At 65.4% G+C, this 115,343-nt stretch carries 103 protein-coding genes, 2 tRNA genes and 1 pseudogene (2 of these 106 only partly in view); 46 read left to right on the forward strand and 60 right to left on the reverse strand.

Translation table 11 applies throughout. The features are described from left to right. From AArcSl_RS06940 to AArcSl_RS06955, 4 genes are all read right to left on the reverse strand, one after another. A protein-coding gene (locus tag AArcSl_RS06940) for a histidine kinase N-terminal 7TM domain-containing protein (protein WP_245883388.1) crosses the window boundary here: on the reverse strand, positions 1-193 show its beginning. Its footprint begins 1,613 nt before the window's first position; 193 of the gene's 1,806 nt are visible here — the first part of the coding sequence; its start codon is at positions 191-193; its stop codon lies beyond the left edge, outside the window. 205 nt (positions 194-398) lie between these two features. Beyond that, on the reverse strand, positions 399-1,385 hold the full coding sequence (locus AArcSl_RS06945) for a UbiA family prenyltransferase (RefSeq protein WP_245883390.1): 987 nt from the start codon (positions 1,383-1,385) through the stop codon (positions 399-401). 520 nt (positions 1,386-1,905) lie between these two features. Continuing rightward, positions 1,906-3,039, reverse strand: coding sequence for a DUF373 family protein (locus tag AArcSl_RS06950; protein WP_119816884.1), 1,134 nt, complete (start codon positions 3,037-3,039; stop codon positions 1,906-1,908). Positions 3,040-3,149: 110 nt separating this feature from the next. Beyond that, complete coding sequence (locus tag AArcSl_RS06955) at positions 3,150-3,908, reverse strand: hypothetical protein (RefSeq protein ID WP_119816887.1); 759 nt, start codon at positions 3,906-3,908, stop codon at positions 3,150-3,152. A 105-nt stretch (positions 3,909-4,013) separates the two neighbouring features. On the opposite strand from AArcSl_RS06955, the gene AArcSl_RS06960 reads away from it, so the two are divergent. Further along, positions 4,014-4,445, forward strand: coding sequence for a desampylase (locus AArcSl_RS06960; RefSeq protein ID WP_119816890.1), 432 nt, complete (start codon positions 4,014-4,016; stop codon positions 4,443-4,445). Between the two features lie 77 nt (positions 4,446-4,522). Then, positions 4,523-4,888, forward strand: a complete 366-nt coding sequence (locus AArcSl_RS06965) for a rhodanese-like domain-containing protein (RefSeq protein ID WP_119816893.1) — start codon at positions 4,523-4,525, stop codon at positions 4,886-4,888. Positions 4,889-4,928: 40 nt separating this feature from the next. Here AArcSl_RS06965 and AArcSl_RS06970 read toward each other — a convergent pair whose 3' ends face one another. Beyond that, positions 4,929-6,293: a geranylgeranyl reductase family protein gene (locus tag AArcSl_RS06970; protein WP_119816896.1), complete on the reverse strand. Its 1,365-nt coding sequence runs from the start codon at positions 6,291-6,293 to the stop codon at positions 4,929-4,931. 168 nt (positions 6,294-6,461) lie between these two features. Between AArcSl_RS06970 and AArcSl_RS06975 the strand changes: the two genes are divergently transcribed. Continuing rightward, a complete protein-coding gene (locus AArcSl_RS06975; protein ID WP_119816898.1) occupies positions 6,462-7,091 on the forward strand; it encodes a DUF6517 family protein in 630 nt (209 codons plus the stop codon). 116 nt (positions 7,092-7,207) lie between these two features. Here AArcSl_RS06975 and AArcSl_RS06980 read toward each other — a convergent pair whose 3' ends face one another. The 5 genes from AArcSl_RS06980 to AArcSl_RS07000 are packed head-to-tail and all read right to left on the reverse strand — an operon-like array spanning position 7,208 to position 11,319. After that, positions 7,208-7,534, reverse strand: a complete 327-nt coding sequence (locus AArcSl_RS06980) for a transcription factor S (protein WP_119816901.1) — start codon at positions 7,532-7,534, stop codon at positions 7,208-7,210. Between the two features lie 50 nt (positions 7,535-7,584). Beyond that, positions 7,585-8,397 (reverse strand): ABC transporter permease, encoded by an 813-nt coding sequence (locus AArcSl_RS06985; RefSeq protein ID WP_119816904.1) that lies wholly within the window; start codon positions 8,395-8,397, stop codon positions 7,585-7,587. Then, on the reverse strand, positions 8,394-9,263 hold the full coding sequence (locus tag AArcSl_RS06990) for an ABC transporter ATP-binding protein (RefSeq protein WP_119816908.1): 870 nt from the start codon (positions 9,261-9,263) through the stop codon (positions 8,394-8,396). The genes AArcSl_RS06985 and AArcSl_RS06990 overlap by 4 nt, the downstream gene beginning before the upstream one ends. Next, the gene (locus tag AArcSl_RS06995) at positions 9,260-10,165 is read right to left on the reverse strand and encodes an ABC transporter permease (protein WP_217563511.1); all 906 of its coding nucleotides are present in this window, start codon (positions 10,163-10,165) and stop codon (positions 9,260-9,262) included. Before AArcSl_RS06995 ends, AArcSl_RS06990 begins: the two co-directional genes overlap by 4 nt. Beyond that, a complete protein-coding gene (locus tag AArcSl_RS07000; protein ID WP_119816911.1) occupies positions 10,162-11,319 on the reverse strand; it encodes an ABC transporter substrate-binding protein in 1,158 nt (385 codons plus the stop codon). Before AArcSl_RS07000 ends, AArcSl_RS06995 begins: the two co-directional genes overlap by 4 nt. A 158-nt stretch (positions 11,320-11,477) precedes the next feature. Here AArcSl_RS07000 and AArcSl_RS07005 point away from each other — a divergent pair, with 158 nt between their 5' ends. Then, positions 11,478-12,023, forward strand: a complete 546-nt coding sequence (locus AArcSl_RS07005; RefSeq protein ID WP_119816914.1) for a DUF5797 family protein — start codon at positions 11,478-11,480, stop codon at positions 12,021-12,023. A 10-nt stretch (positions 12,024-12,033) separates the two neighbouring features. Here the strand turns inward: AArcSl_RS07005 and AArcSl_RS07010 are convergent, their stop codons facing one another. The 3 genes from AArcSl_RS07010 to thiL all read right to left on the reverse strand — a co-directional run bounded on the left by AArcSl_RS07010 (position 12,034) and on the right by thiL (position 15,061). Beyond that, positions 12,034-13,071, reverse strand: coding sequence for a DUF5787 family protein (locus AArcSl_RS07010; protein ID WP_119816918.1), 1,038 nt, complete (start codon positions 13,069-13,071; stop codon positions 12,034-12,036). A gap of 25 nt (positions 13,072-13,096) precedes the next feature. After that, positions 13,097-14,077 (reverse strand): PLP-dependent cysteine synthase family protein, encoded by a 981-nt coding sequence (locus tag AArcSl_RS07015; RefSeq protein ID WP_119816921.1) that lies wholly within the window; start codon positions 14,075-14,077, stop codon positions 13,097-13,099. Between the two features lie 84 nt (positions 14,078-14,161). After that, the gene (thiL, locus tag AArcSl_RS07020) at positions 14,162-15,061 is read right to left on the reverse strand and encodes a thiamine-phosphate kinase (protein ID WP_119816924.1); all 900 of its coding nucleotides are present in this window, start codon (positions 15,059-15,061) and stop codon (positions 14,162-14,164) included. Between the two features lie 113 nt (positions 15,062-15,174). Between thiL and AArcSl_RS07025 the strand changes: the two genes are divergently transcribed. Then, positions 15,175-16,206: a lysylphosphatidylglycerol synthase transmembrane domain-containing protein gene (locus AArcSl_RS07025; RefSeq protein ID WP_119816927.1), complete on the forward strand. Its 1,032-nt coding sequence runs from the start codon at positions 15,175-15,177 to the stop codon at positions 16,204-16,206. 2 nt (positions 16,207-16,208) lie between these two features. On the opposite strand, the gene AArcSl_RS07030 is transcribed toward AArcSl_RS07025, so the two are convergent. The 4 genes from AArcSl_RS07030 to AArcSl_RS07045 all read right to left on the reverse strand — a co-directional run bounded on the left by AArcSl_RS07030 (position 16,209) and on the right by AArcSl_RS07045 (position 23,707). Further along, complete coding sequence (locus AArcSl_RS07030) at positions 16,209-20,204, reverse strand: glucodextranase DOMON-like domain-containing protein (protein ID WP_119816930.1); 3,996 nt, start codon at positions 20,202-20,204, stop codon at positions 16,209-16,211. 106 nt (positions 20,205-20,310) lie between these two features. Continuing rightward, positions 20,311-21,375, reverse strand: a complete 1,065-nt coding sequence (locus AArcSl_RS07035; protein WP_119816933.1) for a sugar ABC transporter permease — start codon at positions 21,373-21,375, stop codon at positions 20,311-20,313. Next, entirely contained in the window at positions 21,372-22,403 is a 1,032-nt protein-coding gene (locus AArcSl_RS07040) for a carbohydrate ABC transporter permease (RefSeq protein ID WP_119816936.1), read from the reverse strand. Before AArcSl_RS07040 ends, AArcSl_RS07035 begins: the two co-directional genes overlap by 4 nt. Before the next feature lie 20 nt (positions 22,404-22,423). After that, positions 22,424-23,707: an extracellular solute-binding protein gene (locus tag AArcSl_RS07045; protein ID WP_193588508.1), complete on the reverse strand. Its 1,284-nt coding sequence runs from the start codon at positions 23,705-23,707 to the stop codon at positions 22,424-22,426. A gap of 173 nt (positions 23,708-23,880) precedes the next feature. On the opposite strand from AArcSl_RS07045, the gene AArcSl_RS07050 reads away from it, so the two are divergent. Together AArcSl_RS07050 and AArcSl_RS07055 are read left to right on the forward strand one after the other, a co-directional pair. Continuing rightward, positions 23,881-25,014: an ABC transporter ATP-binding protein gene (locus AArcSl_RS07050; protein ID WP_119816938.1), complete on the forward strand. Its 1,134-nt coding sequence runs from the start codon at positions 23,881-23,883 to the stop codon at positions 25,012-25,014. Positions 25,015-25,093: 79 nt separating this feature from the next. Next, entirely contained in the window at positions 25,094-26,950 is a 1,857-nt protein-coding gene (locus AArcSl_RS07055) for a glycoside hydrolase family 13 protein (protein ID WP_119816941.1), read from the forward strand. Between the two features lie 18 nt (positions 26,951-26,968). On the opposite strand, the gene AArcSl_RS07060 is transcribed toward AArcSl_RS07055, so the two are convergent. Continuing rightward, positions 26,969-29,107 (reverse strand): glycoside hydrolase family 15 protein, encoded by a 2,139-nt coding sequence (locus AArcSl_RS07060; RefSeq protein ID WP_245883392.1) that lies wholly within the window; start codon positions 29,105-29,107, stop codon positions 26,969-26,971. A 109-nt stretch (positions 29,108-29,216) separates the two neighbouring features. Here AArcSl_RS07060 and AArcSl_RS07065 point away from each other — a divergent pair, with 109 nt between their 5' ends. After that, positions 29,217-30,278: a TrmB family transcriptional regulator gene (locus tag AArcSl_RS07065; protein ID WP_119816944.1), complete on the forward strand. Its 1,062-nt coding sequence runs from the start codon at positions 29,217-29,219 to the stop codon at positions 30,276-30,278. Between the two features lie 50 nt (positions 30,279-30,328). Here AArcSl_RS07065 and AArcSl_RS07070 read toward each other — a convergent pair whose 3' ends face one another. Together AArcSl_RS07070 and AArcSl_RS07075 are read right to left on the reverse strand one after the other, a co-directional pair. Further along, complete coding sequence (locus tag AArcSl_RS07070) at positions 30,329-32,140, reverse strand: PAS domain S-box protein (RefSeq protein WP_119816947.1); 1,812 nt, start codon at positions 32,138-32,140, stop codon at positions 30,329-30,331. Between the two features lie 303 nt (positions 32,141-32,443). After that, complete coding sequence (locus AArcSl_RS07075) at positions 32,444-32,779, reverse strand: carboxymuconolactone decarboxylase family protein (RefSeq protein WP_119816950.1); 336 nt, start codon at positions 32,777-32,779, stop codon at positions 32,444-32,446. A 221-nt stretch (positions 32,780-33,000) separates the two neighbouring features. On the opposite strand from AArcSl_RS07075, the gene AArcSl_RS07080 reads away from it, so the two are divergent. Both AArcSl_RS07080 and malQ read left to right on the forward strand, forming a co-directional pair. Beyond that, positions 33,001-37,590 carry a glycoside hydrolase family 15 protein gene (locus AArcSl_RS07080; protein WP_119821798.1) on the forward strand — a complete coding sequence of 1,530 codons (4,590 nt, stop codon included), beginning with the start codon at positions 33,001-33,003 and terminating at the stop codon, positions 37,588-37,590. Beyond that, positions 37,587-39,110, forward strand: a complete 1,524-nt coding sequence (gene malQ, locus AArcSl_RS07085; protein WP_119816953.1) for a 4-alpha-glucanotransferase — start codon at positions 37,587-37,589, stop codon at positions 39,108-39,110. Before AArcSl_RS07080 ends, malQ begins: the two co-directional genes overlap by 4 nt. Before the next feature lie 19 nt (positions 39,111-39,129). On the opposite strand, the gene AArcSl_RS07090 is transcribed toward malQ, so the two are convergent. Then, the gene (locus AArcSl_RS07090; protein ID WP_119816955.1) at positions 39,130-39,576 is read right to left on the reverse strand and encodes a ferritin-like domain-containing protein; all 447 of its coding nucleotides are present in this window, start codon (positions 39,574-39,576) and stop codon (positions 39,130-39,132) included. Between the two features lie 248 nt (positions 39,577-39,824). Here AArcSl_RS07090 and AArcSl_RS07095 point away from each other — a divergent pair, with 248 nt between their 5' ends. Beyond that, positions 39,825-40,955, forward strand: coding sequence for a saccharopine dehydrogenase family protein (locus AArcSl_RS07095; RefSeq protein ID WP_193588509.1), 1,131 nt, complete (start codon positions 39,825-39,827; stop codon positions 40,953-40,955). On the opposite strand, the gene AArcSl_RS07100 is transcribed toward AArcSl_RS07095, so the two are convergent. From AArcSl_RS07100 to AArcSl_RS07115, 3 genes are all read right to left on the reverse strand, one after another. Continuing rightward, positions 40,956-41,699, reverse strand: coding sequence for an SDR family oxidoreductase (locus AArcSl_RS07100; RefSeq protein WP_119816961.1), 744 nt, complete (start codon positions 41,697-41,699; stop codon positions 40,956-40,958). Positions 41,700-41,787: 88 nt separating this feature from the next. Beyond that, on the reverse strand, positions 41,788-42,498 hold the full coding sequence (locus AArcSl_RS07105; RefSeq protein ID WP_119816963.1) for an SDR family oxidoreductase: 711 nt from the start codon (positions 42,496-42,498) through the stop codon (positions 41,788-41,790). Positions 42,499-42,578: 80 nt separating this feature from the next. Then, entirely contained in the window at positions 42,579-42,878 is a 300-nt protein-coding gene (locus tag AArcSl_RS07115) for a hypothetical protein (protein WP_119816966.1), read from the reverse strand. Positions 42,879-43,031: 153 nt separating this feature from the next. Here AArcSl_RS07115 and AArcSl_RS07120 point away from each other — a divergent pair, with 153 nt between their 5' ends. Continuing rightward, a complete protein-coding gene (locus AArcSl_RS07120) occupies positions 43,032-44,297 on the forward strand; it encodes an RNA-guided endonuclease InsQ/TnpB family protein (RefSeq protein ID WP_119816969.1) in 1,266 nt (421 codons plus the stop codon). 146 nt (positions 44,298-44,443) lie between these two features. On the opposite strand, the gene AArcSl_RS07125 is transcribed toward AArcSl_RS07120, so the two are convergent. The 5 genes from AArcSl_RS07125 to pth2 form a co-directional block, all read right to left on the reverse strand. Next, the gene (locus AArcSl_RS07125; protein WP_119816972.1) at positions 44,444-45,268 is read right to left on the reverse strand and encodes a class I SAM-dependent methyltransferase; all 825 of its coding nucleotides are present in this window, start codon (positions 45,266-45,268) and stop codon (positions 44,444-44,446) included. 39 nt (positions 45,269-45,307) lie between these two features. Beyond that, positions 45,308-45,742: a PIN domain-containing protein gene (locus AArcSl_RS07130; protein WP_161945918.1), complete on the reverse strand. Its 435-nt coding sequence runs from the start codon at positions 45,740-45,742 to the stop codon at positions 45,308-45,310. Continuing rightward, complete coding sequence (locus tag AArcSl_RS07135; RefSeq protein WP_119816978.1) at positions 45,742-45,984, reverse strand: DUF7557 family protein; 243 nt, start codon at positions 45,982-45,984, stop codon at positions 45,742-45,744. Before AArcSl_RS07135 ends, AArcSl_RS07130 begins: the two co-directional genes overlap by 1 nt. A gap of 112 nt (positions 45,985-46,096) precedes the next feature. Further along, positions 46,097-47,545, reverse strand: a complete 1,449-nt coding sequence (gene truD, locus AArcSl_RS07140) for a tRNA pseudouridine(13) synthase TruD (RefSeq protein WP_119816981.1) — start codon at positions 47,543-47,545, stop codon at positions 46,097-46,099. Continuing rightward, positions 47,545-47,883 (reverse strand): peptidyl-tRNA hydrolase Pth2, encoded by a 339-nt coding sequence (gene pth2 / locus AArcSl_RS07145; RefSeq protein WP_119816984.1) that lies wholly within the window; start codon positions 47,881-47,883, stop codon positions 47,545-47,547. The genes truD and pth2 overlap by 1 nt, the downstream gene beginning before the upstream one ends. Before the next feature lie 87 nt (positions 47,884-47,970). Here pth2 and AArcSl_RS07150 point away from each other — a divergent pair, with 87 nt between their 5' ends. Continuing rightward, the gene (locus AArcSl_RS07150) at positions 47,971-48,714 is read left to right on the forward strand and encodes a Yip1 family protein (protein ID WP_119816987.1); all 744 of its coding nucleotides are present in this window, start codon (positions 47,971-47,973) and stop codon (positions 48,712-48,714) included. On the opposite strand, the gene AArcSl_RS07155 is transcribed toward AArcSl_RS07150, so the two are convergent. Then, a complete protein-coding gene (locus tag AArcSl_RS07155; RefSeq protein ID WP_119816990.1) occupies positions 48,706-49,911 on the reverse strand; it encodes a tRNA sulfurtransferase in 1,206 nt (401 codons plus the stop codon). The genes AArcSl_RS07150 and AArcSl_RS07155 overlap by 9 nt on opposite strands. Positions 49,912-50,027: 116 nt before the next feature. On the opposite strand from AArcSl_RS07155, the gene dcd reads away from it, so the two are divergent. Beyond that, entirely contained in the window at positions 50,028-50,654 is a 627-nt protein-coding gene (dcd, locus tag AArcSl_RS07160) for a dCTP deaminase (RefSeq protein ID WP_119816993.1), read from the forward strand. A 2-nt stretch (positions 50,655-50,656) separates the two neighbouring features. Beyond that, positions 50,657-51,559, forward strand: coding sequence for a thiamine-phosphate synthase family protein (locus tag AArcSl_RS07165; RefSeq protein WP_119816996.1), 903 nt, complete (start codon positions 50,657-50,659; stop codon positions 51,557-51,559). Between the two features lie 25 nt (positions 51,560-51,584). On the opposite strand, the gene AArcSl_RS07170 is transcribed toward AArcSl_RS07165, so the two are convergent. Next, positions 51,585-52,985: an arylsulfotransferase family protein gene (locus tag AArcSl_RS07170; protein WP_119816998.1), complete on the reverse strand. Its 1,401-nt coding sequence runs from the start codon at positions 52,983-52,985 to the stop codon at positions 51,585-51,587. Positions 52,986-53,214: 229 nt separating this feature from the next. Here AArcSl_RS07170 and dnaK point away from each other — a divergent pair, with 229 nt between their 5' ends. Both dnaK and AArcSl_RS07180 read left to right on the forward strand, forming a co-directional pair. Further along, positions 53,215-55,203 carry a molecular chaperone DnaK gene (gene dnaK, locus AArcSl_RS07175; protein ID WP_119817001.1) on the forward strand — a complete coding sequence of 663 codons (1,989 nt, stop codon included), beginning with the start codon at positions 53,215-53,217 and terminating at the stop codon, positions 55,201-55,203. A gap of 63 nt (positions 55,204-55,266) precedes the next feature. Continuing rightward, positions 55,267-55,674, forward strand: coding sequence for a DUF5788 family protein (locus AArcSl_RS07180; protein WP_119817004.1), 408 nt, complete (start codon positions 55,267-55,269; stop codon positions 55,672-55,674). A 16-nt stretch (positions 55,675-55,690) separates the two neighbouring features. Here AArcSl_RS07180 and AArcSl_RS07185 read toward each other — a convergent pair whose 3' ends face one another. Further along, entirely contained in the window at positions 55,691-56,623 is a 933-nt protein-coding gene (locus tag AArcSl_RS07185) for a DNA-3-methyladenine glycosylase family protein (protein WP_119821800.1), read from the reverse strand. 119 nt (positions 56,624-56,742) lie between these two features. Between AArcSl_RS07185 and AArcSl_RS16775 the strand changes: the two genes are divergently transcribed. Then, a tRNA-Met gene (locus AArcSl_RS16775) sits at positions 56,743-56,893 on the forward strand. Positions 56,894-56,955: 62 nt separating this feature from the next. Here the strand turns inward: AArcSl_RS16775 and AArcSl_RS07190 are convergent. The 3 genes from AArcSl_RS07190 to AArcSl_RS07200 all read right to left on the reverse strand — a co-directional run bounded on the left by AArcSl_RS07190 (position 56,956) and on the right by AArcSl_RS07200 (position 61,465). Then, complete coding sequence (locus AArcSl_RS07190) at positions 56,956-58,788, reverse strand: PAS domain-containing hybrid sensor histidine kinase/response regulator (protein ID WP_119817007.1); 1,833 nt, start codon at positions 58,786-58,788, stop codon at positions 56,956-56,958. Positions 58,789-58,872: 84 nt separating this feature from the next. Next, a complete protein-coding gene (locus AArcSl_RS07195; RefSeq protein ID WP_161945919.1) occupies positions 58,873-59,853 on the reverse strand; it encodes a sensor histidine kinase in 981 nt (326 codons plus the stop codon). 130 nt (positions 59,854-59,983) lie between these two features. Further along, positions 59,984-61,465 carry an ATPase domain-containing protein gene (locus AArcSl_RS07200; protein WP_119817013.1) on the reverse strand — a complete coding sequence of 494 codons (1,482 nt, stop codon included), beginning with the start codon at positions 61,463-61,465 and terminating at the stop codon, positions 59,984-59,986. A 404-nt stretch (positions 61,466-61,869) separates the two neighbouring features. Between AArcSl_RS07200 and AArcSl_RS16620 the strand changes: the two genes are divergently transcribed. Beyond that, positions 61,870-62,058 carry a hypothetical protein gene (locus tag AArcSl_RS16620; protein ID WP_133412137.1) on the forward strand — a complete coding sequence of 63 codons (189 nt, stop codon included), beginning with the start codon at positions 61,870-61,872 and terminating at the stop codon, positions 62,056-62,058. Positions 62,059-62,271: 213 nt separating this feature from the next. Here AArcSl_RS16620 and AArcSl_RS07210 read toward each other — a convergent pair whose 3' ends face one another. From AArcSl_RS07210 to gap, 4 genes are all read right to left on the reverse strand, one after another. Then, positions 62,272-62,622 (reverse strand): hypothetical protein, encoded by a 351-nt coding sequence (locus AArcSl_RS07210; protein ID WP_119817019.1) that lies wholly within the window; start codon positions 62,620-62,622, stop codon positions 62,272-62,274. A gap of 257 nt (positions 62,623-62,879) precedes the next feature. Beyond that, complete coding sequence (locus AArcSl_RS07215; protein WP_119817022.1) at positions 62,880-63,395, reverse strand: metallophosphoesterase; 516 nt, start codon at positions 63,393-63,395, stop codon at positions 62,880-62,882. Between the two features lie 99 nt (positions 63,396-63,494). After that, positions 63,495-64,712, reverse strand: a complete 1,218-nt coding sequence (locus AArcSl_RS07220; RefSeq protein WP_119817025.1) for a phosphoglycerate kinase — start codon at positions 64,710-64,712, stop codon at positions 63,495-63,497. A 59-nt stretch (positions 64,713-64,771) separates the two neighbouring features. Continuing rightward, positions 64,772-65,818 carry a type I glyceraldehyde-3-phosphate dehydrogenase gene (gene gap / locus AArcSl_RS07225; RefSeq protein ID WP_119817027.1) on the reverse strand — a complete coding sequence of 349 codons (1,047 nt, stop codon included), beginning with the start codon at positions 65,816-65,818 and terminating at the stop codon, positions 64,772-64,774. Positions 65,819-65,940: 122 nt separating this feature from the next. On the opposite strand from gap, the gene AArcSl_RS07230 reads away from it, so the two are divergent. Then, the gene (locus AArcSl_RS07230; protein WP_119817030.1) at positions 65,941-67,017 is read left to right on the forward strand and encodes a thiamine pyrophosphate-dependent enzyme; all 1,077 of its coding nucleotides are present in this window, start codon (positions 65,941-65,943) and stop codon (positions 67,015-67,017) included. Positions 67,018-67,060: 43 nt separating this feature from the next. Here the strand turns inward: AArcSl_RS07230 and AArcSl_RS07235 are convergent, their stop codons facing one another. Beyond that, complete coding sequence (locus tag AArcSl_RS07235; protein ID WP_119817033.1) at positions 67,061-67,294, reverse strand: Lrp/AsnC family transcriptional regulator; 234 nt, start codon at positions 67,292-67,294, stop codon at positions 67,061-67,063. Positions 67,295-67,439: 145 nt separating this feature from the next. Between AArcSl_RS07235 and AArcSl_RS07240 the strand changes: the two genes are divergently transcribed. Together AArcSl_RS07240 and AArcSl_RS07245 are read left to right on the forward strand one after the other, a co-directional pair. Then, positions 67,440-68,126: a potassium channel family protein gene (locus AArcSl_RS07240; RefSeq protein ID WP_119817036.1), complete on the forward strand. Its 687-nt coding sequence runs from the start codon at positions 67,440-67,442 to the stop codon at positions 68,124-68,126. Positions 68,127-68,128: 2 nt separating this feature from the next. After that, positions 68,129-68,359: an Lrp/AsnC family transcriptional regulator gene (locus AArcSl_RS07245; protein WP_119817039.1), complete on the forward strand. Its 231-nt coding sequence runs from the start codon at positions 68,129-68,131 to the stop codon at positions 68,357-68,359. A gap of 50 nt (positions 68,360-68,409) precedes the next feature. On the opposite strand, the gene AArcSl_RS07250 is transcribed toward AArcSl_RS07245, so the two are convergent. From AArcSl_RS07250 to AArcSl_RS07270, 5 genes are all read right to left on the reverse strand, one after another. Then, entirely contained in the window at positions 68,410-69,108 is a 699-nt protein-coding gene (locus tag AArcSl_RS07250) for a class I SAM-dependent methyltransferase (protein ID WP_119817041.1), read from the reverse strand. A 94-nt stretch (positions 69,109-69,202) separates the two neighbouring features. Further along, complete coding sequence (locus AArcSl_RS07255) at positions 69,203-71,014, reverse strand: acetyl-CoA carboxylase biotin carboxylase subunit (RefSeq protein ID WP_119817044.1); 1,812 nt, start codon at positions 71,012-71,014, stop codon at positions 69,203-69,205. Positions 71,015-71,048: 34 nt separating this feature from the next. Next, positions 71,049-73,925: an AAA domain-containing protein gene (locus tag AArcSl_RS07260; protein ID WP_394337316.1), complete on the reverse strand. Its 2,877-nt coding sequence runs from the start codon at positions 73,923-73,925 to the stop codon at positions 71,049-71,051. Between the two features lie 58 nt (positions 73,926-73,983). Further along, complete coding sequence (locus tag AArcSl_RS07265; RefSeq protein WP_119817050.1) at positions 73,984-74,361, reverse strand: hypothetical protein; 378 nt, start codon at positions 74,359-74,361, stop codon at positions 73,984-73,986. 77 nt (positions 74,362-74,438) lie between these two features. Then, positions 74,439-74,873: a universal stress protein gene (locus AArcSl_RS07270; RefSeq protein ID WP_119817053.1), complete on the reverse strand. Its 435-nt coding sequence runs from the start codon at positions 74,871-74,873 to the stop codon at positions 74,439-74,441. A gap of 115 nt (positions 74,874-74,988) precedes the next feature. On the opposite strand from AArcSl_RS07270, the gene AArcSl_RS07275 reads away from it, so the two are divergent. Then, the gene (locus AArcSl_RS07275) at positions 74,989-76,281 is read left to right on the forward strand and encodes an amidohydrolase (RefSeq protein WP_119817056.1); all 1,293 of its coding nucleotides are present in this window, start codon (positions 74,989-74,991) and stop codon (positions 76,279-76,281) included. Positions 76,282-76,308: 27 nt separating this feature from the next. Here AArcSl_RS07275 and AArcSl_RS07280 read toward each other — a convergent pair whose 3' ends face one another. From AArcSl_RS07280 to AArcSl_RS07300, 5 genes are all read right to left on the reverse strand, one after another. Next, positions 76,309-76,587, reverse strand: coding sequence for a hypothetical protein (locus AArcSl_RS07280; protein ID WP_119817059.1), 279 nt, complete (start codon positions 76,585-76,587; stop codon positions 76,309-76,311). Positions 76,588-76,593: 6 nt separating this feature from the next. Continuing rightward, entirely contained in the window at positions 76,594-77,067 is a 474-nt protein-coding gene (locus tag AArcSl_RS07285) for a hypothetical protein (protein ID WP_119817062.1), read from the reverse strand. A gap of 83 nt (positions 77,068-77,150) precedes the next feature. Beyond that, the gene (locus AArcSl_RS07290) at positions 77,151-78,329 is read right to left on the reverse strand and encodes a potassium channel family protein (RefSeq protein ID WP_119817065.1); all 1,179 of its coding nucleotides are present in this window, start codon (positions 78,327-78,329) and stop codon (positions 77,151-77,153) included. Positions 78,330-78,400: 71 nt separating this feature from the next. After that, on the reverse strand, positions 78,401-78,928 hold the full coding sequence (locus tag AArcSl_RS07295) for a magnesium transporter (protein ID WP_245883418.1): 528 nt from the start codon (positions 78,926-78,928) through the stop codon (positions 78,401-78,403). Between the two features lie 140 nt (positions 78,929-79,068). After that, the gene (locus AArcSl_RS07300) at positions 79,069-79,641 is read right to left on the reverse strand and encodes a magnesium transporter (RefSeq protein WP_119817071.1); all 573 of its coding nucleotides are present in this window, start codon (positions 79,639-79,641) and stop codon (positions 79,069-79,071) included. A gap of 158 nt (positions 79,642-79,799) precedes the next feature. Between AArcSl_RS07300 and AArcSl_RS07305 the strand changes: the two genes are divergently transcribed. Then, the gene (locus AArcSl_RS07305) at positions 79,800-80,561 is read left to right on the forward strand and encodes a 4-phosphopantoate--beta-alanine ligase (RefSeq protein ID WP_119817074.1); all 762 of its coding nucleotides are present in this window, start codon (positions 79,800-79,802) and stop codon (positions 80,559-80,561) included. Positions 80,562-80,597: 36 nt separating this feature from the next. On the opposite strand, the gene AArcSl_RS07310 is transcribed toward AArcSl_RS07305, so the two are convergent. Together AArcSl_RS07310 and aspS are read right to left on the reverse strand one after the other, a co-directional pair. Then, positions 80,598-81,452 carry a pantoate kinase gene (locus AArcSl_RS07310; protein ID WP_119817077.1) on the reverse strand — a complete coding sequence of 285 codons (855 nt, stop codon included), beginning with the start codon at positions 81,450-81,452 and terminating at the stop codon, positions 80,598-80,600. 20 nt (positions 81,453-81,472) lie between these two features. Then, complete coding sequence (gene aspS, locus AArcSl_RS07315) at positions 81,473-82,777, reverse strand: aspartate--tRNA(Asn) ligase (RefSeq protein ID WP_119817081.1); 1,305 nt, start codon at positions 82,775-82,777, stop codon at positions 81,473-81,475. A 71-nt stretch (positions 82,778-82,848) separates the two neighbouring features. Between aspS and AArcSl_RS07320 the strand changes: the two genes are divergently transcribed. After that, complete coding sequence (locus AArcSl_RS07320) at positions 82,849-83,508, forward strand: DUF7097 family protein (RefSeq protein WP_394337317.1); 660 nt, start codon at positions 82,849-82,851, stop codon at positions 83,506-83,508. A 4-nt stretch (positions 83,509-83,512) separates the two neighbouring features. Here the strand turns inward: AArcSl_RS07320 and AArcSl_RS07325 are convergent, their stop codons facing one another. Both AArcSl_RS07325 and AArcSl_RS07330 read right to left on the reverse strand, forming a co-directional pair. Next, complete coding sequence (locus AArcSl_RS07325; RefSeq protein WP_119817084.1) at positions 83,513-84,592, reverse strand: tubulin/FtsZ family protein; 1,080 nt, start codon at positions 84,590-84,592, stop codon at positions 83,513-83,515. Positions 84,593-84,670: 78 nt separating this feature from the next. After that, entirely contained in the window at positions 84,671-86,893 is a 2,223-nt protein-coding gene (locus AArcSl_RS07330; protein WP_119821802.1) for a CDC48 family AAA ATPase, read from the reverse strand. A 368-nt stretch (positions 86,894-87,261) separates the two neighbouring features. Between AArcSl_RS07330 and AArcSl_RS07335 the strand changes: the two genes are divergently transcribed. Further along, complete coding sequence (locus AArcSl_RS07335) at positions 87,262-87,597, forward strand: DUF7113 family protein (RefSeq protein WP_119817086.1); 336 nt, start codon at positions 87,262-87,264, stop codon at positions 87,595-87,597. A gap of 25 nt (positions 87,598-87,622) precedes the next feature. Here the strand turns inward: AArcSl_RS07335 and AArcSl_RS07340 are convergent, their stop codons facing one another. Next, complete coding sequence (locus AArcSl_RS07340) at positions 87,623-88,057, reverse strand: universal stress protein (protein ID WP_119817089.1); 435 nt, start codon at positions 88,055-88,057, stop codon at positions 87,623-87,625. Between the two features lie 567 nt (positions 88,058-88,624). On the opposite strand from AArcSl_RS07340, the gene AArcSl_RS17045 reads away from it, so the two are divergent. The 4 genes and pseudogenes from AArcSl_RS17045 (at position 88,625) to AArcSl_RS16780 (ending at position 90,774) form a co-directional block, all read left to right on the forward strand. Beyond that, positions 88,625-88,885: a hypothetical protein gene (locus tag AArcSl_RS17045; protein WP_119817095.1), complete on the forward strand. Its 261-nt coding sequence runs from the start codon at positions 88,625-88,627 to the stop codon at positions 88,883-88,885. Next, positions 88,886-89,764, forward strand: a pseudogene (locus AArcSl_RS17370) (DUF5794 domain-containing protein); the annotation flags it as partial. A 442-nt stretch (positions 89,765-90,206) separates the two neighbouring features. Then, positions 90,207-90,431 (forward strand): DUF5795 family protein, encoded by a 225-nt coding sequence (locus tag AArcSl_RS07360; RefSeq protein WP_119817101.1) that lies wholly within the window; start codon positions 90,207-90,209, stop codon positions 90,429-90,431. Positions 90,432-90,600: 169 nt separating this feature from the next. Beyond that, positions 90,601-90,774, forward strand: a tRNA-Trp gene (locus AArcSl_RS16780). A 470-nt stretch (positions 90,775-91,244) separates the two neighbouring features. On the opposite strand, the gene AArcSl_RS07370 is transcribed toward AArcSl_RS16780, so the two are convergent. Together AArcSl_RS07370 and AArcSl_RS07375 are read right to left on the reverse strand one after the other, a co-directional pair. Continuing rightward, complete coding sequence (locus AArcSl_RS07370) at positions 91,245-91,949, reverse strand: nucleotidyltransferase family protein (RefSeq protein WP_119817104.1); 705 nt, start codon at positions 91,947-91,949, stop codon at positions 91,245-91,247. Then, positions 91,946-92,620, reverse strand: coding sequence for a MarR family transcriptional regulator (locus AArcSl_RS07375; RefSeq protein ID WP_119817107.1), 675 nt, complete (start codon positions 92,618-92,620; stop codon positions 91,946-91,948). The genes AArcSl_RS07370 and AArcSl_RS07375 overlap by 4 nt, the downstream gene beginning before the upstream one ends. A 295-nt stretch (positions 92,621-92,915) precedes the next feature. Between AArcSl_RS07375 and AArcSl_RS07380 the strand changes: the two genes are divergently transcribed. The 4 genes from AArcSl_RS07380 to AArcSl_RS07395 all read left to right on the forward strand — a co-directional run bounded on the left by AArcSl_RS07380 (position 92,916) and on the right by AArcSl_RS07395 (position 94,999). Further along, positions 92,916-93,209, forward strand: a complete 294-nt coding sequence (locus tag AArcSl_RS07380) for a hypothetical protein (RefSeq protein ID WP_133412138.1) — start codon at positions 92,916-92,918, stop codon at positions 93,207-93,209. Between the two features lie 67 nt (positions 93,210-93,276). Then, positions 93,277-94,065 (forward strand): VOC family protein, encoded by a 789-nt coding sequence (locus tag AArcSl_RS07385; protein ID WP_119817112.1) that lies wholly within the window; start codon positions 93,277-93,279, stop codon positions 94,063-94,065. 127 nt (positions 94,066-94,192) lie between these two features. Beyond that, a complete protein-coding gene (locus tag AArcSl_RS07390; RefSeq protein ID WP_119817115.1) occupies positions 94,193-94,483 on the forward strand; it encodes a UPF0175 family protein in 291 nt (96 codons plus the stop codon). Then, a complete protein-coding gene (locus tag AArcSl_RS07395) occupies positions 94,484-94,999 on the forward strand; it encodes a DUF3368 domain-containing protein (protein WP_119817118.1) in 516 nt (171 codons plus the stop codon). Positions 95,000-95,956: 957 nt separating this feature from the next. On the opposite strand, the gene AArcSl_RS07405 is transcribed toward AArcSl_RS07395, so the two are convergent. Continuing rightward, on the reverse strand, positions 95,957-98,653 hold the full coding sequence (locus AArcSl_RS07405) for a BGTF surface domain-containing protein (protein WP_161945920.1): 2,697 nt from the start codon (positions 98,651-98,653) through the stop codon (positions 95,957-95,959). Between the two features lie 1,481 nt (positions 98,654-100,134). Between AArcSl_RS07405 and AArcSl_RS07420 the strand changes: the two genes are divergently transcribed. The 3 genes from AArcSl_RS07420 to AArcSl_RS07435 all read left to right on the forward strand — a co-directional run bounded on the left by AArcSl_RS07420 (position 100,135) and on the right by AArcSl_RS07435 (position 102,676). Beyond that, positions 100,135-100,554 carry a helix-turn-helix domain-containing protein gene (locus tag AArcSl_RS07420; protein ID WP_119817130.1) on the forward strand — a complete coding sequence of 140 codons (420 nt, stop codon included), beginning with the start codon at positions 100,135-100,137 and terminating at the stop codon, positions 100,552-100,554. A 526-nt stretch (positions 100,555-101,080) separates the two neighbouring features. After that, positions 101,081-102,079, forward strand: coding sequence for an NAD-dependent epimerase/dehydratase family protein (locus AArcSl_RS07430; protein ID WP_119817137.1), 999 nt, complete (start codon positions 101,081-101,083; stop codon positions 102,077-102,079). Positions 102,080-102,205: 126 nt separating this feature from the next. Further along, positions 102,206-102,676 carry an FKBP-type peptidyl-prolyl cis-trans isomerase gene (locus tag AArcSl_RS07435; protein WP_119817140.1) on the forward strand — a complete coding sequence of 157 codons (471 nt, stop codon included), beginning with the start codon at positions 102,206-102,208 and terminating at the stop codon, positions 102,674-102,676. 177 nt (positions 102,677-102,853) lie between these two features. Here AArcSl_RS07435 and AArcSl_RS07440 read toward each other — a convergent pair whose 3' ends face one another. Both AArcSl_RS07440 and AArcSl_RS07445 read right to left on the reverse strand, forming a co-directional pair. Continuing rightward, complete coding sequence (locus AArcSl_RS07440) at positions 102,854-103,543, reverse strand: HD domain-containing protein (protein WP_119817143.1); 690 nt, start codon at positions 103,541-103,543, stop codon at positions 102,854-102,856. 383 nt (positions 103,544-103,926) lie between these two features. Continuing rightward, entirely contained in the window at positions 103,927-104,589 is a 663-nt protein-coding gene (locus tag AArcSl_RS07445) for a metal-dependent transcriptional regulator (protein WP_119821804.1), read from the reverse strand. Between the two features lie 165 nt (positions 104,590-104,754). Here AArcSl_RS07445 and AArcSl_RS07450 point away from each other — a divergent pair, with 165 nt between their 5' ends. From AArcSl_RS07450 to hemH, 9 genes are all read left to right on the forward strand, one after another. After that, positions 104,755-105,267, forward strand: a complete 513-nt coding sequence (locus tag AArcSl_RS07450) for a DUF7283 family protein (RefSeq protein WP_119817145.1) — start codon at positions 104,755-104,757, stop codon at positions 105,265-105,267. Beyond that, positions 105,248-105,736: a DUF7285 family protein gene (locus AArcSl_RS07455; RefSeq protein ID WP_245883394.1), complete on the forward strand. Its 489-nt coding sequence runs from the start codon at positions 105,248-105,250 to the stop codon at positions 105,734-105,736. The genes AArcSl_RS07450 and AArcSl_RS07455 overlap by 20 nt, the downstream gene beginning before the upstream one ends. Next, a complete protein-coding gene (locus AArcSl_RS07460) occupies positions 105,733-106,551 on the forward strand; it encodes a DUF7284 family protein (protein ID WP_119817148.1) in 819 nt (272 codons plus the stop codon). Before AArcSl_RS07455 ends, AArcSl_RS07460 begins: the two co-directional genes overlap by 4 nt. Before the next feature lies 1 nt (position 106,552). Then, positions 106,553-109,753: a DUF7286 family protein gene (locus AArcSl_RS07465; RefSeq protein ID WP_119817151.1), complete on the forward strand. Its 3,201-nt coding sequence runs from the start codon at positions 106,553-106,555 to the stop codon at positions 109,751-109,753. An 85-nt stretch (positions 109,754-109,838) separates the two neighbouring features. Beyond that, on the forward strand, positions 109,839-110,264 hold the full coding sequence (locus AArcSl_RS07470) for a DUF5791 family protein (protein WP_119817154.1): 426 nt from the start codon (positions 109,839-109,841) through the stop codon (positions 110,262-110,264). Between the two features lie 5 nt (positions 110,265-110,269). After that, entirely contained in the window at positions 110,270-111,184 is a 915-nt protein-coding gene (locus AArcSl_RS07475; protein ID WP_119821808.1) for an SDR family oxidoreductase, read from the forward strand. 106 nt (positions 111,185-111,290) lie between these two features. Then, positions 111,291-112,511: a DHH family phosphoesterase gene (locus tag AArcSl_RS07480; protein WP_119817157.1), complete on the forward strand. Its 1,221-nt coding sequence runs from the start codon at positions 111,291-111,293 to the stop codon at positions 112,509-112,511. 40 nt (positions 112,512-112,551) lie between these two features. After that, entirely contained in the window at positions 112,552-115,005 is a 2,454-nt protein-coding gene (locus AArcSl_RS07485) for an MFS transporter (protein WP_119817160.1), read from the forward strand. Positions 115,006-115,075: 70 nt separating this feature from the next. Further along, positions 115,076-115,343, forward strand: the 5' end (the start) of a protein-coding gene (hemH, locus tag AArcSl_RS07490) for a ferrochelatase (protein ID WP_119817163.1). The gene runs 791 nt beyond the window's last position; only the first 268 of its 1,059 coding nucleotides appear in the window; its start codon is at positions 115,076-115,078; the stop codon falls past the right edge of the window.

A 115,343-nucleotide genomic window follows, 5' to 3' on the forward strand; every position in this document is an offset into this window, starting at 1 on the left:
AGAACACTTTCGCCGACAGTGTCGCCGCCTCCAACTGGAAGAGAAGTGAGATGGACCACCAGATCTGGCCGACGAGCAGCACGAACAGCGGAATCGATCCCGGCTCGTACCGCTCACGCCAGGCCAAAAGCGCCGCGGTCATTCCGACGATGACCGCAGCGAACAACAGTGGTGTGATGGAGAGGTCAAACACTACTACGTGAAGGGTTGTCGTGACTGCCTAATTAAAGCATAGGTCTCGTAATCACTATTGATAACTAGCAGGTGACAAAATATATGAAGACAGATAGGAGTTACAAAAAACTAGTTAGCCATCCAATAAGAACAGTCGGCCCTAGTTAGCCATCCAATAAGAACAGTCGGTCTCCGCAAACTGCCTCGACTCGACGGAGGGGTAGTCACACGAGGGATGTAACGGCGACGACGACGATGAAGGCGAGGACGTACTGCGATTCGACGGCGACAGTGAGTTCGTCGTATCGATCGGTGCGTCCGACGAACCCGGACAACACGAGAGAGTACGCCGTACCCACGGCGAGACCGATCCCTAGCGGCACGCCGACGAAACCGTAGTGTACCGCGAGGCCGACGAGCAAAAGCAGGACGACACCCACCCCATAGAGGAGATGTCGGGTCCGACGTACCCCGAAGACGACGGGAACTGTCGACACGCCGATCGCCTCGTCCTCCTCCACGTCGCGGACGTTTGGAATCTCCGTGGCGAGTGTCACACCCAGGAAGAAGTACGCGAAGACGAACCCGGCCGCCGGGGAGAACTGCGCGTTCGCGAACGCGAGCGGAAGGAACGTGAGCGTAAACGCCCACGCGAACGCCACGACCGCCGTGTTAACCAACAGGACGTCCTTCAGGCGTCTGAACCCGGTTGTGGACTCGGGAATCCAGTCGGACGCGTACAGGAGCCAGAACATGCCCGGCAGCAGCGTGATTATCAGTGCCAGCGGACCGCCGAGGATCGACAGCGCGACGGCGACGCTGTAGGCCAGAGAAGCCGTGAGATACAGCACGTTTGCGTGACGCTGTGCGAATTCGGCCTGCCGTGGTTTCGCAACGGCGTCGGTGTCGGCATCGGCGATCCTGTCGCTCGAGTAAACGGCGAACGTAACTAGCCCGATCACGATCGGCGCGAGATTGAGCGGAACGGACAGTATCCAGATCGCAAGCAGAGCCTGCAGCGAGGCGATGATGGCCAGGTACAGCGAACTGTACCGTACCGTCGCGAGGATTGTTGCCCCGAGCGTCACGCTGGTGGACTCCCTGCGCTCCGTGGCGTGCGTGGACTCGTGATTTTCCGACCACTTCCCGTGGCTGCCCGACCGCATCTCGTGTTCGTCCGCTCCTTCAACGATCTGCTCTTTTTGGGCCATTAGTTCGTGTGGGTGGCGTCGGTGATAGTGCGGATACAACCATTTGCAAAGCCTACCCTAATAGCCGTTTTGTTTGATTACATACCAGTCTATGAAATGATGAGATACTGATAAGATGACAATAAGAACGCTACTGTACCGTACTTTACAGATTTATTTATTATAGAAATATTAACTATCGTGGGATCCGATGGATGACATATAAGAAATTTGTAATTTGTATTATCATGGATTGAATTGCCGAACCCTGGTGCACCATACAAGAGACATCCGTCAGCAGCCAACCAACTCCTCCAGGATGGTTCCACCACACCGAAGCGTCATACCGCCCCGAACTCGACGGGCGAGCGGGCACCGCGGACTGAGAACCAGGTGTGAACCGCCTCGGGGTCAAGTCGTTCGAGAATCGAAGAGTCTCGTGATCCCGAAAACCTTCGATTTTCGGACGACCCCGGGGCACTCGGCCTGCTCCGCCTGTAGACGTTTTTTCGGCCGACCGATTACAGCCCCATTCACAGGCTCATCGCGACTCCCCCTCCTCGCTTTCCGGCTCGAGCACCTCGTCGAACGCGTCGGAGCCGACGTCTGCGGCGACTTTGACGCCGACCAGACTCACGATCAGTCCGGCGACGATGAACGCCGCGAGCCGCTGGAGCGCCGGGATCGTCACGCCGAACAGTTCGAAGGAACCGAGGATCGCCTCCTGCTCGAGAACGTATCCCGCAAACCCCCGGACGACGAGCCCCAGCGCGACCACCACGAACGGGAGGTTGAGGTACGGCGTCCGGATCCCTTCCTCGCGGATCGCCTCGTCGAGGAGTCGGCCGGTACTCGCGGTCAACGCGGCGGTCGCGAGCCACGGGACGCTGCTGTAGACGAACTGCATCACCGGGACGACCGTCCTGGCCTCCCCCGAAAGCTCCGAGGCCGACAGTACACCGAAAAAGACGCCCACGAGTGCGAGCCCGACGGCGACGACGTAGGTGACGATCGACACCTGGCCGGCATACAGCGCCTCGCGGGCGCGTTCCGGGACGTTGGAGACGTACTCGTCGATCGCCATCCCCTTGTACAAAAGCGCCGCCCCGAGCAACCCAGCGAGTCCCGCAAGCGCGACCGCCGGCGAAAACTGCAACAGCAACACCGGCAACAGAAGCAGCGCGATCCCCAGCGGCACGAGCACGGTCGATCGGAGCTCCTCGTCGCCGAGGAACTGTTTGAGGAGGTAGTAGGTCGACTCGATGTCCCGGCTCTGCCTGACGACGACCCGCGAGACGCCGTCGACCGGGATCCGGCTCTCGACGATCGGGATGATCCGTTCGTCCTGCGCGCTGTCGACGACGACGATCGCGGCGTCGGGATCGTATCGTTCGATAAGCTCCTCCAGCTGTGCGGCGATCGACCGGTCGGCGGTTACCATCGAGTCCCCGCCGCCCGAGACGACCGCGACGACGGCGTCCTCCTGCTCGTCCCGGAGGTCGCGAGCGATGCGCAACCCCTCGAGCAGGCAGTTGACCGTCGAGTCCTCGGGATCCACGAGGCCGATTTCGGTCACGAGCGATCGAACCGCCTCCCATCCGGACACCGGCATTCGGACGCCGGTGTTTCGACCGATGTCGTTGGACCGATCCACACAGCACACGAGCGTCGTCACGTGCGAACCGAACGCCCCCGGCGATAAAAACTCTCCCCCACAACCTGCTCGTCGTCACCCATCCGTTGGGGAATCGACCGGTTCACTCCGACCGATTCGCTCCGACCGGTTCACTCCGGCCGGGGCCGGATGAGATCCGCGAGCGCGGCCAACAGCCCGAGCAGCCACCCGGTCGGGACCGCGATCGCGAACCACATCAGCGCGAACCCCTCCCCCTCGACGAAGAGGTACTGCGCACGCAGCGAGAACGTCGCCCGGAGCCACTCCGAGAACCCGCCCACCACGAGCACGGAGTCGAGGATCCAGATCGCGAGCGCCTCGCTGGGATCGAAGATCAGCGCCTGGAGCGCCGGGACGAAAAGCGCCGCCACGACAGGCGGCAGGAAGATGGCGGTGAGCGCGAACGGATACGCGAAGACGACGCTCGTTCCCCGGCCGCCGATCCGAGAGAAGAAGACGGCGGCGCCCGCCGAGACGACGGCGACGACGCTGGCGGCGACGACCGCGAGGAACTCCTCCCAGGGGAGCTGGAAGTGAGCCGCCACCGAAAGCGCGCCCCAGACGACGGCCGCGAGCAACACGGCACCGACGATTCCGAGCCTCGTAGCCGCGCTGTCGAGTTTGGTCGCGTTGTACCGCACCGCGACCCCCACGAGCAACAGCGGATAGCCGATCGCAACGAGCGGGACGCCGATCGTCGCCCACCCGTAGTAGGCGATTTCCTGCAGAGTGGTCTCTGGTTTCCACTTTCCGAGGACGCTCCCGGGGTCGAGCTGCCGCGGAAACGCGAGCTCCATCCACGTCTCGTGGAGCCGCACGAGGTCGATACGTATTGCGTCCCCCAGTCCGGACGAACGACGTGCCTCCATCGACTGTGAGTGTATGCTCACTCTACCTCAAGCTTGCGCTCGACGGGGAGTTCCCGACGGCTGTGCTCCGGGAGCGTTTTACTCGACGGGTCCGAACCCCCGGTAATGCCGGCGTTCACGCGAAGTGCGTACGACGAGATCGTCTCCCGCGCCCGGCGGGGCGGCGCCCGGGAGATCTGTGGGGTGCTCGCAGGGACGACGAAAGCGGGGGAGCCGGAACCGATCGTCGACTCGGTGTATCCGGTCGACAACGTCGCCGACGCGCCACGGAGCCGATACGAACTGGATCCGGAAGGGCAGCTCCGGGCGATCGAAACGCTGGAGGAGCGCGGCGAGACGCTCGTCGGGTTCTATCACTCCCACCCGCGGGGACCGCCGACACCGAGCGAAACGGACGTCGACTCGGCGACCTGGCCCGGCGCGTCGTACGTGATCGTCGCGCTCGACGGGGAACCGTACGTCGGCTCCTGGCTGTGGGATGACGACACCTTCGAACAGCAACTTGTGCGTGTTGTTCCCGACGGGCGGAACCGGTAGCCCGCACGTCACCGGGGCCACGAGACGTTCGACTCCGGACAGAACGATTCAAAAGTCCCGGCCCCGAACGGACGGACATGGTCGAGGAACTCACGCCCGAAGAAGTGAAAGAAAAGGTTGACACGGGCGAGATACAGGTGATCGACATCCGCGACGAACGGGCGTTCGAAGAGGGGCACGTACCGGGGGCGGTGAACGTCCCGATGAGCGAACTCCCGCGGGCGGTCGATCAGGTCGACTGGGAAGACGAGATCGTCTGCGTCTGCCCGATCGGGCAGTCGTCGATCCAGGCTGCGAAGCTGGTCTCGAGCTTCGAGGGCGTCGACGACGACGCGAGAGTGACCAGCATGAAAGGCGGCTACCGTGCGTGGGAGTACGAACTCGAATCCGGCGCCGAAAGCGGCGACGCGGATACCGAAACCGAGTCCAGCACTCCGCATTGACCTCCTCCCACGACTGAAGTCGTAGCCGGCGAACGCGAGGCTAGTATTTCGGCTCTGCGCCACAGATTTCGTAGACGTCCTGGAGGATCTCGTCCCGGCGGCGCTGCCAGGCCGGGAAGTTGGCGGGGTCGCTGGGATACACCTCGTACTGTTCGACCAGCGCGTCCGCCCGGTTCCTGATCCGATACAGCTCCAGAAGGGTACTCCAGTGGCCGACGGTATCCAGAAGCGTCCTGACCGCAGTCGCCGGGCCGAGCGACAGGGTCCCGCCCGAGAGCGCGTCCACGAGCTGCTGTCCCGGAACCGACGAGACGATGTCGGTGAGCTCGCCGACGTCGTGTGAGGTGCCCCAGATGTTGTACAGGTCGGCGGCGGCAAACCGCTTGCCGAAGCCCGTCATCACCTCGCGGTTGTATCCCCACAGCGACGCCTCGCTCACGTCGCCCGCCGAGATCGCCCGGACCGCCTCCCGGGCGGCCCAGTGGCCCGCCCTCGCCGCGCCGGGGATCCCGCCCCCCGTCGTGGGGTTGACGTGGCCGGCAGCGTCGCCGGCCGCCATGAACCCGGGAGCGACCGCCGAGTCGTACGGACGACGGGTCGGCAACGCGGCGCCGAGCTTGTCGACGACGGTCGCATTCCGGAGCTCCGGATCGCTCCCGACGTGTCGGGCCAGCGCGTCGGCGAGCTTCATTGGCTCCTCGCTCATCTGGAATCCAACGCCGGCGTTGATACGGGTATCCGACCGCGGGAAGTACCACAGGTAGCCGAGCTGGTCGGTCGGCGCGAACACGATGGCGTCGTCCCACTCGACCGGCTCGGGGAGGTCGAGAATCTCCCGGTAGGCGGAACAGAACTGGGTGTACGAGACGTTCGTGTCGAACGTCGCCCCCGAGAGGTCGGCGGCGTCCTGAAGGATCGACAGCGCGCCGGCGGCGTCGATTACCACGTCGGCTTCGTACGTTTCGACGTCGCCGTCCCGGACGGCCCTGACCCCGGTCACCCGACCGTGGTCGTCCTGACGGACACCCTTCACGACGGTCCCGTACCGGATTTCCGCGCCGAGACGCTCGGCCTCCTCGAGGATCACCTCGCCGTACCGTTTCCGGTCGAGGACGACCCCGGACTCGTCGAACTCGATCTCGACGTCCTCGCCGGTCTTCGGGTTTCGAAAAATTCCCCGGCGAATCCCCTGGTTGGTGAACGACTCACGCTCCAGATACGACAGATCGATTACGTCCGGGAACGCCGTCGCCCCCTTTATCGCGTCGCCGCAGGCGATTCGGCCGGCCTCCTCCGCCGGCTTCCGCTCGAGAACGGCCACGGATACCCCTTCTCGGGCGGCGGTCGCGGCGGCGAACGCGCCGGCCGTCCCCCCGCCGACGACGACGATTTCGTGGCTCGGCATATCCGAAGTTACCCCGGCGTTGACAAAAGTCTTCGCTCACCGGATCGTGTTCCGTCCGTGATTTTCCGTTCCGCATCGAACGGAATTGGTCACGACAGAACACTACGACGGTGCCACATTTCACACCTGCCCGAAAGATAGAAACCCGTCGGCCGGCTCGGAATGGGCATGGACACAGGCGCGATACCGGGGGATACGTCCCTCGGCCGGCTGCTCGTCGCGGTGGCGCTCGTGGTCGTGCTGGCCGGCTGTGCGGGGGGATCGTACTCGTACGCCGCCGAACCGGCCTCGATCGACGGGGACGTGCTGTCGGACGCCGGCTACGAACACGCCGAACCGGAGGCGAACGAGATCGACGAACAGTTCGAGATCGGCGGCGAGGGCGTCGAAATCGAGCTCCGTTCGTGGGTCGCCGGCTACGAGCGATCGGCGGGCGACGGGCTGTTGCTCGTGGTGAGCACGCCCGACGCGACGGTCGCGGGACAGTCCGTGAACCCCCTGGCCCGACTGTCGGGAAGCGAACTGATCACCCGGGCACTCGAGGCGAGCGGCGAAGGCGACGGGGAGGTTCGCGACGTCGAGGAGGTCGCCGTCGAGGAGCGGACGATCCTCGGCCAGGAGACAACGGTCAGGAGTTACGAGGGCGTCCTGGAAACCGACGAGGGCGACGTGCCGATCGCGTTCCACCTTGCAACCCTCGAACACGACGAGGACGTGATCGTACTACTGGGCGTGCATCCGCAGCAGTTCGACGAACGGGAGACGCAACTCGGACTGATGGAAGCCGTCGAACACTGATACTGATTATTGTAGTGAGTTACCGGTCGATCGGCCCACCGGGTGGCCGATCGTCCGATTACGGCCGAGAATAATCAGTATGAAGCAGGCAAACCGACGGCAGAACCGCCGTCAGGTCAGTGGTCGTCCTCGCGCCACTTGTGCTCACATTCCGTACAGATGAAAAACCGCGTCTCGGACTCGTCGGCCGAGCGGATCTGCTGCATGTACCAGTGAGCCCGGTCGTTGCCACACTCCGGGCAGCGGGCACTGGTCGTCGGGAGCCCCTGATCTTCGGCGTCGCTCACGTCGACGATCTCGGACTTCTGCTGTCCCTGGGTGGTCGTCATCTCGGCGTCCTCGACAGCGTCGCGGCCCTCGACGTAGCCACAGGAGGTACACTCCCAGACGTCGCTCTCCTCGCCGGCTCGCATCATCGATCCGCATTCGTCGCAGAATTTCATGCCCGGCACAAGCGCCGTCGTACACTTAAATAGACGGAAATCCGTCCGTCTCAGGCGGAACGTCCGGCCTCGGAGTCCAGCCACGGCAGCAGGTATCGGTCGAGACGGCCCACCGCCGCCGTGGAGGCCACCCCGAGCGCGCCGATCGAAAGCATCCCGACGACAATGTACGGGTACGAACCGCCGGTGTACGCCGACCAGGTCAGGTACCCCAGACCGCTCCCCCCGGCGAGCATCTCCGCGGCCACGAGGTTGAGCCACGCCAGCCCCATCCCGACGGACAGCCCGGTGGTGATCGACGGCAGCGCGCCCGGCAGCCCGACGTGCCGCAGGGTCCCGACCGCGTCTGCACCCAGCGACCGCGCGGCCTTCGCGTACTCCCGATCGACGCTTCGCCCGCCCTCGACAGCGTTGAGAAGGATCGGGTAGAACGCGCCGAGGAAGGTGATGAACATGATTCCCGGCTCGGTACCGGGGATCAGGAGAATCACCGCGGGGATCCACGCGATCGGCGGGATCGGCCGGACGAGCTCCAGCGCCGGCAGCGTCAGGTCGGCGAAGGGGTCGTGCCACCCCGCAAGCAGCCCGATCGGCACCGCGATCGCGGCCGCCAACAGGAACGGGACGTACACCCGGACCGCGCTCGTGAGCGCCGAGGAGTGAAACGACGGATCCACGATGGCGGCCGCGAAGGCGCCCGCGACGACCGGGGGCGTCGGGAGCCCCGGGGCGACCGTCGACCCCACCGCCCACCAGACGAACACGAGTCCCGAAAGCGAGACGATCGGCGCGAGTCGCTCGATCGGGAAGCCCGGAAGAGCTCCGTCGGTTGACCGGAGCGACGGGAACCGTTCGAGCGTCATCTCGACGTCCCTCCGGCGCTCCCGTCGGATTCGGCGGTTCTGTCCCCCGTAACTGTGCGGTCCTCCCCCTCGACCGCGGTCTCGAACTCCGCATCGAACTCCGCGCCAGCCTCGCCGTGGATCGACGCGAGCAGTTCCCGCTTCAGTTCGGTGAACGTCTCCGACGTCCGGGAGTCGTGATCCCTGGGGCGGGACAGCGGCACGTCGACGACCGTCTTGACGGTTCCCGGGCGGGCGGTCATCACGACCACGCGGTCGGCAAGCAGGATCGCCTCCTCGACGTCGTGGGTGACGAAAAGCGCCGTCGCGTCCGTCTCCCGCCAGGCCGAGAGCAACTCGAGCTGCATCCGGCCTTTGGTCATGGCGTCCAGCGCGCTGAACGGCTCGTCCATCAACATGATCGACGGCTCGTTTGCGAGCAACCGCGCCAGTTCGGCACGCTGGGCCATGCCACCGGAAAGCTGGTTGGGATAGGAGTCGGCGAACGTCGACAGTCCCATCCGGTCGAGGAGGTCTGCGACGTGATCCGTCGGTCGATCGCACATCTCCGGCCCGAACGCCACGTTTTCGCGGACGGTCTTCCAGGGGAACAGCCGGTTCTCCTGGAAGACCACGCCGCGCTCGGGGCCGGGTCCCGATACGGGTTCGCCGTCGGCCAGAACCCGTCCGGACGTCGGTTCGACGTGGCCGGCGACGCAGTCCAGGAGCGTGCTCTTCCCGCAGCCGGATGGGCCGAGCACGGTGAGGAACTCGCCGGGGTCGATCTCGAGGTCCAGCCCATCGACGGCGACAACGCGCTCTTCCTCGCCGCCGTACACCTTGGACAGGCTCTCGATATCGACGCGGCCGCCGAAATCGGTCGTCACTGTGCCACCCCCGAGGGAGTGTCCTCGAGCCACGGGCCGAGGTTCGTCGCCGCACGCGAGACGATCGCCGTCGAGACCGCCCCGAGGAACCCGACCGCGATCATGCCGACGACGACCGACTGGACATCGACGAGCCGGTACGCCTGGAACACGACGTGACCCAGGCCGTACTCCCCGGTGATCATCTCGGCAGCGACGACCGTGATCCAGCCGAGGCCGACGCCGATCGTCACCCCGGTGAGGATCGACGGCAGCGCCGCCGGCAATACGACGTGTCGAAGCGTCTGGCGCTCGCTCGCCCCGAGGCTCTCGGCCGCGCGGCTGTACTCGTCGTCGACCGACTCGACCCCACGGACGGTGTTGACGAGCGTGGGGAAGAACGCGCCGAGAAACACCACGAACAGCACCCCGCTCCGGACGGTCGGGAAAATTACGAGCACCAGCGGCACCCACGCGATCGGCGGGATCGGACGGAGGAACTCCAGTGAGGGAAACAGGTAGCGTTCGAAGCGGCGACGGGTCCCGATCAACAGCCCGAGCGGGACGGCGACCGCGACCGCGAGCGCGACGCCGCCGACAACCCGTCCCGCAGTATACGCTGCATGGACGTAGATGGTTGCGCCGTCGGCGACCGGTTCCCCGGCGAGATGCGAGCCGACCGCGGCGGCAGTTTCTGCCGGCGAGACGAACACCCCGAACCCGAGTACGCCGAGTCGGACGAACGCCCACCACACCGCAAGCAGCGCGAACACGGACAGGCCCCGTCGGACGGGTCGTGGAACCGCTTCGATTCGCGTGGCGCCAGTTTCGGCTGCCGACGCCAGCCGGCTCCGTCCATCCCCCAGTTTCAGGACGTGCGATCGGCGTCCGAGTCGACGCCACCGATCGAAGTCGACGCTCACGGACGCTCACCCGCGCGGTGTGGGTCCCAGTCCACCTCGCCGTCCAGTTCGTCGATCGCTTCGGCCAGCAGATCGGTGTCGTACCGGTCGGCGTCCGGTACGCTGTCGATCACCCCGGACTCCTCGCGCAGGAACTCGGGCCCCGTTTCGGTCAGCAGTTCCCGGGCGGGATCGACCGACGAGAAGTCGGTGTAAAACAGCTGACGTTCGATGTCGGGGTTGACCTCGAGGTTCTCGTACAGCGTCGATCTGACGGTGTCACGGTCCAGATCCCGGCTCAGTTCCGCCTCTTCGAGTCCGAGATCCAGCGCACGCTCCGGATCCGTCGCGAGCAGGTGTTTCGCCTCGAGTTCGGCTTTGAGCCATCCCCTGGCGACCTCCCGGTTCTCCTCGATCAGCGAGTCGGGCATCACGAGCGCCCCCAGGTCGGGCTCGTCGTACTTCGCGCCGGTAAACAGGTACCGGGCGGCGTCGGCCTGCCGGACCACCCGGGCCATCGAGGGCTCCCATCCGAAGGCCACGTCGATAGCTCCCTCCCGCAGGTTCGTCACCACGCTGTTGATGTCCTGATCCCGGATCGTGACGTCGATGTCTTCGGCCGCGAGAACGGTGAGCAGGAACCGGTGAGACAGCGTCCCCTGCGTGACGTTCACTTCTCGACCGTCCAGGTCGTCGACGCCGTCGATATCCACGCCGTTCCGGACGACACAGAGGTTCCCCTGCTGGCCGAGCGAGTAGCCGCTGAGTCCGACGACCCGGATCGGCGTGTCGTCGTTGGCCGCCGCGATGATCGCGGGGTTGTCGCCCATGTAGCCGAGGTCCGTCTGTTCGGAGATGAGCCGGTTTACCGTCGGCGCACCCTGCAGGACGGCGTGCCAGTCGACCTCGTATCCGTCCGGGAGGTGCTCCCGCCACAGTTCGCCGTGGCGGATCACCAGCGCCGAGAACGCCTCGCTGTAGTAGGGGTGGTAGTCGACTGTTATCGTCTCCGATCCGCCGAACGCACCGCCGAGACAGCCCGCAAGCGCCGGCAGTCCCACCCCGGCCGCAACTGCTCCGCCGATCCCTTTCAAACTGCGTCGTCGAGAGACGTCGTCGGGGACTCCGGGTGCTCGCTCGCGGTGTCTGGTTCGTTCCGATTCGTGGTGTTCCATACGTTCCCGTACGGCTACCGCTTCAAAGCCGACACGTTGCTGGTGACGCTCGCCACCGCTCCCGGATCGAGTCGAAAGTTACCGCTATCTGCAGCCCTCGACCGTCGCCGGCGAACGGTTCCGGAATTCCCTTATAAGCGTCCCTCCAACGACGGCGCATGCCCCTCACCGAGGAGGAACGAACGCGACTGGCCGACGTCGTGGCGCTGCAGCCGACGAAGAACAGCGAACTCGGCGATCGGTGGGGACTCGAGTCGGGAAGTGACGTGCACCGATATCTGGAAGACCACCTGAAAGAGTACTACTACCGCGACGAGGACAGCCTGATCCGGGCGACCGAGGAGGCCGCCGAACTGGTCGACGTCGAACCCGGCGTCGAGTCGGGAACCGACCGGAGTCCCGGGAACGACAACGGAGACGACGGCGGCGAAAAACGAGGCACCGTTCCGGACGTGATCCGAGTCCCGGAGCTCCAAGCGCAGATCTTCGCCGTCGTCGCCGGTCACGAAGAACGCTCCGAGAGCGTGGTGAGCGTGCTCCAGAAGCTCAGAGCGGAGTTCGACGTCGATCCCGACGCCGCAGACGTCAGAAAGGGACTGCGGAGCCTCGAACGGAAAGGCGTGGTCGAGGTCGTCTACCGGACCGTGCCGACGTTCAAACTCGCCGTCGAGCGCGGCGCAGTCACCGTCGAGACGGCCGAGTGACCGCGGTCGATCACGCGCCGTCGCGTTCCCGCGTCCTGACTCGCCTGCGACGCCGCCGGAGCAGCCGCTTGATTCCCTTCCCGGGGCCGCCTTCGATCGGCCATCCGCGGGTGCGCCAGGCCGGCGGTTCCGGCGAGAACGCGGGACAGTCGCCCGAACACTCCGCAGCCGTCTGTTTTCTCACCTTCGCCGTACACCACGGCGACAACAGCCGACCGTCCCGCCGGAGTTCGAACGAGCGGCAGTCGGGACGCATCGTTCGGTGGTACGAACGCCAGCCGCGGCCGTAGGCCCGTTCGGCGAGTTCGAGCCGTCTGCGCCGGCGGTCCGCCGATCGGTCGCCGCCCTCGGAGGGATCGCCCGCGTCGAGCCGGCTCGGAAGCCACTCCACGCTGGCGGCTTCCGGGCGGACGCCCGCCGAGAAGTCGAACGCCAGCACGCCCGCCTCGACCGGGAAGTCCGCGAGGAGTGCCCGCTCGACCCGCCCCCCGGTCGAGGCGGTCGCGAGCCACACCTCGTCGGCCAGGCCCCGATCGACATCGTGTTGGAGCTGGTCTGCAAGCGCCCGGGCGGCGGAGGCGTCCAGGTCCGGCTTGTTCTCGATCGCGACGATCCGCCGAACCCAGTCGGGATACGGAGCGATCCGCCTGATCTGGATCCGGTTCCCGTTCCGCCGGGTTTCAAGGAGGTCCCGGGCCGCAGCTCGGTGGATCGTCTCCCGGACGTATCGCCACGGATAGCCGGGGTCCGGAAGGGCGTCGCGATACCACTCCCAGCCGGCGGGGGCGTTCCGGACGACGAACAGGAGATCCGAGTCGAGTTCGCGGGCACCGAACGCGGCCCGCTCGCGCAACCCGGCGGGGTCGGCCTCGACGATCACGGTGTCCCACCGGCGTTTTCGGGTGCCGAGCTGCCGGGCGACGACGGTGGCACTGGAGGGGGTACCCGAAGAGGAGGTCGGTACGTTCGACCCCGCCGGTGGCCACGCGAGTTCCGCCCAGCGGGACACCCGGAGTTCGAACGAGAACTCGCCGCCGGAGGAGCTCATCGGCGCCCGGTGTGTCGCTTCCGGGTCATCCGGTCCACTCCTCGAAGCTGCCGTACAGGCCCTTCGAGAGGTAGCGTTCACTGGAGTCGGGGAACACGGTGACGACAGCGTCGTGGGGGGCCTCGAGCTCCCCGTCGCGGATCGCCCGGGCGACCCGCCGTGCAGCGACGCTGTTTGCGGCCGCAGAAGAGGCGACCAGCTGTCCCTCCTCGGCGGCGAGCCGCTGCATCTCCTGGTGGACGTCCCGGTCGGAGATCGCGTACACGTCGTCGACCAGTTCCGGATCGAACAGCTCGTTGGTCGAGGTGTCGTGTGTGCCGATCCCCTCTGTCTTGTACTCCCCCTCCTCGATGTCCCGATCGAGGAACTCCCGGAAGATCGACCCCTCGGGCTCGACCGCGATAACGAGCGTGTCGGGGTGCTGCTCGCGGGCGTACTGCCCCATCCCCATCAGCGTCCCGCCGGTGCCACAGCCGACCACGACGGCGCCGACCCGGCCCTCGAGCGCCTCGTAACACTCCGGGCCGGTGGTCTCGTAGTGAGCCTCGACGTTCAACGGGTTGGCGAACTGCTGGGGGACCGCGGCGTTGTCGAGTTCGTCGGCGAGTTCGTGGGCCCGCTGGATGGCAAAACCCATCCCCTCCGCGGTTGGGGTGTTGATCACCTCGGCGCCGAGCGCGCGCATGAGCCGCTGTTTCTCGACGGAGAAGCCCTCGGGGACGACGAAGACGGCCTCCAGATCGAGCTGTCCGGCCGCGACCGCCAGCCCGATTCCGGTGTTTCCGGCGGTGGGCTCGATCACCGTTCCGCCGGGATCCAGCTCCCCGCGTTCGAGCATACGCTCGAGCATGTACTTCCCGATGCGGTCCTTGACCGACGCGCCGGGGTTGAACGACTCCAGCTTCGCGTACACTGGCACCTCCTCGGGCGATGCCTGGACGCGAACCAGCGGCGTCTCGCCGACCGTCTCCAGCACGGAACCGAGGGGTTCCCGGTGGGTCGTCATGGCCGGAAAAACGACAGCCCGGCTTGAGTAAGTTGCTATCCGGGCGAAGTGACCGTCTCCGAGCGGTTCCCGAACGGGACCCCGTCACTCGTGTGTGTATCCGCGGTCCGGCAACGGCCGACCAGTTGAATCGTCCGGACCGCCGACGACCGTCACCCCCTCCCCCGGGTCGGTGACACGACCGACCAGGGTGAGCGGGACCGGACAGTCCTCCCTCGCGGCAGCGAGTGCGGATTTCGGCAGCGTACAGACGAGTTCGAAATCCTCGCCGACGTGGACGGCCCGTTCGAACAGCACTTCGGGGTCGTCGAACAGCTCCTCGAGCTCCGAGTGAACCGGGAGCGCGTCGGCATCGACCCGAAATCCGCAGCCGCTCGCCTCCGCAAGCTGGTGGAGCGACCGGGCGAGCCCGTCGCTGGAGTCCATCATCGCCGTCGCCTCGGGGGCGAGTGCCCGCCCAGCCTCGATCCGAGGGTCGAACCGGAACAGGTCGTTGGCCCGCTCGATGTCGCCGGCGTCGAACAGTTCGAGGGCGGCCGCCGTCCGCCCCCATTCGCCGGTCACGCAGACGACCTCCCCCGGTGAGGCGCCCGATCGCGGGACCGGATCGTCGGCCCGACCGACAGCGGTCGTCGTCACCGTGAGCTCCCGGTGGGTGTCGAGGTCGCCGCCGACGTAGTCGGTCCCGACGCGTTCACAGACGTCACGGGCTCCCTCGACGAAGGCGGTGAGCGGCTCCTCCTCCAGTGCCGTGGGGGCGTAGGCGGCCACCGCCCCGATCGGTTCCGCACCCATGGCGGCGACGTCGGACAGCGAGACGCCGACCGAGCGCCAGCCCACCGTGTAGGCAGTGGTCCCCTCGGGGAAGTCCGTCGACGCGTGAAGCATGTCGATCGTGAGGACGAGCCCGTCGACGACGGCGCAGTCGTCGCCCGCGTGCGGGAGGTCGGCGGCGAGCAGCCGGAGCGCGTCGCGTTCGTTCACGTCCGTGTGTCGGCAGGACCAGTAAAAGGGGTTTGCACACGGCAGGCAGGAGTTTATAAGACAGACGGGAGGCAGTCGACGATTGTTTAAAAGCGACGGACGCAACGTCCCGTATGTCGCTTCGCGAGCGCCTCCGGACGCTGTTTGGCTTCGCTGCAGCGCTCGGGATCGTGGTGGCGCTTGCGGCCCTCGTCGGCGTCGAGGAGTTTGTCGAGACGCTCGTCGCTGCCGACCTCGCGCTCGTGGGTGCCGCCGGCGTCGTCGCGCTCGGGTGGTTCCTCTCGTGGGGGATGGCGCTACGGTCGGTGCTTTCGAGCCTGGGGGTTCCGGTCTCGCGGTTCCGCGGGTTCCTGCTGTACGGCGTCGCCGCCTTCGCCAACAACGTCACGCCGTTCGGCCAGGCGGGCGGAGAGCCGGTGACAGCGCTGTATCTCTCGCGGGCGACGGATCTCGAGTACGAACGCGGACTCGCGGCGATCGCGAGCGTCGACACCGTAAACCTCCTGCCGTCGACGGGGTTCGCCCTGGTGGCGTTGCTCTGGCTCGCCGCGACTGCGACCGTCGGCGACGACGTTCTGCTTGCGGCGGGCGCCGCCGCCGGCGTCGGAGTGACGCTCGCGATCGCTGCCGGGTTCGCCTGGCGGTTCCGGATCCGCCTCGCCGACGCGGTCGCCCCACGGATCGCCGGGATCATCTCGCGGGTTGCGACGGTCGTCCCCCGGCTGTCCGGGCCGACGGCCGCCGGGATCCGCCGCCGGATCGACGGCTTCTTCGGGGCGATCCGGCGCGTGGGAACCGACCGCCGGCGGCTCGCGGTCACGCTCTCGTGGTCGGCCATCGGGTGGGCGTGTCAGGTGCTCGCACTGTGGCTCGCCCTGGCTGCTGTCGGTTCGCCGATCCCGATCTCGGTGGCGGCGCTGGTAGTGCCGCTCGGGGCGGTTGCCGGCGGGCTCCCGCTTCCGGGCGGGGCCGGCGGGATCGAGGGGGCGCTGGTGGCGCTGCTCGTTGCCGCCCCCGTCGAGGTGACCGCGGCGGCGGCGCTGGCGGGCGTGATCGTCTTCCGTGGGTTCGTCTACTGGCTCCCCGTCGTCGTCGGCGGCAGCGTCGTCGGGCTAACCACCGTCCGGGAAGCCGGCCGGAGCTGATTTCACTCCCGATCGTCCTCGTCGCCGGCGCGTCGCTCCGCGAGCGACTTCGCTGCCCATCCCGCCGCGCCGACTGCCGCCGCACCCGCGCCGATCCCGAATCCGGGCGTCTCGGTGTCGGTCTCCGCCGGTTCCGTCGGCGTCTCGGGATCCGTCTCCGTTTCGTCGTCCGTCTCGTCGCCCTCCTCGTCTGTTTCCCCCTCGGTTTCTCCTGCGGCGTCCTCGTCGTCAGGCTCGCCGGCCGCCTCGAGCAGTTCCTCCCGCGTCAGGTCGCCGAGGGTGACGTACGGCAAAACCGGCGGCGAGTCGGCGTCGTACTCGCCGAACGCCCCGGATCGATCGACCTCCTCGGGCGTGATCAGATCCATCACCTTCGGGTTCGGGACGCCGTCCTCGCCCCCGCCGATGACGTGGGTGTCGGCCTCCGCGGCGATCGCCCGGAGGCCGCCCTCGCCGAAGCCGTCGAACGGACAGACGACCGCGGCGATCGCCACCCCCGTCTCGCGGTCCCACCCGATCGCGGCCTTCGGAACGTCGAACCGGATCGTGTGCTGGTCGGCGTCGACGGATACGTCCCGGGTGACGCCCTCGCCGGCGGCGTCCTCGACACCTGCGCCCGCCTCGGGATTGACGTTCACCCGGTAGTTGTACGGCGCCTCGAAGGCGACATTGGTCGCGGTTCTCCCCTGGGTCGTGGCGGGATCGTCCGTTTCGGGATCGAACACGTACACCTGCGGGAGCTGGTGGCTGAATCCGACGTCGAACTCCCAGGGGTTCTCGAGGGGTTCCGTAAATCGGTAGTCGAACCGGACCCTGTCCCGCGATTCGTGGACCTCCAGCCGGTCGATGTCCCACGCTCCCTCGTAGTAGTCATCGCCGGTCGGTATCTCGTAGGTTCCGGGCCCGTTGCCGGTTCCAGTCTCGACATCGAAGGTCGCCACCTCCTCGAACGGAGTGACCAGGGGAACGTACCCGATCTCAGCCGGCGAGTCGGAATCGTACGAAAGGGCCGTCTCGCGGTCGATGTCGACGTCGACGACCAGGTCGATCACGTTCGGGTTGGCGTCGTCGTCCCGGCCGCCGCCGAAGACGTCCGGGCCCGCTTCGGCCTCGACGGGGCGGACATCGCCGGGCGCGTCGGAGTCGTATCCCAGAAGGAGCGGCGCGACCGAGAGGTCCTCGACGTCGGCGTCGAATGCCCACTTCGGGACCTCGGCGACGATCGCGCCCGTGACCTCGTTCGTCTTCACCTCTCCCGCTGCAAGCAGCTCTCCATCCGGCGATTCGACCCGGCTACCGTGCTCGCCGTCGGCGACGACACGGTACTGGTACGGCGCCGCGAGTTCGGCGTTGACGCCCTCGCGGGCGACCGTCGTGCCGTCGTCGCGCTCCGGGTCCCGGACGTACACCTGCAGGTGCTGCAGCGAGAACCCGCCCGGAAGCTCCCACGGGTTCGTCAGGTCGCCGTCGATCTCCGCCCGGAACTGGTAGGCGTCGGGCGTCTCGTGGACGCCGAAGGCCGCGAGGTCGAACGCCCCGTCGACGTACTCCTCGCCCGTCGGGTAGACGTACTCGTCGGCGCCGTAGTCGGTTCCCGACTCGACGTCGGGTTCGGAGATCGGGCTGCCGATCTCGAGCAGATCCGGCGTCTCGAGTACGGCGATCGTTTCGACCTCCACAGCGCGGGCGTCGCTGAGCGTCTCCACGCTTATATCCTCGCCGGAGACGTGATCGACCCCGCCGACGCTGGGGCGGAGGAACACCTGTGCGGGTCCGGCCTCGAAGTTGACGACGACCACGACCCGTTCTGGACCGTCGACGTCGTCGATATCGCCCGCGTCCCGGCCGAACACGAGGACGTCGCTCGCGGAGTTGTACCACGCGCCCGACAGCGTCGCATCCGGTTTCAGGACGTCCAGTTCCTGGTACGCGGCCACGAGGGACTGATAAAAGTCGAGATGCCCCTCGTCGTACTCCGACCAGTTCATGAACGCGCGCTGCTTGCCGCCGGGATGGACGTCACCGTCGCGATGGTCGGCTTCGCCCATGTGACGGCCCTCCCCGTTGACGGAGATCGCCCGCTCCATCCCGTAGTAGATGTGCGGCACCCCGGGGAGGGTGACGCCGGCTGCCCACACCGCCCGCTGGGCCTTTTTGGGGTCGTCACGGGAACCGTCCAGCGCTTCGTTGAGGACACGGTACTCGTCGTGGTTCTCGACGGCGTTCAAGATAAGCGAGTAATCGGGGAAGCCCTGACGCCTGCGGTCCCTGACTCGGTCGAACAGGTCGGCGCCGGCTGCCTCGCCGCGGGCGACCGCGTGGGCCGGGACGGTGAACCCGTCGGTGTCGAAGTGCATGTCGAACTCGTTTTCCGAGAACGCCGGGTCGTTCGGGATCGCCTCGTCGAGCAGCAGGAACGCCGAGTTGTTCGCACGAACGACCTCCCGGAGGTCCTTCCAGAAGCTGTGGGGGACGCCCCACGCGATGTCACACCGGAAGCCGTCGACGCCGACCTCCCCCGACCAGAACTCGGCGACTGCGAGCATGTACTCCCGGAGCGCGACGTTGTCGAAGTTGAAGTTCGGGTGGAGCTGGAGGTTCCAGAACCCGGTGGCAAACGGGGCGGGCTCGAGCTGCCGTCCCTCGTACTCCCGGGGCGTGTCGATGCGGTCGAACCAGTCGAAGTACGGGGAGTCGCGGTCCCACTCCTCGACGATCGGCCAGTACTCGGGCTCCTCGGTCTGGCTGGCGATCGTGTCCTGGAACTCCGGAAGCGTGCGGCCGCCGTGGTTGACGACGAGATCGAGCACCACCCTGATGTCCCGATCGTGGCAAGCGTCGACGAACTCGCGGTACGCCGACAGCGGGTCGGTTCCCGCCGGCGCGAGGTCGTCTGCGACACCGAAGTAGTCGGTGATGTCGTAGCCGTGCGGTCCGCCGCCGGGCAAGTCGCGCTCGGCGCTGACGGCGGGATGGATCGGCGTGAGCCAGACGGCATCGATCCCGAGTTCCTCGAGGTAGTCGACACCGCGGGCGACGTCGTCGCCGTCGATCAGGCTGTCGAAGGTGGTCGCGCCGCGCTCGCCGGCCCACGACCGGGTGAAGATCTGATACATTACCCCGTCGTGCATCCACTCCGGCGCGCGGTTCGGCAGGTGGACGTCGCCGTCCGGGTGGAGTTCGACGCTGTCGGTGACGCTCGTCCGGTCGCCGTCGTGGACGACCGCGTACACCCGGCCCGACTCGCCGCCGAGCGCGTCAGCTGGAACGGTCGCCGTCACCCCGTCGACCGAGATGGCATCAGTCGACAGCCCGTCCCGGTCGTCGGCGAGGAAGAACGCCTCGAGGTCGTCGGAATCCGCCCGGCTGTCCGGTGCGAGCGCGGCGTTCGTGTCGATCTCGAAGGCGTCGGCGTCCGGATCGTACGCGGCATCGAGTTCCAGCCGGGGCGACCCGGCTGGCGCGTCCTCGTCGTCCGGCAGCGCACGGATCGTCAGTTCGTGGGTGCCGTCCGGCGCGTCGAGTTCGAGCGTGTACGTCCCAGCCACATCGGCCTCGAACTCGGCGGTGTTATCCCGACCCTCGTCGTATCGGGGACGGTCTTCGAACAGCGATGAGGCGTATGTGAGTTCGGCGTCGCTGCCGGCTGGCCGGTCGACGACCGACCAGGAGAAGTCATCGGCCGCGTAGTTGTCTGGGTCGGCCGACGGCTGCGGCGACCCGGGCGCGAGGTTGTCGCGGTCGCCGATGTACTCGGGACCGACCCACGCCGTGTTCCAGAGCTTCTCGCCGACGGCGACGAACAGTGGTTCGCCCGGGTGATACGAACCCGTGCCGGTGGGATCGTCGAGGTCGACGTCGGACGCCGGAAAACGGTTCGTCGCCGCCCCCGCGCCGGCGACCGTCGACAGGAGGCCGAGGCCGGCGAGGCCGCCGAGGACTGTTCGTCGATGAGTACTGTGCGTGTAGTTTTCACGTGTCGTGTCGTCGTCAGTCATGGTTTGAGTCGGGGATCCTGCAGTCGGAACCGTTCGACACCGATCCGTTCGGTGCCTGGAGTCGAAACCGTTCGATGTAGCGGGGGAACGAGGCGGCCGGTGAGTGTTATCCCTCCATGCCGCCGAAGGAGAGGCCGCTCTCGACGGATCGCTGTGCCATGAAGTAGACGATCGCAACCGGGAGCGCGAACAGGTTCGCGAACGCCGCAAAGCGCGTCCACGGCGTCTGGAACCGACCCTCGGTCGCGAGGTTGTACAGCTCGACGGAGAGCGGATAGTTCTCCGGGGAGAGAAGCGTCTGAGCGATGATGAACTCGTTCCACCCGGCGAGCCAGATGAAGATCAGGATGACGGCGAGCCCCGGCTTCGTCAGCGGGATGATAACCTCCCGGATCGTCTGCAGGAAGCTCGCACCGTCGACCATCGCCGCCTCCTCGTAGGAGACGGGGATGTTGTCCATGTACGTCTTCAACAGCCAGGTGTTGAACGGGATCGCCCCTGCGGCGTAGAACAGCCCGAGGATAAAGAGGTTGTTCGTCAGGCCGTACGCACTGAAAAGGGAGTACAGCGCCACGAGCGTCGCGATCGACAGCCCGGCGCCGATCTGGGTGAACAGCACATAGCCGTAGAGGATCCGCTTGCGGGCGATGAAGCTCTTCCGGGAGAACGCGTACGCACCGGGCACGACCATGAGGAAGCCGGCCGCAAGCGTCACCGAGACGATGTAGAGGCTGTTGAAAAGCGCCCCCGGACCGGTTTCGGTTCCTGCCCAGCCGACGCTCAACGGGATCAGTCCACCTCCACCGATCACGAGCTGGGGGTAGCCCCAGTCGCCGTCGACGAAGAAGAAGTCGGATTCGAAGACGACCCAGTGGTACGCTTGCAGGTTGTACGTCGCTGGATCCGGGAAGATCCCGGCGGTGTTGAACAGCCGGGTGCCTTCCGCGAGCGACGCGGTGGTGATCCAGTACAGCGGGAACAGCAACACGAGCAGCATGACGACGCCGACGAGCGTCATCAGGACGCTCTTTGCGACGTCCAGGACGCTACGTTGCCCCGTCCGGACGTCGTAAATCGTCCGCTGGATCATGACGCCGAACCGCTTGGGCGTGGCTGCGAAGTGAACGAGCTTGCCGTAAAGCAGGTTCACAGTCGAACGGATCGCGCTCACGAGTCATCCACCCCCTCGGCGAGGCGCCCGTACTTCACGGCGAAGTACATGAACACCCCGATGAACGCGATCGCGATGATCAGGATCGCCGCCGAGAGCCCGAACTCGTTGAACGTGATCGCCTCCCGGTAGCCGTACACGATGATCAGTTCGTTCTGTCTCGCCGGACCGCCCTGGTTGAACACCCATGGGATCAGGAACTGCTGGAAGGAGGTCGCGCCGGTGAGGATCGACGCGAAAAGCACCGGCCGTTTGATCGCCGGCAGCGTCACGTTCACGAAGCGATGCAGGTAGCCCGCGCCGTCGACCATTGCCGCCTCGTTGAGCTCACGGGGGACGTCCTGGAGCGCGCTCACGATGATGATCACCATAAAGGGGTACGCGAGCCATACCTCGGTCACGACGTATGCGAAAAACGCCTCCCAGCGCCCGCTCAGAAAGCCGATCGGGATGTCGACGAGCAGCGCCTGCGGCGCGGAGACGCTCGCGAAGAAGACCGCGGCGTCGATTCCGGAAACGATCCACTGGACGAGTTCGTTGTACCGACCGAGAACCACGTTGAACACACCGAATCGGGCGTCGCTGAACATTCCTCGCCAGATGGTGATCGTGAAGATGGCCGGGAAGCCGAGCGGTACGATGACGATGGCGCGCATGTACCGCTTGCCGGCGACCCGCGCGTGGTTCAAAAGCAAAGCGATGCCGACGGAGACGAACACCTTGATCACGAGCGAGACGGCGACGAACAGCCACGTGACCGACATCGACGTCCAGAACTGCGAGTCGGTCAGCAACTTGACGTAGTTGTCGAGGCCGGTGAGCTCGGCGCCGCCACCGATGACCGACCCCGCGAACGTCGCGTCGGTGAGCGAGATGTAGAACAGATAGAAGATGGGGTACAGCATGAAACTGGAGAACAGAATGACTCCGGGTACGACGAGCAACAGTCCCCAGTCACGTCTCGTAAACGGTACCGACTCGCCGACCCTCTCGAGGGCGGCCTTCCCTCCGGCTGTGGAAGAAGCCATGTGGTAGACGTCCCGAGTTCTCAGATCTGCTCGCGGATCTCCTCGGCGGCCTGGTCGAGCGCGGCATCGCGGTCCTGTTCGTCGTCGAACACGCGGCTCAGCGCTTCCTCCACCGGGATCCACACACTGTCCATGTTCGGATGAGTCGGCATCGGAACGCCGTGATCGACCTGCTGGGCGAACGCCTGCACGTTCGCCGGCAGGTCGTTACCCTCGACGAGTTCCTCGAGCACCGGGATGTAGCCGTGGTGGTCGGCGTTGTTGGAGACGACCTCCTCGTTCGTCGTGTACCACTCCACGAAGTCGGTAATCGCGTCGACGGTCGACTGATCACCGTCGGCCAGCATGGAGCTGAAGTAGAACATCTGGACCCCCGAGAACGTCCGCGGATGGTTCCCGTCGACGGTGGGCAGTGCCGTGACGCCGAGGTTGTCGATTTCCTCGACGAGGTTCCCGAGCTCCCACGGACCGTTGATCGCAAACGGCGCGAGGCCGTCGGCGAAGGCGACGATCTGTGACTCGTAGCTCGGGTCCGCCGGGATGTAGTCGAACAGCGTCTCCAGCGCCTCCAGCCCCTGCTTGACCTCGTCGGAATCGACGCCGACCTCGTGGGCGCCCTCGTCGTAGAGATCGCCGCCGTACGCCTGCAGGAAGCCGCTCGCGAAGTACGGGTCCGTCGCGGGATAGGAGAGACCGTACTCTCCGGCAGCGGGGTCGTGGTAGTCGTTCATGATCTCGACCATCTCGTCGAACGTCTCCGGCGGCTCCGAGACCATGTCCTCGTTGTAAAACAGGGTGACCGTCTCGGAGGCGAACGGGAGCCCGTACAGGCCACCGTCGAACTGGACCGCGTCCCGTGCGGCGCCGGTGTACGCGTCGAGATCGACGTCGATGTCGTCGGTCGCGTCGTACAGGAACGGCGGCTCTTCACGGACCGCGAATCGGCCGACCCAGTCGTGGGCCCAGACCCACGAGTCCGGCCCGTCGCCGGCGGGGATCGCCGTCTCGAGCTGTTCGTCGAGTTCGCCACCGGGAGCCTCCTTGTCGATGACGTGGCCGGTCTCGGCCTCGAACTCCGCGATGTAGTCCTCGAGGTCGTCCTCCTCGGCCTCGAGCATGTCGACCCACATCATCGCCTGGCCGGTGGCCGCCTCGTCGTCCGAATCTGCCTCGCCGTCAGGATCCGTCTCGTCGTCTTGACCCGCCCCGTCGGGCTCTTCCTCGGTTGTCACACAGCCCGCGAGCGTCGCGAGCGCGGTCGATCCGCCAATCGCCTTGAGCAGCGTCCGACGTCTCCTGTCCATGCGCATAACGAGTGATGAATTACATTTTCATACATTTAGTCCTTGGGATGCCTCTCTGAAATCGTTACATATTCGAGTTGATGTCTTTGGCCAATATTTTAGAAAACTTTTTTCATCAATCTTTGGAAATTTGGCGAAGAGTTAATACCGACGCCCCGTGTTGTTCACCAAGAATGGCGGACGTTACGTTAGACGGTCTCAGAAAGGAGTTCGACAGGGGGACGATCGTCGCGGTCGACGACATCGACCTCGAGATCGAGGACGGCGAGTTCGTCACCGTGGTCGGTCCGTCGGGATGCGGGAAGACGACGACGCTCCGGATGGTCGCCGGGCTGGAGGAGCCGACTGCCGGTCGGGTGCTGTTCGACGGCGAGGACGTCACCGACATCCACGCGAAGGACCGCCCCGTCGCGATGGTGTTCCAAAACTACGCGCTGTACCCGCACAAGACGGTGCTGGAGAACATGGAATTCGGCCTCAGGATGAGCACGGACATGGCCAAAGAGGAGCGCCACGAGCGGGTCAGGGAGATGGCCGAAATGATGGGTATCGAGGAACTCCTCGAGGACAGCCCCGACGAACTGTCCGGCGGGCAGAAACAGCGGGTCGCGCTGGGGCGCGCGATCGTCCGGGAGCCGGAGGTGTTCCTCTTCGACGAGCCGCTGTCGAACCTCGACGCCAAGCTCCGCACCGAGATGCGCGCGGAGATCCAGAAGCTCCAAAAGGAGTTCGACGTCACGGCGATGTACGTCACCCACGACCAGGAGGAGGCGATGACGATGGGCGACCGGCTCGCGATCCTCGACGGCGGCAAACTCCAGCAGGTCGGTGAGCCGACCGAGGTGTACGAAAACCCTGTCAACGAGTTCGTCGCCGGCTTCATCGGGTCGCCGTCGATGAACTTCCTCGAAGTCACCGTCGAGAGGGATGGCTCGGCCGTGAGGTTGACCAACAGGGACGTCGGGTTCGAGTTCGAACTCAGCCAGGAGTACGTGACCGGACACGAACTCGCGGACACTACCTACACGCTGGGCGTCCGTCCGGAGAACATCGACATCTCCGAGCGGATCACCGGCGAGGAGACGATGACGGCGACCGTGGAGGTGGTCGAACCAATCGGCTCGGACAACTACGTCCACCTCGACGTCACGCCGGACTTCCTGGCGCGATCGGATCCGTCGATCAGACCGGAGCCCGACGACGAGGTCGGCGTCGACTTCCGCGAGGCCGACATTCATCTGTTCCATCCCGAAACCGGCAAGGACGTGTTCCTCTCGGAACGAGAGATCGAAGCGGCGACGCCCTGAGGACGGCTGTCGACCGGTAGGTCGCTTCGGTCCCGCGCTCGGAGAACGGTTTTTTGTTCCCACCTCCGCGAACCCGACTATGGCGATACTGCGGGAGGCGGTCCATCACCGGCCCGAATGCGAGTACGCATACGCTCACGACGAGTCGACAGTGCACGTCAGGCTCCGGACGAAGCGAGGGGACCTGCGGCGGTGTCGGATCCTCTACGGCGACAAGTACGACTGGCCCGACAGTGCGGAACGAAAGCGGATGCGAAAGGTGGGCAGCGACGAGCGGTTCGACTACTGGCAGGCCGCAGTGGAGCCGCCACACCGGCGGCTCTGCTACGCGTTCCACCTCTCGGAGGGCAACACCGACGAAAGCCGGAGCGGTGGTGTAGACGACGAACAGCTGTGGCTCACGGAGTGGGGATTCGAACCGGGTTCAGCCGACGGGCTACCGACGGCAGGGAAGACGGAGCCGCGCCACTACTTCGAGTATCCGTATCTCCACCCGGCGGACGCCAACGATCCGCCGGAGTGGGTGAGCGACGCCGTCTTCTATCAGATCTTTCCGGAGCGGTTCGCGAACGGCGACCCCGACCGTGATCCGGATGACGTCGAAAAGTGGGGCGAACTGCCCGATCGCGACAGCTTCTTCGGCGGCGACCTGCAGGGGATCGTCGACAACCTCGACTACCTCGACGGCCTCGGGATCACGGCGCTGTATCTCACCCCGATCTTCGAGGCCCCCTCGAACCACAAGTACGATACGACCGACTACATGCGGATCGATCCTCACTTCGGCGACGAGGAGACCTTGCGACGGCTCGTGGACGGGGCGCACGACCGCGGGATGCGGGTGATGCTCGACGCCGTCTTCAACCACTGCGGCTGGACGTTCGAGCCGTTCCAGGACGTCGTCGAGAACGGGCCCGACTCGGAGTACACCGACTGGTTTCACGTCAACGAGTTCCCGATCGAGTTCGAACCGCGGCCCAGCTACGACACCTTCGCGTTCGTCCCGCAGATGCCGAAGCTGAACACCGAGAACCCCGAGGTTCGGGAGTACCTCCTCGAGGTGGCCACCCACTGGGTCGAGGAGTTCGGGATCGACGGGTGGCGTCTCGACGTCGCAAACGAGGTCGACCACCAGTTCTGGCGGGAGCTACGTCGGGAGGTGAAGGCGATCGATCCAGAGGTCTACATCCTCGGGGAAGTCTGGCACGACGCGCGTCCCTGGCTCCGGGGAGACCAGTTCGACGCCGCTATGAACTACCCGTTCTCGGAGGCGGTACACGCGTTCCTGACGGAACGGGAGATCGACGCGGGGAGGTTCGCCGACAAAGCCACCCGGTTCCTCATGCGACACCCCGATCGGACGAACGGGGTGCTGTTCAACCTGCTGGGGAGCCACGACACGCCGCGGCTACGGCGCCGGTGTGACGACGATGAACGGTGCGTCAGGCTCGCGTTGCTGCTGCTTTTCACGTTCCGGGGCGTGCCGTGCGTCTATTACGGTGACGAAGTGGGGATGACCGGCGGAGATGACCCGGACTGCCGGCGGCCGATGGTGTGGGACGAATCCGAGCAGAACACCGCGTTGCGTCGGTTCCTCGAGGAGCTAATCGAACTACGCAGCGACCACCGGCCGCTTCGCCGGGGGCGGGTACGTTTCGACCGCGACCGAACGAGCCGGGAGGTGCTCGTGTTCCGCCGCATCCTGCCGGGGGACGGCCCCGGCGACGGAGACGCCGATCGCGAAGAGAACGGCGACGGTGAGGACGCGATTACGGTGGCCATCAATCGCGGGAACGAGCCGGCGGTGGTTCCGCTCGAGGACGAACGCGGGACTTTCCTGTTCGAGACTGGGGAAGCGATGGGGGACGGTTCGCAACTGGAGATCGGCGACGGGACCGTCGTCATTCCGGCACGCGGCGGCGGCGCGTGGACGTAGCCTGCCGCAGGATCAGCGTCAGTCGGTCGTAACCGGTTCGCCGTCGGAATGAAGAAGTCCCCGCTCGGCCAGGCGCACGCGGGTCGAAAGCCGGATCGCGTGGGGCCAGCCGAGCGGCGTGGCGCTGTCGGGCGTGCCGTCGTCGAAGAACTGTTCGGGAAGGTACCCGGTCGGCGCCGCGAGCGGTCCGTCCGGTTCGATCAAGCCGAGCAGATCGCGGGCCCGCGTTTTCCACTCGTCGGCGCGGGGATCCCCGCGGTCGGCCAAAAGCGCCGACAGTTCGGTCGCCGCGTCGGCACCCCAGGCCGTCGACACTGTCCACAGTTTCGCGTCGGACTGATCGTCCCGCCGCCACTCGTCGCCCTCGTACCGGACGAGCCCCTCGACCGCGCTCTCCTCGGGATCCCGGTAGAGGCCGTCCAGAACCCCATCGACGTGGGAGACCAGCCGGTCGAGCCGCCGGTCGTCGACGCCGGCCTGTCGATCGGACGCTGCCAGCCGATCGTACGTTCGGTGTGCGCTCGCGAGTGCGAGCGACGCGGAGTCGTACCGGGGATCGAGGTCCCCCTCGGAAGTCTCTCGCATCGCGTAGGTCCCCCGCTCTTCGACCCAGAGGCGACTCAGGCCGTCATACACCGGATCGGCCCGTTCCCGCGCCCGTTCCCGGAGGTCGGGGTCCAGCGACTCGGCAGCCGCGACCGCGGCGTACGCCTCGAGGACCGTCGCCGCGGTGTGGGCGAACCGACCCGCGGCGTCCTCCCAGGCGTTCTGACAGACCGTCGGGAGCCCGTCGTCTGCGAGCGTGGCATCGAGCCCCTCGACGCCGGCGTCGACGGCGTCCTCGACGCGCCGGGCGAGATCGTCGTCGCCCCGGTCGATCCGGCCGTGGACCCGCGCGAGAAACGATACGACGCTCGCGGTCTGGTCGATCTGGTAGTCGTCGTTGCCGCCGGTTTCGATCCGGCTGTTCGCCCAGCCGGGCGCGAGCGATCCGTCGACGGGCCACACGCGGTGGGGCCAGGTGCCGTCCGACAGCTGCGTCCGGCAGTACATCTCGGCGTTGCGCCGATGTGTGTCGTCCAGCCCCAGTCCGAGGAGGTCGTCGACCACAAGCAAGAACCCCGAAACCTCCGCGTCGTCGCGGAACCAGGTGTAGCCGTACCCTCCGGAGTACCGGTAGGCGGGATCGAAATCCGGCCCGGCGATCCGGAGGCCGCTGGGCGCCGAGAGCAGCGAGAGCACCCGGAGGTCCGCAACTGCACCGTCCCGACCGGGGAGAGCCGACGGGAGAACGCTGGGATCGATCGCGGCGTCCGTACCGTGACTCTCGGACGGGATTGCTGCCCGCAGCAGGGTATCGGGATCAGTCCCGCGGTCGAACAGCTCGCGGATCCGGTTCAGGGCGCGCTCGCGGGGGCGTTCCCGCCGGTCGGTGAGAAGTGAGAGTAGCGTTACCGCGTCGCCATCCGGGACGATCCGAACCGTGATCGACGGCGAGAGCCGCTCCTCCTCGTATCGATCGGCTCCGGTCGGCAGGCCGCCGTCCTGAACCGACCCGGACTGGAGACCCCGGCCGACGTACCCCGCCCGGACTCCGTCGAACCCGGCGTCGCTCGCGAGGAAATCCGCCTCGGACGCGTGGAACACTTCGATCGCGTCCGGGGAGCGGAGCTGTCCGACCCGGTCGGTTCGACCGTCGGGGGAGAACTCGACGGACGCGAGCACTGCGGTCTCGTCTGCAGCAGAACTGGGTAGCCCGTCGTCCGAATCGGAGAGATCCGAGAGATCGAATCGCGTCAGGTGTGCACGCCCCGCTGTGAGATCCAACCTGCGGACGTCCCCGATAGCTGTTCGATACAGCGTCTCGACGGCCGCCGTCTCTCCCACGTAGCGCTGGGTGGTCTCACACTCCTCGAAACGGACGGTCGTATCCCCGGCAACGAGGACAAACCGGGATCGTTCGATCCCCGAGAGCCCGGAGAGCGGATAGCCGAAATCCCGCAGTGACCCGTCGGGACGGACGTGAACGAGGCGATCGCCCGTCCCCGAGAACAGCCCGTCCGTGGTCCGGCGCTCGCCCGGGAACCGGGCGGTTGGCCCCTCCCGGTCCTCGGTCGCGTGGCCCCGGCCGCCGGTCGAAGCGTCGCGATCACTCATCGTACGCCCACAGGCACCCCTGTGCTTTCAATCTTTGGTGTAATTTTAATTCACACGTTTCCACAGGGAAGACCGACCCACATAAGTGATCTGTGGGTCGTGTAGGCGTATGGACGAGTCCACGCTGGTCGATCTCCTGGGTCGGTTCGGCTTCTCGGACAAGGAGATCGACACGTATCTCACGCTTCTGGCCCACGGGGAGGCGACCGCAAGCCAGATCGCCGACGCGGCGGGCGTCTCCAAGCGCTACGTCTACAGCGTGGGCGAAACACTCGAGAAGCGGGGGTTTGCCGAGGTGAACGACCACGTCGTGCCGACCGTGATCCGGGCGAAGCCGCCGGAGGAGGTGATCGAGAACCTCCAGTCCGACGTCGAGGCGATGCGCCCCGGACTAACAGAGCGGTACGCGGAGGTGGAGCCGACGGCCGAGCAGTTCGAGGTGGTCAAATCGCGGGTAACCGTCCTCAAGCGGATCCGAACCCTCATCGACGAGGCAGAAACCGAGCTGGTGTTGTCGCTGCCGCTGTCGTACCTGCCGGACGTTCGCGAGGAGCTTTCCGACGCCGTCGACAGAGGGGTGCTGGTGTTGCTCATCGCCAGCGACGTCGACGACCCGTCGGAGCTCGCAGACACCCTTCCGGAGCTCGGGGAGATCGCCAGCGTCACCCGGACCTGGAGCGAGCCGATGCCGACGATGCTCGCTGTCGACAGCCGGATCGGCGTGCTGGCCCCCATGGAGATGCTGGTGCGATCGAACTCCGACCGCCAGGCGATCGTCTTCACCCAAGAACAGCTCGGTCCCGTAATCGTCGGCTCCTTTCTGGGCAACTACTGGCCGGTCGCCGAGGAGGTGGCAGTCGTCGATCCCGCACCGCTGCCCCGGACGTTCAGTGACTTCCGTCACGCCGTCCTCCAGGCGACCCGCCACCTCCGAGCGGGAACCGACCTGCGGGCGAGCGTCGAAGGGCGCACGACGGCCGACGACGAACCCACCTCGATCGAGGGGCGCGTCGTCGACGTCACACAGGGGCTGATAGTGCCCGCGAACAACGAGTTCCCGGTCGAACACTCGCTGACCCTCGAAACCGAAGACGGAACGGTCACGGTCGGCGGACCCGGGGCGTTCGTCGAAGACGTGGAAGCCAGCGACGTGACGCTTCTGACGGGGTGAGCGCTCTTCGACCCCGGTCGGCTCGGGGGGACGATCGGGCAGTCGATGGCTCACTCCCCGCGACTGAGTTCGATCGTGACCAGGTTCCCCTGCGGTTCGACCGCCCGAACGGTGAGCGATCCACCCGAACGGGTGACGATCCAGTACACCAGCCACAGCCCCAGCCCGCTGCCGTGTGAGAGCTGGTTCGGTGGTCGACCCTCCTCCAGGATCGCCCGGTCCATCTCCGATATCGCGGGGTTCTGGTCTCCGATCGAGACGTGGATCGACTCGGCCGCTTCGGTGACGCGGACCTCGACGGACGGTGCCTCGCTTTCGGCGTGTTCGACCGCGTTCTCGAGGAGTTCGTCGATCGCCTCCCCGAAGTTCGGCGAGGCGATGGCGAGCGCCGACTCGGGAGCCACCACGTCCACGTGTGCGTTCGGGTGACGCTTCCCGAGCCATTTTGCGGCCGTTCGACACCCCGCCGCCACGTCTACCGGTTCCCTGTCGGAGCGCTTCCTGAGGATCTCGGTGACCGCCCTGGATTTCCCGGCGGTCTCGAGCAGCCGTTCGACCGGGGCGAGGATCCCGTCGGCCGCGTCCGCGATCTCCCCGTCTGTTTCCTCGCGGATCTGCTCTGCCCGGCCGTGGACGACGTTCAGTTCGTTTCGAATGTTGTGCCGGAGGATCCGGTCGACGACCTTGAGGTGTTGCTCCCGTTCGGCCTCGTCGGTGACGTCCCGCATGATCGCGACCGATCCCCGGACGGAATCGGAGTCGTCGGAAGCGTCCCCGGAACCCTCGATGTCGGCGATGCCGTCGTTCCCGATGGGATAGTATCGGATGTCGAGAATCCGATCTCCCTGTTCGGCGTGGGTTCGCTGCATCCGGTACCTGACCGAGTCGCCCCCGAACACCTGCTCGATCCGATCGCCAGCAATCTCGTAGGTTTGTTCACCCAGAACATCCCTCAGTGTGAGGCCGTCGACCGAATCGGGATCGATGCCGTGGAACGTACAGTACGGCCCGTTGGCGAACAGGAGGCGTTCGTCGGCGTCACACGCCGCGATCAGGTCGTACGCCCCCTCGACTGCGCTCTTGTACTGGGCGAGCTGCGCTTCCCGGTTTTTGAGATCGGTGAAGTCGCGGCAGATCGCAACCGTGCCCGACAACGATCCGTCCGCATCGTAGTATGGGTACCGAAGCGTACTGAACGAACGTCTCTCGTCGGTCCGAGAAAACGACGGGGTAACCTCATAGGAGATCGGCGCTTCGGTTTCGAGAACTGCCCGCTTCCGGTCGGCGATGAACGCCGCAGACTCCTCGTCCATGAACGCGGACTCGTCACGGCCGATCAGCTCCGCGGTCGACAGTCCGGTGTAGTCGGAAACTGCCTCGTTTACCACCACGAAGTTGCCGTCGAGATCCTGCAGCATGACCGGATCCTCGAGCTGCTGGATGATCGTCTCGTACACGTCGAGATCGCTGGAGAGGCGTTTGTACTCCGTGATCTCGTTTTGAATCGCGACGAACCCCGAGACCTCACCGGTCCCGTTTTCGATCGGCGCGATCGTCTGGTTGGCGTAGTAAATCCCCCCGTCGGACCGGCGATTCGGAACCTCCTCGCGCCACACCGCCCCATCGAGGATGGTTCCCCACATCCGTTCGTAGTACTCCTCGGAGAGCTGTCCGGACTTCAGGATTCGCGGGTTCCGACCGACCGCCTCGTCGGCGTCGTAGCCGGTGAGTTCCTCGAACGCCGGATTGACGTACTGAATGGTGCCGTCAGTGTCGGTGAAAAACACCGCCGAGGCGGACTGTTCGACCGCCCTTCGGAAGCGATCCAGGTCCTGTGAGCCAGCGGACGGTGTGTGAGTCATGAGTGAGGCAAAACGAAACGGGCCACGACCGGACCGCCGATGAACATTCGGGCGAGAACCTTGTTCTGGCGGTGAGATTGCGTTGGTGAGTAATTATCCCGGAAGTGTATAAACCTTTCGTGATTTATATCTATCTGTGAAAAAAAGTAGACGTCGCCGAGAGGGACGAACGAGTACGATCGAAAACCGGGGTTCACATCCCCGTCGCGTCCTCGTCGATCACGTCTCGTCGATCACGTCTCATCGATCACGTCTCGTCGATCACGTCTCGTCGATCACGTCTCATCGATCACGTCTCGTCGATCACGTCTCGTCGGTCACGTCATCGATCCAGGTCATGGCGGCTATCGCCTTCGGGAACCCGATCGTCGGAATCGCGAGGATCGCCGCGTGTTTTAGCGTTTCGGGATCGATCCCCTCCTCGAGTCCCCGCCGGACGTGCGAGTGGACCGCACCCTCCGAGCCATCGGCGATCGCGAGCGAGAGTTTGACCAGTCGCTTGGTCTCGCCGTCGATGGGCCCGGCTTCCGAACAGGCCTTTCCGAGTTCGGCGTACGCGTCCCACACCTCGCGGTTCTGTTTCGCGAACTCGCCGGCCGATGCGGGCAACTCCTCCGGGTCCTCGATCTCGTCGGACATATTGTGTACTGTTCTCACGGAGTGTAACATGTCTTTCCCCGTCGGAGACGTGTGCAGGCAACGTCGACAGTTCGACCGAAATGATTACTACCGGCGTAGTACTTATCCGTCACATACACGCATCCGATCTCGGCAGACGATGACGGGATCCCGTGGAGCGAGGCACCGGATCGACAGACCATGGCGGACGGAACGCGGGCGGAACACGGACGGAACACACGATGCGCAAAGCGTTACTCGAATACACACGCGAAAGAGAAGCAGAGGAGTGGTACCCGGGGGAACGTCGATCGACTGACGGCCTTTTCAGTGGCGACGCCGGGCGACTGGTCTACGTCGATCGGGACGGATCTCTGCGGGACTATTCGGCGGCGACACTCGGGCTACACGGGATCGAACGCTCGCGGCTGGGAGTCCGCTCCCGCGAGGGAACGACCTGGTTCGACGGGATGGAGACGACCAGACAGGCGTACGACGGCGAGACGACCGTGGTCGTGACCGAACACGACGCGGACTCGTACACGATCCACCAGTACGACTACACACTCGATGGATCCCACCTCACCCACTTCGAGTTCCGTGGGGACGTTCCCGACCGGGCACGGATCGTGGCGGCGATGCGGTTCACGCCGGACGGACAGGATCGAAGCACTGGACTGCTCCGTCACGAGGACGTTGTCGAACTGTTTCACGACGCCGAACACGACTACGTAACCGCCTCGACGGGCTTCGACCGGGCCGTGGGGCATCCACCCGGTGAGTTCGACTCGCTGGAATCCTTCGACTCGCTGTGGTCCGGAGCGGAAACAGTCACCGACGAGTCTACTGGCAGTGAGACGACCGACGGCGAACACCGCGAGTACGCCCGCGAGGAGAACGGCGTCCATCGTCCGCTTTCCGACACAGTCCTCCTCGAGGTACCCCTGTCGGACGACGGGGAGTTCCTGCAGACGACGCTCGTCAGCCTGCTCGTCGACCATCGGGAGACCGAACGCGAGGACGCGCTGGCCCGCGTCAGGGCCTTCGCCGATCACTACCAGACCGACCGTCAGATCCGCAACCGCGCGATCTCTGCGGTCGACCCCGACGTCTCCGGCGTTCCACACCGCGAGGCGATCCGGACGGACCTCAGGGCGATTTCGCTGTTGACGGCACGGACCGGCGCCCGGATCAAGGGCCCCGAATACGATCCGTATCACGTCCACTCCGGCGGCTACGGCTACACGTGGTTCCGGGACGACGCTGCGATCGCCCGACGGCTGCTCGCCCTCGAAGAGACGTTCGGCCTCGATCTCGGGGATCGCCACGCGGACGCCTGCGGATTTTACCGTCGAACCCAGCTTCCCGACGGAAGTTGGCCACAGCGGGTGTGGGCCCACAACGGATCACTCGCGCCGGGGTGGGCGAACGACCGCGTCTCCGGTGAGGGGCGGACACACCAACCGGACGGGACCGCGGCGGTCACCGCGTTTCTGGCGACGTATCTCCGGACTGCTAGCGACATCCCCGAGCGTGCCGGCGCGATCGAGGGAACGATCGAACGCGCAGTCGAGGCGCTCGTCGACGACCTCGACGATGACGGACTCCCCGGAAACTGCCAGGGCGTCTGGGAAACGGAGATCGGCCGCTTTACCCACACGGCCGCGGCGTTCCTCGAGGCGTTTTCGGCGGTCGCTCGTGCGCCCGTAGACGAGGAACTGGCGAGGGAGGCGCGACGCCGGGCCGACGGGATCTACGAAGGGCTGGACGACAGATGGCTCGACGAGGGACGATACGCCCGCAAGCCGGGTGACGACCGGTTCGACGTCGCCACGCTCGCGCTGGTGGGCGCCCACAGAGAGTACGCCGCCCTGGTCGACGGGATCGGTGCCGAACGGCTCGACCGGCTCCGGTGCCACGTCGAGACCGCGATCGAGAGACTCCGACGGGACGGCGAAGACGGCGTCGCCGGGCTGGCACGCTACGAGGGCGACGACTGGCGTCGCCCGCCCGAAGCAGACGAGAAGCTCTGGCCGCTCGCGGTCGCGTGGGCTGGGGAAGCCAGCGCCGACCTGGGTGTGCTCCTGGAATCGGCCGGCGAGGGCGACGCCTCCGCGACCGCCTTCGAGCGCTCCCGCGAACTACTTTCATTGCTCGATCCCGACGGGCCGCTTTCGGGCCCGGGCGGCTCGCTTCCCGAACAGACGTTCGACGACGGAACGCCAGACAGCGCCGTCCCGTTCGGCTGGGCGCACGCCCTGCGTGCCGGAACCGTCGCCCGGCTCGCGGCCGCCGACGCCATCGGCGACGAGGCCGAACCGACGCAGGTGACCGGCCCGGCGGGCCAGTCGACGTGGACCACCGGCGAGACGCACGGCGTCGGGACCGCCTGCGATCACGACACGTCGGATCCCTCACGCGTTTGGTTCACGCTGACGGAGGGGGCCCTCACGGAGCCCAGGTTCCCCCGCGTCGACCTGATGAACTTCCGGACGATCGACTTCCTCGTCGTCGAGGCCGATCCCGAGTCGACATACACCGCACGGACGCACAACGAAACGCGAACCGACGACGACGCCGAGACGATCTCGCGGACGACCGAGATGGTCGGCAGCGAGGGGCCGGTGTACAGACAGACGATCGAAGAAGCCGGCCGCAACGGCCACGAGTGGGAGCTGATCGTCGAGTACGTCGCCGACCCGGGAAGCGAGTCGCTCCTGTTGGACGTGAGCTTCACCGCCCACGACGGCAACGGCTACGACGTGTACGTGGTCGGAAACGCGGCGCTTTCGGGGTACATGCGCGGGACAGCCGCCGAAACCGTCGACGACGGCGACGGGTACGCGCTCGCCGCCAGCGAGACGGGCGCCGCCGCCGAGCCCGCGATCGTCGACACCGACGGCGAGCCGTACCGGGTCGCCGCCGCGATCGCCTCGCGACGACAGTTCGAGTGGGCGACGGTCGACCGGTCGGGAAGCGACGCGCTCGTCGGCCTGTTCGTCGACGGTACCGTCCCCGAACCTCGGCCCGAGACCGATCCGGGACACGCCGTGCTCGTCGGCCGGCTCGGGACCGACGTCGGCTCGCTCGCGGACGTCGTCTCCGTCGGGTTCGCCGAGGACGGCGACACGGAGGCCGCGCTGACCGAGGCCCGAAGCGCGCTCGATACCGGCTACGTGTCGGTTCGGGACGCGTACCTCGATGGCTGGCGGTCGTACCTCGACCGGTTCGAGCCGCCCGAGTGCGTCGCCGAAGACCCGGACCTCCGTCGACAGTACCGCGCAGCGATCGCGGTGCTGAAAGCCGTCGAGGACAAGACGTTCCCCGGCGCCGGGATCGCGAGTCCGTCCGTGCCGTGGGGCGAGGCGGTCGACGCGACCGAACCCCGCGACTTCGGCTACAACTTCGCGTGGGCCCGCGACCTCTATCAGGTGTTCACGGCGCTGCGGGAGATCGGCGACGTCGAAAGCGCCGTCGACTCCCTCGAGTACATCTACGAGTACCAGCAGCGCGTCAACGGCTTCCTGCCGCAAAACACCTATCTCGACGGCCGGACGCGCTGGGGCGGCGAACAGCTCGACAACATCTCGTTCCCGTCGGTGATGGCCTATCAGCTCGCAGAGCACCACGGAATCGGCTTCGATGCGGTGAGCTACGACTACGGCAACGTCCGCGGTTCCCTGGAGTACCTGCTTCGCTCGGGCCCCAGATCGGGCCAGGAGCGGTGGGAGGAGGAGGCCGGCTACTCGCCGTCGACGATCGCCGCCGAGATCGCGGGGCTCGCCTGCGGGGCGACGCTGGCCGACGGAGAGGGCGAACGCGCCGACGCACTTTCGTACCTGGCCCATGCCGACGACTGGCGCGTCCGCGTCGACGACTGGTGTGCCACCACGGGCACCGGACGGTTCGAGCCGGCGCCGTACTACGTCCGGATCACTCGCAACGGAAACCCCGACAGCGGCGTCCGCCGCGAACTAGCCAACAACGGGCCGACGCTGGACGAGCGAGAGATCGTCGACGCCGGCTTCCTCGAACTCGTCAGGCTGGGGATCCACGATCCCGACGATCCACTGATCGAAAACTCCGTGGCTGTCGTCGACGACGCGATCCGGGCGGAGACGCCCCACGGCCCGGCGTGGTACCGGTACAACGGCGACGGCTACGGGGAGATCGGGGAAACCGAACCGGACGAAGGTGCCCCCTGGGGAACGAACCGGAACGGGAGCGGTCGCCTGTGGCCGATCTTCACGGGCGAGCGCGGCGAGTACGAACTCCAGCGGGGGACCGACGACGGCGATTTCGATCCCCGGGCGCTGCTCGAGACGATGGCGGGGTTCGGAAACGACGGCCGGATGTTGCCCGAACAGGTGTGGGACCGGGAGTACCCGACCGACTACGGCTGGGAGTTCGGCGAGGGGACCGGCGCCGCGACGCCCCTGGCCTGGAGCATGGCCGGCTTCGTCAGGTTGGCTCACAGCATCGACGCCGGCGAGCCCGTCGAGACCCCGCGGTTCCTCGCCGAGCGATACCGCGAGGGCGACGTCCCCGAGGGGCCGTCGCTTTCGATTGCCGATCCGAACGTCGACGTGGACGACGACGGAACGACCGTCGTCACGGTGTCGGGGGAAACCGACGGCGACGATGTCGTCGTCTGGGCGCCGAGCGAGACGGCCTGGGTTCCGGTCGACGCCGGGGCGTTCGAAACCTCCCTCGAGGTCGAGCCGGGCGCCGACGAGATCCGCGTGATCGCCGCGAGCGACGCTGCCGAGTTGGTGGACGTCGGAACGACGTTGGCGACGGTCGTCCTCGGAGACGGACACGAGGACCGATGACGGACTTCGATCGCCGTTCGGGCGTGTTCTGCCATCCGACCGCGCTTCCCGGCCCCGGCGGGATCGGGACGCTCGGCGAGCCCGCTCGCGGGTTTCTCGACCGGATCACGGAGGCCGGCCAGTCGCTGTGGCAGTTGTGTCCCCTCGGGCCGACCGTCGGGATCCACGGTAACTCGCCGTACCAGACGTGTTCGGCGTTCGCGATCGATCCGCTGTTGATCGACCTCGAGGATCTGATCGAACGGGGTTTGCTCTCCGGGAACCGCGTCGAAACCGAACGCGACGATGCCCGGCTGTCCGACGACCGCGTGGACTACGACGCGGTCCGGAAGTACAAACGACCCCTGCTCCGGGAGGCGCACCGGAACTACCGGGACCGACGGCCGACCGACCTCGTCGAGAGTATCGAGGCGTTCGAATCGCGGGCGGAGTGGCTCGACGACTACGCGCTGTACCGCGCCCTGAAAAGGCGGTTCGACGAGCGTTCCTGGACCGACTGGCCGGAGGAGTTCCGACTGCGGGAACCCGACGCGCTCGAACGTGCCCGCGAGGAGCTTGCAAACGAAATCAGCTATCGAGTCTTCCTGCAGGCGGTCGCCCACGACCAGTGGTATCGACTCCACGAGTACGCCACGGACCGCGGGATCGACGTCGTCGGCGACGTGCCGATCTACGTCGCGCTCGACAGCGCGGACGTGTGGGCAAACAGGGAGCTGTTCGAACTCGACGCCGACGGGGAACCCGCCGTCGTCGCCGGCGTGCCCCCCGGAGACGACGACGACGGCCAGAAGTGGGGAAATCCGGTGTACGACTGGGACGCGCTGGCGGCGACCGGCTACGAGTGGTGGGTCGACCGGATGGCCTGGACCCTCGATCTCGTCGACCTCGTCCGCCTCGATCACTTCCGTGGATTCGAGAGTTTCTGGGCGGTTCCCGTCGACGCTCCCGCACGCGAGGGGGAGTGGCGACCGGGGCCCGGCCGCGACCTGTTCGAGACGATCGAGCGGGCGGTCGAAACGGTCTCGGAGGGGCTGCCGGCGATCGCCGAGAACCTGGGTCACGTCACCGACGAGGTGGAAACGCTCCGCCGGGAACTCGGCGCTCCGGGGATGAACGTCATGCAGTACGCCGACTGGTGTACCGAGGATCACGGCTACCAGCCCCACACCTACGCCGCAGACAGCGTGGCGTATCCGTCGACACACGACACCGACACCGTCTGCGGCTACTACGAGGCGCTGGGGGAGGATCAACGCGACTGTCTCCACTACTACATGGGGACTGACGGGAGCGAGATCCACTGGGAGTTCATCGAGGCGGCGTGGGGGAGCGATTCCGTGTTCGCGGTTGCGCCGCTTCCGGATCTGTTCGGACTGGGAAGCGAGGCTCGGTTCAACACGCCCGGTACCGCCGACGGGAACTGGGAGTGGCGGTGTCCTGCGGCACTTATAACAGCGGAGTTCCCCACCGAGCGGCTCCGGGCGGTGACCGACGGAACCGACAGGGTAACACTGAACTGATACTACCGGGTGTCGCGAGTCACTCGTACTCGCGCTTGAAGCTGAGGAACTCCGCCTTGTGCGCCTGCTCGTCGGCGAGCAGTTCGACGGCGAGATCCTCGGTCACGTAGTCGTCGGCCTCCGCGGCGGCCTCGACGAGCGCCTCGTAGGTCTCGATCGCGTCGCTTTCGGCCCCGATGACACCCTCGATGACCGAGAGGACGTCGGCGGTGTCTTCGGGAGGTTGAAGCGACTCCTGGGAGGGGGTGAACTCCATCGACGCCGGGGGACGCTCGTCGTAGTAGCGCAGCCGGTAGCCGAGTTCCTGGGCGTGGCCGAGCTCCTCCTCGATGTCCTCCTTCAGCGACTCCGCGACCTCCTCGCCGCGGATCGTCTCGAGCAGAATCGCGTTCGCGGTGTAGTTCATGACCGTCTCCATTTCGTCGACGTACGCCTGCTTGAGCAGGGCGATGACTTCGTCCGACATTACGCCGAAACCTTGGGCCTGTAGCCTGAAAGTAGTACGTATTTCGCTGTTCGAACCCACGAACGGTTTCAACGGCCCGAATCCAATCGACGATGAGTCCGGATCCAATCGACGATGAGTCCGGATCCAATCGACGATGAGTCCGGATCCAATCGACGATGAGTCCGGATCCGATTGGCGGTAAACTGCCCCGGAGTTTCCCGTGGATCCATGGCTCTCCAGCACGAAGAAACGAACAGTCAACAACCGTGACACTACTGATATACGGAGCCTACGGATACACGGGCGAACTCGTCTCCGAGGAAGCAGTCGGCCGGGGGATCGACGTCGTGGTCGCCGGGCGCGACGAGCGGAAGGTCGCCGAACTCGCCGATCGACTGGGGTGTGAGGGTCGCTCGTTCGGTCTCGGGAACGGAACGGGAGCCGATCGCACCGCAGTCGACGACGTCGCCGAAAACATCGGGGATGCCGACGCCGTCCTGAACTGCGCCGGGCCGTTCGTCGACACCTACCGACCGCTCGTCGAGGCGTGTCTCGGGACGGAAACGCATTACCTCGACGTCACCGGGGAACTCCCGGTTTTCGAGGCGATCGCCGCCCGGAACGCCGAGGCGAAGGATGCAGGCGTGTGTCTGCTCCCCGGGGTCGGGTTCGACGTCGTGCCGACCGATTGTCTGGCCGCTCACCTGCACGATCGGCTTCCTGCAGCGACGCGGCTCCGCCTCGGCTTCGATCCGTCGGGAACCATCTCGCGGGGCACGCTTGCGACGGCGATCGAACAGTTCGAGGCGGGTGGAAAACGCCGGCACGACGGCGAAATCGTCGATGTACCGGTCGGCGAAGGGGACCGACGTATCGACTTCGGCCGCGGGGAGCGCAACGCGGTGCTGGTTCCGATGGGCGACCTCTCGACGGCGTACCGGTCGACCGGGATCGGGACGATCGACGTGTACCTGGCGCTGCCGAAGCCCGCCGCGATCGCCCTCCGAGCCGGACGGTTCCTGTCCCCGCTACTCGCTGTGGAGCCGGTGAAACGGGGGCTCCAGCGGCTGGTGCGGGCGACGGTCACCGGCCCGTCGGAACAAAAGCGGGAGGAGGGCACCTGTTACGTCTGGGGGGAGGCATCGGACGGCGACCGGACCGTCACCTCCCGGCTGCAGACCCCCGAGACGTACGCACTGACCGTCGACGCGGCGACGACTGCGGCTCAGCGAGTGCTCGGTACCGGCGACGGCGATCCCGTCGGCGGCGATCCCGGTGGCGGCGATCCCGTCGGCAGTGGGAACGGGCCGTCTGCCGGCTTTCAGACGCCGGCGTCGGCGTTCGGCTCCGAGTTCGTCCTCGAACTGGACGGCGTCGAGGGGTTCTTCGACGAGTGATCAGAAGAATCCGAGCTTGTCTCGACGGTACACGTCGATTTCGCTCAGCGTCGAACCGTCCTGCCGGACTGCAAATCCGATCGCCTCGGCCACCTCTTCGGGCTCGGTGACCTCCCCCGGTTCGAACCGCTCTTCGAACGGCTCCCCCTCCTCGCTCCCGAACTCCGTTCTGACTTCCGAGGGATTGACCACCGTGACGGCGACGCCTTCCGGGCCGACGCTGGCCTCGACGGACAGTGCGAACCCCCGAACGGCCCACTTCGTCGCCGCGTAGACGGGATTGAACGGGCGGGGATACTGTCCCGCGAAGCTCCCGACGAAGACGAGATGTCCGTCACGCTCGATCAGGGACGGGAGCGCGGCCCGCGTCGCGAAGAAGACGCCGTCGACGTTGGTCTCCATCATCGTCCGGTACTCGTCGGTCTCGAGATCCGTCACGTCGCTCCCGCGTGCAGTCCCGGCGTTGTTGACGAGGACGTCGACGCCGCCGAACGTCTCGACGGTCTCCTCGACCAGCGACTCGACCTCTCGCTCTTCGGTCACGTCGGTCGGTACAGCGACGGCGGTGGTGTCGTGGGCGGATTCGAGTTCGTCGGCCAGATCCTCCAGGCGCCGTTCGCGGCGGGCCGCCAGGACGACGGCTGCCCCGTCCGCCGCGAGGACACGAGCGGTCTGTTCACCGATTCCGGCGCTGGCACCCGTGACGATAGCAGTCGTTCCCTCGAGGGGTTGCTCTCCCGTCATACGGTACGATAAAATCCCATCCGTGATGGGCGTTATCCCGAACGTGTCATTCACCCGACATCCTACGCTCACCGACCGAGTCTGCCAGTCAGACCGAGTCCGTCAGGCCGCCGTCGACCCGGAGGTTCTGGCCGGTCAGATAGCTCGCCGCCGGCGAGCAGAGAAACGCCACGACGTCAGCGATCTCGTCGGTACCGGCGGGACGACCCATCGGGATCTTCGCGCGGGTCTCCTCGTCGACCTCGTAGCTGTCGACGAATCCCGGGAGCACAGAGTTCATCCGGATCCCGTCTTCAGCGTGCTGGTCGGCGTACAGTTTGGTGAAGCTTCCCAGGCCAGCACGGAGCACCGACGACACCGGGAAGTCGGGAGAGGGTTCGAACGCCGAGAAGGTCGAGATGTTGACGATCGATCCCCCGCCGGCCTCGCGCATTGTCGGCGTGACGAGCCGGGCCATTCGGACCACGTTCAACAACACGAGATCCAGTCCCTCGTGCCACGCCTCGTCGTCGATCTCCAGGAGCGGTCCGGTCGCCGGGTGGCCGGTGTTGTTCACCACCGCGTCGATCCGACCGTACCGGTCGGTGGCGGCCTCCACCAGCGCGGCCAGGTCATCGGGCGCCGTCACTGACCCCTCGAACCCGACGCCGCCGAGTTCCTCGGCGACGTCGACTGCCGCGCCGGATTTCGACAGCAGTACCGGAATGTACCCCTCGTCGGCCAGTTTCCGTGCACACGCCGCGCCGATCCCGCGTCCGGCCGCCGTCACGACGGCGACGCGGTCGTCAGTGCTGGTCATACTGGCGCGTCGACGGCGGCAGACAAAAAGCGGGTGGTCCCGACCGTTCCGGCTACTCGCGTCGACGAGATCAGTTGGCGTCACCGTCGCAGGCTGGCCTTCCATGTTGGCGACGAACAGCACGTCCTCGCCCCCGTCCGGTGCGCGCCGCCGGCCGTAATAAAGGACCGTCCCGTCGGCGGGACACCCGCCTCGAGGAGCTGTGGCGTCCAGAAGCCGAATTCGGCGTGGTCGTCCCGCCAGTGAGCGCCCAGCCTCGGGACGATCGTCTTCGCCGCCTCGAACGGCTCGTCTTCGCCGTCGAGCGCGTCGAGACACCGCCCGCACAATCGGGTTGTTTCGGCCTCCAGCAGCGCGGCCGGTGAGGGGTCCGCATCCATAGTTTACGGAAGATTCGAGGCGAAAGCCTCGTGCTTCACCGCGGGGATGAAGCCGTCACCTGAAGCGGGATCCACGCCCGGATCCGTGGGAGGATATTCCACGGAGAGGAGTCATCCGCAACTATTATGTAAGAAACCATACGACGCTTACATATGTCGAATCAGGTCGTCACTCGGACGTTCAAAGCGAGTATCTGCAATCACTCGCAAGTCCGTGAGGACCTCGATTCGCATGGCTTTGCCGCATCGAAACTGTGGAACGTCGGGCGGTGGACGATCCAACGTGTCTGGGATGCCATCGGCCAGATTCCCAGTGCGGACGATCTCTGTTCGTATCTCAAACACCACGACCGCTACGGGGATTTGCACTCACAATCCAGTCAACGAGTTCTTCAGGAACTCGGTGAAGCGTTCGACTCGTGGTACGGGCAGGACGACCCGGATGCGAACCCCCCCGGCTACCGCAAACACGGCGACGACCATCCACGCTCGACCGTGACGTGGAAAAACCACGGCTTCAAACTCGATACCGAGTACAACCGTGTTCGTCTCTCCAAAGGGACGAATATGAAAGCCTCGCGGTACGCCGCTGACTACATCCTGTGTGAATACAGGCTCCAGACGGACGACGGCGAGACGCTAGCTGCTGTCGACAGCGTTCAGACCGTCCGTGGTGTCTGGACTGGCGAGCAGTGGGAGTTGCACTTCGTCTGTAAAATACAGCGTGAGACCGCCGAGTCTCCCGGTGAGAAAACCGCAGGCGTCGACCTCGGGATCTGCAACACTGCGGCCGTCTCTGTCGGTGACGAGACGCTGTTGTATCCGGGGAACGCGCTGAAAGAAGACGCCCACTACTTCCGGCAGGAAGAATATGAAACACAGGGCGAAACCGGGCCGAGCCACCACGCACAGTGGGCGCGAGAGAAGCAATCCCGACGGAAAGATCACTTTCTGCACGCGGTAGCGAAAGATATTGTCGAGCAGTGTGCAGACCGGGATGTCGGGACAATCGCAGTCGGGGATCCGAAAACCGTTCGTGAGGACCAAGACTGGGGACGCCACGGGAACAAGCGGTTGCACGACTGGGCGTTTGAGACGCTTCTCAGCGACATTGAATACAAGGCTGAAGATCGTGGGATCGAGGTTGAACGGGTGGATGAAGCGGGACTGAAAACGTCGAAAACGTGCTGTGTGTGTGGGAGGGAAGCTGATTCGAACCGTGTGGAGCGTGGGCTGTACGTCTGTGATGAGTGTGGACTGGTGGCGAATAGTGATCTGAACGGGGCGGAGAATATGCGAGCGACGGTAACTCCGAATCCTGAACAGGATAGGAGTAACGGCTGTTTGGCACAGCCATCGGTACGTCTGTTCGACAAATCAACGGGGCAGGTCGCCCCACAAGAACAGGTCGTCTCGTAAACCCTAATATCCCAATCAAGCGGTGCGGAACCGTGGGAATCCTCGCGCTTCAGCGCGCGGAGGATGTCAAAACTCTCGTAGTGGTTAATTAGTCTGACTGACGGGCCGTCGGCGGCCCGGCCTTCCGATGGCCTGTTTAACTCCGGCTACAGCCGTCCGACGGTAACGTAAAAGGGGACGATCTCGACGCGCTCGTACTCCCCGGCGCGCATCTGGTCGACCACGCTCCGGCCCATCCGGCGCCACCGCCCGCGGAGGTCGTCGTATCCCTCCGACCCCAGCGCGCGTCGCAACTCGCGGGCGTGGTCAGCGAGCCCCGCCCCCGACGCTTTCCTGGCGGCACTCTCGAGGGCGCCTGCCGAGTATGGCGGTTCGACGCGCTTCTCGTGGAGGTAACGCCGGACCCGAACGTCCGAGAGTTCGGCGTCCGCGAACAGCTTCTCGACCCGATCGCCGATTGCGACGTCCGTCCCCACGCCGTCGATGTACGCCTCCCTGACCCGGAGTTCGAGCGTCTCCTCCGCCTCGACCGTCGAGGAAACGGCGACGGCGACGTTGTCGGGTTCGACCGCCGCGACCAGCGCCGAGGAGACGCGGACGAACTCGCGAACGACCGGCGCCGGATCCGGGAGGTTGGCCAACAGCGCCTGACAGACGACGAGATCGAACGCGCCGTCGCCGAACGGCAGCCGGGTCGCGTCCCCCCGGAGGAACGACGCGGGCACCGAAAGATCGCCGGCCGTCCACCGCTCGCGGGCAACGGACAAAAGCGACGAGTCGGCGTCGACGCCCACCAGTCGAGCACCCTCGCCCACCTCCTCTGCGAGCACGCGGGTGAACTCGCCGGTCCCGCAGCCGACGTCGAGGATCCGGCGGCGGCTCCCGAGCTCGAGGTCGGTCAGGGCCGTGCGGTCCGCCGCCCACATCCCCCGCCGCGTTCGGTCCAGGTAGGCCGCGTCGAACCGTCTCACGCGCCGGGATTGGGGGCGGCGCGGGTTAAAGAGCCTGAATCACCCGGACGCATATAAATCAACCTCCAGTTCGGTGATTCCAGCTTGGTTCCCGATCCGGTTGCAGAAATCCGTCTCGTCATCGGTGACGACCGGCTCGTCGAATTCGAGGGCAGTCGCGGTGATTATCGCATCCGCCATCCCAACGCCAATACCGTTCGGGTCCGAAGGCTGCGTCCTCCCCTCGATTTCACCAGCCTTCTTCGCGATCGGAGCAGTCAGGTCTACGTGAGGGAGCCCAGCAAGAAGCCGCTCGAACTTCTCGCGGTTGTGATCGGCTTTCGTCCCTTTCCCGACAGCGATCCACAGTTCCGTGACGACAATACGTGGAACTCGCCGAGGTTTGCTCTCCCGTTCGATCTCGCGGGCTTTCTCGATCGCCTCCGGTCGGTTGTTGTCGAGATCGATCAGAAAGTTCGTATCGAGGACGACCACTAGGATCGCTTCTCCGCGAGTTCTTCGACGGCCTCGGCATCCGCACGGGTGGTTCGATCGAGTGCTGTTTTCTGTTCGTCCGCACGTTCGGCGTCGTATTCGGCGTTTTCGTCCACGAGATCCAGGAGAGACACGTCCTGTAGAAGCCGCGCGACGGCTTCCGAGAACGTTTCGTCGTCCCGTTTGTGGGCCTTCACCCGCTCGTAGACGTCTTCGTCGAGACGTACGCTTTTTGTTCCCATGTGTATACGTCCGTAGACGAGAGACTTTAATTTTCTCCGCGGGAGCCCGGCGGTAGTGATCCGGATTCGAGTTATCGTCCGTATGAGACGGATGAGAGCCGGAGATGTATATTCAAAGCGACAGCGGATCCACCTTCAGATACTCCCGCAACACTGCGGTCGCGTAGCTGCCGCTGGGGAGGGAAAACGACAGCGTCAGTGGATCGGTGTCGACGCCCACGTCGGTCCGGAGGAGGATCGCCCGCCGGGTGCCGGTCGAGTCGAACTCCCCGGGGAGACTGAAGTCCGCAGGCTCCACCCCGGCGTCGGAGAGCACCTCGCGTTCGATCTCGCCGGGATCGCCGTCCGCCAGTTCGGTTTCGGTGCCCACCAGCGGCGCGGTGACGAACGCCCGGCCGCGCTCGCAGTGACGCGACAAAATCTCTACCCGGGAGTCGTCGACGCGCTGGAGCCGACCGGGGTCCGGCTTCGCGATCTCCGGCGGCGCGTCGGCGTCGGCGAAACAGCAGACGTCGCCGGCGACGGGTCGGTGAAACGGGAGCCCGGCGTCGAGACGTTCGCTCAGGATTCGATTAAAGAGGGACGACTGGGCGGCATGAACGAACAGTCGCTGGAGGTTGCTCGGAACCGCCTCCAGCGCCGTCCGCCAGACGCCACCGTCCTCGGGAACGGGAGCGTCTTGTGCTGTCGAACCCGGGTCGTCGGCCTCGGCCTCGACCAGGGCGTGAAGCATCGCGCGCTCGAAACCGAGCTTGTGAGGGGTTTCATCCAGGCACGCCTGCCAGTCCGGCGACGCCGACTCGAACTGGTCGTCGACGACGGCGCGGGCCCTCCTGGTGTCGTCGGGTTCCGCCTCGAATGGGGTGCCGACGTACGTCCGGACCGCCGCCCGCCAGTCGCCGCGGACGATCGCGAGCCCGACTTCGTGGGTGATCGGCCGCCGGCTGCCGAACCGCTGGTGGCCGAAGACGTTCGGGACGCCGATCTCGGCGTCGGCTGTCCCTCCCTCCCCCGGCGATCCGTCCCGCTCTGCACCGGTCGCGAACGCCCGCAGCTGGGCGGTCACGTCGCCCGCGAGCTCCGGGCGATCGGGGTCGCGAACGACGATCTCGAACTCGTTGCCGGCGAGATCGCCGAAGGAGATCGGCCGGCCGGCACGGCCGACAACGTCGATTTCGGCGCCGTCGATGCCGGCATCGGCGTCGCTTTCGCCGCCGATCGCCGCGATCCGTTCGGGGGCGACGTCCCGGACGGAGAACAGCTGCGTGGTGACGGCGTGTTTGTCCTTTGTTCCGGCCCAGGAAACGCGCTCGCGGCTCACCCCCAGCGCGTCCGACAGCCGGGCGGCGAAGTCGTTCGTGTCCCATCCCCAAAGCGTGACCCGACAGACGACGTCCGGATACGCGCCCGGATCGGCGTCGACGGGTTCGACGTCGAACGCCTCGATCTCGCGGACGCGAAAGTCCGCCGGACGGCCCCGGAGCCGACCACCGATCGGTTCGGCGTCGCTCACGTAGTAGTCGATGCCGACGACCTGTTCGGTGGGGTGTGCCGGACGCATCAGTACAGCGAGAGCTCCCCGGTGACGCGGTCGACCGCCTCGTCGTTCCCCGGGCCGACCGCGAGCGTGGTCACGGTTCCGGGATCGAGCTGGGTGTGACCCGCGTCGCGGACGATCGCGTACGGGAGTCCCTCGCGTTCTGCGACGTCAGCGAGCTCGAACAACTGGTCCTCGCCGGCTGCCTTCAGGACGACCTTCTTTTGCCCCTCGCCCTTCCAGGCCCGCCGCGTCCGTCGATCGGCCTCCTCGTAGGCCGAAAGCGACGCGTGGGCCACCTGCGCGGCGAGTTTCCCCTGGCCCATGCCGAGGTCGGTCCGGGCGACGATTGCCTGCTTCATACCCGGTGGAGGTGGGCAGCCCCTAAAGGGCTGACCGTCCGCGTCGGCGCAAGAAAACATTTGACAGCGGGGAAAAAACGGGAGCGTATGGCCCTCCAGGAGCGTGCCCGCCCAGCCGAACAACTCCTCCGCTCCCCGCGGGAGTTCTTCCGAGAACGGCGGTTCGCCACGAGCGCAGCCGCCGGATTTGTGGTCGTCCTCGCGCTGGCGATCGTGCTCGCGGCGAGCGTCTGGTACCTCGGCGGATTGCTCGCGGCCAGCACTGATGCGACGGTGACGATGGACAACCCGGATCGCCCGCCGGAGTGGGTCTGTGACACGCACGGCGACGATCCCGACTCCATCATGGCCGAGAACTGCGACGAGCCGGCGACGATCGAACGCGACGCCGGCTCGCTCCTGTGGGAGGCTGCCGGCGAGTACGTGGTTCCCGTCTTCTTCTTCACGCTCCTGGTGTGGCCGATCGGCGGGGTGGTGCTGTTTGCCGCCGCCAGGATCGCCGGCGGCGACGGGGGGTTCCTCGCGACACTGGGGGTCGCAGCCTGGGGCGCAGTCCCCGAGTTCTTCCGGCTCGCGGCCGGATTGGCGGGGCTGACCTACGTGCTGAGCACGACGACGTTCACGGGTCCCGTCGAGTCGTTCCCCGACCAGGTGCTGGCGGCGCTCGCCCCGCTGGAACTCCCGCTCCTCGTCGCCTCCATGCTCACGCTCCTGTGGCAGTGGTATCTCCTGTCGGCCGGAATCGGCGAAGTCCACGACCTCGATTGGCCGGCCGCAGCGTTCGCCGTCGGGATTCCCCTGGCCGCCTGGGGACTGTTCGGGTTACTGTGACTCCTGTTCGGGTTGCTGGGGCTCGACGATCTCGAGGTTCCGGGCGGCCTCGGCCGCGAGATCCGCGAGCTCGTCCGGCTCCAGCTCCTCGATCTCCCCCAGCGATCCACGGGTTTCCGGCTGCGCTGGAACCAGCTGATTGCAGCCGACCGGGATCGTCGAATCCGGGAACGTCCCGATCTCGCGGGCCCTCTCGGAAATGTCGTTTTTGTCCGTGGACACCAGTGGCCGGTGGACCGGCAGCGACGTGGCGGCGGACGTCACCGCCAGATTGCTCGCGGTCTGGCTCGACTTCTGGCCGATCGCCTCCCCGGTGACGATCCCGACGGCGTCCTCCCGGGTCGCGACCGCCTCGGCGACCACGAACGTGAAGCGCCGCCAGGCGAGCATCCGTCCCCGGTCCATCGCGTCGATCAGCGTCTCGACCGCGTCGCCGCCGGGCGCGATCCGGAGCCGGAGCTCCTCCCCCGGGACGTACTCCGAGAGTGTCGCGACGGTCTCGATCACTCGGGCGCGGTGATCGATCCCGCCGTACCGGCCGAGATCGACGTACAGCGGAACGACCGGCGACCCGCGGCGCATCGCCTCGTAGGCGGCCACCGGGGAGTCGATCCCGCCGCTTATGAGCGCGACGAGCGGTTCCTGACTTCCGAGCGGAAGCCCGCCGGGACCCCCCAGCCTGTCGAGGAAGACGTACGCGTCCTCGGACCGACACTCGACGGAAACGGCCCAGTCCGGATCGTCGAGATCGACAGCCGGCTCGAAGTCGTCCTCGACGGCGCCCCACACCGCGTCGCCGCCGATCTCGCCCAGTTCCTCGCTCGAAAATGGATGGTCGTCGCCCGCGCACCGCGCCCGGACGGCGAACGTCCCCCCGTCGTACCCCGCTTCGGCCGTCCGAGCCAGGGCGACGGCGATCGCCTCCGCGGTCGGTTCCACCCGGAGCGCTGCGCTCGCAGAGGTCACACCGAAGGTGTCGGCCGCCGCCCGGGTCGCGGCCGCGACCGCCTCCTCCGTCGTGTGGATCAGGGGCCGCGACCGGTAGCGGGACTCGACGGTTCCCTCGATCCCTCTGTCCTCGAGCAATGTCGAGAGGTTCCCGAGGAGTCGGTCCGCCATCCATCCCCGGACGTGCTCGCTTTTTGTGGTTATCTCGCCGTATCGGACGAGGACAGTATCGGCCCCGGGCGGTTCCATAGTGGTGAGGAGACGACAGGGGGATAAATCACCTGCGCACGTCCTCGACCGACGGGATCCCGCCAGGGAGGGCGCAAGCCGGAGGTTTTTATTCCCGGCGGAACGGCCAGGCGAGTATGATACTCTCGGACGGGGACATTCTCGATCGGCTCGAGGACGGCGACCTGGTGATCGAACCGATCGACGACTTCGACACGCAGATACAGCCGGCCAGCGTCGACCTCCGGCTCGGCGAGGAGTTCCTCGAGTTCCAGCGGACGAACATTCCCTGCATCCACCCGAACGCCGAGGAGGAAGTCGAAGAGTACGTCACGGAAACCCGCGTTCCGGAAGGCGACGACTTCATCCTGCATCCCGGCGACTTCGTGCTCGGGACCACCAAAGAGCGCGTGGAGGTTCCGCCCGATCTGATCGCGCACGTCGAGGGGCGCTCGTCTTTGGGGCGACTCGCCGTCGTCGTTCACGCCACAGCCGGCCTGTGTGATCCGGGATACCGGGGACAGATCACCCTCGAACTGTCGAACCTCGGCAGCGCCCCGGTCGCGCTCACGCCCGGGATGCGCATCTCGCAGCTCACGTTCACCGAGCTGAAGTCGCCGGCCGACCGGCCATACGGCGCAGAGCGCGGCTCCAAGTACCAGGGACAGCAGGGCCCGCAGGCGTCCCGGATCGGCAGCGATCCGGAGTTTTCCCCCTCGGACCGGACCGAACCGGATCCGAGAGGCGACGACGAGGGATCGTGACGATGAAGTTCATCGAGGAGATCGTCGTCGAGGAGTTCCTGCCCACGTTCCGGTCGATGCTGGCCGAAGAGCTCCGGGACCGCGGATTCACCCAGCACGAGGTCGCCGACGCGCTCGGAGTGAGCCAGTCGGCCGTCTCGAAGTACGCTCACGGCGACGTCGCAACGAACGACCGGATCATGGCGGACGACAGGGTGCAATCGCTCGTCGAACGGATCGGCGAGGGGCTCTCGACCGGCGACGTGACGAGCGTCCAGGCGCTCGTGGAGGCGGAAGTGCTCATCCGGCGGCTCGAGGACGGCGACCTGCTGGCGGAACTCCACGAGGAGGCGATGCCGGAGCTGGCCGAGGTCGACGTCGAGTATGCGATCCACGATCCGGAGGGGGCGCTGCGGACCACCGAGCAGGTGCTGTCGTCGGTCCGGCGCGGACTGCGGACGCTGACGAACGCCTCCGGCTTCGCCGGGCTGATCCCGGCGGTCGGCTCGAACGTCGCCGAGTGTCTGCCGGGGGCTGCCGGCGTCGACGACGTCGCTGCCGTCCCCGGTCGGCTGGTCGACGTGAAAGGGAGGGCGACGGTCCCCGGCGAGGTGGAGTTCGGCGTGAGCGATCACCTCGCGTCCGTGCTGTTGGCCGCCCGCGAGGCGGGGGCGGACGTCCGCGGCGCCGTCAACATCCGCTACGACGAGGAACTGTTGGCGGCGCTCTCCGAGTCGGGATATCCAGTCGTCGAGATCGAGACCGGGACTGCCACGCCGGAAGCGGTCCACGACGCCGTCGAGCGCGCCGACCCGTCGGCCCCCTTCGCATGCTATCACACCGCCGAAGTCGGCGTCGAGCCGATAATCTACGTGTTCGGTGCGGACGCGCCGGAGGCGGCGCGAGTGGTTCGCGAACTCCTCTAAACGGCGAACGAACCGAGACCTCGCGTCACCTGGTCCGATACCGCCGCCAGCCGTACAGTGCCCCCTCACCGAGGAGCCAGGCGGCCCCGAGGACGATCCCGAGCAAGTTCAGGATCTGCGGCAGGTGCATCCAGGTGGGGAGCACCCAGCGGGCGAGCGTCTCCGCCTCCCGGACCTGCTCCGTCACGCCGTGATCCGCGGCGGTCGTCTCGTCGAGGTCGTAGCCCGGCGGTCCGCCGGCCGTCTCACCGACCGGCAGCCGGTCGGCGACGTACGGGAGCGGGATTACCTCGCCGTCGGGGTCCTCGAACCGCCAGACGACCTCGCCGGCGGGACTGATCTCGAGTACTCGGTTGTTCCGCGAGTCGGTGATGATCGTGTTGCCGTTGGGGAGCCGATCGGCATCCCGGGGCCACTGGAGCGGGTCACCCTCCGGTCCGGTGTACTCCCAGACGATCTCCTCGGTGTCGGCGTCGATCTCGACCGCCCGGTTGTTCCCGCTGTCGGCGATGACGACGGTGCCGTGCTCCTCGAGATGCTGGGGGTTGTGCTGATGTTGCATCACCGAGTGATTGCCAGGCTGTCCGATGGTGTCGACGATCTCGTCGGTCTCGGGATCCACCTCGATGAGCATGTCGTAGTTGCGCACCGAGAGGTGGAAGTTCCCGTCCTCGGTCTCGACGATGTCGTTCCAGTGGATCCAGTCGTCGACCTCGCTTGCCTTCGCGTAGTCGTCCGGATCGTCGACGTGTGGGCTCCCTTCGACGTGTTCCTCGAAGAACTCGGTCCCCTGATCGATGTGGTCGGCCGCGTACCACTCCCAGGTGATCTCGCCCGCCTCGTTCACGGTGAACACGCGGTTTTTCCCCATATCGATGATCGCGACCTCGCCGTCCTCGGTGACGACGGCGTCGTGTACCTCGTGCCAGTGGATCATCTCGTCGTACCAGGAGTACTCCCAGACGATTTCCTTCTCCGAGCGATCCATCAGGATCACCCGGTTGTAAACGCAGTGTTCGTGCGGATCGAGCGTCCCCTGGAACGACGCCTCGTAACTGAGATACTCCTCGGGACACTCCTCCGGTTGGGCCACCTCACCGAGCGCGAAAAGCACCACGTTGCCGTCCTCCTCGGGTTCGATCCCCGGGGCCGCCTCGCCTTCGCGTAACGGATCGATGCCGAAGAACCGCGAGTCGTCGATCGCGTACTCCCAGGCGATCTCGCCGTCGGGAGTTATCTCGACGAGCCGACCGTCGTTCTGCCAGGAGTGGACACCCACGAGCGTGTTTCCGGGATACGGTTCACCGACTTCGGCGTTCTGCTCGACCACCGTTCCTCGGTCGATCGCGACCGCCTGCACGCCGAGGGCGGCGGCAAGCACCACCACCGCCCCGGCGACGACGAGGACTCTCGTCCGCTGATCCATATCCTGGGTTGATAACGAGTAACCGTAACTCTTGTTAGTTTTCCCGGGGACGGCTCGCAGTGCTGACGGGACCGGGCCGACGCCGACAGTCTACAGGTTCAATATAAATGAAACGGATACCGCCACATGCAAGTCACAAGAATCGCAAGATAGCAGTAGTTTCGTCGGCGCCACAGGAGATCGCTATCTAGTAACCTTTAACGGCCGGGAGCCGATACGTGAGACCAACATGGCGAGCAACAAGATTCTCGGTGTCGATCTCGGTACCACGAACAGCGCGTTCGCGGTGATGGAGGGCGGCGAGCCCGAGATCATCGTCAACGGCGAGGGGGACCGCACCACCCCCTCCGTGGTCGCGTTCACCGACGACGGCGAGCGCCTCGTCGGCAAGCCGGCGAAAAACCAGGCCATCCAGAACCCCGACCGGACGATCCAGTCGATCAAGCGCCACATGGGCGAGGAGGACTACACCGTCGAGATTGAGGGCGAGGAGTACACGCCCGAACAGATTTCCGCGATGATCCTCCAGAAGATCAAACGCGACGCCGAAGAGTATCTCGGCGACGAGGTCGAGAAGGCAGTCATCACGGTACCCGCCTACTTCAACGACCGCCAGCGGCAGGCGACGAAGAACGCCGGCGAGATCGCCGGCTTCGAGGTCGAGCGCATCGTCAACGAGCCGACGGCCGCCTCGATGGCGTACGGCCTCGACGACGAGTCCGACCAGACCGTGCTCGTGTACGACCTCGGCGGGGGCACCTTCGACGTCTCGATTCTCGAACTCGGCGGCGGCGTCTACGAGGTCGTCGCGACCAACGGGGACAACGACCTCGGCGGCGACGACTGGGACGAGGCGATCATCGACTACGTCGCAGACGAGTTCGAAAACGATCACGGGATCGACCTCCGGGAGGACAGACAGGCGCTCCAGCGGCTCACCGAGGCCGCCGAGGAGGCGAAGGTCGAACTGTCGAGCCGGAAGGAGACGACGATCAACCTGCCGTTCATCACGGCGACCGACTCGGGGCCGGTCCACCTGGAGGAGAGCCTCACCCGCGCGAAGTTCGAGTCGCTCACGACGGACCTGATCGAGCGGACAGTCGGCCCGACCGAACAGGCGCTTGCCGACGCCGGCTACGACAAAGACGACATCGACGAAGTGCTGCTCGTCGGCGGCTCGACCCGGATGCCGATGGTCCAGGAGAAAGTCGAGGAACTGACCGGTCAGGAGCCGAAGAAGAACGTCAACCCGGACGAGGTAGTCGCGCTCGGGGCGGCGATCCAGGGTGGCGTACTGGGCGGCGAGGTGGACGACATCGTCCTGCTCGACGTCACGCCACTCTCGCTGGGAATTGAGGTCAAGGGCGGCCTGTTCGAACGGCTCATCGAGAAGAACACGACGATCCCGACCGAGGAGTCGAAAGTCTTCACAACCGCCGCCGACAACCAGACCTCGGTCAACGTGCGCGTCTTCCAGGGCGAACGCGAAATCGCCGAGGAGAACGAGCTCCTGGGCGCGTTCCAGCTCACTGGGATCCCGCCGGCGCCGGCCGGCACCCCGCAGATCGAGGTGACCTTCAGCATCGACGAGAACGGCATCGTCAACGTCTCCGCCGAGGACAAGGGGTCGGGCAACGCCGAGTCGATCACGATCGAGGGCGGCGCCGGCCTCTCCGACGAAGAGATCGAGCGGATGCAAGAAGAGGCCGAACAGCACGCCGAGGAAGACGAGAAGCGCCGCCAGCGCATCGAGGCGCGCAACGAGGCGGAAAGTGCGGTCCAGCGTGCCGAGACGCTATTGGAGGAAAACGAGGAGGCCGTCGACGACGACCTGCGCGCGTCGATCGAGGACGCCATCGCCGACGTCGAGGAAACCCTCGAGGACGACGACGCGACGACCGAGGAGATCGAAGAAGCCACCGAAGCGCTGTCGACCGAACTCCAGGAGATCGGCAAGCAGATGTATCAGCAACAGGCCCAGGCCGGCGCCGGCGAGGCGGGCGCCGGTCCGGGCGGGATGGGCGGCGCCGCGGGAGCCGGGCCCGGCGGCATGGGTGGCGCTGCCGGCGGAGGTCCCGGCGGCATGGGCGGTGCCGCGGGAGCAGACGCCGGCGACGCCGCCGAGGGTGACGAGTTCGTCGACGCCGACTTCGAGGACGTAGACGAGGAAACCGACCTCGAGGACGGCGACGAAGGCGACAGCACCGACGAGGAGTGACGCGGCGGTCGCGTTCGAACCACGAACCACAGCCTCTTGTTCGACGACGGTCTCGATTTACGCATGGACGAGGAGGAACGCGAAAAGCTGCTGCGCCGCGTCAACCGCCAGGGGGCCACCGTCGGCGCGCAGACTCCAGAGACGGTCACCGTCGGCGGCGAAGAGTTTCACCTCAGGGAGTTCCTCATCGAAACCCGGAAGGTCGAGGGCGTCCCGCCGGAGGCGCAAAAGCTCGTGAAACAGGCGACGTCGGAGCTTTCCAGGCGGCGCGAAGAGTTGCACGAGACGCTCGAAAACGATCCCCTCGAGCGGGAAGAGGCCGAACGGATCGCCGAGGAGATAATCGGCCTCGATCGCGCGATCAACGCCCTCGAGAACCTGCGGCGGCCAACGTACGGCGAGCAAGCACCGAAGGCCTCCATCGAGGATCACAAACGCTGGCTGAACTTCCTCGAGTCAGTCGGCAAGTGAGGCTGCCCGAGACGAGTCAGTCTCCGCCGCCGCGAAGGTGGGCGAACACGTACGTCTGGACGTAGCCGGCGTGATCGCCGCCGAACCGGTCGCGCAGCGCCCGCGCGGTGTCGGCGTAGTTCCCGCGGTCGCAGTCTGGGAAGTGATCGGCGATCGCACTCCGGATCCAGGTGTCAAGCGGGATCGCCTCGAGGTAGCCCAGCGAGAACAGGAGCACGCAGTCTGCGACCTTGTCTCCGACACCGACAAAGCGGGTGAGCGACTCGCGGGCCTCCTCGTACGGGAGGTCGGCTGCCTCGCGTGGATCCGCCTTGCCGTCGGCGACCATCCCGGCTGTTTTCCGGACGTACGGCGCCCGATAGCCCAAGGAGAGTTCCCGGAGGTCGGCTTCGGTGCGCGCAGCGAGCTGCTCGGGCGCCGGAAACGCGTGAAGCGTCCGACCGTCGAACTGCACCGTATCGCCGTACGTCTCGGCCAGCGAGCGTTGCATCCGGTGGATCCGCGACACCCGCATCTGGGCCGAACAGATAAACGAGACCAGACACGGGAACGGGGGATCCCGGACGAGCCGCATCCCCTCGTATGCGTCGAACGCCCGGTCGAACAGCGGCAGGTCGGGGGCGCCGGCCCGGATCGCGTCGAGGTCGTCGTCCAGCCGCAACAGGTGCGAGAGAAGGGAAACGGCGTCGGTGGTGGACTCCCACTCGAGGTGCCCGTCGCGGACGCCGCCGACCTGCCGCACCCGGAGGGGGACGCGGTCGTCGGTGATCCCCTCGATCGGCGGGACGACCGTCTCGTACCACGCGTCCCCACCCCTGGGTGTGGTGTCGCCGCTGTCGTACATCCGGCCGTCGGCCCGGTCCCAGAGGTAGCTTTGGCCGCTCTCGAGGGTCGCCTGCAGGTCGAACGGGCCGTCCACGTCGGCGAGGTCGATCGTTCCCGACTCCATCGGCTCCGGTTCGGGGCTCGGGGGCTTTGCCCGTTTCGGATGTCCGGCAAGCAATTCCCCCGGCGTCGACCGGTCGAGATGAGAAGCTTAAAGGCGTTCATCGCAGTACGTGATAGCGAGGCCGGGTGGCTTAGCTGGACATAGCGCCGCACTCATAGGGTTTCGAGATTCGGTGCGGTTCGCCTTGGAAGCCTCCGTGCGCCCCTGGGGCCTGCCGAGCCTCGTACCTGGGCCATGCGGAGATCGCGGGTTCGGAGCCCGCCCCGGCCATCTGACATATTGTTTATATTAACAGTGATCGCAGTTCCGAACGCTGTAAAGCGGCTTTGATCTCACTGATGGAACGTGATCCTGACGATATTTCCGGTCGGGATATTCTCGTGGACCGTGATGGTCCCACCCGAACGGGTCGTGATCAATTTGACGAGCCACAGTCCAAGACCGCCCCCGTGATACACCGATGTTTGCCGCACGTTCTCTTCTAATATGTTCTGCTCCATCTCGGGGATCTGCGGTCCGGTATCGGCGATGTCGATATGCGTGGTTCCGTCACTACGGATGACAGTGATCGCAACCTCAGGAGAGTCGGAGTCAGTATGAATGATCCCGTTCTCTAGGAGTTCGATGAGTGCTTCCTCGAACCGTGCCGCCGCACGTACAGTCACGTCTTCGCGGCACTCGACCGAAATTGTCGCTTCGGGATAGTCGGACTCGACCCTCGAAACGACATGCTGGAGAACGGATTTGAGGGAGAGTTCTTTTGCGACTGCGTCTTCCAGCAGTACTTCCGTTATCGCCCGTTCTTTGTCGGCTAACTCCAGCAGTCCGTAACTCATCTCGACAATATCCACAGCTGACTGTGCAATCTCTCCCGAAGTTTCGGCGTGGATCCGTTCAGCAAACCCCTGAATCACGTTCATGTCGTTTCGGAGATTGTGACGCAACACCCGGCTGATAGTCTCTAAATGCTGGTCGCGTAGCCTCCGTTCTGTTACGTCCTGCTGGAACCCGACGAAGTTGATTACCTCCCCCTCGTCATTGCTGACGGGAGCGATTTCGAGGCGATTCCAGAACTCCGTGCCATCCTTCCGGTAGTTGCGAATTTCGATGGTAATCGGCTCCTCGTTGTCAATCGCCTCTCTAATCTGTGCCACCCGCGCGGAATCCGTATCTTCTCCCTGGAGGAACCGACAGTTCTCCCCGAGGATTTCCTCACGCGGATAGCCCGTGAGCTCCGCGAACGCGTCGTTCGCGTAGATCAGCGGGTTGTCCTCCTGGTCCGGATCGGAGATAGTAATTCCGACCGGGGCTTCCGCAATCGCTCGTGATTGCCGCTGGAGGCGCTGTTCCCGCTGTTTGCGGTCTGTGATGTCCTGGATCGTCCCGCGGACGCGGACGACCTCGCCGTCCTCGTGCTGTGGCTCGCCGCGCGTGCGCGCCCACCGCTGGTCGCCTTCGGCGGTGATCAGCCGGACCTCCACATCGTATGATTCGCCCTCTTCGACGGCTCCCCAGAACGCCTCTCGGATCGTGTCCCGGTCATCCGGGTGGTAGTACTCGATACTCTCTTCGGCGGTCAGCGTACGCTCCTCCGGGAGGTCATATATTTTGTACACTTCCTCCGTCCAGGAGTGCTCGTTTGTCCGGAGGTCGTACTCCCAGGCCCCCACGTGTGCGATCTCCTGCGCCTTCTCGAAGAGATCGACCTGTCGTTTGAGGTTGCGCTTGCGCCGGCGTAACGCGAGTGACTGCTCACGGAGCCGGAGCAACGCCGCCAGCCGCCAGTGTAGCTCGGCCTGCTGGATCGGCATGATGACGATTTCGTCAATCGATTCCGTCACCACGTTATCCGCAAGCTCACCGCCATCAATGTCGATAACCTCGGGAGCTGACTCTTCGAGCAACAGGAGATACGGGAGCATCACTGGGGCTGCAGCTGATTTCTTCGCGCGCAACGCAGGGAGATGTTCCTGAAACGCCGCCATGTCAAGGATGCACACGTCGAAAGCAGTGTCTTCAAGACGCCCTGTCAGGTCTACAGGCTCGTAGGAGGGGTGCTCCTCGATCCACTCGGTGACCAATCGTCGGTCCCCCGACTCGGACAACAGCGGGAGAACCCGGTCACGAGAGTCAATCTCATTTGCAGTGTTCATGTGGTGTTCCATTAGTTACTGTCACCCCTTTCATCGAGAATGCAGATGTCGGAAGCAATCGGTAACAGATCGCCCTCTGAAAAGCCTCCGACATTCTTACCCATTGCCATCCCCCATGGTCGAATCGATAGTGGGCAGTTCCACGACGAACACAACTCCACGCGGATCGTTATCCTCGATCCAGACCGAGCCATCGTACATCTCGACCAAATTCGTCACCAAGTACAGCCCCATCCCAGTCCCGATACTTTCCAATCCCTTTACGTCGCTATCGAAGATTCGGTCCCGATGTTCCTCAGAAATCCCGGGCCCGTTATCCGCGATCCGGATGCGAACGTTGTCATCGTCTTCCTGGGTGGAAATCGAGACACTCGGTTCGTCCGCATCGTTGTGTTGGACGGCGTTGTTGATCAGATTCCGGAAGACGGACGACAGCATCTCGTTGGCGAGGACGGTGACGTCCGGGGGTGGTCCCTGTAGTGTTATCGTCGCCTTCTCGAACGTCTCCTTTCGGATTGCGATCACGTTTTCGAGGAGTCCCCCGAGTTCGACTGGTTCGAGCGAGGGGCCTTCTCCCTCGAAAATCGCCTCGACGATGTTCCTGGCGATGTCCGTGAGTTCGACAACGTGGTGTCCCGAGTTGAGCACTCTGTCGAGAATCTCTTTCCCTTCGCTGTCAACGTGGGGATCCAGGACCTCCAACCACCCCAAAACCACGCTCATATCGTTGCGGATGTCGTGTCGAAGTACCCGATTGAGAAGTTCGAGTTGCTCGTGTCCTTCATGCAGGCGAATCGCCTGGTTACGGGCTCTAAGCACAGATTTGAACCGCTGCTCCAGTTCGAGTGATGTAATCGGCATCCGGAGCAGTTCGTCGACCAGTGAATCCAAGGCATTGCTCTCCCTTTGAAGTGCGTTGACTACCTCATCTGCGCGTTGCTCCGGAACGAGCAACACAACCGGGAGCGGAATTCGATCCGCTTGTTTTCGGGTTCGAAGCGCGTCCTGGTTGTCGAGAAGTGACGCCCGATCCAGAATACAGCAATCGAACTCGCCGGTCCGAATATCCGTCTCCACTACGTCATATGAGTCGTGTGTGGCGAACCAACGTTCGAGTTGGCGGCGGTTTCCTTCGCTTTCGGTTCGAACAAGGACGCTGGCAACGCCACTCTCCACGTCCGGGAGGATATCCGCAGTCGGGGGAATTTCATTCGACATCGCCGGACCGGGCGTCTCTGTGTGTTTTCTGCAATCTGGGTGTCCCGGTGAGAATTCCCTGCATATCCTCGAGAGGTTCGCCGACGCGGATCCCATACTCGGTGATTTCGAATTGCCTGAGACTCCGCTCGAAATCGCCCGTCCGCATCTTCAACACACCGATGACCTTGCCGAGTTCGCTTTCGGTTTCCACGTATCGAAGGAACAGAACGTTGTCCGCGAGGTTGCTCACAGACTCTTCCGTGACACGGAACTCGCCGGTGATGTTGGTGACTTCGTTCGTAATAATGGTCGAGACGCCTGCCGCTCGAAGATACCGCACGATCCGGAGTAGCACGTCCTCCGGATCCGTCGTGTACCCGCGAAGGTTCTGTTTGAACCCCTGGAGGCCGTCAATCAGAATGATACGTGCCCCCTCGTCTTCAACGGCGGTTTGGAGACGCGAGGTGAACTCGTTTGGCGTATACTCGTTCGGAGCGATCTCCTCGATAGATAGCGTTCCCTGTTCGAGCATCGCTTCGATGGGAAGACTGATTGATCGGGAGCGCTTGCGGATCGTCCCTGGTGACTCCTCGAAGGAGTACATCACACTTTTTTCGCCGCGCCCGGCGGCCTCTTTGATGAACTGTAACGCGGTGGTGGTTTTGCCTGTCCCGGTGGGTCCACTCACGAACGTAACGGTCCCGGGATCGAGTCCGCCCTTGAGGAGTTGGTCCAGTTCGGGGATCCCCGAGGAGAGTTTGTCGGATGTCTCCGCCGTGTTCTGAGGACTCCACGTCCCCGGCAGGAGTTTCGGGAAGACAGTTACCCCATCGTTCGTAATTTCGTAGGAGTGGATTCCACGCTGGAACGACGAACCACGGAATTTCGAGACAAAGAGCGTCGACCCCTCGATATCGGTTTCCAGGTTGATAACCGTATCAGTGAGGAACTGGAGATCGTCGTCCGACAGCGAGTCGGAGGCCTGAGACGTGAATATCACCGTTGCGCCGTTGTCCCGGAGGAAATCCAGGAAGCTCAATATCTGTTTCCGGAACTGGCGTTCGTCGGTCGTCAGATAGCGGAATTCTGTAATGGGGTCGAGCAGCACTCGATCCGGTTGCAGCTCCTCGACGGAGCTACGGAGTTCCTCGATAAACGAGGGTTGTTCGACCTCCGCGGAGGTGAACACCGAATAGTTCTCGCCCTCGTCGAAGTCCTCGTGTGACGGGGAGAGATCGAGGAAATGGATCCCGTCCGGGTTGAGATCGAAGTGTTCGACAGTCTCTTTGACGTAATCGCCGGGCTCTCCGAGGTTGATGTACAGTGAGGTTTCCCCGTTGTCTACGCCGGCAGAGAGGAAATGCAAGCCAAAAATCGTCTTGCCCGCGCCCGGTGGGCCTCGAATCAGTGCGTTATGAGTTTTGCGCAACCCCCCGTCGAGGATGTCGTCTAACCCCGGCGGGCCAGTTGAGACTCTTTGAGAAGTCATTGTTTTGCATCTTAATAACGTTATGCATAAAGTATTTGTGATAGTTCGTAAAAGGGCCTCGTATTGGGGGGAGGGCTCGATTTTTCGACTTCCGGGACGTTTACGCCCCAGGAGATTGACCGTCTCGGTTTTGACTCTGGAACTGATCGAACTGCAGTTCTCCGCGGATCGGTTCGTCGAACGCGAACCGGCGCCGCCACACTCGCTGTCTCGCTGGGTACCGCCGACCCCGACTATCTCGATGCCGATCGGGGGCTTAAATACCTCCATATTCACCGTAGGAATTGTTAGTGCCCGGACCCGAATATCCGAACGCGACCGACAGACCCGCGGCCGACAGAACTGTGGTGACAAAAACGCGTCTCGACTCCAAAAAACGGGTTCGAAATCCGCGACACGGAACCATGTCCACGACGCACGTCCCCGAGCGGCTCGAAGCCGTCGATCCATCGCTGGAGCGGAAGCCACATCCGGAACAGGTCCACTACTGTTCGGAGACTGGAAACGCAGTGACGCCGATCTGCTTTCCGGAGTTGGGCGACGGCGACGGACCAGTATGCTACTGTCCGGTAACGGGAGAACGAATTACGTGACCGACCGGTGACCTCGATCGGCCGGATCGTCCGAAAGGGTGGTTGTGGCAGGCGCCCCTCCTCGAGGAGGAGCACCAGACATACGTGTTCGAACCGGCTGATAATGATTATGAGTCCTCGAGTGTAGTATGTCGGCCCGTTATCAATTGCCAGCGGTTCTCACGGTGTTACGTGAGTCGAGGCGAACGTCGCGTGTGTCACGCGACGGAGAAGTCAGGTGGAGATTGCGTAGGTCACCTGCAGGATGATCGCCTCCTCGTATCCCTGTTCCTCGGCGCGACCGTCGATCACGTCCCGACCCTGCCGGGTGCGGAGCACGTCCGCGTCCGGGTAGATTTCGAGGCAACGCTCCTCGAAATCGTCGACCCGATCGAGTCCCTCCGCTTCCTCGAACACGTCCGACACCCACTCGCGGCTGGTATCCTGTATCGGTGCCGCGTCAGTCTTGGTGAACAGATCGTCGAAGACGGTCTCCATCTCTTCGCGCATCTCCCGGATCTCCTCCGGCTCCCCGTCGACGTCGTCGTCACCCGGGGGGAAGACGTGTAGGCGACAGCGTGTCATATCATCCGGTTCGGCGTATGCCGACGTATATGTGGCGGTGACGGGCCGACTGTGCAGATTGCGGAAGCCCACGGCCCGGCGGCGCGGGGACGCAGTCGCGGAGATCCGCCGCCAGTTTTTAAGTCAGTTCCGGGCGAAGACGTCGCCGTCGACCGTCCTGCCTGGGTCGAGCAACTCCCCGACGACCGGTAGCGCACGCGCCGGGCGCCGGCGGGAACTGCAAACGAACAGTGGGAACTGGACCTGCGAGCGGAACGCTACGACCGGTCCAGCACGTGGTGGTCGACCGCATCCGGCCCCGGCTCCGCGTCGAGATCGATCGTGGCAACCCTGAAGACGTCGTCTGCTCCTTCGACGGGGATCGGCAGCCCGCCGGGGTTGACCCGAACGGTCCCGTCGCGCGTCTCGCTCCCGTGGGCGTGGGTGTGGCCGTGGAGGACGTAGTCGTACGTTCCGCCGTCGACCAATCCCTCGACGAGCACGTCGCTGGTGCCGTGATAGACGGCAATCTCGCGCCCACCGAGGGAGAGCGCTCCCGCCTCACCGAGGTAGGTGCCGAAGCCGTCGACTACGGACTGGAGGTTCCACTCGCCGTCGTTGTTCCCCCGGACCGCATAGAAGTCGAAGTCGGCGTCGAACGGGGTCGCCGAGAACGGTGCAACGAAGTCGCCACAGTGCACGACAGCGTCTACCCCTTGGCGTTCGAAGAACGTCACCGAAGCTTCGACGGCGTCCAGGTCGTCGTGGGTGTCCGAAACGATTCCGAGCAGCATACCGGACAGTGGGGACGCGACGGCCAAAAACGTACGCCGCCGATACCGGCGTGTTCGCCGTCGATCCCGGCCTGTCCCCCGCCGATCCCGGTGTGCCGACTACTCCCGGTTGCGTGCGCTCTGCAACAGCTCCACCGCCGGCAGCGGTTCGCCGGTCAACGCACGGATGTACGCCCCGCCGGCAATGGAGACGTGCGAGAAGTCGTCCTCGTCGAGTCCGTACAGCTCGATCGCCCGGGAGGTGTCCCCGCCACCGACGACCGAAAAGCAGTCCGTCTCCGCGATCGCTTCGAGCACGCCGACCGTCCCGTCGGCGAACCGCTCGTCCTCGAAGACGCCGAGCGCCCCCTTCACGAAGACCGCGTCGGACTCGCGGATCAGCTCCCCGTACCGGTCGACCGTCTCGGCGCCGACGTCGAGGAACTCCTCGGTCTTTTCGTCGATCTCGTCGACGGGCACCTCGGCGCGCTCGCCGTCGTCGGCGGCGTACGCCAGGTCGACCGCGAGCGTGATCTGGTCGCCCTTCTCTGCGAGGACCCGCTGGATCGTCTCCCGGTTGTCCGCCCACTGGTCGTCGTAGAGGTCGCCGTCGTCGAGATCGTAGCCGACGTCGTGGCCCGCCGCACGCAAGAAGAGTTCCCCCGCGACGCCGCCGAGACAGAACCGATCCACGCGGTCGTCGAGCGCGTCCATCACGCCGATCACGTCGGTCGCCTTGGTCCCGCCGACCACCATCGTCACCGGGCCCGTGAACTCGCGGGTCGCGATGGCGGTGTTGGCCTCGTACTCGGATTCCATCACCCGCCCCGCGTAGGCGGGCAGGACGAGGGGGAACCCCACCAGCGAAGCGTGTTTCCGGTGGGCCGCGGAGTAGGCGTCGTTGACGTAGGCGTCGAAACGCGGCGCGAGGGCCTCGACGAACTCGCTTGTTGCGTGCGTTTCTGGGTCCTTTTCGGGGAGTTCGTCCTCGCACATCCGGACGTTCTCCAGGAGGAGGATCTCGCCAGGTTCGAGCTCCTCGATCGCAGCCTGCGCCTCCTCGCCGTGTGTGTCGGCGACGAACTCGACCTCGCGGCCCACGTGCTCGCTCAGAACCTCGGCGTGCTGGGACAGCGAGACGAACGTGTCGCGGCCGGGGCGCCCCTGGTGGGCCAGACAGACCACCCGGTGATCGGCCTCGGCGAGTTCGCGTACCGTCCGGGCGTGTCTGGAGAACCGGCGATTGTCCTGTACCTCGCCGTCCTCGACGGGCGAGTTCAAATCGAGCCTGACGAGCAGGCGCTGTTCGGCCGGCAGGTCGTCGATGGTCCGGAACATTGGTAGTCGTGGTCTTTCGCTGGAAGTGGGTTAACTGGTCCGCTCGGTCGAAATCCGGTTCAGTAGTCGGCGACGAACGCGGCCATGTCGAGCATCCGGTTCGAGAAGCCGTACTCGTTGTCGTACCAGGTGAGGATCTTTGCGAGCCCGTCCTCGCCGACGACGTTCGTCGACGGCAGGTCGACGTACGTGGAGTACGGCAGACCCGCGATGTCCCGGGAGACGACCTCGTCGTCGGTGTAGCCGAGTACGCCCGCGAGCGGACCCGAATCGGCGGCCTCGCGGAACGCCCCGTTGATCTCGGCGGCGTCCGGCGACGACTCCAGGTCGACGACGACCTCCGTGATCGAGCCGTTCGGAACCGGTACCCGAATCGCCATTCCGTCGAGTTTGCCCTCGAGTTCCGGAAGGATCTCGGTTGCCGCCTGGGCGGCGCCGGTGGTGGTCGGGACGATGTTCTCGGCTGCGGCCCGCCCACGCCGGGTCTTGGTCATCGGCCCGTCGATCAGGTTCTGTGAGCCGGTGTAGGCGTGGACGGTGGTGAGCGTCCCCGACCGGATCCCGAACTCCTCGTGGAGCACCTTCGCGACCGGCGTGACGCTGTTGGTCGTACAGGAGGCGTTGGAGATCACGTCCTCGCCGTCGTACTCGTCGTGGTTGACGCCGTAGACGAGCTGTTTGACGGGTTTCTCGCCCTTCGGCGGCGCGGAGATGATTGCCGTGTCGGCACCACCTTCGACGTGGCCGTACGCGTCTTCGTAGGTCCGGAACACGCCGGTACACTCCAGGGCGACGTCGACGTCGAAATCGTCCCACGGGAGCTCCGCGGGACTCTGGACGTTGAAAAGCGGAACGCTCGTGTCTCCGATCGACAGCGCGTCGTCTTCGAGGTCGAGCCCGTCGAGCCGCCCCATCACCGAGTCGTACTTCCCGAGATACGCCATGTCGTCGGAATCCATCACGTCGTTGATGCCGACGAGCTCGATGCGGGGGTCGGAAAGCAGCGCCCGGAAGACGTTGCGCCCGATCCGGCCGAAGCCGTTCAGCCCGACCCGCACGACGTCGTCCGCGCCCTCGCCCCCGTACAGGTACGATTTTTCACTCATATTCGAGTGGTAGGCGGTCGAGCACTTAAAATCGCCCGCTATCCCGTCGAGATTCCCGTCGCGCACGCCGCCGAGGCTGGGCGGACCGTCCCTTTTAACAACACTCCGCGCCATCCGGCGATATGGACGCGCCCACTGACGAGTTCTACACCGTCATCGGCGACGGTGGGGGGTCGCTGTCGGACAGCAGATACGACACAGCGGCGGCACGGGACCTCTACCGCGACATGGTCCGAGCCCGCCGGTTCGACGAGCGTGCCGTGGCGCTCCAGCGGCGGGGATGGATGTCCGGCTATCCACCGTTTGCGGGCCAGGAGGCCGCACAGGTCGGCGCCGCCCACGCGATGGCCGAGGAGGATCGCCTGTTCCCGACGTACCGCTCGAACGCGCTGCAGATCGCCCGCGGCGTCCCGATGAGTGACATTCTCCTGTTCCGCCGCGGGCGTGCGGAGTTTCACTCCGATCACGACGTCCCCGTGTTCCCGCAGGCGATCCCGATCGCCTCCCAGATCCCACACGCCGCCGGCGCGGGGATGGCCGCGAACTATCTCGACGAGGAGTGGGCGTCGCTCGTCTGCTTCGGCGACGGTGCGACCTCGGAGGGGGACTTCCACGAGGGCGTGAACTTCGCGGGCGTGTTCGACGCACCGACGGTGTTTTTCTGTGAGAACAACGGCTGGGCGATCTCGCTACCCAGCGACCGCCAGACGAAAAGCGCCTCGATCGCGGCCAAGGCCGACGCCTACGGGATCGAGGGCGTCCGGGTCGACGGCAACGATCCGCTGGCGGTGCGGGAGACGGTCGCCGACGCGCTGGCGTCCGCCCGCGAGGGGAACCCCGTGCTCGTCGAGGCACTCACGTACAGACGGGGGGCCCACACCACCGCAGACGACCCCTCGCGCTACCGCGACGACGATCCGGACCTCCCCGACTGGCGGATCAAAGATCCTATCGAGCGGTTCGAGGCGTTCCTCCGGTCGGAGGGTGTCCTCGACGACGACGCAGTCGAGCGGATCCGCGGGGAGGCGAACGACGAGATCGCTGCGGCGATCGAGACCGCCGAGGACGCCAGCCTCCCGGACCCCGACGACCTGTTCGATCACGTCTACGCCGGGCCGACGGGGACCCAGGAGAAACAGCGATCCGAACTCGAGGCGTTCCTCGAAAACCACGATCCACAGGAACTGGAGTTCGGGTGACTGGAAGGGACGGAGTCGCAGTGCTGTCCGCCGACTGCGCCGCTCACTCCTCCATCGAAACGTACGTCTTCGTGTCCGTGATTCCGGCGAGACTCTGAACCTCGTCGGCGGTCACCTGCAACACGTCGTACACCTCCGGCGCCTCGAGTTCGAGGATCAGATCGTAGTCGCCGGCCACGACGTGCGCCTCCGAGACGTCCTCGATGGAATCCACCCGATCGAGCATCGTCGCCGCCTCCCCGACGTCGGCTTTCACCATGACGAATGCGTGTACCATGTGTTATCGAACGACAGGGTATCGCAAAAACCTTCCCCCGGTGGGAGAATCGAGGGGGAGATCACCGGACAGTTGGAGCCTCGACGGGACAACGCCGAGGCAACTCGGGGCAACGGTTATTTCCACGGGGGTTCATATCACGGACATGCGCTTCGTTATCATTGGTGGCGGACGGGTCGGGTTGCGGACGGCCCGCGTACTCGCCGAGGAGGGCCACGAGATCGTGGTCGTCGAACGGGACCCGGAAACGGCGGATCGAGTCCGTGAGGCGGGCTTCGAGATCGTCGAGGGCGACGGTTCCCGGGAAACGGTGCTCGAGGAGGCTGGACTCGAGACGGCGGACGCGGTGGGGGCGCTGACGAGCGATCTGAACGCCAACTTCGCCGCCTGCATGATCGCCAAACACCACGGCTGTCGCACCGTGATGCGGATCGACGAGGACTACAGGGAGGAGATCTACAGGGAGTACGCCGACGAGGTCGACGAGGTCGTCTACCCCGAACGTCTGGGCGCGATCGGCGCGAAGAACGCGCTCCTGGGCGGCAACATCCAGGCGATTGCCGACATCGCCTCCAACCTGCAGGTCCTTTTGATCACGATCCCCGAGTCGTCGCCGCTGTACGGCTACAGCCTCGACGAGACAGAACTCCCATCCGAAGCCCGGATCCTCGCGTTCGGGAAACAGGGAGAGCCGCTCGGGATCCCGCTGGGCGATTACTCGCTCGAACCCGGCGACAGGGTCGCCGTGCTCGCGGAGTTCGAGGCGCTTTCGGAGGTCCGGCAACTGTTCGTGGGAGAAGACGTCGAGGCGATCGCCGCGGGGGGTGACTGATCATGGTCGTCGCATACATCATGGTGAAGGTCAACACCGGCGAGGCCGACCGGATCAAATCGGAGTTCGAGTCGCTCGAGGGCGTCGTGGACGTCCACATCGTCGCCGGCGATGTCGACTTCATCGTCAAGGTCGACGCCGACTCCCCCGCGGACGTGAAGGCCGTCTCGACGACTGCGCTCCAGGATATCGACGGCGTCGAGGACACCCAGACGTATATGGCGATGGGGTGAGCGGACGACGCGAGGCCGTTCGATCGAAGAAGTCGGGATCGGTGATTTCCTCATCCCTTTTTCAGTGCCGCCCGCCACTGCGTCTCCCCGTACTCGACGGCAGCGACCTCCCATGGGGTTCCGACTGCCGCGTTCCGGAGTCGCTTCACGTCGAACAGTCGGAACAATAGCGTCCGTCCGACGTCTCCCTCGTACTCGCAGTGAAACACCCGGTAGGCGAGGCCGGGGGCGGGATCCTCGCGGTACGCGAAGACGTCGTGCTCGGCGGCGAGATCCGGATCGTAGTTGTCGATCACGGCCGTCGCGTCGGCGGCGGTCACGACCGCGAGATCGCCCAGAAACGCTCGAACGCCGGCCATCGAGCCGGCGAGGCCGACCTGCGTCCCGATCGCCTGTGCCGACCGGAACCGGTCCCGTTCGAACTGCGCCGGAAGCGAGAACATATCTCCCACGCGGGCGTCGTCGACGCCGCGGTCGCGCATCGTTTCGACGAGGTGTTCGCTCACATCGATCGCGACGGTATCGAACCGCCGCTGGTAGTATAGCGCGTCCCGGCCGACACCGGCGCCCAGGTCGAGCACTGGTTCCCGGAGCCACCGATCGCGCCAGGCGTCCGGGTCGTGCTCGCCGAAGTACCACCGTTCGATCGCGTGTTCTCGTGTTTCCGGCCCGTCACGGTCGAGGAGTGGCTCCTCCCGCGTTCCCAGGTAGTGATCGCGGATCGCGCGTCCGTATGGATCACGTTCCATACTACTCTGTGACACACCACCAACAATGGTGGAATCGTTATAAAGACGAGCGAGGGACGGTACCGAGGCACGGTACTCAGGGACGTCCGCTGGCTCACTCCAGGACGATCAGCGGATCGCCCATGTCGACGCTTTCCCCTTCCTCGACGAGCACCTGCGTCACGGTGCCGCCGCGCTCGACGACCACGTCGTTTTCCATCTTCATCGCCTCCAGCACCAGTACGACGTCGCCCGGCCCGACCTCCTGGCCTTCGTCGACGTCGACCGAGAGGACGGTTCCCTGCATCTCTGCCGAAACGGTTTCCCCCTCGCCGGTGACGACCGGTCCCTCGTCCTCGTCGTCCCCGGTCGCCTGCGGCGGGCGCTGGCGGGTGCCGCCCTGTCCGCCGCCCGCGGGGTTCGCGATTGCGGGTGCGCCCCGTTCTTCGAGGCTTACCTCGAAGCGCTTGCCGTTCACCTCGACGGTGAACTCCCGTTCGGTCGTCTCTTCATCGGCGTCGGCATCCGACGGTTCCTCGGCGTCGGCGGCGGTTCCCCACCGCTCGACCGCCTCGCGGATGCGGTCGGGATCGAGCACCGAGTCGAGGTAGTTCGTCGTGTGCTCGCCGGCGACGAACGCGTCGTCTTCGAGCATGAGCCGGTGGAACGGGATCACCGTGTGGAGCCCCACGATCTCGAACTCCGAAAGCGCCCGCCGCGATCGGGCGAGACACTCCGTCCGGTCGCGCCCCTCGACGATCAGCTTCGCGAACATCGAGTCGTACTCGCCAGCGATCTCGTCGTCCTGCCGGACCGCGTCGTCGAGCCTGACCCCGATCCCGCCCGGCGGGTCGTACGTCTCCAGGGTTCCAGTCGCCGGCGCGAACTCCGCGGCCGGGTTCTCCGCGTTGATGCGGAACTCCATGGCGTGGCCCGACAGCTCGATTTCCTCCTGTGTGAACGCCAGTTCCTCGCCAGCCGCCACGCGGAGCTGTTCTTTCACGATGTCGATCCCGGTGAGCTGTTCGGTGACGGTGTGTTCGACCTGGATCCGGGTGTTGACCTCGAGGAAGTAGAACTCGCCCTCCTCGACGAGGAACTCGACGGTTCCCGCGTTCGTGTATCCCGCCTCGCGAACCCCCTGCCGGGCGGCCTCGCCGATCTCCGCTCTGAGGTCGTCGTCGATCGCGGGCGATGGCGCCTCCTCGATGATCTTCTGGTGTCGGCGCTGGAGCGAGCAGTCGCGCTCGCCCAGGTGGCGGACGTTGCCCGCCTCGTCGGCGATGATCTGCACCTCGACGTGACGGGGGCGTTCGAGGTAGCGTTCGAGATACACCGAGTCGTTGTCGAAGTACGCCTCCCCCTCGCGTTTCGCCGACGCGAGTTTCTCGTCGGCCTCGTCGGGCCCCTCGACGATCTTCATGCCGCGGCCGCCGCCGCCACCCTCGGCCTTGATGGCGACCGGATAGCCGTGTTCGTCGCCGAACTCCCGGACGGCGTCGGCCGTCTCGATCGGCTCGGTCGTCCCCGGGACGATCGGAACCCCGGCAGCCTCCATCGCCTGTCTGGCACGGGTCTTCTCGCCGAGTCGTTCCATCGCCCCGCTGGAGGGACCGACCCAGGTGAGACCGTCCGTCCCCTCGACTGCGGCGGCGAACCGGGCGTTCTCCGCGAGGAATCCGTACCCCGGATGGATCGCGTCCGCGCCGGCCGTCCGGGCCGCCTCGATCACCGCGTCGCCGTCGAGATACGAGTCGGCCGCCCGCGCCGGACCGACGTTGTACGCCTCGTCGGCGTAGCGCACGTGGCCGGCGTGTTTGTCCGCGTCGCTGTAGATCGCGACGGTGTCTACGCCGAGTTCCTCGCAGGCCCGCATCACGCGCACCGCGATCTCTCCGCGGTTGGCGATCAGCACCTTCTCGAACATTCTTGGGCTACCTTCCGGGACTGGCCACCTGACTTTATCGGTCCCGGTCGATCGTTTTGTTTTCCCGCTGACTCGTTTGTTCCGTCGGCTGGCCTCGTTCCCGACTCGCCCACTCGAGCAGCCGTCGATAGAACGGCTCCGATGCGAGAGCGTCCGGGTCGCCCACCAGTGTGAGCGCCTTCCGGGCCCGGGTGAGCGCCACGTTGATCCGCCGGTGGTCCTCGAACAGCGGCCCCTCGAGCGTCCCGGTCGCGACCAGAGAGACGACGATTACCTCCTCGCTGGAGCCCTGGAACCGATCGACAGTGTCGACGGTGACGTCGACCCGTCGGTCGATCTCGGCCACTTGCGCGCGGAACGGGGCGATCACGCCGATGTCGTCGGCGTCGACGCCCGCCTCCCGGTAGGCTCGCACGATCTCGGCGACTCGCCTCGCTTCCCGCGGGTTCGCGTTCCCCTCCTGTCTGCCGTCGGGATCGACGAAGTTGACGACCCCCTGTAGCTCCGACGGAAGTTCGACAGGATCGACGCCCAGGTTTCGAATCGACTGGGCGGCGACGGTCCCGTTCGCGGGCCGCAACGCGCCGTCGTAAAACTCCATCGAGGAGAACGCCTGGATCCGTTGTGCCATCCGATACTGCCGATCGAGCATGACCGACGCCTCGGGATGCGTCTCGACGAGACGCTCGAAAAGCGACGTCCGCAGGCTGCTTTCCGCCCGGACGACCGGCGGGAGCTGCTCGTGGTCGCCCACCAGCACGAACCGATCGGCCCGGTTGATCGCCGCCAGCGTCCCCGGCTCGGTGAGCTGTGACGCCTCGTCGACGATCGCGACGTCGAACGACTCCTCACGGAGCGCGCGGGAGCCGCAGGCGGCTGTCGTGGCCGCGACCACGGACGCCTCGCGAAGCGTGGCTGCCCGGTCGTCGGGGTCGCCCCGACGGACGAGCCGGAGATCCTGCATGTCGCCACGGACGCCCGTCTTCGTCCCGACTCTGACGATGTCCCCCTCGAGCCTGTGTTCGGTTTCGGTTGCCGCCCGCGTTGCCGACCGCTCCCGGAGCGTCTCCAGGGCGTTGTCGACCGCGCGGTTCGTGAACGCCGAGAGCAACACGCGCTGTCCGTCCTCGACAAGCGCGTGAACGATCTCGGCGATCGTGTACGTCTTTCCGGTGCCGGGCGGTCCGTGGATCAGTGCACAGTCGTCGGCCCGGACCGCGAGGTTCACAGCCTCGTTTTGTGCCTCGTTGTTGTCGACGTAGGTCCGGTGCGGGCCGGAAAACGCCGGCTCGCGCCGGCCGAACAGCACGTCCTTCCGGTCGGGATCGCCCTTCAATACGGTGTCGTGCAGCGCCGTGAGATACCGGTCGACCGTCAGCTCGGAGGGGTAGACGTCGAGACGGCGCAGTTCGACCGGTTCGTCGGCCGTCACGACGACCGTTTCGCCGAGCTCCCGGATCCGGCACAGTTCGGCGTGGCCGGCGACCGGATCGCCGTCGCTGGCCAGCGCGACGTCCCCCTCTCGGAGCTTCGAGACGACGCCGTCGGGCTTTTTCGCCCGCAGTTCCCACCGACCGTCGGGACGCTCTTCCCGGTCGATCGGCTCCAGGTCCACGAGCGCGCGGTCGGCGGCCGCTCGCTCCCCCGGGGTTTTCTCCCACAGCCGCCGGTAGGCCGCGTGTACCTCCCGGCGCTCCTCCTCGATCAACCGGTAGAACCGGTCGAAGTACGCCCGCTCCTCCTCGGGAACCGGCGTTCCGAGCGTACCCGCCTTCGACTCCTGGTTCAGCCGACCAGAGACGACCAGACAGGTGTCCTGTTCGAAGCAGTACTCGCAGGTCGCGTCGGCCTCGTAGCCGGTCGGGACGCCCGCGTCGGGGTCGTCGTCCGCCAGGACGGCGTGCTCCATCGCGGCGATCTCGTTTCGCGTCCGGATCACGAACTCCAGCAGGCCGTCGCCGATCGAGAAGTCCTTCGCCGGCGAGAGGTCCCCCTGGGCCTCGCTCCGGTCGAGTGCGCTGTTTTTCGTGTACAGCAGCGTCCCCGTGTCGACCGGGACGCCCCGCTCTTCGAGCATCAGTGCATAACAGGCCGCCTGGATCTTGTCCTGGAACCGCGGTTCGCGGTTGGTGTTTTTCCCGGTCTTGAGTTCGACGGGCATGCCCCGCCGGAGCGCGTCGGCCCGACCTTTCATCCCGTAGGTGGCCGAGACGAGCGTGTGTTCGGAGCGCCAGTCGTCACCGCCCTCGAGGGTGCCCTGTGCGAGCCAGCCGTCGATCGCGGCGGCGTTGCGCCGCACTTCGTCGGTCACCTCCCGTCGGTCCCTGCCGAGCAGCCCGAGCTCCAGGCCCGCCTCCTCGACCCGGTCCTCGACGGCCTCCTCGAGATCCCCGCCGCGCAACAGGTCGCCGAACACCTCGTGGACGATCGTCCCCTTGACCACCGGGTAGTTCAACGGGATGCCCGACAGTTTATTTAAATAGTACAGCCGGGGGCACTGCACCCACGACCGGACGTCGGTGACGTCGACCAGGAAGTCCGGCTGGAGGACGACCGCGGAGTCGCCACCTGTCGCATACGTCGTCTCCCCGCGATACTCGTCCGTCTGGACGTCGGTGACCAGAAGCTCCATTCCCGGCTCGGCGATCTCGGCGGTGTGCGTCCATTTGCCCCACAGCGTCACACGGACGGAGTCCCCGGCGTCGTCGCCGTCGCCAGCGGTGTTGTCGTCGCAACCGCCCTCGGCATCGCCGCCGTTTCCGCCGCCCGCGTCCGCGACGTACGTCTCGTCGGGATCGCTCTCGCGGGGGCCGATCGGTCGCACGCCGAACTCGACCAGATCCCGGTCCCCGTAGCGCGTCGAAACCGTTCGGACCTCGCCGACTTCGAGGATGACGCCGCGGAGGTTCACGGTCGATGCAGCGGCCCGGACGGAAAAACGGTGTCGGTGAGCGCCCATCGCTTGCGGCTCAAAGCACGCGGGTTCGGACGGCCTCGACCGACCTGGGCCAGTCACGTTCGAGCAGGCGCAACGCGGGTTCGACCGCCTCGCGGTGCTCGCTGATCCACGCTTCGGCTTCGTCCATCCGCCGCCGCCACTCCGCTTCCGTTTCGACGCCGAAGTCGGCCGCGGTGTAGGTCTCGCCGTCGACGGTGACGACGCCGTGCATGTCGCCGCAGTTCGAACACCGGATCGACGCGAGCAGGAAGTATCGCTCGAGCCGATCGTAGATCTCGTCGTCCACGTCGAGGACGTCCTCGACGACGATTCCGTCGGATTCGCAGGCGTAACACAGCGCCGTCCTGTTCCCGAGTGGTTTCCCGCAGTTGAGGCATCCGTCGGTCACGGGCCGTCTGGTTCGTCACCGGATATAAATCGTCGCCGACAATCCGGACGGCCCGCCGCCGACCGAGATCTACAGTGTCACCGGACGACCGTCACCGACATCGGCGCGCGACGGGTGACTGTCTCGGAGACGCTGCCCAAGAGCAACCGCTCGATGCTGGACCGGCCGCGGCTCCCCATCACGACGTGGTCGACGTCGTTCGCCTCGGCGTAGTCGAGTATCTCCCGTGCGGGATCCCCGACCTCGATGGCGATCTCGTGCAGCGTCGGCGCGGGCGAGTCGGCGTCGGCGATCCGGTCTTTCGCTTCCGTTTCGAGCTCTCGAGCATCCTCTTTGGCCCGGTCGTACGCCCTGCTGTCGAGTACCCCGCCGTCAGCGTCGGTGTCGATACCCATCGGGCCGATCACGTGCAGCACCGAAAGCTCGCCTTCGGGAAACAGTCCGAGGGCGACGTCGAGCGCTTTCCAGGCGGTGTCGGAGCCGTCGATCGGAACGAGAACGTGTTGTCCCATAGATTACGTTTGTCAGATAACATCATAATCGTTCGTGTTTATTGTGGCGAGGTTTATACAGCGCGGACCGTTCCGGTTCAGCCGCGTTTATACCCGCGTAGACCATCCCTCAAGTATGGCTTCGACACCCGAGACGAGCGACCTGATCGCCTTCAGACGCGATCTCCACGAGCGTCCGGAACCGGCCTGGCGGGAGTTTTACACGACCGCGCGTATAATCGAGGCGTTGCGCGAGCGTGACGTCGACGGGATCCACTACGGTCGAGACGTCCACCGCGCGGACGCCCGGATGAACGTCCCCGACGAGGCGGAACTGGCCGAGTGGTACGACCGGGCACTCGCTGCGGGCGCGGATCCCGAGATCCTGGAGGCGCTACAGGGCGGGTTCACCGGCGCGATCGCCGTGATCGAACGGGGCGACGGCCCGACGATCGGACTCCGGGTCGACATCGACGGACTCCCGATCGCGGAGTCGAGCGAGGCGGGTCACGTCCCCGCAGACGAGGGGTTTCGGTCGAAACACGACGGCTACATGCACGCCTGCGGTCACGACGCCCACGCGACGTTCGGGCTCGGTGTGATCGACGAGATCCTCGCGTCGGAGTTTTCCGGGACGCTGAAGGTGTTCTTCCAGCCGGGCGAGGAGTTGATCGTCGGCGGGAAGCCGATGGCCGAGTCGGGTCACCTCGACGACGTCGACTCCTTGTTTGCGGTCCACATCGGGCTGGATCACCCCACGGGCGAGGTGATCGCGGGTATCGACGGCTTCCTCGCGGTCAGACACTTCTTCGCCGAATTCTCGGGTGAGCCAGCCCACGCCGGCGGCCACCCCGAACAGGGGAAAAACACCGTCCAGGCGCTCGCGACCGCAGTCCAGAACCTGTACGGGATCCCCCGCCACGCCGACGGCGCGACCCGGGTGAACGCCGGGATCGTCGGCGGCGGCACCGCGACGAACATCATCCCCGAGGAGTCGTTTATCGAAGGGGAGGTGCGGGGCGAAACGACCGATCTCGCCGACTACGCCTACGAGAAGGCCGAGCGAGTGCTCGAAAGCGCCGCAACCATGCACGAGTGCGAGGTGGACATCGAAACCCGCGGCGAGGCCCCCAGCGCCGAAAGCGATCAGGAGCTGGTCGACGTCGTCGCCGAGGTCGCCCGGGACGTTTCGGGAGTGACGAACCTGCTAGAGCGCGACGAGCTCGGCGGCAGCGAGGACGCCACCTACCTGATGCAGCGCGTCCAGGACAACGGCGGCTACGCGACGTACGTCGGAATTGGGACCGACCACCCCGGCGGCCACCACACGGGCACCTTCGACGTCGACGAGGAGTCGATCGAGATCGGGATTGAAGTGCTTTCAGGTGCGGTGCTCGCGGTCGCGGAACGCGGCGTCGAAACCGAGTAGGGTTCGGAAACGTCGGGACGGCTCGCGTCACCGGGGTACGTCCGGCCCGCCGCCTTCGGACCCATCTCCGTCTCCATCTCCGTCGGTTTCCTGCTGTTTTTGTTTGACCTCACGCAGGCGGTCGATCGGGTCGTCGTCGCTCTCCTTGCGGACCTCTGTGACGCCGTCCGGATCGAGCCGCGGTTCCGGGTCGGCAGGTTCGGCCGGTTCGGCCGCGTCCTCGTCGGTGTCGAGTTCGTCTTCGTCTTCGGGTTCCCCGCCGAACAGCGATCGGAACCAGGATCGGATGGTGTCGAGGAAGCTCATCCCTGATCAGTAGTTCTTGAAAAGCAGCGCGCGGACGTCGTCTTTGGTCTGGGCGGTCGCCGTCTCCCCGTCCGGGAGGTCGACCTCGTAGCGCGCCTCCCCGTCGCTTTCGCGCCACTTGTCCTCGTGGGTGTCCAGCAGGCTCATCATCGCGTTGAGCCGTGATTCGTCGGCGTCGGCGTCATCCTCGCCGTCGGCGTCCTCCGTCTCTTCATCGTCTCCGTCCCTCTCGTCTTCGGCGTTCTCCTCTGTGTCCGATTCTTCGAGTTCTCCGGAGGTTTCAGTCCCCTTATCGTCGATCGCCGTCCCCGGGGTTGCCGCCCGTTTGGGGTCTTCGACCGCGTCGGCGAGATCCAGCAGGTACGCGACGACATCTCGGTCGTGGACGGTGCCGTACTGGTCGACGTGGGCCTCCTCGAGTTCCTCACGCAGAGCGTCGAACCGCAGTTCTTGGGGCTCAGTGATCCGTATCTCCGGCATTGAGTGATCGTTTCCCGCGGGGACATATGAAACCCACCGGCGCTTCGTCGCCGGGGAGAACGGCGTGTGGCTTCCGCGAGCGATCACTCCCGGGCCCACTCGCGAAGGGTGGTCGCACCGTCATCGGGCCCGCGGGCGATGAGTACGTCCTCTGGGAAAAGCTGTGTCTCGCCGGTCGGTGCCAGGATCCAGTCGTTGCTCCGGTGTATCGCCATGATCGACACTCCGGTCTCCTCTTCCAGCTCCAGTTCGCCGAGGGTCGCTCCCGCGAGCCTGCTTTCCGGTTCGACCGACGTCGTCGTGATGAGTTCGTCGCTTTCCCCGATCGCCTGACCGAACACCGGGTGGACGCTGCCGTCCCGCAACACGATGTCCGCGATCCGGATCGCCGCGTCACAGATCGCTTCCGACGCCGTCGCCAGATGGAGCAGTCCACGCAACCTGGCGGGCTCTCTCACCCGGTCCCCCGCCTCGATCACCAGGGTTTCGACCTCGTTTTTCAGCGCGTCCGACCGGCGTTCGAGGTCGCGCACCTCCGCGGCGAGTTCGTCGTCGTCGAACAGTACCGCCGCGTAGGCGAGCCCGACCGCGAGCTCGGAGATGTCCTTCAGGTCGACGAGCAGGTCGGCGGCGCGGCCGAGTTCGTCGACGTCGTCCCGGTGTCGACTCTCGGTGGGGACGGGGTCGCCGGTCAACGTCTGTCGGACCGTCCGCACGCCCGCCTCCGGGCCGCGTCCGATGACGACGTCCCCGACCTCGAGAAGCATCCCCTCGTCCGGATCGATGTTCCATCCGTTGCCGCGACGGATCGCGATCACGGACACGCCAGCCTCCGTCTCGAACGACAGCTCCCCGAGCGACCGTCCGGTCGCCTCGCTGTTCTCGCCGACCATCGCGCGCAGGAGGACCTCGTCTGCAGTCGGAAGGGATCCCCGAACCTCCGCCGGGAGCCCGATGTCGTTGGTCACGATCGCGGCGATGTCTGCTGCGGCATTCGTGATCCCGACGGCTGCCTCGACGATCTGAACGATTCCGACCAGCTGTTCGGCGTCGGAAGAACGCTTTGCTGCCAGCATCAACGCGATCTTCGCGGGATACTGCAGGGAGTCGGCACGAGCCTCCAGCTCGAGGACCTCCTCCGCCAACAGCGGGTAGTCGTAGAGGGCAGCCGCGTACGCCAGATCGACAGACAGCTCCGAGATGTTCTTCAGCTCGACGAGCGTCTCTCGGACGTTCTGGGAGCGGTAGGCGATCTCTTCCATGTCCGATCCATTGGAACCGCTCCGGATTAAGATGGGTGCACGCTGTGGCGGCCACTCTCCGGGGCGACCCGCTAGAGGACGACCGTAATGACCGCAAAGAGGATGAGTACGCCCGTGATATCACAGACGTTCGTCACGACCGGGATCGTCGTATCGTCGGGGTTGTATCCCAGGCGGTAGGACGTCGAGACCGCCACCAGGCTCACGACGACGACGAAGACGGCAAGGAGCGTGCCACTGATCAGAGAGATCGTCAACACCTCGACGAGCCCGAGCGTCCCTCCGAGAGCGCGACCGATCGCCCACGCGGCGACGCCGACAAGCGCGAAGACGGTGACCCCCAGCCCGAGGACCGCCCCGGAGTTCGACCGGATCGCCGGGTTGTCGACTGCGAACTCGAAGGTGCCCAGATGCAACTGCGTCGACAGTCTGGAACACAGGATCGATCCGAGGTTGCCGGCGGTCCCGATCTGGACGGGGACCAGGATCAACAGCGCCGGGTTCGTAAGAAGGACCTCCTCGAACGTCTCCAGCACCGAGCCCGAAACCATCTGGAGGACTGAAAGCGCCGCGAGAAGCGGCACCATCGTCAGCACCATCGGTTTGATCTGCCAGTCGGGATCCACCGGCGCCGGGGCGAACGGGTCGGCCGGACTGTCGTCCTCCTCGGAGAGCTTCTCGTAGAGTTCCCCCAGCGAGTCACTCAGCCCCGTGAGGTCGTCGCCCGCGTAGTCGTCGCTCATATGAACAACCCCACGAAATAGATGGCGATCAGAAGGAAGACGACGCCGAACACGTCACCGAGGGTGGTAACGAGCGGTCCCACGATGTTGTCCGGATCGAGCCCACGCCGGTAGCCGACAAAGACCACCGTGACGAGCACGGACAGCATGAGTATCGCAGACAGGAGACCGGCGACGACCATGATTCCCACCAACTGCAACAGGTTTCCACCGCCCCCGAGGAACCAGAGAACGAGAAACGCCACGACGGCGATGAACACAGAGACCACCATTCCGTTGATAAAGGAGGCAACGACGGCGTTCGAGAGCCGTCGGTCCTGTGTGACCCGCGGCTCGATGACCCCTTGATGGAGGCCGCTGGAGAGCCGTGCGCCCAGCGAGCCGTAGACGCCACCCCGGGTTGCCAGGAACGCGGGTGACAAAACGAGGATGCCGGGAACGCTTTCGATGCCCGCACGCATCGGTTCGCTTCCCAGTATCGTCCCGGCGAACAGTCCGGCAACGAGGCTGACGACGATCACTGGAAGCGCCTGGCGGTATACGTCCACGGCGGACGCTCGTTCGTACATACTGGTGGCATACCTGACGAAACAATAAAAGCCATCCGTCGGCGAAACTGAAGCGAGCCCCCGATGGAAGCTGAGCTCCCGGAGGCACCGGAACAAAACCGTGCCGACGTTTCAGTACATCCAGCAAACCCTTGTACACCGGGGGCGAACCCCCTGCCGTGACCGACGCAGACATCCCCGAGGATCACCCCAGATACGAGTCGCTCGTGACCCGCCACCGGATCGAGGCGGGCGTCGAGCGGGGGATCACGAGCCGCCAGGGACTCATCGCCCAGGGCCGGGGCGAAGCGTTCGACTACCTGCTGGGCGAGCGCACGATCGAGAGTGCCGATCGGGCCGCCCGGGCTGCTGCCGCCCACCTGCTTCTCGCCGAGCGGCCGGTGCTGTCGGTCAACGGCAACGTCGCGGCCCTGGTCCCCGGCGAGATCGTCGACCTCGCCGACGTCGTCGACGCCGACCTCGAGGTGAACCTGTTCAACCGGACCGACGAGCGCATGCAGGCGATCGCCGACTCCCTCCGGGAACACGGCGCAACGGAGGTGAAGGGTCTCGCGGCGGACGCACGGATCCCGGGGCTGTCACACGAACGGGCGAAGATCGACGCCGACGGCATCGCCGCCGCCGACGTGGTGCTCGTCCCGCTGGAAGACGGCGACAGGGCCGCCGCGCTGGCGAAGCTGGGAAAAGTCGAGATCGTGATCGACCTGAACCCCGGCTCACGGTCCGCCCGGGTCGCCGACGTGCCGATCGTCGACAACGTGCTCCGGGCGGTGCCGAACGTAACCCGACACGCGCGGGCGTTGCGGGACCGTCCACGCGCGGAACTCGAGGCGATCGTCCGGGAGTTCGACCCCGACGACGCGCTCGAGGCGGCCGAACGGGCGATAAGGAACGGATCGTTCGCCGACGACAGGGAGTAGTCCACCGGCGGTCGGACGGCGGACACGGTTCCGGCACTACTCGGATCCGAGGGTCGCGCCGGCCGGATGCGTCCGACAGACCGACGGATCGTAGCCGGCGTCTGTCAACCCGGTCCCCAGGGCGAAGACGCTCCGGCCCAGCATCGCCATCGACGCCTCGCCCCCGGCGTCGGCGACGGCGTCGATCGCTTCGGCGACCGCCGGGGTCGCCACGCCGATCTCGCGGGTGAACCGTCTCCCCTCCGCGAGGAGCGTCTCGACGGTCGGATCGCCCATTAGCGCGGTGAGCGCGCGCTCGCCGGCCGCAGAAAGGGCCTCCGTCTCCCCCGAAAGCACATCCGGCGTCGACAGCTCGCCGAAGGTGACGTACTCGACCCGGCACCGGTCCGGGATCCCGTCGAGGCTGCCGTAGCCGGGGGCGCCGGGCTCCAGCCGGATCGGGATGCCGCCACGGGCCTGTGCGACCACGTCGCCCAGGCCTGTCCCCGCCTCGACATCGCCGGCATGGGCGAGTCTGACGAGTTCGTTTTCGGTACGACCGCAGTCGAACCGGTTGTTCGCCGCGAGCGCCGTCGCGAGCGCCGCGGCACCCGAGACGCCGAAGCCGGCCCCGGGCGTCAGCGGCGTTTCCAGTCGAACGCGGGCCGTGACACGAAGCTCAGAAAGGACGTGTTCGACCGCCTCGATGGTCACCCGCGTCCCGTTCAGGTGGATCTCGTTTTTTCCCTGATCCCCACCGTCGGTCGGGCTCACGGTCGCGGTGACACCCTCGGAAAGCGCAAGGCCTGCCCCCCGGGAGCCGGACGTTGCCGGCGATTCGGCTCGGTGGATGCTGAAAAACGCAGTGACGTGTCCCGGGGCGAACGCCGTCGACGCCGTCGATGTGGTCATCGTTTCATTGCCTCACCGTCTCACGGCGAGAGACGTTGTCGGTCGCGGGGGAAGATGACCGCCTCGCGGATGTTGTCCAGCCCGAGGACGGTCATCACGAGTCGCTCGCCGCCCAGCCCCCAGCCGGCGTGGGGTGGCATGCCGTACTTGAACATCTTGGTGTAGTACTCGAACTCGTCGGGGTCGAGCCCCTGCTGTTTGAACCCCTCGATGAGGTGGTCGTGGCGGTGTTCGCGCTGCCCACCCGAGACCAGTTCCATGCGGGGGTGCATCAGGTCGAAGCCCGTCGAGACGGTTTCGTCGTCGTCGTAGTCCTTGATGTAGAACGGCTTGATCTCGGAGGGCCAGTCGGTGATGAAGTAGTGGCCGCCGATCTCCTCGCCGAGCGCGTGCTCGCCCTCGGTCGGGAGGTCGTCGCCCCACACCAGCTGCTGGTCGAGCGCGCCGGTGGCGTTGATCCGCTCGATCGCCTCCTCGTAGGTCAAGCGGGGGAACTCCCCGTCGGGAACCGAGAAGTCGTCGGCGACGCCGATCGCCTCCAGCTGCGCTGTGCAGTTCTCCTCGACCGCCTCGTAGACGCCCTTCACGACCTCCTCGCAGACGTCCATCGCGTCCGAGTGGTCACAGAAGGCACCCTCGAAGTCGATCGAGGTCGCCTCGTTGAGATGGCGGGGTGTGTTGTGCTCTTCGGCCCTGAAGATCGGGCCGATCTCGAAGACGCGTTCGAGTCCGGAACCGACCATCAGCTGTTTGAACAGCTGTGGCGACTGGTTCATGAACGCCTCCTCGCCGAAGTAGGTGATCGGGAACAGCTCCGTGCCGCCCTCGGTTCCGGTGGCGACGATCTTCGGCGTGTTGATCTCGGTGCAGCCGACCGCGCGAAGCTCCTCGCGGGCGGCCCGGAGGATCTCCGCGCGCACCTCGAAGATCGCCTTCACGTCGGGTTTGCGGAGATCCAGCGTCCGGTTGTCCAGCCGGGTCGAGAGTTCGGCGTCGACCTTGCCGGACGGATCCAGCGGGAGGTCGGTGTCCGCCGGCGCGATCACCTCGATCGAGTCGGGGACAACCTCCACGCCCGTGGGTGCCCGGGACTCCTCCTCGACGTCGCCGGTGACGGCGACGACGGACTCCCGGGAGACGTCCAGCCCCGTCTCGACGAGTTCGTCGTCCATTTCGTCTTTCTCGAACTTCACCTGGATCCGGCCGGTCGTGTCCCGAAGGATGAGGAACGCGATCCCACCGAGGTCTCTGATCTCGTGAACCCAGCCGGCCACCGTCGCCCGACTTCCGGGCTCGGCGTCGGCCGCGTAGGTCCGATCTTGCATACACGTCGGTTCATGGCCGCACGGTATAAATGACGCCGTTTCGAACGCGACGATGGAGGAACCACAGCGCCATGGAACGGACACCGGAGGGAACTCCCGTCGGCGTCGACGACCCGTACGCTATCGCCGGGGTTTGCGATCACCTCACCGACGACGGACGGTGTCGGTTCGCACTCGAGCGCGCCGGCGACGACCCCGGATTCGCCGCGGCACGGCGGGCGGACGACTACCGGTGTCACGTCGGCGAAGCGGGGAACTGGCAGGACTGTCCGAAGTACCGGTGGACAACCGACGGGAAACAGTGCATCCGGTGTGGGCTCGAGGAGCGCCGGCTCGCCGGCGAGAACGTCCGGCCGCTGATCGAGGAACACCACCTCTCGTACGGCAGTTCGAACGCGGAATCCCGATCCTGGGGGGACAACGATGCCGCTGAGGAGTCCACGGACGGGACTTCCCACGAACTCACCGTCGGCCTCTGTCGCTGGTGTCACGCGAAAGTCCACGGCTCGTTCGCACGGATCGACGACGACGTCAACCCGGACCCGGAAGCGATCGCCGAACGCGAAACGCGCCGGGGACGTGAACTGGAGGAGCTTTCCTTCGACTCCGCGAAGGAGCGATACCGGACGGGGCGGGGCACCAGCGGTGGTCGGGACGACGGCGAGGACCGAGACCACGGCGAGAACCGGGACCACGGCGACGAACAGCCGCCCGACGACGGGGACGCCTGACCGATCAAAACAGGTCTTCGATCGCCTCGTTGTCGAACGCTTTGGCGGGGTCGGCGCGCTCCTCTTTGGCGATCTCGACGGCCTCGCGGGCGCGCTCGATGAACCGTTCGAGCCGGTCGGACTGTTCGACCCCACCGAGAAGGATCAGCGACGCGATCCGGTCGGTGTCCAGCGGGAAGTCGCCGCCGCGGACTTCCATGCTACCGGTCTCCTCCTCGAGCCACCGGCGTGAGCGCTCGACGCCCTTTCGGGAGATCGTCTCCGGACGGCCGGCGACGACGAGAAGCGCCGTGTCCGCTTTGGTCGCACCGGGGAGGCTCATTCCGGTGAACATCGCACTGCGGGTCGTGCTCGTCACCGTGTTGATGTTGTCTTCGGCCGTCTCGCCGCTGGCTGCGGCGCCGTACCCCAGCGCGGAGATACCGCCGGTCGCGAGGGTGTTTATCACCTCGCTGGAGTCGACGACGCTCTCGCCGACCCCTTCGACGGCCTCCCCGGCCGCAAGCAGGAGCCCGAGCCGCTGGGCGATGTGTTTGTTTATGGTGTCGAACCCTTCCTGGAGGCTCTCGCCGCTTTCGACCCAGGCGTCGTTGTCGACCAGAAGCAACGAGTCGGCCTCCCTGGCGACCGTCTTGAGCGAGCGACCGGCGTTCGCCTGGTACAGCGCGCCCTCGTCCTGTCCCGGGAGGATCCCGATCGCGTAGATGGGCACGTTGTAGATCCGCTTGAGCCGGCGAACGAGCACGGGTGCGCCGCCCGAGCCCGTCCCGCCGCCCAGCCCGGCGATCACGAACACCGCCTCCGTCTCGGAGGTGATCTTGTCGTCGAGCGCGTCCATCACCTCCGGGAGGTCCGACTCCATCACCTCGGCGCCGAGTTCGTTGTCGCCGCCGACGCCGTGGCCGTCGACGCGGTCCTGACCGATCAGTACGGTGTCGAGGGGGAGGGGCTGCAGGTCGGCCGTGGCGGTGTTGACCGCCAGCGCCGAGCGGATGGCACCGAACTCCATGCGTGTATCGAAGGTCGCGAGGGCGGTCGCCACCTTGCCGCCGGCCTGGCCGACCCCGACGAGGGCACACTTCATGTTCGGTAGTTGTGACTGTCGGACTTCAACTTTCTCCCCTCGAAAACGTCGCTGCCGGAGGATCGGCGACGGGTCGTCTTACTGGAATCCGATCCGGCCACCACGCTCCCGCATCGCGTCCGCCCCGCCGCCGCGGAACTGGTCTTCGATCTCCTCGTAGTAGCTGAGGATCTCGTCGGTGATGGTCGGACGGACGGAGTCCATCGCCTGCCGGAAGTGGCGCATCTCGACCACATCGGCGTCGTCGTCCTCCCGGAGCGCCTCGATGGCGGCCTCGCGGGCGATCGACTCGAGGTCCGAGCCGACGTAGCCGTCGGTGATCTCGGCGATTTCGCGCAGGCTCACGTCCGGCGACAGCGGCGACTCGCGCGTGTGGATCTTGAGTATCTGTTCGCGACCCTCCTCGTCGGGGGAGCCGACCATCACCAGCCGGTCGAACCGGCCCGACCGGATCAACGCCGGGTCGATCATGTCCGGGCGATTGGTCGCGCCGATCACCATCACTTCGCCCATCTCTTCTAAGCCGTCGAGTTCGGTCAGCAGCTGGTTGACGACCCGTTCGGAGACGTTGCTGCCGGCGTCCTGACCCCGCGAGGGGGCAAGCGAGTCCAGTTCGTCGAAGAAGACGATCGTCGGACTCACCTGGCGGGCCTTCCGGAACGTCTGTCTGATCGCCTTCTCGGACTCGCCGACCCACTTCGAGAGCAACTGCGGCCCGCGCACGGAGATGAAATTGGCGTTGGTTTCGTTGGCGACCGCTTTCGCCATCAGCGTCTTGCCGGTCCCGGGCGGGCCGTAAAGCAGCACGCCCTTCGGCGCCTGGATCCCCATGCGCTCGAACTTCTCCGGCTTCGAGAGTGGCCACTCGACGCTCTCTTTGACCTGCTGTTTCGCGTCCTCGAGCCCACCGACGTCGTCCCAGGTGATCTTCGGGAGTTCGACCAGCACCTCCCGCATCGCGGAGGGCTCTACCTCCGAGAGGGCGCCGTTGAAGTCGGCCCGCTTCACGATCATCCGATCGATGAGGCTCGGCGGGATGTCCTCCTCGTCGAGGTCGATCTCCGGGAGGTAGCGCCGCAGCGCCTTCATTGCCGCCTCCTTGGTGAGGCTCTCGATGTCGGCGCCGACGAAGCCGTGGGTCTCGTCAGCGAGCCGGTCGAGGCTCACGTCGTCGGACAGCGGCATCCCGCGGGTGTGGATCTGCATGATCTCCTTGCGACCCCCCTCGTCGGGGACGCCGATCTCGATCTCCCGGTCGAACCGGCCGGGACGCCGCAGGGCGGGATCGACGCTGTCGACGCGGTTCGTCGCCGCGATGACGATCACCTGGCCCCGGGTCTCGAGGCCGTCCATCATCGTGAGCAGCTGGGCGACGACACGGCGCTCCACCTCGCCGGTGACGTCCTCGCGTTTGGGCGCGATGGAGTCCAGTTCGTCGATGAAGATGATCGACGGCGACTCCTCTTTGGCGTCCTCGAAGATCTCCCGGAGCTGCTGTTCGCTCTCGCCGTAGTACTTCGAGATGATCTCCGGGCCGGCGATCGAGAAAAACGACGCCGCCGTCTCGTTTGCGACCGCCTTGGCAAGGAGGGTCTTGCCGGTCCCGGGTGGACCGTGAAGAAGGACACCCTGGGGCGGTTCGATCCCCAGCTTCTTGAAGATCTGGGGGTGCTTCATCGGCAGTTCCACCATCTCCCGGACGCGCTGGATCTCGCTTTGCAGGCCGCCGATGTCCTCGTAGGTGATGCCGCCGCCGGTCTTCTCGAAGCCGGAGATCGGCTCCTCGCGGAGTTCGACCTCGGTGTCCTCGGTGATGAGACAGACGCCCTCCGGCTCCGTGGAGACGGCGATCAGCGGGATCGCCTGCCCGGGCGAGCGCATGAACGGGTGGTTCGTGCTCGACATCACCGGAACGATGTCGCGTTCGACGACCGGCCGCTTGAGGATCTGCCGTTTCACCATGCCGGCGGCGTCGGAGCCGAACTGCACGGACGCCTCCTCGGGTGGCGCGAGAACGAGCTTGTCGGCCTTTTCGGCTTCCGCCTTCCGGATCGTCACGCGCTCGCCGATGCCGACGTTGGCGTTCTGGCGGGTGAAGCCGTCGACGCGGACCGTGTCGGTGTTCCAGTCCTGCCGGTCCGCTCGCCACACCTTCGCTGCGGTCATCTCACCACCCTCGATCTCGATGATGTCGCCGGGGGAGAGCTTGAGATGCAAGAGCGTGTCTGGGTCGAGACGGGCGATGCCGCGTCCCGAGTCGTTCGGGTACGCCTTCGCCACTTCGAGTTGAACTTCGTTCATGCTTCGAGTTGGGTTCTGTTCGTTGTCGCGTCGTTTCTCGTCGCGCCGTTTCTCGTCGCGTCGTTTCTCGTCACGCCGTTTCTCGTCGCGTTTGCGTGCATGATTCCTCTCAGTCGCCGAATAAGTGCTTTGTTCCGGGACGACCGGCCCCGAACCGTCCGGGACAGTCCGCTTTCGGGCGACTCGCGCCGCTCGGGTGGCCCGCACGGTCCGGACGCTTCGGGTCGGCCGGACGCGCCGCAGGGATCCAATCGTGTCATATACTGTCATGGTCGGGCCGGAACGTACAAAGCCCTGTCGGGTTCGGCCGAACCCGCCGCCGTTTCGGTGATCCAACCGCTTTTACCCGCTCGTCGCGTATCACCGGTATGTTGCTGGTTCGCGGCCGGGGGGGCGGGACCGAACTCACGGGGACGATATACGAGCGCGGCGAGACGCCGCCGACGTTCAAGGGGAGCCCCGACGAGGGGGCGCCGTACGTGTGGATCTGCGACGAGTTCTACGAGGTCGAAAGCGGGGGCAGCCTCCAGCGTGTCGACGGCGAAGAGATCCGGATCGCGTTCGAGTCGCCGATGCCGCGCGGGTTCGACACGCGCGAGGACGCGATCAAGGCGGCGAAGGACCACGTCGAAACGCAGTTCGCCCGGATCGGCGTCGAAGAGGTCTCGGTCGAGGTCATCGAGAACGTAGAGCTCCAGAGCTGAACCGCACTGCACCGATTTCAAACGACTACTCCGCTTTTTGGGCCCGGACCGTAAGCACCGGACAGTCGGCGGTCCGGACCACCTTTTCGGCGACACTGCCCAACAGATACCTGTCGATTCCCCGACGCCCGTGGGTCCCCATCACGATCAGGTCGGTCTCCGAGTCCTCGGCGTATGTGAGGATCTGTCGATACGGGGACCCCGCGGCGACGGACGCCTGAACCGAGTCGACGCCGGCGTCGACTGCCCGGTCCCGGGCCTCCTCGATGACCTGCTGGCCGCGCTCCTCGAGCGCATCCAGGACGTCGGGTGCACCCGCCTCCATCGCCGGAAGCGTCTCCTCGACCACGTACAGGACGTGCAGCGACGCGTCGTACTGGAGCGCGTGATCGATCGCGTGTTCGAGCGCCGCCTCCGCACCCTCGCTTCCGTCCGTCGGATACAGGATTCGATCGTACATCAATTAGTGTTCGACCGGGACAGTAAAGTACCTCGGGGTCAAACCCCGAGGCTCCCCCGTCTTGGGGTCAGCACCGCACCCGCAGGCGAATGTAATTCCCCTCGACCTTCCTGAACAGGTCGGCTGGAACTAACACCCGAACACGCGGTTGTGTCCGTGAGGGTCTGGGCCTCCACCAGCCCACGACAACTCCCGTCTCACCGCCAGTGGCGGGTTTTGAGAGGAGCGCATTTCCAAACTGTCAAACGACCAGCGAAGGAATTGAGGTGTCACCCTCGGGATCAAGCCGTTCGAGAATCGGAGATTCTCGTGATCACGGAAATCGCCGATTCCCGGACGTCCCCGAGGCACTCGGCCTGTTCATCTGTAGATAAGTCCCAGTCCCGTTCCGACTGGACGGATCGCACTTTCGAGCCGGGTCTCGATCGGAAAAGTTCAAAACCGTCGGTGAAATCGACGACACTCTCAAAAAACATAGCGTGCATTTATAAAGAGAGCGGAAGTATTACGGAGTTTGTTCCCTATTCACACACAACGTTTAATACTAAATCGGAAATTATTACGAGTATGGACTCCGAGTGTTCCATCCCATCGCGCACTGCCGGCCAGCCGAGCGTCGACTCCGGCACGAACTTCGGATTTACAGCGATGAATGGAACACACAAATCGGAGCGTCCCGGCGTCTGCGGGTCCACGTTCGTCACCCGTTTCGGTGGAATCCGGGGGACTACCGACAGCCCCAACACCGAAGCGGTCGCTTCGGGCTCGATCGCGTCGCGCGTACATCGCCGGGTGGCCGACTCCGGTGACGGCCGGTATCGTGCCTGAATGAGCGTCTCACAACATCCGATCGCACTTCGGGTCGAACGGCGCGTCGGCGGGGCGACCCGGCTGCTCGCCACCGTCATGGCACTGCCGCTGATCGACGGGATCTTCCCCGCGCTGGTGATCGCCGGCGCGCTCGCGACGCCCTTTGGCGTCCTCGAGACGGGACTGCTCATCTTCGGCGGCTCCGCCACGATGGCGGTCATTCTGGCGGAGATGGACGGCACGCCCAGAGAGCAGGCCGTCTCCATACTCCTCATCGGGGCGGTGTTGATCCCCGTCGCCGCCGCCCAGGCGGCGCTTGCGGTCACGTTCGACAGCCTGCTGAACCTCGAAATCTTCACCCGCTTTGCAGGGCTGGTCATCCTCGCGATCGCCGCCAAAACCGCCAGCTCCAAGCTCGACGAGTACCTCCCGAACGCGGGCGTGATCATCGCGCTGGGGCTGGTCGCGAGTATCGACCTCAACGGGGCGGCGCTGCAGCTCACGAACGACGTCGGTGTCGTGCTTCGCGGCGCCGCGGCCGCGGGCGTCGGCGTGGGGTTCGCGCTCGCGGTCGCCCTGCTCGGGCCGCACCTCCGGGGGCGGGTCGACCTGGACCGGTTCCGGTTCGGCTCGGCGATCGCGCTGGGCGTGCTCGCGCTGCCGATCCTGGGCGTGCTCGACACCGACGCGCCGATCGCGCTGGCGACGCTGTGTGTCGCCGCGCTGTTGGCGTACGATCCCGAGTCGACGCCGACTCCGGGGCTCCCATCCACCGACAGCTCCGACGACGACCCGGATGCCGGGGTCGCCGCCGGAACGGTCGCCGCCGGAACGGTCGGCGATCGGACGACCGGCGATCGGACGACCGGCGGCTCCCTCGGCGCCACGGCCCGGTCGGTCACCGCCTCGTCGCTCGGGCTCGGCGCCGACGCGACGCCGGCGGACCGGGAGATCGCCGCCCGCGGCGCGGTCGCCGGGGGACACCCCGGCGTGAACAGCCGGCCCGGGGGCCACGCGCCGGGCCCGGTTTCGAACGGCGGTATCGTCCGCTCCACTGGCGAGACCGATCCCACCGGCAAAGCTACCGATTCGGCCACAGAGCAAGAGCCGGCGATCGACGGGGAGCAAGCGCCGGACGTCGATGACGTCGACGAAGAGATCGACGACGAGGGGCAGTCCGACGACGAGGGGCAGTCCGACGACGAGGGGCAGTCCGACGACGAGCAAGACGACGATTACACTGCCGTTCCCGGCGAAGACGACTCGCGAGCGCCCTGGATGTGAGACGATCGTCCGTCAGCGTGCGCAAGCGCTTAGGAGCCAGGAACCAAGGGACGGTATGAGCAATCGGGTCGTCGAAGGACGGATGGTAACCGCGGATCGACTGGCGGAGTTGATCGAGGGCGAGCGGCCGATGGAGTCGGAAGCGATCGAGGACGCGGATCGGGAGTGTCCCGACTGCGGCGGGAACGTCCTGCAGGTGGGATACATGCCCAGCGTCACGGAGTTCGTGACCGGCTACAAGTGCCAGGACTGCGCGTGGAGCGACGACGATCGGGATTGACACCTGGGAGCGGGATGTCGATCTCCTCCGAGTTGAGGCAGTCGGTCATCGGCGGAACATATACGACCGGCACCTGCCGCCGTGAACGGAGGGCAACGTCGAAAACACCTCCCCGGTGTGGCTTCGATCGAAATCCCTTTAGTCGGGTACGAACGAATGACACATGCGAGGGGACGTGGCCCAGCCAGGGAGGGCGACTGACTCCAGAGGCAACGCCAGGTGACGAACTCCAGACTGATATTCCGAGCGGCCGACTGATCATCGGTCGCGTTGACGACCCTCTGGAGTACCGAGGCACACCGGAGATATCAGTCGATCGGGGGTTCAAATCCCTCCGTCCCCATCATTCTGCCGGCGCTCACCTTCGAGCGCCGGCTGAATCATTATCTGGTCGGAGGATTTGAACCAGACAGCGAGGAGTCCCGAGCGAAGCGAGGGAAGCTCGCTGGCGTGGTTCACAATCCCTCCGTCCCCATAACGGTTTTTAGTCTATCTAATCAGTTCTGAGAGGTATTAGCTCGGATAAACCACCAGTCGCGCGAACTGCGGAGCGACGATCCATTTCCACACCGTAGTATCGTATCACACGGAGAAAGCGAACCGCTATTGAGGAGGCGTGTATCTGGTTTGAATTCGTGGACATCGACCAGTCGGGATCTCCCCTGATTTAAGCAGTTCACTGAGAACGTTCGTGATGTCCACGGATCGGACTACGACGAAGCGCCGGGGGCCTGCACTCTCCCCGACGCGAAATGCACGACAGTTGAGTGGCAACACTCTCGTTCTAGCCGTTTTAATACATCTACAAATTCGCTATCGGTTGTCAATCAATTGTTCTGCTTGTGCAGAAAGATATTCTTGGAGGGTAGTGACTGTTTCCGTCGAGACAGCTGACGCCCCGAAGTCACTCCGATACCCATGCCTGAATTCCTCACGCTCCAGGATTTCCACTCCACGCTCAAGTTGCTCTCGCAGCGCGGCCTCGTCCCCTCGCCGTAGGTGAGCAGTGACAGCTTCGAGGTCAATCTCTTCTGCTACCGCAAGGACATCCCGAAGATCTGTTTCACGGGCACTATGGAGTTTTGTCGCTACGAGGACTGCTCCATCGATGACTCTAGCCGTCGTCGTTACCGTCCCGCCTGTGACCTCCTGTTGGTGGCTGTGGTCGAACAGGTAGTCGAACGACCACTGTGCCTCAGTCTGGCGGCAGCCGAGGCCATTTACCAGAAGATCGAAGCCGATCGGCTGTTTCGGCGTGAGACGCTTCTCATACTCGATTACTTCGGTGTTGTAGAACCACTCTTTGTCGTGGCTGTCCATCTCCTCGAAGTCCCGACCTTCGAGGAAATCAGCGAATTCAGACTTGGAGTCCGGTGCAACGACGATATCGAGGTCTGTAGAGAAGCGTGCATTGAACACTGAGACAGCATAGCCGCCGACAAGAACGTATTTGAAGCCCTCCTGAGTGAGTTCCTCAAGCAGTTCGACGAGGGCGTCACTCCGGTTGTGAAAACTCATATCTGCGCTCGTTCCCGCTCCCGGTAGTTACTGTCGAGTTCGAGGTCGTCGTACATTCGGTCCAACATCGCGAGCGCTGACTGGAACTGGGCGTAGTTCTCGCGCATGTACTCGATCGTCTCCGCTCTCGAAATTACTGGGTACCCTTCGACGTACTCGATTTCGAGTGACGGACGTGGCTCAAGAACGATCTGCAGCGGTCCGGCTATCTCGTCTCGGAGCTGACGCTCGAATGCCGTGGGAAGGGCAAACGACTCGAAAAACGCCTCCCAGGCGTCGACATCCTGCTCACGGACGGCGATGAACAACGGATAGTCCTCGGGTTCGCGACCGACCTGGTAGCCTCCCTGTGTCCACACATAGACGGCGTCGATCCGTGTGAACGCGAACGGCCAGTCACCAAACTGAGGAAGTACATACGCCTCTTCGATGGATGGTGGACTGACGCGCGCGCTTGTAGCGACGAGCTCGCGTGCTGCGTCTCTCACGTGCTCGTCGACGACATCGAGCCCTTCGTCATACCGGACGTAGCCTGCGTCTTCGAGGCGGTTGACGGCCCTTCTCGCCGTCTCGTACGGCGTATGGAGGTGTTGTGCGACACGACGGATGGAGTCGCCGCTCTGGATGGCGAGGAGTATCTGCGCCGCCGTGTCGTCAAGAACCTCATACATATGGTAGTTACCAATATTCAGGTAATAGACAAAAGGCTTATGATACGCCGAGGTCAGAACGGGTCTTGTTTCCCCCTTCATTTGCCGGCGCTCGTCTAGTGTTACAAAACGGATTGAGAGATTCAAGATCTAGGAAACCCTCACGCTTGCTCTTTCGGTTAGCCACGAGACAAGTCGCCAGCCACGACCATTCGTGGGGTGGGTCTTACGGTCAGGTCGTCATCTGCGATTGCGCCGATGGCTCGGGAATCTTCGATTCCCGGTGTACGTATTTGAGCATGACGTGGCTGCCATCATGACTGACCGGCCGGTAGCCCATCGAGCGAAGCGCCGTTACGACCTCCCGGCAGTCAAAACGCGCGTCGACCATTTCGCGAGGTCACTCCCACGGCGGATCGGCCGCAACTTCGACATCGTCGGGTTCGGCACCGATTACCTCGAGAAATTCCTCCCCATCCTCGATGGGCTCACCACCACAGTGTGGAGGGGTAGCACATCAGCGAACCGAGCGAGCGCAAATGGCTCCGACGGCCCGGAGGCGGCGACGCCCGACCTGATGTCACGCGCCGTGACGAGGTCATCCTTATAGGTAAGCCACCATACTAAAACGGGTTTTGAGTCGAGGAACCCAAGAGGCCCCGTGCGAATCCGGAGTCATGGAACCAGCAAGCGACGAGGTGCAGATCGACCACGTGACGATCGCCGGCTCGGATCTCGACCGACTCGAGGCGGCATTCGAGAGCGTCGGTATCGATCCCGACTACGGCGGCTCCCACGACGAGATGCCGACACACATGTCCATCATCGGGTTCGAGGACACCACGTACATCGAGCTCATCGCGAAAGACGAGGTCGGGACCGCGCCCCTCTGGAACGACGCGATGGAGGGGGACGTCGGCCCGTGTGCGTGGGCCGTCAGAACGAGTGATATCGATCGGGACGTCTCTCGGCTCCAGGCGACTGGACTGCAGGTCGACGGCCCGCACGACTACAGCCGCGAGCGTCCCGACGGGAAGATCAGCCGGTGGCAGCTCGCGTTTCCCGGCGAGGGGGAGCCCGGATCGGTGTTGCCGTTCCTGATCGAGGACGAAACCCCCCTCGAGCGACGCGTGCAGCCGACACCCTCCGCCGAGGCGGCGGGATTCGGCGGGATCGACAGCGTGGTGATCGCCGTTTCGGACCTCGAGACGTCGGTGTCGACGTTCGAGACGGCGTTCGAAGGGGTCGATCCCACCCACCGCTCCGTGTCGACAGGGCCGTTCGCGGGGTCCACGGCGACGTTTTCGGAGCTCCCCGTCTCTCTCGTGGAGCCGGGTGCCGGCAGTGCGCTGTCGGAGCGTCTCGACACCATCGGTGACAGCCCGTGTGCGTTCGTGCTCGAAGCGTCGTCACCCGAAACGGTGCGGGAACACGTGGGGGCGCTCCAAACAAAACCTTGCGACTGAACGCGTGTATTGCGACAACCCGGCAGAAAGCCGCACCACCTGTGTCAGTCCACCACCGACGCAGTACACGTCGGCCGGGATGCTGAAGGCCGAAGCACTTGTATGCAATGCATACATTGTAAACTATATGGGAACGATCTCTGCACGCGTACCCGACGAGTTGGAGGCCGAACTCGACGCGTATCTCGAAGACGAGAACCTCGACCGGAGTACGGCCGTTCGAAAGCTGCTCTCGGAGGGCCTCGAGGAATGGCGACGCGAGCGGGCCCTCGATCAGCTCGCGGCTGGAACCGTCACGTTCAGTAAAGCGGCCGAGCTGGCGGGGATGTCCGTCTGGGACTTCGCGCAACTCGCCAGGGAGCGTGACATCACATGGGTGGCCGACGACCACGTCGACGCGGATCTCGAGGCGCTGTGAATGTGGGTCTTCGGCGCAACGCCGCTCATCTATCTCGCAACGGTCGATCGGCTCGCGCTCGTCCAGCATCTCGAGGTGTCGTGTGTGATCCCCGAACGCGTCGCCGAGGAGGTCATCGATACCGGCATCGACGAAGGGTATCCGGATGCCCGGCGCATCGAGCGCAGCGTCGAGGCCGGTCACTTCGACGTCGTGTCGGTCGAAAACTCTCCGTTGGTATCGCGTCTCCAACAGAACAACAATCTGAGTGACGCCGACGTCGCCGTCCTGGCCTGTGCCGACGCCCACGACGGTGTCGCCGTGATGGACGAGACGTACGGTCGTGACGTCGCCGCCGTCGAGGGGATCACAACCCGGGGGACGGCGTATCTCGTCTTGAAACTTGCAACGGAGGACGCGATCGACGTCGAAGAAGCACGAGCTGTGATCGATGCCATGATCGACGAGGGGTGGTACTGTGCCCCCGACGTGTACGCGCGGATCGTCCGGAAACTCGAGGGGATTTCTGACTCGTGAGTGGCGGAGTTCAGATAAAAGTGGCTAGCTCGAACCCTTCCGGACGACGAAAGCAGCGGGAAACCGATCGTCACGGACGAAACGATTGCTTCCACTGATACCACCTCGAAAGCCCCCGACGTCTCGGCTCCCGGGACCACGGCTGCGGTCCTCGCTCACTTCGTTCGCTGCGGTGTGTGCGGGCGTCTCCGCGAGGGCCTTCGGCGCGAGCGGAGGCTCGGAAATCTCCGATTTCCGGCGACCCATGGATCGCCCGCACGCCAGCGAGAGCTTCGCTCTCGCGCTGCTTGCCGGGTCCGGGTTCGCCGAGACGCCGGCCCCTTTCAATCCCACCCATGACGGCTATGCATGTCACCTCCGTCGGGTGGGACTGAAAGGGGCGAACGGCTACGCGAACCCCGGCGACGGAAGCACGCGACCGTCAGGGAGCGCGCGCACCGAGCCGCGGGAGCGTAGCCGTTCGGGGCTTTCGAGGGTGTCACAGAAGAAACGCCTGCAGCGATCGAACTGCAAACAAAAGAAAAAGGGCTGGGATCGTCGGTATTCGGCCAATTCGTCGAACTGCGTCCGGATACGACGAGGAACAAAATCCAGCTATTTCCTCGAACGGAGTCCAAATATCAGTATGGCCGTCGAATCGATTCCATAACGTCACCGAAAAGCGAGCGAGAGATGCCTACATTCGGGGGCGGGGTGAATGGGCAACAGATCGTCCACTTGTGACTGAATTACGACAACCCATCCTCGCAGGTGACAATTGCGAAAACGCCCGACGGATACCCACGCCCTGGAGACGAGTATTGCGCATCCAGACCCCCTAGTTCGAACGCGCCAGCGCTGTCGCTACCCAGCATGAAAGAATGAAAAGGGGGCCGGCCCGCGAGGGCCGGTAATTGGTGGTCTGAGTAGAACCGACCGGCGAGGTGAGAGAACTCACCTCACGTCATCGTGGTCGGCTTACCGGCGACGGTACGCCAGCAGGCCGGCCGCGATGAGCGCGATCAGTGCCGCGATGGCACCGAATCCGGGCGTCTCCTCAGGCGTCGGCGTCGGCGTCGGCTCCTCCGGCGTCGGAGTCGGCGTCGGCGTCGGCGTCGGCTCCTCCGTCGGCGTCGGCGTCGGCGTCGGCGTCTCCACCTCTTCGACAGTCAGCGTTGCCGTCTGACTGTCGTCGTCGGTGTAGATGCCGTGGGTGTAGTCACCGGCGTCGAGGTCGGGCGTCGCGGTGAACTCGACGGTGGTGTCCTCGTCAGCGTCGAGGGTTACCTCTTCGCTGGCGACGACGTCACCTTCGAGCTGCCATTCGACGGTCTGCGTTCCTTCCAATTCGCCAGTGTTGGTGATCGTCGCGGAGACGGTCACCGATTCACCGACGTCGATCTCGGCCGGTGCGTCGAGGTCAGACACCTCGAAGGTGGCCGGATCGGGGTCGACTGCTTCGACCACTTCACCGGATGCAGTGTATTCGAACAGCGTCTGGCGCACGCTTGCGTCGTACGTGTCACCGACGCTCTGTTCGCTGAAGTCGAACTCACCGACGAACTCGCCGTCGGCGTCGACGACGAGATCTTCGGCGGTCTTACTGAAGCCGGGGCGGGTGTCACCGGTCGAGCGGACACGGAGGTTCAGCTCGTTACCGGGGGCGATGTTGGTGTCGCCCTCGATGAGCTGACCGTCCTCTGCGGTCACGTTGACGTTCGCTTCGAGTTCACCGTCGGCTTCGATGATTTCCAGGCCAGCTTCGACTGTCTCAGTTTCGGGCTCCTCCTCGGGGTCTTCTTCACCCGCGAGCAGGCGCTCACTGTGGACGTCGAAGCGGACGTTGTAAGCTTCCTCAGCCTCGGCACGGTCGTCGAGTTGGGTCTCAGTGTCCTCGATGTTGTAGATCAGGAACAACTGGTTGTTCTCCTCGTCGAGGAGGACGTCGACGTCATCGTGCATCTCGGTCCAGTTCAGGACCTTCCGCTCGGCGAACGCCGGCGTACTATCCGCGGTCTGGCGGACGCGGAGCGCGAAGGTCTCGTTCTCGTCGATCTCCTCGTTCACGGCAGTGAAGTTGCCGTCCTCGGCGTCGAGCATCCCGAAGATGCCGGACGCTTCGATCTGGTGGATGGCAACGTCACTGTCAACACCAGTCTGGGATTCTGCGATGTCGTCACGCAGCGTGACGTTTTCGTTCAGACGCTCGTCGAGTGCATCGAGCGGCTCATCCGCACTGGTGATGTCATCGCGGACATCCTCGGGTGCGGTCCAAGTGCTCACGCCCTCAGTCGAGCGCTCTTCGAGGAAGAGCGTGCCGATGTCGTCAGGGTCGTCTTCGAGGGCACTAGCGATTGCAGTCTCGTTGTAGTCGTCGTTCTCCCAGAAGTCGTAGTCGTCGTGGTCAAAGATAGCCAACGTCTCGTACGCATCTTCCGGAAGGAGGAAGCCCTCAATCGGCGTCTCGTTCACGATCGTAACTTCTTGGTCGTCGTCAGCAGCGTAGGCGACAGACTCGTTCGGATCGTCACTTGCGGTATGCTGACCAGCGAGCCAAGTGTTGTACCGGATCGTCACTTCACCTTCTTCCTCATGATCCTCCACGTGGAGGATAATCTCGTAGCCGTCCTCGGCCTCGTCGCCGATCTGGACGTAACCGTCCTCGGCTTCGCCGTCGAAGGTCACGGTGATCTCGGCGACGTCACCGACGTTCTGTTCGACAGTCTGGGGGTCGAAGTTCAGTTCGCCCACAGCGACCTCTTCAACAGAGATTGTGTCAGAGGTCACAGTCACGCCCGAGCGCAGGTCCGTCACTTCGACGTAGTAGTCACCTGGTTCATGCTGACCAAGGTCGTACTCGGCTTGACCTTGGCCGTCGAGCTCTTCATCGATGGTTGTAACCAGATCATCATCGTCGTCGTAGAGGTCAACCTGGAGATCGCGGTTTACCGCGTTGGAGTCGACAACACCAGTAACATTAGTGTTCTCGTCGATGTCCAGGTCGTCAGGAGTGACCTCCAATCCGAGCGCACGAAGGGTGAATGTACCATCGTCAACACTGTCTACACCTTCGATTTCGCTTATCTCGTACGTGTCCAGGCTCTGACCAGCGGAGTCGAATAGGACAACTTCGCTGCTCTCACCACTGGCACGCTCGGTATAGTCACCGTTTTCAATCGCGACAGTGAAATCGAGGTCACCGTCTTGGATGGCTATCTGAGTGCCTTGGTAGACGGTTTGGTTGTCCGAGTCCGCATCTACCGTCGCCCCAGCAAACCGGACATCATACTCGCCGACATCTTCAATGTCGACAGTCCCGATTCGTGGGTAGAACTGGTCATCCACGTCGTCATGGGATCCGACGTCAATGAGAACCTGACCTTCATATTCATCTATTGTCGCATTATCGGTATTATAGACTACTTCATCAAGGTCCTCCTCACCGAGATCAACGGTGAAATTCGTGTCATCAACGTCGACACTCTCCTCAAACGCGATTTCAATTACAGGCCCATCAATGGTGATACCATCATGATCATGAGCCTCATCGGTTCTATCGTAGTGAATCGGATCCTTCTCCAATTCAGCGTCTTCATTGATCGCCGCGGCGGTACCGGCAAGACCGGCGCCACCGATGGCGAGCATTGAGACGACCATAATCGCTGCCAGGAACACTGCGCGTCCCTTTTCGCGATATGTAGTTTCTCTTGTCATGTTTTGTGTTGTTGTGTTGTACTTCCGGCGTCAGTCACTTTCTCCCGGTCTCGAACGTCCGGCCCTCTGCAACCGCCGTCGTCGTCGTCGTCACCGACTTCCGGACTCGTCCTGGGATACTCGGTACTGCCACCATGGGTAGGGGTACGGGCATAACAACCATCGCCTGTATTAAATGCTTTGTGGTGAGACGGCATCCGAGACAATCCGTAACACACCCGATTTCGGGCGATAGAGCGGTTCTCGGGGGTTGATAGACGTATAAATACTTTCTGCCACCGGAGACGCGGTGTGATTGCGGTCCCGGGGCCGGCGTCGATCCGGGCGAAGTTCGGGGGCGACCGGTTCCCATCCCGGGCTTTTCGGAGGTCATTGGTGGGCGGTCGAGGGTCGACTCGTGACGGGGGTGGTCCCGATTCCGCCGTCTGACGACGGTCTGACAGCAGGGTGCTTTCGGCGGGGGTTTATAAGGGTGTGTTGGCGGGATTCCTGGCGTTGGATCCGGGTATCGACGTATCGACGGGTTCCGACCGGGCAGTCGTGCGTGCGTGGTTATCATCTTGATTTCAGCTTCTTGATTTCAGCTGAATCCGGGGCTGTGTCGGTAGTGACTCGATCCGAGGAGACAGTTGCGTCAACAGAGAGCACCTCGAAAGCCCCGAGTCGCTGGAGTCGGGGGCCTCTCACGGCTCGCTTTGGGGTCTCACTCCGTTCGACACACCTCGCTCGCCGTTCGAGTACTCGAGGCGCTCGTTTCACTCGCGCCTCGCACTCGCTGCGCGCGCTCCCTTCGGTCGCGTGCTTACTTCAGCCGTCTTCCCCCAGCGACTCGCCCCTTTCATCCCCACCCGACCGCACTACCCGCGGAGCCTATTTGGGGTGGGACTGAAAGGGGCCGGCGTCTCGGCGAACCCGGACCCGGCAAGGAGCGCGAGAGCGAAGCTCTCGCTGGCGTGCGGGCGATCCGTGGGGTCGCCCGCACACACCGCAGGCCGAAGGCCGAGGAGCGCAGCCGTGGTCCCGGGAGCCGAGACGTCGGGGGCTTTCGAGGTGGTCCAAATCCTCCGAGACGTGACGTGGGGACGACCGACGAAGACCATTTCACCTAAAGGGACCCTAAAATTCGACGGTGAAAACACCCGAAAGATGGAGCCGATTTTGAGGACGTCGATACGGCGTGGGAGGAATACGGCTTCAACAGTCGGAGAGAGTTCATCCGGGCTGTGCTCCGCGATGCGCTCACACATCCCGTATGCAAACGCGTTGATCTGAAAGCGATGCTCACAAGCGAAGCCGAAATTCGCAAAAGGCGCACGTACAGGAGCGACGACGTGACGGCCGAATACGGTCTCCAGTCGGAAGGCGACAGCGATGAGTGAGACGTCGGTGTGCGATTTGATCGAAACACCTTTAAAATACAATCGATTACATTTGGGTACAGAATGCCGATACTCCTCAAAGATCACGATCCCGAACTCAACCTCCGGCCAGGGACCACGAAATCAAACATCGTGGCGTATCTCTATCAAAATCCCGAGTGGGGGTATTCCCCGCAGGACCTCGTGGAATCCCTTGACATTCCCCGAGGGACGGCGACGACCACACTCAAACGCCTCTATGACGACGACTACATCGGAAAAACCGACGACGGGTACTACTACGCGCTGCGCGACCGCGAAGATATCCGACGATACGTCGCAAGTCTCGACCAGATACATCGAATGTTCGGCCACCACCGCGAGACGGACGCCACTCCCGAAGAACCCGAGAAACAAATCGGTGAGGGGCGTACTGACGAGGAACTCGATGCAGAACTCTCGGAGATTGAGGACGACATGGATGCGGGAAATGAGGGTAAATGAGTAAACTTTCTGCGGGAGATGTTTGCTGGGCACAAGACCCAACTGGTGCTCATCCCCAACGACCGATTATCGTCTTGGCTCATGAGACACACCCGTTCAGTGCAACGGATTGTACTGTGATGTGTGTCGGAACAAGCGCCGGGAAATATCAGCAAACCACGCCTGAACTCGAAAACGAGCACCTCGACGGTATCTCATTCAACGACACGACGTCTCTGATGCCATGGGCGCTATACACGATTCCACCGGGGACGATTATGAACGGAAAGACGAAAGGTGAACTTACAGAAGGTGGACGACGACTGGTGAAAAAGTCGCTTATTTCCCTCATTCCGTGAGTGGTCGAGAACTGGTCTTTCACAAAACCGGCCCGGTGGGCGAGTACAAATTTTAAAAGTGGAGCAGTGTTCGAGACGACAGTTTCATCGTCTGGCATACTGGAGATCCTCGTCGAGTTCTACGTCAGTAGATTTCTCACGTCAGGCCGAACCGCCGGATCTTTTCTCCCCGCGCGCGAGGTCAATGTATGACACGGACGCAGACTGCACTCGTCATCGGGGGCACGCGCTTCATCGGTCGCCACACGGTCGCGGAGTTCCGCGAGGCCGGCTACGATGTCTACATGCTCAACCGCGGGAATCACGAGAACCCGTTTGCCGACGCCGAGGACGTCACCCACGTCCAGGGCGATCGAACCGACCGGGACGCGCTCCTTGATGCCAGGGACAAAGCCGACCCGGACGTCGTCGTCGACTGTGTCGCCTACTATCCGGCCGACGTCGAGGCGGCCGTCGAGGTCTTTTCGGACGTCGGCGGCTACGTCTACATCTCCTCGGGCTCGGCCTACGACAGCGAGGAGATTCCGAAACGAGAGAGCGAGACGCCACTGTGCCCCTGCAGCGACAAGCAGGCCACCGACGAATCGGGGTCGACGTATGGCAACCGGAAGGCCGAGGGCGACCGGATCGTCTTCGAGGCCGCCAAAGAAGGGGTCAACGCGATGTCGATCCGCCCGTGTATCGTCTACGGCCCGTACGACTACACCGAACGGCTGGATTTCTGGATCGACCGCGTGGCCACCCACGACCGGGTGTTGATTCCCGGCGACGGCGACAACATCTGGCACCGGGCGTACGTCGAGGACGTCGCCCACGCGCTCCGCCTGGTCGCCGAACGGGGCGAGCCTGGCGAGGCGTACAACGTCGGTGATCGCCAACTGGTCACCCTCCGGGAGATGGTCGAACTCATCGCCGACGTCATGGACCGGGAGATCGAGGTCGTCGCCGCCGACGGGCGGGAACTCGCGGCCGGCGGGCTCGAACCCGACGACTACATGCTCTACCGGGAGTACCCACACGTGCTCGACACCTGCAAGCTGGCCGGGCTGGGCTGGGAGTCGACGCCGATCCAGGAGGCGATGGAGCGCACCATCGAAGAGCACCTCGAATCCGACAGGGACGGCAGCGAACACGACCCCGGCCGCGACGCCGAAGAGCGCGTGCTTGGTGTGCTGGATACGATGTGATGTCTATTTGAGGCTCTCCGAACCCGGTTATCCAGCAGTATCTATTCGGGAGTTAGTAGCTGGGACAATGCGAGATGCAAGCTATCAGTACGACGGCCTTTCCCGTGTGGCGCTCCGAGTATTCGTGTGACGATAGCTACTGGAGATTCTGTGACGATCGAGTACATCGGCCGATTAACTGACAATACTGTGTTTGACACCTCACGGGAACCAATAGCCGAGGAGGCTGGCCTGGCGGAGGCACAGCCGGACAGAGAGTACGCGCCACTGACAGTCGAAGTGGGTGCCGAACAGGTTATTGAGGGACTGGAAGAGGGACTCGTCGGCTTGGCGGCGGGCGAGACAACGACACTCTCGATCCCGCCGGAAAAGGCGTACGGCGAACGGAGCGAAAAGCATATTCAGGAATTCGAGACAAATGAGCTTCGAGAGATGCTTGGTGGGGAACTTCCTGAAGAAGGGGAACTGCTTGAGGCCCAGAGCGGTCAGCGAGGAGATGTGATCCACGTTGATGAGGATGTTGTGCGTGTGGATTTCAATCCCGAACTCGCGGGAGAAACCCTCGAATTCGAAGTCGAGGTTCTGGAAGTCAACTAATCGGTCCGGGACACCAGTGACTTCCGCTGGTGGTGACCCCGCAAATGATTTCGAGGTGTTCTGCGAATGGATTGACGAACACCGGTGACCAAAAGGGCCCGACTCTTTCGAGGTGCCCACAACTGTCTCGGTACCACGATCACCGTCTCGACTCGATACGCAACGACCGCCGGCCGATCACAGCATCGGGTCGTCGACGTCCATCTCCGTGACTTCGGCTTCGAGCCACTCGCGGAACCACTTCACCCGCTTGAGGCGCTGGTGGGCCAGCGACGTGGCGGTGTCCGACTCCAGGCGGGACGTGTGTTCGCGCCCGCGTTCCAGCACGCGTTCGACCATGGTTGCGGCGTCCATGTGCGACCGGGCCTCATAGCCCATCCGCAACAGCATCAGCGCGGTGCCGTTGGCGCCCACCTTGTCGAGGATGTCCGCCTCCATGAGACACTGGGTCTCGAGGGAGACGTCCGACAGCGGCCCCTGATAGGAGTGATCCTCGACGGCCTGACAGACGGATTCGACGAACGACTCTGGAAAGTCGCCGTGGGCTGTGAGGTACTCCCGGGCGACGCGGGCCCCCTCGTCGGCGTGTTCGTCCTGGTCGGCTTCCAGTTTGGAGATGTCGTGAAACAGCGCCGCAACTTTGACGGTGTCGACGTCGGCGCCCTCCTCGCGGGCGATTTTCGCCCCCAGTTCGACCACGTTTAAAATGTGGTTGAAGCGATACTCCGCGGAGTGCCAGGGGTACCACCGCATCCGGCCGCCGTCGCTTTCGCTTTCGACGCTTGCGGTGAGATAATCGCGGACGAACCGCTTCATCCGCGCGAACTCCTCCTCGGAGACCCCGGACTCCTTTATTTCGACGCCCACAGTATCACCTCCCGAGATGGCAATGCGTTTTCGTTCATTACCGACATGAAAGCGTGTTTCGTTCTTAGTCGTTACGACCCACCTTTTTCTGCCTCGGGTGCGCTCCCGTCGGTCGCGCACCCCTCGTTGAAAAAGCTGGACCAAAAAAGCCGATGGCTCGGGCCTCCGGCCTTCGCCATCGGTGCGACGTCCTCCGCTCCTCCGCTTGCCATCGGTGCGACGTCCTCCGCTCCTCCGCTTGCCATCGGTGAGACATCCTCTACTTCGACCCTAGCCACCGGTGCAAGGCGGAGACTTCCCGCTCCAGGTCTTTTGGCCGTGTCCTGGCGTCAACTCGAAGACTTATAAGTGGATCCCGGTCCCGCTTCAAATCCCCGTGAATGTCACTCGTCGCTGCGGGTGACCCGGATCGACCGGGCGATCTCTTCTGGCAACGACTGTTCACCGCGGTCGGTCCGGACCGTCACCATCCCGAACGGGGCGACGTCGACGACCGTCAGCTCTGTTCCGGGCTTGATCCCGGCGTCGGCGAGATACGACAGCTCCTCCTCGTTTCTGTCGCTGACGCGACTCACGATCCCCGACTCGCCAGTGTCGAGCTCGGTGAGTCCGGTCGACTCGTCGTCGGGCACCGGCTCGAGGTCGACGGTCGGGATCGGGTCGCCGTGCGGGTCGACCGCCGGATCGTCGAGCAGTTCCGCCACCCGGCGTTCGAACTCCTCCGAGATGTGATGCTCCAGCCGGTCGGCCTCGTCGTGGACCTCGCTCCAGTCGTAATCCAGGTGTTCGGTGAGATACGTCTCCAGCAACCGGTGGTGCCGGATCACCTCCAGCGCGACCGTCCGCCCCTCGTCGGTCAGCTCGACCCCCTTGTACTTCTCCCGCTCGATCAACCCCCGATCGTCGAGTTTCTCGATCATGCTCGTCACCGTCGGGGGCGTCTTGTCGAGATGCTCGGCGATGGAGGACGTCGACACCGGCGTCCCCTCCTCCCGCTCGAGTATATAGATCGCCTTGAGATAATCCTCCATCACATCGCTGAGCATCATCGTTGACGCCCGGTCGTACGTCGCCCATCCCAAATAGCTACGGGGTTTTTCATATCCCCTCGTGCCGACGGTTCGTCCGCATGCCGGCAACCAGTCCGCGGGTCCGGGCGTATCCGTCGCGTTCCCCGAGATTTAAGTGCGAAACCGGGACCACGCCGTCCCATGTTCGAACTCCCGATCGACGCCTGGTACGTCTGGATCGGCGTGGCCGCCGCGAGCGTCGTCGTCTTCGGCCTCGCGTCGACGTTCCCGACCGCACCGCCGCCGGACGCGGGTGGCGTCGCCGAAACAGTCGACGAAGTCGCCGCCGGATCGGCCCCCGCTAGCGCCACTCACGCCGTCGAGGCCGACCGGATCGCCGTCCACCCGAACGGTCTCCGGTTGGGCGGTGACGGTGGGGAAACGACCGCCGCGTTCGCGTTCGGGCCGGTTACACCCGCGACCGAGGACCCGCTTAAAAGCGTTCTCGAAGGGGCCCCTGCGTCGGACGTATTCGAGCGCCCGGAGGCGTTCCAGCAGGCGGCCATCGAGGCCGGCGCCGGATCGGACGCCGCTGTCGGATCCGGTTCCGGCGCCGATGCCGACGCCGACGAACTGGACTGGCACGCGACCGACGGTACCGTTCGCGTCCGGCAGGTCCACTGGGGGTCCGTCCGTGTCACGCTCGTCGGCTGAGAGCCCGATTTCGGCCGGCGGTCGGGCGGGCGACCGGGCGGCGCGACGCCGCCGAGCCCAGACCTCGCCCGTCGCCGCGCTCGTTGCGCTGCTTGCCGTGATCGCCGGAGTCGCAGTGTACGCCGGCGTCGTCGCCGACGTGGCTGCCGTCGCCGGCGGGGACCGGATCGGAAGCGACCCGACCGGGAGCGACCGGACGGCCGAAACCACTCTCGACACGCTCCGATCGACCGCGAGCGACGGCGACGTGGTCGATCCCGATCGACTTCGGGACGCCGACGACGACGGTGACGTGATCCCGACCGGGTTCGAGACGAACGTGAGCCTCGCGGTCGCCGGTGGCGAGGGCGTGACCGTCGGACCGACCCCACCCGACGGCCCGGTCCACCGCGCGGATCGGACGGTCGCCGTCAGGATCGAGCCGGGCGAAATCAGACGTGGTTCCCTCACGGTGAGGGTGTGGCGATGACCAGCACCGCGATCGACGCGGGGGTGTTCCTCCTGCTAGTGAGCGCGAGCGTGCTGGCACTCGGTTCCGCGGTGGAACCGGCCGGCCCGTTCGCGTCGTCCACCGCGAGCGGTACCGGCGTCGACGTGCTCGCGACCACCGCGACGGTGGCGTACGACCCCCGGATGTCGGGGACCGATGCCGGGGGCGGGACGACCGCTGGCGACGAGCGTCGGGTGCACGGCTCACTCCGGGGGCTGATCGCGAGGGGGACCGTTGCGGGCGCCGGGATCGGCGACGACGCGCTCGACCCGGACGGCGTCGCGTTCCGCCGGGCGGTCGAACGGGAACTCGACGCCCGCCTCGACGGACGCACGCAGGTGATCGCCACCTGGGAGCCCGTCGCCGGAAGCGAGTTCCGCGGAAAGTTGCGTGCAGGTGGGCAGCCGCCGCCGGACGCGGCCGTCCACGCGACCGTCGTGTCGGTCCCGACGCCGTTTCCCCCAGCGGACATTGACGACCCCGACAGCGTCCGGTCGTTCGCGTCGGCGTTCGTCGACGATCGGTTCCCGGTGGAAGCGTTGCGTGCCTCCCTCCGGGGCGAGGACGCGGCGGCGTCCCACGCGGCAGCCCGATACCGACACGCTGGCGCCGTGGCGCTCGGTGACGGCACTGCAGTCGAAGGGACAACGCCCGAGGAGACGAACGCGGCGCTCGCAGGCGGGCTCGCACGGAGAATCGCGACCAGCTCGACCGCGACCGGAACGTCGTCGAAACAGCCAGGGGGGACCGCCCGGGACGGCGCGGCGGTTCGGATCGTCGTCCGGCGGTGGTAACGTGTCCGAGTCCCTCCGAACCGATCAACGCGGGAGGATTCCGTTCGCGCTCCTGGGCGTCCTGCTTTTGACGAGCAGCGTGGCGTACGGCGCTGGACTGGCCGCACAGGGACCGACAGAGATCGATCGGTCGGTCGAACGGGCGATGGATCGGGCGGACGGCGACGCCGACGCAGCCGTGCGCGATGCGGTGCGCTCGGCCGCCGAAGACGCCGCCCGCGATCCGGTCACGCGCTCGAACGAGACCGGAGTCGACGCCGTCAGGCCGGAATCGCCGTTCCGGGACGCGCTCCGGATCCGGATCGGGATCGCGGCCGCCGACCGCCTCCCGGAGGCGAGCGCCAGCGTCGACGACGTCGTCGCCACTCCGAAATTCGAGACCGGAACCGGGAGCGAGCCCACAGCCGAGAACCTGACACCGGTGCGAGAGCTGGTTCGGATAGAGGGTGTCGCCAACGGGACTGCCCTCGAGGTCACCGTCGAAAACGTGACCGTCGTCGCCGAACGCGACGGAGAGATCGTGGCCCGGGAAACCCGCGAGGTCACCGTCACGGTCGCGACGCCGGTGCTTGCGGCCCACGAACGGACCGAACGGTTCGAAGCCCGACTCAATCGCGACCCGATCGAAGGGCCGGGCCTCGGTCGGCAGCTCACCGCCCGACTGTACCCGGTCGTCTGGGCTCGCGGGTACGGCCAGTACGCCGGCGCACCCATCCAGAACGTGCTCGCGAACCGGCACGTCGAACTGTCGACCAACACCGGGATCCTGTCGGTCCAGCGGTCGACCTTCGGGATGGCCGACGATCGCGGGCGCGAGGGGGTCCGAACCGCGGCGGCGAAAACCGCCCTCGAGGATCTCCTCGTGCCGACGGAACTCGAGGAGGATCGCTGGAGCGACGTGGTCCTCGGCGCCGCCGCCGCCGACGACTCGCGGCCGACGATCCCGGTGACTGACGGCGAATCGACGGAACACACGAAAGCCTCGACGGACGACGGTCAGTTCGAGGACGACGAGAACACCACGCTCCCGTCGGAGACGGCCACGGCCGCAACCACAGACACTGCCGCAACCACAGACACGGCAACGTCAGTGCCGTCGCCGAACGAAACGACGTCAATAGAGGTCGGTCACACGGCCGACGTCGCCTTCCTGGACGCACTCGACCGGCTGGACGACCAGTTCCGGCGGACGTATCGGGTCGAACTCGAGCGCGTCGTCCAGGTAACCGAGATCGAAACCACGCCGGTACCGGAGCCATCTCCGCCCGGCGAACCACCGAACGCGTCAGCGGGGAACGGTTCCCCCTCGACGTCGACGCCGGCGTGGTCGCTGGCGAGCGAGAAACGCGAGGCGGATCACGCAGTCGTCGGCGGAACCGACCGGCGCACGGCGACCGACGCGAGTGCGACACAGACCCTCGAACGCCGAACGTGGGTGAGCCGAACGTGGATCGCCGGGAACAAAACCCGGGAGACGACCGCCACCGGAACAACGACGTTTCGGGTGCGGATCGACGTGTCCGCGGCCCACGCCCCGACCGACGCGGCGCCGGATCGACCGCTTTCCGGCGCGCTCGACGATCCGGCGCTACAGGCGGCCAGCGAACGCGGCGTCGACCGGCTCGTGGACGACGAGGGCGGCTTCGAGTCGATCGCAGTCCGGGCAGTCCGCGGGCTCGACGACCGGGACGACCGAACACAGCGCTCCAGGGAGCGCGTGGTCGTCCACGGGAACCCCCCGACGGACCTTCAGAACAGGGTGTACGACGACGTGGGGACCCTCCGCGAGGACGTGCGAACCGTCGGCGTCGACGCCGAACGGGGCGGGATCGCGACCGGCGCGGAGACCCCGGAGGCGGCGCTTGCAGCACACGTCGAGGACCGTCGCGAGTCGTTCGTGGCTGCACCCGACCGATACGCCGACGTCGGGGATCGCGCCCGAGTTGCCGTCCGGGCCGCCTACCTCGAGGAACTCCAGCGGGAACTCGACCGTCGGAGCGACCGCGAGGCCGAGACCGGTTCGGCGCTTTCCGACGTGCTCGAAGAGGCTGGCGCGCCGACGACCGATCGCCTCGAGGAGATCCGCGACGGGCGAACCGCGGCTGGGGAGCGCGAGCCCGAGTCTGCAGGGGGGGACGGCCCCGGCGGTGCCGTCGCGTTCGAGCCGGTCGGCTCCCCCGGTTATCTCCCGCGGACCCCGATCGACGGGTCCCACTCCAGCGTGTTTGAAACCAGCGAGTCCGAGGAGAACCGACCGGTTTCAATGACACCGCTTGCGACCCGGAACGTGAACTACTTCACGCTCCCACACGGCGAACTCGCGGACGGGATCGTCGACCGGGTGCTCGGAACAGGACGGACAGTCACCCTGGAGCAGGCCGGGCGCACGCTTTCGGCGACGAACGAGACCCTCGAGCACGTCTCCGACCCCGAACTCCGGGAGCTGCGTGGCGACCTCGCCAGAGAGGTCGAAGCGGGGATGGACGAGGTCCACCGCGAGGCCGATGCCGTGCTACGGGAGGAAACCGACCTCTCCCCCAGGGAGCGCCGGGAAGCGATCGCGGCGGCGGACCGACGATATGACGGACTCGGGAAACGAGCGATAGCGGTCGGTAACGGCTCCTACGCCGACGCGATCGCGGCGGCCGCCCACGAACGCACCGTCGACGACGAACTCGCCGTCCGCCTTCGGGTCGCCGTCGAGTCGGCGGCCGGCCGCGAGACAGCCGACATCCCGGACGAACCAGTGACCGATGCTGCGACACGCGTCCGGGCGATCGCGCGCGACTCGCTGTCCGACGCCCTCGCCGACGGGATCGAGGAGGGCTCCGACCGGGCCCGGGAACACTGGGGCAACGACGTCGTCGCGGCGACGCCGGCCGGCCTCCCGGTCGCACCGGTCCCCGGCTACTGGTACGCCACGACGAACGTCTGGCGGGTCCAGGTCCGTGGAACGTATCCCCGGTTTTCGGTCCGGGCGTCCGGCGGGACTGCCTACGATGGAACCGTCGAGTACGTCCGCGAGCCGGGACCTGCCACCGTCGACGTCGGCGGGGAATCGGTGACGCTCGGGGAGACCGAACCCGTCGCGTTCGAGACGGAGACCGCCATCGCGATCGCCGTGCCCCCGGGTGCGGGCGGTGTCGGCGACGTCGACGGCGTCGCGGACGAACGATCCCCGGGCTGGAAACCCGAGGAGTGAGATCCTTTTCCCCCCTCTCCCTTCTCCCCGGAAGCACCGCCACCTCGCCCGCAACCGTTTTGCCCGCTCTTCCCCGAAAGACGGTATGTTGTACGACGCCGTCGACGACCCGTCGGATCGCACTCCGCGTGAGCTACTCGCTGCCTATCGGCGGGAGCTTTCGTCCGTCGTCGATTCGGTCGGGATCGAGCCCGTCGCCGCCGAGTCTGGCGTCGAGCGAGCGACGCTGGAGGCGCTGCAGGCCGGCGAATCCGCGGACCTCTCTCTCGAAGAGGCGGCCGCGATCCTGGCGACGGATGACCGCTTTCCCGGCGCCGACGCGGTCGTTTACGAACTCCGGGACCATCTCCTGATGGGGATGTCGTCGGCGGTGGTGGACGTCGACACCATCGCCGCCGACATCGAGGCGGATCTCACCGGTCAGGAGGTCCAGCAGGCGCTCGAGGGGCGGACCAGATTCACACTCGAGCAGCTCGCAGAGATACAGGCGGCCATCGAACGGCGGCGGTGATCGACGTGTCGGACCGAACAACGCCCCGACCTGTCGACGTCATCGTCGTCGGTTGCGGCTACGTCGGGATCGAACTGGGACGGACGCTCCGGGAAGCGGGGTACGATGTCGCCGGCGTGCGTCGGAGCGACGACGGACTGGCGACCGTTTCGGCAGCGGGACTGGAGCCGGTACGCGCCGACGTCACCGAACCGGACAGCCTGAAAGCACTTCCCGACGCCGACGCGATCGTGTTCGCCGCCTCCAGCGGGGGTCGGGGCGCGGAAGCTGCCCGTCGGGTGTACGTCGACGGGCTCGAGGCCACGATCAGGGAGTACGGTGGCCGCGACTCCTCCCCGGATCGGCTGGTGTACACCTCGTCGACGGGCGTGTACGGCGATCACGACGGCGAGTGGGTCGACGAGACGACGCCCCTGGAGCCGGAGAGCGAACGCGGACGAATTCTCGAGGAGGCGGAGCGGATCGCCCTGGAGGCCACAGTTGAACGCGGCCTCGACGGGACGGTCGCCCGGTTTGCCGGCCTGTACGGTCCCGGGCGATACCGGCTCGAACGCTATCTGGACGGTCCCGTCACCGAGGGGTATCTGAACATGGTCCACCGGGACGACGCCGCCGGCGCGGTCGCGTTTCTCCTCGCCGAGGACCTCGCACGCGGGGATGTCGTCACCGTCGTCGACGACGAACCCGTCGACCGGTGGACGTTCGCCGACTGGCTCGCAGGCGAGTGTGGCGTCGATCCGCCCGAGAAGCACACAGTCGAGGAACGACTCGCGCGGGAATCACTCTCGGACTCCCGGCGGCGACGAATCCTCTCGGACAAGCGCTGCTCGAACGATCGGCTCCGCGCGCTGGGCTACGAGTTCGAATATCCGACATTTCGAGAGGGATATCGGGCCGCAGTGGCGGCCTATCACCCCTGAATCCGTTCATTTTCAGTCTCTGCTGTAGAAATAATATGATATTTGTCCTCTATAAAAGGTGATAGTAGCGGGAACGTTGATGGTGGTCCGTCGTTACGGGCCACGTATGGGGTATCGCTGGACGGGCCTGACGACGATTCAGGACGTCACACAACTCGAGGGGATCGTCGACGGAAACCAGCTCCGGGCGCTCGAGGAGACGCTTCGTTCGCAGCCGGAGCTTTTCGCCCTCGTGGGTGGTGGGATCCTGGTCGTCGCAGTGCTCTTGCTGCTGTATCGCCGGCGGAAGCCGGCCGGAAAACAGTTTCAGGAGGCGCTGGGCGGCTGTGAGGAGATCACCGTGTTGACCCATCCAAATCCCGATCCGGACGCGATGGCGTCGGCGATGGGCGTTGGGCTGCTCGCGAAGCAGGTCGACACCGAGCCGACGATCCAGTACACCGGACAGATCCGACACCAGGAGAACCGCGCGTTCCAGACAGTACTCGACGTGGATCTCGAACGGGTCGAGCACGTGACCGACCTCGCGACCGAGGACGTGGTGCTGGTCGATCACAACGAACCCCGGGGGTTCCAGGGTGCAGACGGCGTGTTGCCGCTTGCAGTCGTCGATCACCATCCCGGCGAGGGGGTCGGCGCCGAGTTCACGGACGTTCGAACCGACTACGGGGCGTGTGCGAGCATGGTCGCGGAGTACTTCCAGGACGTGAACGCGACGCCGGTGCCGCCGGATCAGCACGCGAGCGAGGCGGGATCGCGGCGCACCGTCTCGACGGAGACGTCGACCGGGCTGCTGTACGGGATCCTCGCGGACACGAGCCACCTGACAGTCGGCGCGTCGACCGCCGACTTCGAGGCCGCCGGGTATCTGCGTCCCGGGATCGACGAGGACCTGCTCGATCGAATCGCCAACCCCGCCGTCGACGCCGAGGTGCTCGACGTCAAGGCGCGCGCGATCGCCGGGCGACAGGTGAACGGCTCGTTTGCGGTGGCGGACGTCGGCGCGATCACCAACGCCGACGCGATCCCGCAGGCGGCCGACGAACTCATCCTGCTCGAGGGGATCACCGCAGTCGTCGTGTGGGGCGAACGCGACGGGACGCTCCATCTGTCGGGCCGATCTCGGGACGATCGGGTCCACATGGGAAAGACACTCCAAATGGTGCTCGAGGAGATTCCGAACGCCAGCGCCGGCGGTCACGCCAGGATGGGCGGCGGACAGATCCCCCCGCAGACGACCGCCGACGGCACCGAGGACGCCTCCGTCGACCAGTATCGCGACGGGCTGGTCGACCGGATGTTCTCGGCGATGGCTGGCGACGTCTGACAACGGGAGATTTTTGCACGCCGGGATTCCACACTCGCCAATGACAGGCGCCGGCGAGGCGACCCGGACGCTCCTCGATGAACGGCCGGAGCTCGAGGACGCGGTTCGATCGGTCGTGGAAACCGAGGAGGCAACCGACGGGCCGTGGACGTTCCACGACGTAGACGTCGACTCCGGTGCGTTCGGCGAGTTGGTCTCCCGCGGCGTCGTCGAGAAAGTCGACGGCGACTACCGCGTCCCGGACGTCGAGTCTGTTCGTGCTGCGCTCGCGGGGGAGGCCGCCGAGACGACTGCCGACGAACGGCCGTCCCCGTCCGGATGGCTGCCGGACGACGCACCCGACTTCAGGGAATTCGCCGACCGCACGTGGGCCCAGCCCCGGGCGATCCTGGGACTCGTCGGGGCGCTGTTCGTGGTCGCGGCGATGCGACTCACCCAGTACGGGTCGGTGTTCCGCGACGGCCGAGTGGTCTCCCCCGGGAACGACCCGTACTTCTACCGGTACTGGATCGAACAGATGCTCGAACTGTCGGCCGACCCGACAGACCTCGGACTCCTCGCGGAGATGCCCGGCGGGGCGACGGGCCGCCGTCCGCTCTCTCATGCAGTGAACTGGTGGTTCACCGCCCTGCTCGGGGGCGATCAGGCTGCCGTCGACGCGGTGGCCGCCTGGCTCCCGATCGCCGCCATGGTCGGACTCGGGATCGTGGTGTATGCGATCGCGGTCGTCGTGACCCGGGACGTCCGGGTCGGGCTGGCGTCGGTGTTGCTGTTCGCGATCGCCCCCGTTCACGCCGTCTACACGGGCGTGGGATTTCTCGAACACCGCCTCCACCAGTACTTCTGGCTGGGGGTCACACTCCTCGGGCTCGTGTGGCTCGCAGTCGATCTCGCCCGTCGGGTGGAGCTCGACGGGCCCGACGACAGCGTCCGGGGTCACCTCCGATCCCCGACGTCGTGGCTCGTCGGCCTCGCACTCGGTATCGCCCTCGGGATCTCGATCCACCTGTGGGGAGGGTCGCCGCTCGTGTTCGTCCCGCTCGCCGGCTACGTCGGACTCCGTGCCGTCCTCGACGCGCGGGCAGGGCTGTCGCCGACGCTCGCGAACCTGCCGGTCCTGCTCGCGCTTGGAGTCGGAAGTCTCCTGTCGGTAGGGCTCCACGAGAGCTGGGGATGGCACTCCAGCTTCGTCGCGTACACGCCGGTGCTCGTGCTGGGCGGCGCGATCGTCGTGCTCGGGGTCGGCGAGGTGTGGCGGCGCAGACAGCTCCACGCCGGCCTGTTCGTCGGGCTGCAGGCAACCGTGGCCGCCGTGGGCCTGTTCGCGTTCCGAAGCCTCCGTCCCGAAGACTGGGTCGAGGCGCAGGGACGAATGGCGGACCTCTTCCTCCGCGAGGGGTACACCGAATCCGTCTCGCTTTTCACTCCCGATTACGCCGTGCTCTTCGGGCCGCTCGTGCAGATCGGCGTCGGTTTCTACCTCGCGGTGGGCGTGCTCGGGTGGGCGATCTGGCTCACCTGGCGGCGGTACGAGCCCGGATGGCTGCTGCTTTCGGTGTACACCGGCTACTTCATCGCGCTCGCGGCGATCCAGCTCCGGTTTGCTGCACAGTTGGTCGTTCCGCTGTCGGTGCTCGGCGGCGTCGGCTTCGTGTACGCGCTTTCAGCCGTCGATCTGGCCCGGGTGCCGCGCCCGTTCCGCGGCGGCGCCGCCGGCTCACCGCGGGGCGACGGGTCGAATTCCTGGCGCGACGAGGACTCCGGTTCGGACCGGGCCTTCGAACTGCCGGACCCGAGAATGGCCGCGTACTTGCTGGCCGTCGGGTTGCTCCTGTGCAGTTTCAGCCTGCTGTACGTCCCGAGCCTGACCGCCCAGACGACCTACACCGACGGCCAGTACGCGGCAGTCCAGGAGATCACGACCCACGCCGAGGCGGCCGACCGGGAGTACCCAGACGACTTCGTGTTGAGTCGGTGGGGCGACAACCGGATGTACAACTACTTCGTCAACGGCGAATCGCGGGGCTACGGCTACGCGATGTCGAACTTCGACGAGTTCCGCTTCGGCGACGATCCCGACGGCTGGTACGGGGAGTTCGACGGCCGGGTCGGATACGTCGTCGTCACCGACATCGACGCCGACCTCCCCGAGGACGCAACCCAGATCCAGTTGCTCGAAGAGTACGGGACCGGGGGGCCGGACGGCGACGCGCTCGCCCACTACCGGGCGATCCTGCTCGAGGAGGACGTCGCCGCGTTCGCGGTCGTCCCCGGCGCGACGATCGAACTCGAGGGCGAACCCGGTGCGACGATCGACATCGAGACGACCGCGACCGTCTCCGGCGAGACGATCGCGTACGAACGGACGGCGACCGCCGACGAGAACGGCATCGCCCGGGTGACGGTCGCGTATCCCGGCGAGTACGACGTCGACGGCGGGACGGTGACGGTGTCGGAAGCCGACGTCGAGGACGGCGCGACTGTCGCCGAGTGAACTCCCTCGAAGCACCGGCACCGAAGACCCCTCGAAGCACCTTTACACGTCGTTCCCGTATAACGGCTGCATGAAAACCGGTGTGGCCCTTTTGAACTTCGGGGAACCGTCGCGTCCGGATCGAGACGTTGTGATCGAGTATCTCACCCGGATCTTCTACAACAACGCCTCACTCGAACAGGCGGACACCGAGGAGGAGGCGTGGGAACGGTCCCGGGAGCTCGCAGGGCGCCGGGCGCCGAGCCTGCTCGAGGAGTACGAGGAGATCGGCGGCTCCCCGCTGAACGAACAGGCCGCCGCCCAGCGCGAGGCGCTGTCGGCGGAGCTTTCGGAACGCG

It is taken from the genome of Halalkaliarchaeum desulfuricum (assembly GCF_002952775.1).
Lineage (GTDB): Archaea > Halobacteriota > Halobacteria > Halobacteriales > Haloferacaceae > Halalkaliarchaeum > Halalkaliarchaeum desulfuricum.

Coding starts and splice junctions, on each gene's coding strand:
- AArcSl_RS07000 (WP_119816911.1), bottom strand. CDS start 11,319: ATGGAACACCACGAATCGGAACGAACCAGACACCGCGAGCGAGCACCC.
- AArcSl_RS07480 (WP_119817157.1), top strand. CDS start 111,291: ATGGGGTATCGCTGGACGGGCCTGACGACGATTCAGGACGTCACACAA.
- AArcSl_RS07235 (WP_119817033.1), bottom strand. CDS start 67,294: ATGGTACACGCATTCGTCATGGTGAAAGCCGACGTCGGGGAGGCGGCG.
- AArcSl_RS07395 (WP_119817118.1), top strand. CDS start 94,484: ATGTGGGTCTTCGGCGCAACGCCGCTCATCTATCTCGCAACGGTCGAT.
- AArcSl_RS07245 (WP_119817039.1), top strand. CDS start 68,129: ATGGTCGTCGCATACATCATGGTGAAGGTCAACACCGGCGAGGCCGAC.
- AArcSl_RS07375 (WP_119817107.1), bottom strand. CDS start 92,620: ATGTATGAGGTTCTTGACGACACGGCGGCGCAGATACTCCTCGCCATC.
- AArcSl_RS07185 (WP_119821800.1), bottom strand. CDS start 56,623: ATGGAGTCGGGAACGATCGACCTCGCCGACGTGGACGGCCCGTTCGAC.
- AArcSl_RS07010 (WP_119816918.1), bottom strand. CDS start 13,071: ATGAGCTCCTCCGGCGGCGAGTTCTCGTTCGAACTCCGGGTGTCCCGC.
- gap (WP_119817027.1), bottom strand. CDS start 65,818: ATGAGTGAAAAATCGTACCTGTACGGGGGCGAGGGCGCGGACGACGTC.
- dnaK (WP_119817001.1), top strand. CDS start 53,215: ATGGCGAGCAACAAGATTCTCGGTGTCGATCTCGGTACCACGAACAGC.
- AArcSl_RS07325 (WP_119817084.1), bottom strand. CDS start 84,592: ATGAAGTGTGCCCTCGTCGGGGTCGGCCAGGCCGGCGGCAAGGTGGCG.
- AArcSl_RS07100 (WP_119816961.1), bottom strand. CDS start 41,699: ATGACGGGAGAGCAACCCCTCGAGGGAACGACTGCTATCGTCACGGGT.
- AArcSl_RS07240 (WP_119817036.1), top strand. CDS start 67,440: ATGCGCTTCGTTATCATTGGTGGCGGACGGGTCGGGTTGCGGACGGCC.
- AArcSl_RS07460 (WP_119817148.1), top strand. CDS start 105,733: ATGACCAGCACCGCGATCGACGCGGGGGTGTTCCTCCTGCTAGTGAGC.
- AArcSl_RS07155 (WP_119816990.1), bottom strand. CDS start 49,911: ATGGAACCGCCCGGGGCCGATACTGTCCTCGTCCGATACGGCGAGATA.
- AArcSl_RS07120 (WP_119816969.1), top strand. CDS start 43,032: ATGTCGAATCAGGTCGTCACTCGGACGTTCAAAGCGAGTATCTGCAAT.
- AArcSl_RS07420 (WP_119817130.1), top strand. CDS start 100,135: ATGCCGATACTCCTCAAAGATCACGATCCCGAACTCAACCTCCGGCCA.
- AArcSl_RS07055 (WP_119816941.1), top strand. CDS start 25,094: ATGGCGATACTGCGGGAGGCGGTCCATCACCGGCCCGAATGCGAGTAC.
- AArcSl_RS07165 (WP_119816996.1), top strand. CDS start 50,657: ATGAAGTTCATCGAGGAGATCGTCGTCGAGGAGTTCCTGCCCACGTTC.
- AArcSl_RS07230 (WP_119817030.1), top strand. CDS start 65,941: ATGGACGCGCCCACTGACGAGTTCTACACCGTCATCGGCGACGGTGGG.
- AArcSl_RS06965 (WP_119816893.1), top strand. CDS start 4,523: ATGGTCGAGGAACTCACGCCCGAAGAAGTGAAAGAAAAGGTTGACACG.
- malQ (WP_119816953.1), top strand. CDS start 37,587: ATGACGGACTTCGATCGCCGTTCGGGCGTGTTCTGCCATCCGACCGCG.
- AArcSl_RS07450 (WP_119817145.1), top strand. CDS start 104,755: ATGTTCGAACTCCCGATCGACGCCTGGTACGTCTGGATCGGCGTGGCC.
- AArcSl_RS17045 (WP_119817095.1), top strand. CDS start 88,625: ATGGACTCCGAGTGTTCCATCCCATCGCGCACTGCCGGCCAGCCGAGC.
- AArcSl_RS07310 (WP_119817077.1), bottom strand. CDS start 81,452: ATGACCACATCGACGGCGTCGACGGCGTTCGCCCCGGGACACGTCACT.
- AArcSl_RS07170 (WP_119816998.1), bottom strand. CDS start 52,985: ATGGATCAGCGGACGAGAGTCCTCGTCGTCGCCGGGGCGGTGGTGGTG.
- AArcSl_RS07200 (WP_119817013.1), bottom strand. CDS start 61,465: ATGACTTCTCAAAGAGTCTCAACTGGCCCGCCGGGGTTAGACGACATC.
- AArcSl_RS07270 (WP_119817053.1), bottom strand. CDS start 74,873: ATGGGACAACACGTTCTCGTTCCGATCGACGGCTCCGACACCGCCTGG.
- AArcSl_RS07300 (WP_119817071.1), bottom strand. CDS start 79,641: ATGTACGAACGAGCGTCCGCCGTGGACGTATACCGCCAGGCGCTTCCA.
- AArcSl_RS07070 (WP_119816947.1), bottom strand. CDS start 32,140: ATGACTCACACACCGTCCGCTGGCTCACAGGACCTGGATCGCTTCCGA.
- AArcSl_RS07340 (WP_119817089.1), bottom strand. CDS start 88,057: ATGTACGATCGAATCCTGTATCCGACGGACGGAAGCGAGGGTGCGGAG.
- AArcSl_RS07030 (WP_119816930.1), bottom strand. CDS start 20,204: ATGACTGACGACGACACGACACGTGAAAACTACACGCACAGTACTCAT.
- AArcSl_RS06985 (WP_119816904.1), bottom strand. CDS start 8,397: ATGACGCTCGAACGGTTCCCGTCGCTCCGGTCAACCGACGGAGCTCTT.
- aspS (WP_119817081.1), bottom strand. CDS start 82,777: ATGCAAGATCGGACCTACGCGGCCGACGCCGAGCCCGGAAGTCGGGCG.
- AArcSl_RS07485 (WP_119817160.1), top strand. CDS start 112,552: ATGACAGGCGCCGGCGAGGCGACCCGGACGCTCCTCGATGAACGGCCG.
- AArcSl_RS07320 (WP_394337317.1), top strand. CDS start 82,849: ATGGAACGGACACCGGAGGGAACTCCCGTCGGCGTCGACGACCCGTAC.
- AArcSl_RS06970 (WP_119816896.1), bottom strand. CDS start 6,293: ATGCCGAGCCACGAAATCGTCGTCGTCGGCGGGGGGACGGCCGGCGCG.
- AArcSl_RS07080 (WP_119821798.1), top strand. CDS start 33,001: ATGCGCAAAGCGTTACTCGAATACACACGCGAAAGAGAAGCAGAGGAG.
- AArcSl_RS07065 (WP_119816944.1), top strand. CDS start 29,217: ATGGACGAGTCCACGCTGGTCGATCTCCTGGGTCGGTTCGGCTTCTCG.
- AArcSl_RS06955 (WP_119816887.1), bottom strand. CDS start 3,908: ATGGAGGCACGTCGTTCGTCCGGACTGGGGGACGCAATACGTATCGAC.
- AArcSl_RS07180 (WP_119817004.1), top strand. CDS start 55,267: ATGGACGAGGAGGAACGCGAAAAGCTGCTGCGCCGCGTCAACCGCCAG.
- AArcSl_RS07430 (WP_119817137.1), top strand. CDS start 101,081: ATGACACGGACGCAGACTGCACTCGTCATCGGGGGCACGCGCTTCATC.
- AArcSl_RS07005 (WP_119816914.1), top strand. CDS start 11,478: ATGCCCCTCACCGAGGAGGAACGAACGCGACTGGCCGACGTCGTGGCG.
- truD (WP_119816981.1), bottom strand. CDS start 47,545: ATGCGTCCGGCACACCCCACCGAACAGGTCGTCGGCATCGACTACTAC.
- AArcSl_RS07275 (WP_119817056.1), top strand. CDS start 74,989: ATGGCTTCGACACCCGAGACGAGCGACCTGATCGCCTTCAGACGCGAT.
- AArcSl_RS07335 (WP_119817086.1), top strand. CDS start 87,262: ATGTTGCTGGTTCGCGGCCGGGGGGGCGGGACCGAACTCACGGGGACG.
- AArcSl_RS07150 (WP_119816987.1), top strand. CDS start 47,971: ATGGCCCTCCAGGAGCGTGCCCGCCCAGCCGAACAACTCCTCCGCTCC.
- AArcSl_RS07285 (WP_119817062.1), bottom strand. CDS start 77,067: ATGCCGGAGATACGGATCACTGAGCCCCAAGAACTGCGGTTCGACGCT.
- AArcSl_RS07220 (WP_119817025.1), bottom strand. CDS start 64,712: ATGTTCCGGACCATCGACGACCTGCCGGCCGAACAGCGCCTGCTCGTC.
- AArcSl_RS07470 (WP_119817154.1), top strand. CDS start 109,839: ATGTTGTACGACGCCGTCGACGACCCGTCGGATCGCACTCCGCGTGAG.
- AArcSl_RS07255 (WP_119817044.1), bottom strand. CDS start 71,014: ATGTTCGAGAAGGTGCTGATCGCCAACCGCGGAGAGATCGCGGTGCGC.
- AArcSl_RS06975 (WP_119816898.1), top strand. CDS start 6,462: ATGGACACAGGCGCGATACCGGGGGATACGTCCCTCGGCCGGCTGCTC.
- AArcSl_RS07075 (WP_119816950.1), bottom strand. CDS start 32,779: ATGTCCGACGAGATCGAGGACCCGGAGGAGTTGCCCGCATCGGCCGGC.
- AArcSl_RS06945 (WP_245883390.1), bottom strand. CDS start 1,385: ATGGCCCAAAAAGAGCAGATCGTTGAAGGAGCGGACGAACACGAGATG.
- AArcSl_RS07215 (WP_119817022.1), bottom strand. CDS start 63,395: ATGCTGCTCGGAATCGTTTCGGACACCCACGACGACCTGGACGCCGTC.
- AArcSl_RS07360 (WP_119817101.1), top strand. CDS start 90,207: ATGAGCAATCGGGTCGTCGAAGGACGGATGGTAACCGCGGATCGACTG.
- AArcSl_RS16620 (WP_133412137.1), top strand. CDS start 61,870: ATGTCCACGACGCACGTCCCCGAGCGGCTCGAAGCCGTCGATCCATCG.
- AArcSl_RS07025 (WP_119816927.1), top strand. CDS start 15,175: ATGTCGCTTCGCGAGCGCCTCCGGACGCTGTTTGGCTTCGCTGCAGCG.
- dcd (WP_119816993.1), top strand. CDS start 50,028: ATGATACTCTCGGACGGGGACATTCTCGATCGGCTCGAGGACGGCGAC.
- AArcSl_RS07105 (WP_119816963.1), bottom strand. CDS start 42,498: ATGACCAGCACTGACGACCGCGTCGCCGTCGTGACGGCGGCCGGACGC.
- AArcSl_RS06980 (WP_119816901.1), bottom strand. CDS start 7,534: ATGAAATTCTGCGACGAATGCGGATCGATGATGCGAGCCGGCGAGGAG.
- AArcSl_RS07015 (WP_119816921.1), bottom strand. CDS start 14,077: ATGACGACCCACCGGGAACCCCTCGGTTCCGTGCTGGAGACGGTCGGC.
- AArcSl_RS07290 (WP_119817065.1), bottom strand. CDS start 78,329: ATGGAAGAGATCGCCTACCGCTCCCAGAACGTCCGAGAGACGCTCGTC.
- AArcSl_RS07060 (WP_245883392.1), bottom strand. CDS start 29,107: ATGAGTGATCGCGACGCTTCGACCGGCGGCCGGGGCCACGCGACCGAG.
- AArcSl_RS07445 (WP_119821804.1), bottom strand. CDS start 104,589: ATGCTCAGCGATGTGATGGAGGATTATCTCAAGGCGATCTATATACTC.
- AArcSl_RS06960 (WP_119816890.1), top strand. CDS start 4,014: ATGCCGGCGTTCACGCGAAGTGCGTACGACGAGATCGTCTCCCGCGCC.
- AArcSl_RS07385 (WP_119817112.1), top strand. CDS start 93,277: ATGGAACCAGCAAGCGACGAGGTGCAGATCGACCACGTGACGATCGCC.
- AArcSl_RS07050 (WP_119816938.1), top strand. CDS start 23,881: ATGGCGGACGTTACGTTAGACGGTCTCAGAAAGGAGTTCGACAGGGGG.
- AArcSl_RS07250 (WP_119817041.1), bottom strand. CDS start 69,108: ATGGAACGTGATCCATACGGACGCGCGATCCGCGATCACTACCTGGGA.
- AArcSl_RS07390 (WP_119817115.1), top strand. CDS start 94,193: ATGGGAACGATCTCTGCACGCGTACCCGACGAGTTGGAGGCCGAACTC.
- AArcSl_RS07210 (WP_119817019.1), bottom strand. CDS start 62,622: ATGACACGCTGTCGCCTACACGTCTTCCCCCCGGGTGACGACGACGTC.
- AArcSl_RS07135 (WP_119816978.1), bottom strand. CDS start 45,984: ATGGGAACAAAAAGCGTACGTCTCGACGAAGACGTCTACGAGCGGGTG.
- AArcSl_RS07295 (WP_245883418.1), bottom strand. CDS start 78,928: ATGGTGCTGACGATGGTGCCGCTTCTCGCGGCGCTTTCAGTCCTCCAG.
- AArcSl_RS07040 (WP_119816936.1), bottom strand. CDS start 22,403: ATGGCTTCTTCCACAGCCGGAGGGAAGGCCGCCCTCGAGAGGGTCGGC.
- AArcSl_RS07190 (WP_119817007.1), bottom strand. CDS start 58,788: ATGGAACACCACATGAACACTGCAAATGAGATTGACTCTCGTGACCGG.
- AArcSl_RS07090 (WP_119816955.1), bottom strand. CDS start 39,576: ATGTCGGACGAAGTCATCGCCCTGCTCAAGCAGGCGTACGTCGACGAA.
- AArcSl_RS07115 (WP_119816966.1), bottom strand. CDS start 42,878: ATGGATGCGGACCCCTCACCGGCCGCGCTGCTGGAGGCCGAAACAACC.
- AArcSl_RS07280 (WP_119817059.1), bottom strand. CDS start 76,587: ATGAGCTTCCTCGACACCATCCGATCCTGGTTCCGATCGCTGTTCGGC.
- AArcSl_RS07380 (WP_133412138.1), top strand. CDS start 92,916: ATGACTGACCGGCCGGTAGCCCATCGAGCGAAGCGCCGTTACGACCTC.
- AArcSl_RS07370 (WP_119817104.1), bottom strand. CDS start 91,949: ATGAGTTTTCACAACCGGAGTGACGCCCTCGTCGAACTGCTTGAGGAA.
- AArcSl_RS07045 (WP_193588508.1), bottom strand. CDS start 23,707: ATGGACAGGAGACGTCGGACGCTGCTCAAGGCGATTGGCGGATCGACC.
- AArcSl_RS07330 (WP_119821802.1), bottom strand. CDS start 86,893: ATGAACGAAGTTCAACTCGAAGTGGCGAAGGCGTACCCGAACGACTCG.
- pth2 (WP_119816984.1), bottom strand. CDS start 47,883: ATGAAGCAGGCAATCGTCGCCCGGACCGACCTCGGCATGGGCCAGGGG.